The organism is Stenotrophomonas sp. YJH_SMC_36 (genome assembly GCF_059369935.1).
The window spans coordinates 56545-168023 of the sequence record NZ_JCAFTD010000008.1 but is presented as its reverse complement, the minus strand read 5'-3'; the positions used below and the strand labels follow the sequence as shown (position 1 = coordinate 168023).

General features: G+C 67.2%; 108 protein-coding genes, 1 pseudogene and 1 riboswitch (2 of these 110 only partly in view). Of the genes and pseudogenes, 49 read left to right on the top strand and 60 right to left on the bottom strand.

Annotated features, from left to right (window positions below):
* The 5 genes from AC5P76_RS16385 to AC5P76_RS16365 form a co-directional block, all read right to left on the bottom strand.
* Positions 1–497, bottom strand: the beginning of a protein-coding gene (locus AC5P76_RS16385) for a cystathionine gamma-synthase (protein ID WP_253120224.1). The gene continues 676 nt to the left of window position 1, outside the view; 497 of the gene's 1173 nt are visible here — the first part of the coding sequence; it begins with the start codon at positions 495–497; the stop codon falls past the left edge of the window.
* 123 nt (positions 498–620) lie between these two features.
* The gene (locus AC5P76_RS16380) at positions 621–1991 is read right to left on the bottom strand and encodes a pyridoxal-phosphate dependent enzyme (RefSeq protein WP_053516986.1); all 1371 of its coding nucleotides are present in this window, start codon (positions 1989–1991) and stop codon (positions 621–623) included.
* 304 nt (positions 1992–2295) lie between these two features.
* Positions 2296–2532, bottom strand: a complete 237-nt coding sequence (locus AC5P76_RS16375; RefSeq protein ID WP_053516987.1) for an HP1242/YdcH family protein — start codon at positions 2530–2532, stop codon at positions 2296–2298.
* A gap of 324 nt (positions 2533–2856) precedes the next feature.
* Complete coding sequence (locus AC5P76_RS16370; protein ID WP_053516988.1) at positions 2857–3741, bottom strand: OmpA family protein; 885 nt, start codon at positions 3739–3741, stop codon at positions 2857–2859.
* Positions 3738–4103, bottom strand: a complete 366-nt coding sequence (locus tag AC5P76_RS16365) for a DUF4398 domain-containing protein (RefSeq protein ID WP_053516990.1) — start codon at positions 4101–4103, stop codon at positions 3738–3740. Before AC5P76_RS16365 ends, AC5P76_RS16370 begins: the two co-directional genes overlap by 4 nt.
* A 121-nt stretch (positions 4104–4224) precedes the next feature.
* Between AC5P76_RS16365 and AC5P76_RS16360 the strand changes: the two genes are divergently transcribed.
* The 3 genes from AC5P76_RS16360 to AC5P76_RS16350 all read left to right on the top strand — a co-directional run bounded on the left by AC5P76_RS16360 (position 4225) and on the right by AC5P76_RS16350 (position 8244).
* Complete coding sequence (locus tag AC5P76_RS16360) at positions 4225–5352, top strand: PilT/PilU family type 4a pilus ATPase (RefSeq protein WP_053516991.1); 1128 nt, start codon at positions 4225–4227, stop codon at positions 5350–5352.
* 131 nt (positions 5353–5483) lie between these two features.
* Complete coding sequence (locus tag AC5P76_RS16355; protein WP_253120222.1) at positions 5484–6767, top strand: putative DNA modification/repair radical SAM protein; 1284 nt, start codon at positions 5484–5486, stop codon at positions 6765–6767.
* Positions 6748–8244, top strand: a complete 1497-nt coding sequence (locus tag AC5P76_RS16350) for a UdgX family uracil-DNA binding protein (protein ID WP_065175360.1) — start codon at positions 6748–6750, stop codon at positions 8242–8244. The genes AC5P76_RS16355 and AC5P76_RS16350 overlap by 20 nt, the downstream gene beginning before the upstream one ends.
* Before the next feature lie 32 nt (positions 8245–8276).
* Here AC5P76_RS16350 and maiA read toward each other — a convergent pair whose 3' ends face one another.
* Both maiA and AC5P76_RS16340 read right to left on the bottom strand, forming a co-directional pair.
* Entirely contained in the window at positions 8277–8945 is a 669-nt protein-coding gene (maiA, locus tag AC5P76_RS16345; protein ID WP_053516994.1) for a maleylacetoacetate isomerase, read from the bottom strand.
* A 14-nt stretch (positions 8946–8959) separates the two neighbouring features.
* Positions 8960–9949 carry a fumarylacetoacetate hydrolase family protein gene (locus AC5P76_RS16340; RefSeq protein ID WP_111186697.1) on the bottom strand — a complete coding sequence of 330 codons (990 nt, stop codon included), beginning with the start codon at positions 9947–9949 and terminating at the stop codon, positions 8960–8962.
* A gap of 873 nt (positions 9950–10822) precedes the next feature.
* On the opposite strand from AC5P76_RS16340, the gene AC5P76_RS16335 reads away from it, so the two are divergent.
* Complete coding sequence (locus tag AC5P76_RS16335) at positions 10823–12235, top strand: DEAD/DEAH box helicase (protein WP_065175363.1); 1413 nt, start codon at positions 10823–10825, stop codon at positions 12233–12235.
* Between the two features lie 114 nt (positions 12236–12349).
* On the opposite strand, the gene AC5P76_RS16330 is transcribed toward AC5P76_RS16335, so the two are convergent.
* Positions 12350–14944 (bottom strand): M14 family zinc carboxypeptidase, encoded by a 2595-nt coding sequence (locus AC5P76_RS16330; RefSeq protein WP_253120220.1) that lies wholly within the window; start codon positions 14942–14944, stop codon positions 12350–12352.
* 73 nt (positions 14945–15017) lie between these two features.
* Positions 15018–17657 (bottom strand): TonB-dependent receptor plug domain-containing protein, encoded by a 2640-nt coding sequence (locus tag AC5P76_RS16325; protein ID WP_253120218.1) that lies wholly within the window; start codon positions 17655–17657, stop codon positions 15018–15020.
* Between the two features lie 193 nt (positions 17658–17850).
* On the opposite strand from AC5P76_RS16325, the gene queD reads away from it, so the two are divergent.
* A complete protein-coding gene (gene queD, locus AC5P76_RS16320) occupies positions 17851–18231 on the top strand; it encodes a 6-carboxytetrahydropterin synthase QueD (RefSeq protein WP_253120215.1) in 381 nt (126 codons plus the stop codon).
* 96 nt (positions 18232–18327) lie between these two features.
* Positions 18328–18681: a phasin family protein gene (locus tag AC5P76_RS16315; protein WP_065175367.1), complete on the top strand. Its 354-nt coding sequence runs from the start codon at positions 18328–18330 to the stop codon at positions 18679–18681.
* A gap of 1105 nt (positions 18682–19786) precedes the next feature.
* Here AC5P76_RS16315 and AC5P76_RS16310 read toward each other — a convergent pair.
* Together AC5P76_RS16310 and AC5P76_RS16305 are read right to left on the bottom strand one after the other, a co-directional pair.
* Entirely contained in the window at positions 19787–21262 is a 1476-nt protein-coding gene (locus AC5P76_RS16310) for a sensor histidine kinase (RefSeq protein WP_065175368.1), read from the bottom strand.
* Positions 21259–21978 carry a response regulator transcription factor gene (locus AC5P76_RS16305; RefSeq protein ID WP_053518291.1) on the bottom strand — a complete coding sequence of 240 codons (720 nt, stop codon included), beginning with the start codon at positions 21976–21978 and terminating at the stop codon, positions 21259–21261. Before AC5P76_RS16305 ends, AC5P76_RS16310 begins: the two co-directional genes overlap by 4 nt.
* Positions 21979–22121: 143 nt before the next feature.
* Between AC5P76_RS16305 and msrB (AC5P76_RS16300) the strand changes: the two genes are divergently transcribed.
* The 4 genes from msrB (AC5P76_RS16300) (at position 22122) to AC5P76_RS16285 (ending at position 26817) form a co-directional block, all read left to right on the top strand.
* A complete protein-coding gene (gene msrB, locus AC5P76_RS16300; protein WP_053518289.1) occupies positions 22122–22700 on the top strand; it encodes a peptide-methionine (R)-S-oxide reductase MsrB in 579 nt (192 codons plus the stop codon).
* The gene (locus AC5P76_RS16295) at positions 22700–24469 is read left to right on the top strand and encodes a cytochrome c biogenesis protein DipZ (RefSeq protein WP_253119839.1); all 1770 of its coding nucleotides are present in this window, start codon (positions 22700–22702) and stop codon (positions 24467–24469) included. Before msrB (AC5P76_RS16300) ends, AC5P76_RS16295 begins: the two co-directional genes overlap by 1 nt.
* Before the next feature lie 14 nt (positions 24470–24483).
* On the top strand, positions 24484–25221 hold the full coding sequence (msrA, locus tag AC5P76_RS16290; RefSeq protein WP_053518286.1) for a peptide-methionine (S)-S-oxide reductase MsrA: 738 nt from the start codon (positions 24484–24486) through the stop codon (positions 25219–25221).
* Between the two features lie 153 nt (positions 25222–25374).
* Positions 25375–26817, top strand: a complete 1443-nt coding sequence (locus tag AC5P76_RS16285; RefSeq protein WP_253119837.1) for an aminotransferase-like domain-containing protein — start codon at positions 25375–25377, stop codon at positions 26815–26817.
* Between the two features lie 34 nt (positions 26818–26851).
* Here AC5P76_RS16285 and bioD read toward each other — a convergent pair whose 3' ends face one another.
* Complete coding sequence (gene bioD / locus AC5P76_RS16280) at positions 26852–27538, bottom strand: dethiobiotin synthase (RefSeq protein WP_053518282.1); 687 nt, start codon at positions 27536–27538, stop codon at positions 26852–26854.
* Positions 27539–27605: 67 nt separating this feature from the next.
* Here bioD and AC5P76_RS16275 point away from each other — a divergent pair, with 67 nt between their 5' ends.
* Together AC5P76_RS16275 and AC5P76_RS16270 are read left to right on the top strand one after the other, a co-directional pair.
* Positions 27606–28088 (top strand): GAF domain-containing protein, encoded by a 483-nt coding sequence (locus AC5P76_RS16275; protein ID WP_053518280.1) that lies wholly within the window; start codon positions 27606–27608, stop codon positions 28086–28088.
* The gene (locus tag AC5P76_RS16270; RefSeq protein ID WP_253119835.1) at positions 28085–28447 is read left to right on the top strand and encodes a TfoX/Sxy family protein; all 363 of its coding nucleotides are present in this window, start codon (positions 28085–28087) and stop codon (positions 28445–28447) included. Before AC5P76_RS16275 ends, AC5P76_RS16270 begins: the two co-directional genes overlap by 4 nt.
* A gap of 15 nt (positions 28448–28462) precedes the next feature.
* Here the strand turns inward: AC5P76_RS16270 and AC5P76_RS16265 are convergent, their stop codons facing one another.
* A complete protein-coding gene (locus AC5P76_RS16265) occupies positions 28463–29041 on the bottom strand; it encodes a histidine phosphatase family protein (RefSeq protein WP_065175373.1) in 579 nt (192 codons plus the stop codon).
* Positions 29042–29193: 152 nt separating this feature from the next.
* Positions 29194–29415: riboswitch (cobalamin riboswitch) on the top strand.
* A gap of 116 nt (positions 29416–29531) precedes the next feature.
* On the opposite strand from AC5P76_RS16265, the gene btuB reads away from it, so the two are divergent.
* Positions 29532–31373, top strand: coding sequence for a TonB-dependent vitamin B12 receptor (btuB, locus tag AC5P76_RS16260; protein WP_253119833.1), 1842 nt, complete (start codon positions 29532–29534; stop codon positions 31371–31373).
* Positions 31374–31400: 27 nt separating this feature from the next.
* Here btuB and gph read toward each other — a convergent pair whose 3' ends face one another.
* Together gph and AC5P76_RS16250 are read right to left on the bottom strand one after the other, a co-directional pair.
* Positions 31401–32069, bottom strand: a complete 669-nt coding sequence (gene gph, locus AC5P76_RS16255; protein ID WP_495222791.1) for a phosphoglycolate phosphatase — start codon at positions 32067–32069, stop codon at positions 31401–31403.
* Positions 32070–32131: 62 nt separating this feature from the next.
* Positions 32132–33061, bottom strand: a complete 930-nt coding sequence (locus AC5P76_RS16250; RefSeq protein WP_065175376.1) for a LysR family transcriptional regulator — start codon at positions 33059–33061, stop codon at positions 32132–32134.
* 109 nt (positions 33062–33170) lie between these two features.
* Between AC5P76_RS16250 and AC5P76_RS16245 the strand changes: the two genes are divergently transcribed.
* Together AC5P76_RS16245 and AC5P76_RS16240 are read left to right on the top strand one after the other, a co-directional pair.
* Positions 33171–33809, top strand: coding sequence for an NAD(P)-dependent oxidoreductase (locus tag AC5P76_RS16245; RefSeq protein WP_065175377.1), 639 nt, complete (start codon positions 33171–33173; stop codon positions 33807–33809).
* Positions 33810–33856: 47 nt separating this feature from the next.
* Entirely contained in the window at positions 33857–34768 is a 912-nt protein-coding gene (locus AC5P76_RS16240) for an MBL fold metallo-hydrolase (protein WP_111186587.1), read from the top strand.
* Positions 34769–34781: 13 nt separating this feature from the next.
* On the opposite strand, the gene dinB is transcribed toward AC5P76_RS16240, so the two are convergent.
* The gene (gene dinB, locus AC5P76_RS16235; RefSeq protein WP_065175379.1) at positions 34782–35876 is read right to left on the bottom strand and encodes a DNA polymerase IV; all 1095 of its coding nucleotides are present in this window, start codon (positions 35874–35876) and stop codon (positions 34782–34784) included.
* A 190-nt stretch (positions 35877–36066) separates the two neighbouring features.
* On the opposite strand from dinB, the gene fabA reads away from it, so the two are divergent.
* Complete coding sequence (fabA, locus tag AC5P76_RS16230; RefSeq protein ID WP_053518264.1) at positions 36067–36582, top strand: 3-hydroxyacyl-[acyl-carrier-protein] dehydratase FabA; 516 nt, start codon at positions 36067–36069, stop codon at positions 36580–36582.
* Entirely contained in the window at positions 36582–37790 is a 1209-nt protein-coding gene (gene fabB / locus AC5P76_RS16225) for a beta-ketoacyl-ACP synthase I (protein WP_253119828.1), read from the top strand. Before fabA ends, fabB begins: the two co-directional genes overlap by 1 nt.
* A gap of 111 nt (positions 37791–37901) precedes the next feature.
* Here fabB and AC5P76_RS16220 read toward each other — a convergent pair whose 3' ends face one another.
* From AC5P76_RS16220 to AC5P76_RS16210, 3 genes are read right to left on the bottom strand one after another with little or no spacing between them, the layout of a single operon-like run.
* The gene (locus AC5P76_RS16220) at positions 37902–38591 is read right to left on the bottom strand and encodes an HAD family hydrolase (RefSeq protein ID WP_193396637.1); all 690 of its coding nucleotides are present in this window, start codon (positions 38589–38591) and stop codon (positions 37902–37904) included.
* On the bottom strand, positions 38588–39289 hold the full coding sequence (locus AC5P76_RS16215) for a pseudouridine synthase (RefSeq protein ID WP_065175382.1): 702 nt from the start codon (positions 39287–39289) through the stop codon (positions 38588–38590). The genes AC5P76_RS16220 and AC5P76_RS16215 overlap by 4 nt, the downstream gene beginning before the upstream one ends.
* Positions 39286–40350, bottom strand: a complete 1065-nt coding sequence (locus tag AC5P76_RS16210; protein ID WP_253119825.1) for a class I SAM-dependent methyltransferase — start codon at positions 40348–40350, stop codon at positions 39286–39288. Before AC5P76_RS16210 ends, AC5P76_RS16215 begins: the two co-directional genes overlap by 4 nt.
* 159 nt (positions 40351–40509) lie before the next feature.
* Between AC5P76_RS16210 and AC5P76_RS16205 the strand changes: the two genes are divergently transcribed.
* Positions 40510–40773 carry a hypothetical protein gene (locus tag AC5P76_RS16205; protein ID WP_053518254.1) on the top strand — a complete coding sequence of 88 codons (264 nt, stop codon included), beginning with the start codon at positions 40510–40512 and terminating at the stop codon, positions 40771–40773.
* Positions 40774–40846: 73 nt separating this feature from the next.
* Here AC5P76_RS16205 and AC5P76_RS16200 read toward each other — a convergent pair whose 3' ends face one another.
* On the bottom strand, positions 40847–41140 hold the full coding sequence (locus AC5P76_RS16200; RefSeq protein WP_253119822.1) for a DUF3247 family protein: 294 nt from the start codon (positions 41138–41140) through the stop codon (positions 40847–40849).
* A 44-nt stretch (positions 41141–41184) separates the two neighbouring features.
* Entirely contained in the window at positions 41185–43170 is a 1986-nt protein-coding gene (locus AC5P76_RS16195) for a hybrid sensor histidine kinase/response regulator (RefSeq protein ID WP_065175384.1), read from the bottom strand.
* A gap of 248 nt (positions 43171–43418) precedes the next feature.
* Here AC5P76_RS16195 and AC5P76_RS16190 point away from each other — a divergent pair, with 248 nt between their 5' ends.
* Complete coding sequence (locus tag AC5P76_RS16190; RefSeq protein WP_053518248.1) at positions 43419–43985, top strand: DUF3016 domain-containing protein; 567 nt, start codon at positions 43419–43421, stop codon at positions 43983–43985.
* Positions 43986–44089: 104 nt separating this feature from the next.
* Here AC5P76_RS16190 and alr read toward each other — a convergent pair whose 3' ends face one another.
* Together alr and AC5P76_RS16180 are read right to left on the bottom strand one after the other, a co-directional pair.
* Positions 44090–45160, bottom strand: coding sequence for an alanine racemase (alr, locus tag AC5P76_RS16185; protein ID WP_128988033.1), 1071 nt, complete (start codon positions 45158–45160; stop codon positions 44090–44092).
* Positions 45139–46443: a D-amino acid dehydrogenase gene (locus AC5P76_RS16180; RefSeq protein WP_053518245.1), complete on the bottom strand. Its 1305-nt coding sequence runs from the start codon at positions 46441–46443 to the stop codon at positions 45139–45141. Before AC5P76_RS16180 ends, alr begins: the two co-directional genes overlap by 22 nt.
* A 149-nt stretch (positions 46444–46592) precedes the next feature.
* On the opposite strand from AC5P76_RS16180, the gene AC5P76_RS16175 reads away from it, so the two are divergent.
* Positions 46593–47072: an Lrp/AsnC ligand binding domain-containing protein gene (locus AC5P76_RS16175; RefSeq protein WP_053518243.1), complete on the top strand. Its 480-nt coding sequence runs from the start codon at positions 46593–46595 to the stop codon at positions 47070–47072.
* 46 nt (positions 47073–47118) lie between these two features.
* Here the strand turns inward: AC5P76_RS16175 and AC5P76_RS16170 are convergent, their stop codons facing one another.
* Positions 47119–47280, bottom strand: a complete 162-nt coding sequence (locus AC5P76_RS16170) for a lana protein (RefSeq protein ID WP_429000973.1) — start codon at positions 47278–47280, stop codon at positions 47119–47121.
* Positions 47281–47447: 167 nt separating this feature from the next.
* Complete coding sequence (locus AC5P76_RS16165; RefSeq protein ID WP_111186593.1) at positions 47448–47822, bottom strand: classical arabinogalactan protein 4; 375 nt, start codon at positions 47820–47822, stop codon at positions 47448–47450.
* Between the two features lie 140 nt (positions 47823–47962).
* Between AC5P76_RS16165 and msrB (AC5P76_RS16160) the strand changes: the two genes are divergently transcribed.
* From msrB (AC5P76_RS16160) to AC5P76_RS16140, 5 genes are all read left to right on the top strand, one after another.
* Complete coding sequence (gene msrB / locus AC5P76_RS16160; protein WP_053518238.1) at positions 47963–48430, top strand: peptide-methionine (R)-S-oxide reductase MsrB; 468 nt, start codon at positions 47963–47965, stop codon at positions 48428–48430.
* Between the two features lie 92 nt (positions 48431–48522).
* The gene (motA, locus tag AC5P76_RS16155; RefSeq protein ID WP_053518236.1) at positions 48523–49377 is read left to right on the top strand and encodes a flagellar motor stator protein MotA; all 855 of its coding nucleotides are present in this window, start codon (positions 48523–48525) and stop codon (positions 49375–49377) included.
* 3 nt (positions 49378–49380) lie between these two features.
* Positions 49381–50319, top strand: coding sequence for a flagellar motor protein MotB (gene motB, locus AC5P76_RS16150; RefSeq protein ID WP_053518234.1), 939 nt, complete (start codon positions 49381–49383; stop codon positions 50317–50319).
* A 126-nt stretch (positions 50320–50445) separates the two neighbouring features.
* Positions 50446–50943 (top strand): hypothetical protein, encoded by a 498-nt coding sequence (locus tag AC5P76_RS16145; protein WP_053518232.1) that lies wholly within the window; start codon positions 50446–50448, stop codon positions 50941–50943.
* A gap of 13 nt (positions 50944–50956) precedes the next feature.
* Positions 50957–51232, top strand: coding sequence for a DUF4031 domain-containing protein (locus AC5P76_RS16140; protein WP_111186594.1), 276 nt, complete (start codon positions 50957–50959; stop codon positions 51230–51232).
* Between the two features lie 46 nt (positions 51233–51278).
* Here AC5P76_RS16140 and AC5P76_RS16135 read toward each other — a convergent pair whose 3' ends face one another.
* Positions 51279–51821: a DUF6630 family protein gene (locus tag AC5P76_RS16135; protein WP_253119819.1), complete on the bottom strand. Its 543-nt coding sequence runs from the start codon at positions 51819–51821 to the stop codon at positions 51279–51281.
* An 89-nt stretch (positions 51822–51910) separates the two neighbouring features.
* Here AC5P76_RS16135 and AC5P76_RS16130 point away from each other — a divergent pair, with 89 nt between their 5' ends.
* Complete coding sequence (locus tag AC5P76_RS16130; protein WP_053520274.1) at positions 51911–52159, top strand: DUF3297 family protein; 249 nt, start codon at positions 51911–51913, stop codon at positions 52157–52159.
* 62 nt (positions 52160–52221) lie between these two features.
* On the opposite strand, the gene AC5P76_RS16125 is transcribed toward AC5P76_RS16130, so the two are convergent.
* From AC5P76_RS16125 to AC5P76_RS16115, 3 genes are all read right to left on the bottom strand, one after another.
* Positions 52222–53865: a Na+/H+ antiporter gene (locus tag AC5P76_RS16125; protein ID WP_053520275.1), complete on the bottom strand. Its 1644-nt coding sequence runs from the start codon at positions 53863–53865 to the stop codon at positions 52222–52224.
* A gap of 115 nt (positions 53866–53980) precedes the next feature.
* Positions 53981–54769: a dioxygenase family protein gene (locus AC5P76_RS16120; protein WP_164151001.1), complete on the bottom strand. Its 789-nt coding sequence runs from the start codon at positions 54767–54769 to the stop codon at positions 53981–53983.
* 31 nt (positions 54770–54800) lie between these two features.
* Positions 54801–55211 carry a DoxX family protein gene (locus AC5P76_RS16115; protein WP_253119817.1) on the bottom strand — a complete coding sequence of 137 codons (411 nt, stop codon included), beginning with the start codon at positions 55209–55211 and terminating at the stop codon, positions 54801–54803.
* A 94-nt stretch (positions 55212–55305) separates the two neighbouring features.
* Between AC5P76_RS16115 and AC5P76_RS16110 the strand changes: the two genes are divergently transcribed.
* Positions 55306–56187, top strand: a complete 882-nt coding sequence (locus AC5P76_RS16110) for a LysR family transcriptional regulator (RefSeq protein WP_065182533.1) — start codon at positions 55306–55308, stop codon at positions 56185–56187.
* A gap of 66 nt (positions 56188–56253) precedes the next feature.
* Here the strand turns inward: AC5P76_RS16110 and AC5P76_RS16105 are convergent, their stop codons facing one another.
* A complete protein-coding gene (locus AC5P76_RS16105; RefSeq protein ID WP_495222790.1) occupies positions 56254–59205 on the bottom strand; it encodes a bifunctional diguanylate cyclase/phosphodiesterase in 2952 nt (983 codons plus the stop codon).
* 287 nt (positions 59206–59492) lie between these two features.
* Between AC5P76_RS16105 and AC5P76_RS16100 the strand changes: the two genes are divergently transcribed.
* Together AC5P76_RS16100 and AC5P76_RS16095 are read left to right on the top strand one after the other, a co-directional pair.
* Complete coding sequence (locus tag AC5P76_RS16100; RefSeq protein WP_065175391.1) at positions 59493–61604, top strand: M13 family metallopeptidase; 2112 nt, start codon at positions 59493–59495, stop codon at positions 61602–61604.
* Between the two features lie 330 nt (positions 61605–61934).
* Positions 61935–62549, top strand: a complete 615-nt coding sequence (locus tag AC5P76_RS16095; RefSeq protein WP_053518857.1) for a hypothetical protein — start codon at positions 61935–61937, stop codon at positions 62547–62549.
* Positions 62550–62588: 39 nt separating this feature from the next.
* On the opposite strand, the gene AC5P76_RS16090 is transcribed toward AC5P76_RS16095, so the two are convergent.
* The 9 genes from AC5P76_RS16090 to AC5P76_RS16050 form a co-directional block, all read right to left on the bottom strand.
* Positions 62589–62933 (bottom strand): hypothetical protein, encoded by a 345-nt coding sequence (locus AC5P76_RS16090; RefSeq protein WP_053518860.1) that lies wholly within the window; start codon positions 62931–62933, stop codon positions 62589–62591.
* Positions 62934–62965: 32 nt separating this feature from the next.
* Positions 62966–63733, bottom strand: a complete 768-nt coding sequence (locus AC5P76_RS16085; protein WP_053518856.1) for a LytR/AlgR family response regulator transcription factor — start codon at positions 63731–63733, stop codon at positions 62966–62968.
* On the bottom strand, positions 63723–64985 hold the full coding sequence (locus AC5P76_RS16080) for a sensor histidine kinase (RefSeq protein WP_053518853.1): 1263 nt from the start codon (positions 64983–64985) through the stop codon (positions 63723–63725). The genes AC5P76_RS16085 and AC5P76_RS16080 overlap by 11 nt, the downstream gene beginning before the upstream one ends.
* 160 nt (positions 64986–65145) lie before the next feature.
* Positions 65146–66795, bottom strand: coding sequence for a M28 family metallopeptidase (locus AC5P76_RS16075; protein ID WP_053518851.1), 1650 nt, complete (start codon positions 66793–66795; stop codon positions 65146–65148).
* Between the two features lie 54 nt (positions 66796–66849).
* Positions 66850–68118: an RNA polymerase sigma factor gene (locus AC5P76_RS16070; protein ID WP_253119813.1), complete on the bottom strand. Its 1269-nt coding sequence runs from the start codon at positions 68116–68118 to the stop codon at positions 66850–66852.
* A 45-nt stretch (positions 68119–68163) separates the two neighbouring features.
* Positions 68164–68520, bottom strand: coding sequence for a DUF1428 domain-containing protein (locus AC5P76_RS16065; RefSeq protein WP_074901992.1), 357 nt, complete (start codon positions 68518–68520; stop codon positions 68164–68166).
* A gap of 30 nt (positions 68521–68550) precedes the next feature.
* Positions 68551–68961, bottom strand: a complete 411-nt coding sequence (locus tag AC5P76_RS16060) for a VOC family protein (RefSeq protein WP_065175394.1) — start codon at positions 68959–68961, stop codon at positions 68551–68553.
* Positions 68962–68999: 38 nt separating this feature from the next.
* On the bottom strand, positions 69000–69422 hold the full coding sequence (locus tag AC5P76_RS16055) for a VOC family protein (protein WP_164151011.1): 423 nt from the start codon (positions 69420–69422) through the stop codon (positions 69000–69002).
* A 51-nt stretch (positions 69423–69473) separates the two neighbouring features.
* Positions 69474–69887, bottom strand: coding sequence for a YciI family protein (locus AC5P76_RS16050; RefSeq protein WP_053518842.1), 414 nt, complete (start codon positions 69885–69887; stop codon positions 69474–69476).
* Positions 69888–70072: 185 nt separating this feature from the next.
* Between AC5P76_RS16050 and AC5P76_RS16045 the strand changes: the two genes are divergently transcribed.
* Positions 70073–70477 (top strand): YciI family protein, encoded by a 405-nt coding sequence (locus tag AC5P76_RS16045; protein ID WP_253119811.1) that lies wholly within the window; start codon positions 70073–70075, stop codon positions 70475–70477.
* Here the strand turns inward: AC5P76_RS16045 and AC5P76_RS16040 are convergent.
* From AC5P76_RS16040 to cycA, 4 genes are all read right to left on the bottom strand, one after another.
* A complete protein-coding gene (locus tag AC5P76_RS16040) occupies positions 70455–72533 on the bottom strand; it encodes a gluconolaconase (RefSeq protein ID WP_253119809.1) in 2079 nt (692 codons plus the stop codon). The genes AC5P76_RS16045 and AC5P76_RS16040 overlap by 23 nt on opposite strands.
* Positions 72534–72542: 9 nt before the next feature.
* Complete coding sequence (locus AC5P76_RS16035; protein ID WP_164151017.1) at positions 72543–73895, bottom strand: hypothetical protein; 1353 nt, start codon at positions 73893–73895, stop codon at positions 72543–72545.
* 133 nt (positions 73896–74028) lie between these two features.
* Positions 74029–74805 carry a lytic transglycosylase domain-containing protein gene (locus AC5P76_RS16030; RefSeq protein WP_065182540.1) on the bottom strand — a complete coding sequence of 259 codons (777 nt, stop codon included), beginning with the start codon at positions 74803–74805 and terminating at the stop codon, positions 74029–74031.
* Positions 74806–74866: 61 nt separating this feature from the next.
* The gene (gene cycA, locus AC5P76_RS16025; RefSeq protein WP_065175399.1) at positions 74867–76240 is read right to left on the bottom strand and encodes a D-serine/D-alanine/glycine transporter; all 1374 of its coding nucleotides are present in this window, start codon (positions 76238–76240) and stop codon (positions 74867–74869) included.
* A 226-nt stretch (positions 76241–76466) separates the two neighbouring features.
* On the opposite strand from cycA, the gene AC5P76_RS16020 reads away from it, so the two are divergent.
* Positions 76467–78083 carry an EAL domain-containing protein gene (locus AC5P76_RS16020; RefSeq protein WP_065182542.1) on the top strand — a complete coding sequence of 539 codons (1617 nt, stop codon included), beginning with the start codon at positions 76467–76469 and terminating at the stop codon, positions 78081–78083.
* Between the two features lie 3 nt (positions 78084–78086).
* On the opposite strand, the gene AC5P76_RS16015 is transcribed toward AC5P76_RS16020, so the two are convergent.
* Together AC5P76_RS16015 and AC5P76_RS16010 are read right to left on the bottom strand one after the other, a co-directional pair.
* Entirely contained in the window at positions 78087–79271 is a 1185-nt protein-coding gene (locus AC5P76_RS16015) for an MFS transporter (protein WP_128988049.1), read from the bottom strand.
* Positions 79268–80446, bottom strand: a complete 1179-nt coding sequence (locus AC5P76_RS16010) for a serine hydrolase domain-containing protein (RefSeq protein WP_180875805.1) — start codon at positions 80444–80446, stop codon at positions 79268–79270. The genes AC5P76_RS16015 and AC5P76_RS16010 overlap by 4 nt, the downstream gene beginning before the upstream one ends.
* Positions 80447–80643: 197 nt before the next feature.
* On the opposite strand from AC5P76_RS16010, the gene AC5P76_RS16005 reads away from it, so the two are divergent.
* Both AC5P76_RS16005 and AC5P76_RS16000 read left to right on the top strand, forming a co-directional pair.
* Positions 80644–81543, top strand: a complete 900-nt coding sequence (locus AC5P76_RS16005; protein ID WP_053518823.1) for a LysR family transcriptional regulator — start codon at positions 80644–80646, stop codon at positions 81541–81543.
* Positions 81544–81706: 163 nt separating this feature from the next.
* A complete protein-coding gene (locus tag AC5P76_RS16000; RefSeq protein ID WP_253119807.1) occupies positions 81707–83317 on the top strand; it encodes an ATP-binding cassette domain-containing protein in 1611 nt (536 codons plus the stop codon).
* 10 nt (positions 83318–83327) lie between these two features.
* Here AC5P76_RS16000 and AC5P76_RS15995 read toward each other — a convergent pair whose 3' ends face one another.
* Entirely contained in the window at positions 83328–84653 is a 1326-nt protein-coding gene (locus AC5P76_RS15995; RefSeq protein ID WP_253119805.1) for a GTP-binding protein, read from the bottom strand.
* A 68-nt stretch (positions 84654–84721) separates the two neighbouring features.
* Here AC5P76_RS15995 and AC5P76_RS15990 point away from each other — a divergent pair, with 68 nt between their 5' ends.
* A complete protein-coding gene (locus tag AC5P76_RS15990) occupies positions 84722–85099 on the top strand; it encodes a MerC domain-containing protein (RefSeq protein ID WP_164151030.1) in 378 nt (125 codons plus the stop codon).
* 24 nt (positions 85100–85123) lie between these two features.
* Here AC5P76_RS15990 and AC5P76_RS15985 read toward each other — a convergent pair whose 3' ends face one another.
* Positions 85124–85408: a metal-sensing transcriptional repressor gene (locus AC5P76_RS15985; protein WP_049417302.1), complete on the bottom strand. Its 285-nt coding sequence runs from the start codon at positions 85406–85408 to the stop codon at positions 85124–85126.
* 51 nt (positions 85409–85459) lie between these two features.
* Between AC5P76_RS15985 and dmeF the strand changes: the two genes are divergently transcribed.
* Positions 85460–86434, top strand: coding sequence for a CDF family Co(II)/Ni(II) efflux transporter DmeF (gene dmeF / locus AC5P76_RS15980; RefSeq protein WP_053518816.1), 975 nt, complete (start codon positions 85460–85462; stop codon positions 86432–86434).
* Positions 86435–86458: 24 nt separating this feature from the next.
* On the opposite strand, the gene AC5P76_RS15975 is transcribed toward dmeF, so the two are convergent.
* Complete coding sequence (locus AC5P76_RS15975) at positions 86459–86743, bottom strand: hypothetical protein (protein ID WP_111186611.1); 285 nt, start codon at positions 86741–86743, stop codon at positions 86459–86461.
* 85 nt (positions 86744–86828) lie between these two features.
* Between AC5P76_RS15975 and AC5P76_RS15970 the strand changes: the two genes are divergently transcribed.
* Both AC5P76_RS15970 and AC5P76_RS15965 read left to right on the top strand, forming a co-directional pair.
* Positions 86829–87245: a hypothetical protein gene (locus AC5P76_RS15970; RefSeq protein ID WP_111186612.1), complete on the top strand. Its 417-nt coding sequence runs from the start codon at positions 86829–86831 to the stop codon at positions 87243–87245.
* 561 nt (positions 87246–87806) lie between these two features.
* Positions 87807–88649: a class I SAM-dependent methyltransferase gene (locus tag AC5P76_RS15965; RefSeq protein ID WP_065182578.1), complete on the top strand. Its 843-nt coding sequence runs from the start codon at positions 87807–87809 to the stop codon at positions 88647–88649.
* A 3-nt stretch (positions 88650–88652) separates the two neighbouring features.
* On the opposite strand, the gene AC5P76_RS15960 is transcribed toward AC5P76_RS15965, so the two are convergent.
* A complete protein-coding gene (locus AC5P76_RS15960; RefSeq protein WP_253119802.1) occupies positions 88653–89621 on the bottom strand; it encodes a polysaccharide deacetylase family protein in 969 nt (322 codons plus the stop codon).
* A gap of 54 nt (positions 89622–89675) precedes the next feature.
* Positions 89676–90272, bottom strand: a complete 597-nt coding sequence (locus AC5P76_RS15955) for a hypothetical protein (protein ID WP_253161724.1) — start codon at positions 90270–90272, stop codon at positions 89676–89678.
* A gap of 139 nt (positions 90273–90411) precedes the next feature.
* Between AC5P76_RS15955 and AC5P76_RS15950 the strand changes: the two genes are divergently transcribed.
* Positions 90412–91155: a hypothetical protein gene (locus AC5P76_RS15950; protein WP_155760172.1), complete on the top strand. Its 744-nt coding sequence runs from the start codon at positions 90412–90414 to the stop codon at positions 91153–91155.
* Here AC5P76_RS15950 and AC5P76_RS15945 read toward each other — a convergent pair.
* The gene (locus AC5P76_RS15945; protein WP_164972344.1) at positions 91152–91322 is read right to left on the bottom strand and encodes a hypothetical protein; all 171 of its coding nucleotides are present in this window, start codon (positions 91320–91322) and stop codon (positions 91152–91154) included. The genes AC5P76_RS15950 and AC5P76_RS15945 overlap by 4 nt on opposite strands.
* A 20-nt stretch (positions 91323–91342) precedes the next feature.
* Positions 91343–92155, bottom strand: a complete 813-nt coding sequence (locus tag AC5P76_RS15940; RefSeq protein WP_253119799.1) for an alpha/beta fold hydrolase — start codon at positions 92153–92155, stop codon at positions 91343–91345.
* 219 nt (positions 92156–92374) lie between these two features.
* Between AC5P76_RS15940 and AC5P76_RS15935 the strand changes: the two genes are divergently transcribed.
* Positions 92375–92851 (top strand): nuclear transport factor 2 family protein, encoded by a 477-nt coding sequence (locus tag AC5P76_RS15935; protein ID WP_053518805.1) that lies wholly within the window; start codon positions 92375–92377, stop codon positions 92849–92851.
* 112 nt (positions 92852–92963) lie between these two features.
* On the opposite strand, the gene AC5P76_RS15930 is transcribed toward AC5P76_RS15935, so the two are convergent.
* Together AC5P76_RS15930 and AC5P76_RS15925 are read right to left on the bottom strand one after the other, a co-directional pair.
* Complete coding sequence (locus AC5P76_RS15930) at positions 92964–94103, bottom strand: YncE family protein (RefSeq protein ID WP_253119796.1); 1140 nt, start codon at positions 94101–94103, stop codon at positions 92964–92966.
* Positions 94104–94432: 329 nt separating this feature from the next.
* Positions 94433–95098, bottom strand: coding sequence for a DUF6988 family protein (locus AC5P76_RS15925; protein WP_253119793.1), 666 nt, complete (start codon positions 95096–95098; stop codon positions 94433–94435).
* 132 nt (positions 95099–95230) lie between these two features.
* On the opposite strand from AC5P76_RS15925, the pseudogene AC5P76_RS15920 reads away from it, so the two are divergent.
* From AC5P76_RS15920 to AC5P76_RS15900, 5 genes and pseudogenes are all read left to right on the top strand, one after another.
* Positions 95231–95445 (top strand): annotated as a pseudogene (locus AC5P76_RS15920) (hypothetical protein).
* A gap of 484 nt (positions 95446–95929) precedes the next feature.
* Positions 95930–96298 carry a hypothetical protein gene (locus AC5P76_RS15915; RefSeq protein WP_253119791.1) on the top strand — a complete coding sequence of 123 codons (369 nt, stop codon included), beginning with the start codon at positions 95930–95932 and terminating at the stop codon, positions 96296–96298.
* Positions 96299–96931: 633 nt separating this feature from the next.
* Entirely contained in the window at positions 96932–98173 is a 1242-nt protein-coding gene (gene dcm / locus AC5P76_RS15910; RefSeq protein WP_317233202.1) for a DNA (cytosine-5-)-methyltransferase, read from the top strand.
* A 2-nt stretch (positions 98174–98175) separates the two neighbouring features.
* Positions 98176–98607, top strand: coding sequence for a very short patch repair endonuclease (locus tag AC5P76_RS15905; protein WP_262100729.1), 432 nt, complete (start codon positions 98176–98178; stop codon positions 98605–98607).
* Between the two features lie 21 nt (positions 98608–98628).
* On the top strand, positions 98629–99867 hold the full coding sequence (locus AC5P76_RS15900) for a type II restriction endonuclease (protein WP_253119789.1): 1239 nt from the start codon (positions 98629–98631) through the stop codon (positions 99865–99867).
* A gap of 483 nt (positions 99868–100350) precedes the next feature.
* On the opposite strand, the gene AC5P76_RS15895 is transcribed toward AC5P76_RS15900, so the two are convergent.
* Together AC5P76_RS15895 and aceE are read right to left on the bottom strand one after the other, a co-directional pair.
* Positions 100351–100692 (bottom strand): primase 1D-like protein, encoded by a 342-nt coding sequence (locus tag AC5P76_RS15895; protein WP_429000974.1) that lies wholly within the window; start codon positions 100690–100692, stop codon positions 100351–100353.
* 71 nt (positions 100693–100763) lie between these two features.
* Complete coding sequence (aceE, locus tag AC5P76_RS15890; protein ID WP_065175416.1) at positions 100764–103451, bottom strand: pyruvate dehydrogenase (acetyl-transferring), homodimeric type; 2688 nt, start codon at positions 103449–103451, stop codon at positions 100764–100766.
* Positions 103452–104024: 573 nt separating this feature from the next.
* On the opposite strand from aceE, the gene AC5P76_RS15885 reads away from it, so the two are divergent.
* Positions 104025–104582, top strand: a complete 558-nt coding sequence (locus AC5P76_RS15885) for a PadR family transcriptional regulator (RefSeq protein WP_053520111.1) — start codon at positions 104025–104027, stop codon at positions 104580–104582.
* 59 nt (positions 104583–104641) lie between these two features.
* The gene (locus tag AC5P76_RS15880; protein WP_053520112.1) at positions 104642–105439 is read left to right on the top strand and encodes a siderophore-interacting protein; all 798 of its coding nucleotides are present in this window, start codon (positions 104642–104644) and stop codon (positions 105437–105439) included.
* A gap of 16 nt (positions 105440–105455) precedes the next feature.
* Here AC5P76_RS15880 and AC5P76_RS15875 read toward each other — a convergent pair whose 3' ends face one another.
* Positions 105456–106280, bottom strand: coding sequence for a hypothetical protein (locus AC5P76_RS15875; protein ID WP_253119787.1), 825 nt, complete (start codon positions 106278–106280; stop codon positions 105456–105458).
* A gap of 181 nt (positions 106281–106461) precedes the next feature.
* Here AC5P76_RS15875 and AC5P76_RS15870 point away from each other — a divergent pair, with 181 nt between their 5' ends.
* Entirely contained in the window at positions 106462–106863 is a 402-nt protein-coding gene (locus AC5P76_RS15870) for a hypothetical protein (RefSeq protein WP_053520114.1), read from the top strand.
* Between the two features lie 103 nt (positions 106864–106966).
* Here the strand turns inward: AC5P76_RS15870 and AC5P76_RS15865 are convergent, their stop codons facing one another.
* Positions 106967–107677, bottom strand: a complete 711-nt coding sequence (locus tag AC5P76_RS15865) for a YceI family protein (RefSeq protein WP_074902043.1) — start codon at positions 107675–107677, stop codon at positions 106967–106969.
* Between the two features lie 85 nt (positions 107678–107762).
* Positions 107763–108353: a malonic semialdehyde reductase gene (locus AC5P76_RS15860; protein ID WP_053520115.1), complete on the bottom strand. Its 591-nt coding sequence runs from the start codon at positions 108351–108353 to the stop codon at positions 107763–107765.
* Between the two features lie 126 nt (positions 108354–108479).
* Here AC5P76_RS15860 and AC5P76_RS15855 point away from each other — a divergent pair, with 126 nt between their 5' ends.
* Entirely contained in the window at positions 108480–109439 is a 960-nt protein-coding gene (locus tag AC5P76_RS15855) for a mitochondrial fission ELM1 family protein (RefSeq protein WP_253119785.1), read from the top strand.
* Positions 109440–109540: 101 nt separating this feature from the next.
* A complete protein-coding gene (locus tag AC5P76_RS15850) occupies positions 109541–110107 on the top strand; it encodes a queuosine precursor transporter (RefSeq protein ID WP_053520117.1) in 567 nt (188 codons plus the stop codon).
* A 111-nt stretch (positions 110108–110218) separates the two neighbouring features.
* Here the strand turns inward: AC5P76_RS15850 and glnE are convergent, their stop codons facing one another.
* Positions 110219–111479 carry the final stretch of a bifunctional [glutamate--ammonia ligase]-adenylyl-L-tyrosine phosphorylase/[glutamate--ammonia-ligase] adenylyltransferase gene (glnE, locus tag AC5P76_RS15845; protein ID WP_253119783.1) on the bottom strand. 1535 nt of this gene lie beyond the right edge of the window, so 1261 of the gene's 2796 nt are visible here — the last part of the coding sequence; its start codon lies beyond the right edge, outside the window; it ends in the stop codon at positions 110219–110221.

The window sequence follows — 111479 nt, the reverse complement described above, 5'->3', positions numbered from 1 at the left end:
GCGGCGATGTCCACGATCTTCAGCATCGGGTTGGTCGGGGTTTCGATCCACACCATGCGCGTGGCCGGCGTGATCGCAGCCTCGAACGCGGCCAGGTCGGTCAGATCGACGAAGCTGAAGTCCAGCCCGGCGGTACGACGGCGCACGCGCTCGAACAGGCGGAAGCTGCCGCCATAGATGTCATCCATCGCCACCACGTGGCTGCCGGCGTCCAGCAGTTCGATCACGGTCGAGCTGGCGGCCATGCCGGAAGCAAAGGCGAAACCGCGGGTTCCCCCCTCCAGCGAGGCGACGCAGCGCTCATAGGCAAAGCGGGTCGGATTGTGCGTACGCGAGTATTCGAAGCCCTGGTGCTCGCCCGGGCTGGACTGCGCATAGGTCGAGGTGGCGTAGATCGGCGGCATCACCGCACCGGTGCTCGGATCGGGCGACTGGCCGCCGTGGATGGCCAGGGTGGCCAGGGCGAGCGCGCGATCCTGGGAAGAAGCGTTGGACATGTTGATTCCTGATGGGCACCGGTGGACGGTGCCGTCGAAGGAGCGGAAGTCTATCAGCGCGGCCTTAACAACCTTTGACGCGAATAAGCGTGAATTCAGCTGCGATCGTCTGCGATCTTCGCGTTACTGAACGCGACGCCGCAGGTAGTTGAGCAGATCGATCCGGGTGATCAGGCCGAGGAAGGCATTGCCGTCCATGACGATCGCCACCTGGCCACGATCGAAGACGGGCAGCAGGGCTTCGATCGGCGACTTCACGTCCAGCCGGTCCAGCTTGCTGACCATGGCCGTGGCCACCGGATCCCGGAAGCGCGCCTCGTCGCCGTAGACATGCAGCAGTACGTCGCTTTCATCGACGATGCCGACCAGCTGGTCGCCCTCCATCACCGGCAGCTGCGAGACGTCGTACAGCTTCATCCGCTGGTAGGCGGTGGTCAACAGATCATTCGGGCCGATCACGACGGTGTCGCGCTGGCCGTACGGGCGCAGGATCAGGTCGCGCAGGTCGCCGTGCTGCGGGCGCTCGAGGAAGCCGTTGTCCAGCATCCAGTAGTCGTTGTACATCTTCGACAGGTACTTGTTGCCGGTGTCGCACACCAGCACCAGCACCTTCTTCGGCGTGGTCTGCTCGCGGCAGTACTTCAGTGCGGCGGCGAGCAGGGTACCCGTGGAGGAGCCACCGAGGATGCCTTCCTTGCCCAGCAGTTCGCGTGCGGTGTGGAAGCTCTCGGCGTCGCTGATGGCATAGGCCTTGGTGACACGGCTGAAATCGGAGATCGAGGGCAGGAAATCCTCGCCGATGCCTTCCACCAGCCAGCTGCCCGACTTGTCATTGAGCACGCCATCATTGATGTACTCGGCCAGGATCGACCCGACCGGGTCGGCCAGCACCAGCTCGGTCTTCGGCGACAGCGTGGCGAAGGCGCGCGACAGGCCGGTCATGGTGCCCGAGCTGCCGCAGCCGAACACGATGGCGTCCAGATCGCCGCCCATCTGCTCCAGGATCTCCGGGCCGGTGCCGAATTCGTGGGCGGCCGGATTGTCGGGGTTGCCGAACTGGTTGATGAAGTAGGCGCCCGGCGTCTGCTCGGCGATGGTCTTTGCCAGGTCCTGGTAGTACTCCGGGTGGCCCTTGGCCACGTCCGAGCGGGTCAGACGCACTTCAGCGCCCATCGCCTTCAGATTGAAGATCTTTTCCCGGCTCATCTTGTCGGGAACAACCAGGATCAACTTGTAGCCCTTCTGCTGGGCGACCAGGGCCAGGCCCAGTCCGGTGTTGCCCGCGGTGCCCTCGACCAGCGTCGCGCCCGGCTTCAGGTCCCCGCGCTTCTCCGCTGCCTCGATCATCGACAGGCCGATGCGATCCTTGATCGATCCACCCGGGTTGGCGTTCTCGAGCTTCAGATAGAGCTCGCAGACACCGGTGTCCAGGCGCTGGGCCTTGACGATCGGGGTCTGGCCAATGAGTTCGAGGACGGAAGAATGGATGGGCATTCGCAGGACTTTCGGTTCGCGCCACACAGGGCCGGACAGATGATTATCCGACGGATGGCGCTGAAAGTCAGGTCAGTCCGGGCATGGGCGTGACGCTGCCGGAAAGGGGATGCGGACGGCCCCGGATCGACGAGGAGACCGGTACCGTCCGCATCGATGAGACAGGGACGTGCGGGCCAAGGCACCACCGCCTGTGGTGCCTTGGCGCGGCCGCCGTCATCGGCGGTACCGCGACGCCAGGGCGCGAGCGCCTGGCCGGGCCTTCTGTGGCCGGGTCACGCCGCTCCGGGCGCGACGAGGTGCGTCACAGCGTGGCGGACGTCGTTGGGAGCGGTGTTTCGTACATTCGCAGAAGTCGTTGCTTGGCCAGCAGCTTCTCACGCTTCATGCGACCCAGGGTGACATCATCGATCGGGAGTACACCCAACTCCGCGTCCATGCACTTCTTGTTCAACTTGCGGTGCTGGTCATGGAGTGCCCTGAACTCCGGATCACGCGCGCGACGTGCGTCGATCTCGCTCTGGGGCTGATCTTCAAACATGATGGACCTCCTTCGACAGATACGCGAACGCCCCGGCCGCAAGGCACGGGGCGTTGTTCATGGAGGAGCGCCGTTCGATGGCTGCATGGGTGCGCACAACGACCTGCGGCACTGGCCTGCGCACGTCGGTCTGCTGCGGTTCGCGCCCTGCTTGCATCGGCCCGGCCCTCCCATCGTCCGGTCCGCGGCATTGCGTCCCGGACGATTGACCCTACGCCTGCTCCGGGCGGGGTACAAGACCCCTGCGACAAAAAGACCGAACCCCGCCGGGGCGGGGTTCAGGCTGAATGCTCAACGCAACGAAAAACAAACAATATCAATCAATTACGGGGCGATGATGACCTCGGCCGAGCGCGCCCGGGTCGACGCCGCCTTCTTGCCGCTGATCTGGATGCGGTTGCTGGCGACACCGCCCGCCACCAGTGCATCACGCAGGGCCTCGGCGCGCTTCTGCCCGACGCCGTTGGCGCTGTCGTAGGCCTCGATGCGCAGCCGGCCCTTCTTGCCGATGTTCAGGTACTCGGCCAACGCCTTGGCCTGGTTGCGCGCCCCGGCGGACAGACTGGAGCCGCCCGCTCCGAAAGCATCACCGGCGAAGGTGAAGACCTCGCCGCGTCCGTCGAACTTCGAGCCCGGCAGCTTCTGCCCGGACACCAGCTCGGCCTCCTCGCGGGCCAGTTTCGCCGCATTCTGCTGGGCCGCGCTCAATCGCTGCTGCTGCTTGCCGGCCACGCTGGTCAGGGCGTTCTCGGCGTCCTGCCGCGCCAGCGTCTCGGCCTCGGCAGCCTGACGCAGGCGTTCAGCTTCCTCGGCCTGCATCTGCGCCTGCATGCGCAGCTGTTCGGCCTCCTGGCGGGCGCGGGCGGCATCGCGGCGGCTCGCCTCGATCAGCAGGTCACTGCGGGTCCGCTCGAGCCGATCGACCTCACGGGCGGCCAGGGCCGCGCGTACGGCGGTCTCGGCGATCTCGACCCGGCGCTGGGCCAGGTAGGTCGCCAACTCCTGGTCGCGGCGCTTGGCCTTGTCCAGGGTGGCAATGGCCTGCTGGGCCTGCATGCGCTCGAAGGCGCCCAGTTCGGCGGTGTCCGGATTGGCCTGGATGGCCATCAGGCGCTGGCTCAGCTGGGCCACCACGGGGTTGTCGGCCGCCAGGGCAAGGGTCGGCAGAGCCAGCAGTACGGCCAGGGTTGCGGCGTTCACGGGTTTCACCGGCGGTCCTCCCCGGTCGAGAGCTGGCGCTGCAGCTGGTTGACCTCGTTGCGGCGCAGCTGCAGCTGCGCGGTGGCAGTGGCCTCCTCGCTGCGGGCGCGGGCCAGGTCGGCATCGGCCGCCGCGCGCAGGGCCATGGCCGGGGCGTTCTTGCGTTCGCGGCGATCGCCAGCGGCGCGCTGCGCCTGCTCCAGGCCCTGCCGGGCCAGATCGATCAGGTCCGGGGCGTACTGGTCGGCATCGGCCTGGGTGGCCTTGTCCACCGCCTGCCGGGCCTGGGCCAGTTCCAGCGCACCGTCCTGCGCCCAGGCGGGGGCAGACAGTGCGAATGCAAACGCCATCACATACAGGCCGTGGCGCATTCGTGCGAAGCTAGGTCGTTTCATTGGGGAGGCCGTACCGGTTGTCGGTTCACGGCCATTGTCGTCAAGCCAGCGCCGTGCTTGCAACGGGCGCCGGCAGTTTCGTTGGGGAAAATTCGCGATGGATATCGGCTACTTCCTGAAGCTGATGACCGAAAAGAACGCCTCGGACATGTTCCTGACCACCGGAGCACCGGTCTACATCAAGATCGAGGGGAAGCTTTATCCGCTGGGCAACACCGGCCTGCCGCCCGGCATGGTCAAGAAGATCGCCTATTCGCTGATGGACGAGGGCCAGGTGCCGCAGTTCGAGCGCGAGCTGGAGCTCAACATGGCCATCGCCCTGGCCGATGCCGGCCGTTTCCGGGTGAACGTGTTCAAGCAGCGGGGCGAGGTCGGCATGGTCATCCGCGCCATCCGCAGCCGGATCCCGAGCATCGAGGAGCTGAACCTGCCGCAGGTGCTGAAGGACGTCATCATGACCCCGCGCGGGCTGGTGCTGGTGGTGGGGTCCACCGGTTCCGGCAAATCGACCTCGCTGGCGTCGATGATCGACCATCGCAACAGCACCACGACCGGACACATCCTCACCATCGAGGATCCGATCGAGTACCTGCACAAGCACAAGATGTCCATCGTCAACCAGCGTGAAGTGGGGCTGGACACCCATGCCTTCCACAATGCGCTGAAGAACGCGATGCGCGAGGCACCGGACGTCATCCTGATCGGCGAGATCCTGGATGCCGAGACGATGGAAGCGGCCATCGCCTTCGCCGAGACCGGCCATCTGTGCCTGGCCACGCTGCATTCCAACAATGCCGACCAGACCATCGAGCGGATCCTCAACTTCTTCCCGGAAAGCGCGCACAAGAACGTGCTGATGAACCTGGCGCTGAACCTGCGTGCGGTGATCAGCCAGCGCCTGGTGAAGAACAAGGACGGCCGCCGTCTTCCAGCCACCGAGGTGCTGATCAACACCCCGATGATCCGCGACCTGCTGCGACGCGGCCAGGTGCACGAGATCAAGGCAGCGATGGAAGCCTCGCTGGAAGAAGGCATGGAGAGCTTCGACCAATGCCTGTTCCGGCTCGCCAAGTCCGGCGTGATCGAGCAGGAGGAAGCCTTGCGCGCTGCCGATTCGCGCGACGGCCTGGCGCTGAAGTTCCGCCTCTCCGAAGGCAGCAGCGGCGAGCACGACCCGTACGCCGACTATTCAGCAGGCCAGCCGAGCATCACCCACGGCTTCTGATCCACCCCCGCCGGGCCATGCCCGGCGGCAGTGCACGCCCGTCGGTAGCGCCGGGCCATGCCCGGCGGCAGATCCTGAAGAGTTCAGGGGCTGTCTCATCCAATGAGACAGCCCCTGCGTAGCGTGCCGTCATGGACACCCTCCGCAAGCTGGCCATTCTTGCCGACGCCGCCAAATACGACGCCTCCTGTGCTTCCAGCGGGTCCGGCAAGCGCGACTCCCGGACCAGCGGTGGCATCGGCAGCACCGAGGGCATGGGCATCTGCCACAGCTACACGCCGGACGGCCGCTGCGTGTCCCTGCTGAAGATCCTGCTCACCAACTTCTGCGTCTACGACTGTGCGTACTGCATCAACCGCGTCTCCAGCAACGTGCCACGCGCGCGTTTCAGTGTGGATGAGGTGGTCGCGCTGACCCTGGACTTCTACAAGCGCAACTACATCGAGGGCCTGTTCCTTTCCAGCGGAATCATCCGCAATGCGGATTACACGATGGAGCGCCTGGTGGAGGTCGCCCGCCAGCTGCGCGAGGAACATCGCTTCGCCGGCTACATCCACCTCAAGACCATCCCCGAAGCATCGCCGGAACTGCTGGCAGCGGCCGGCCGGCACGCCGACCGTCTTTCGATCAATGTCGAACTGCCCACCGAGGCCGGACTGACGAAACTGGCTCCGGAGAAGACCGTCGGCTCGATCCGCGGCGCCATGGGCGAGCTGCGCTGGCGCATCGAGGAAGCCAAGGAGGCCGGCAAGGCATCGCGTGCGGTCACCGCGGGCGCGCCGCGCCGGACGCGAGCGAAAGCCCCGCGCTTCGCACCGGCGGGGCAGAGCACGCAGATGATCGTCGGTGCCGATGGCGCCAGCGACAGGCAGATCCTCTGCAGCGCCGACAATCTGTACGGCAGTTACCGGATGCGCCGCGTCTACTACTCGGCGTTCAGCCCCATTCCCGACGCCAGTCTGCAGTTGCCGGTGCAGCCGCCGCCACTGCAGCGCGAGCATCGGCTGTACCAGGCGGACTGGCTGCTGCGCTTCTATGGCTATGGCGTGGAGGAGATCACCGACACCGCGCAGGGGGGCATGCTGGATCTGGACATCGATCCGAAGATGGCTTGGGCGATCCGCCATCCCGAGCGCTTCCCCGTCGACCTCAACCGTGCGCCGAAGGAACTGCTGCTGCGGGTTCCCGGGCTCGGCGTACGCAACGTGAAGCGCGTGTTGATGGCGCGCCGCCATGGCCGGCTGCGGGTGGCGGACATTGCGAGGCTGAAGGCACCGATGGGCAAGCTGCTGCCGTTCGTGGTGCTGGCTGACCACCAGCCACGCAAGGCGCTGGAGGATCCTGTGGCATTGCGCGCGCGCCTGGCCCCGCCGCCCCGCCAGGGATCGCTGTTCGATGCGCCGCCGGCGGCCTGACGCCCAGCGCTGGTCGCTGCGGGTCGATCCCCCGTGGTCGCTCGATGCCTGGCGGGGTGCAGCGCGCGAAGCGCTGCTGCGCGGACTGTCGCCCGAGCAGCTGGACTGGTTGGAAAGCAGCGCCGGGTCGTTGCTGGATGCTCCTGCAGCGACCCAGGCCCCGCTGCTGGAAACGCCCTCCGTGCCACATGTGCCGAGTGCGTTCCTTGAGCTGGCCTCCACCTGCCTGTGCCATGCCGATGCGCAGCCGATGCCACTGCTGTACCGGCTGCTGTGGCGGATCGTGCACGGCGAGCGCGCGCTGCTCTCCAATCCAACCGACGCCGATGTGCTGCGCGCGATGACGATGGCGCAGGCGGTCCGCCGCGACACGCACAAGATGAAGGCGTTCGTGCGCTTCCGCGAGATCCCCGGCGAGCAGGATGCCTTCATCGCATGGTTCGAGCCGCAGCATCGGATCGTCGACCGGGTCGCGGCGTTCTTCGCACGCCGCTTCGCTGGCATGCGCTGGGCCATCCTCACCCCCTACCGGAGCGTGCACTGGGATGGCCAGGCGCTGTCCTTCGGCGCTGGCGGGCACCGCGAGCAGGCGCCGGCGGAGGACGCACGCGAGACGCTCTGGCAGACCTACTACGCAAGCATCTTCAATCCCGCACGCCTCAACACGCGGATGATGCAGCAGGAGATGCCTGCCCGGTACTGGCGGCACCTGCCCGAGGCGCAGCTGCTGCCCGGGCTGATCCGCGATGCTGGCGACCGCGTGCAGGCCATGCACGATCGTCCGGCGCAGCCACCCCAGCGGCGGATTCCATCGCGGCAGGCGACATCCCCGGTCCCCTCACCCTCCAGTGATCTGTCCACCCTGCAGCGCCAGGCAGCGGGCTGCCGGCAGTGCCCCCTGTGGGAGTCCACCACCCAGGTGGTGTTCGGTGAAGGGCCTGGCGATGCACGGGTGATGCTGGTCGGCGAACAGCCGGGCGACACCGAGGACCTGTGCGGACGCCCCTTCGCGGGACCTGCCGGCGCGCTGCTGGACCGTGCCCTCTCCGAGCTGGGTATCGCCCGCTCCACGCTGTACCTGACCAACGCAGTGAAGCATTTCCACCACGAGAGGCGCGGCAAGGTGCGCCTGCACAAACGTCCGCAGGGCCGCCATGTGCAGGCCTGCCGTCCGTGGCTGCTCGGCGAGATCGAGCGGGTGCGGCCGGAGATCATCGTGTGCCTGGGCGCAACGGCGGCGTCGGCGGTGTTCGGCAGCCATTTCAGCCTGACGCGTGATCGCGCCCGTTGGCACACCCTGCCGGATGGCACCCGTGGCTCTGCCACGGTGCATCCCGCATGGGTGTTGCGGCAGGCCGACGAGGTCCGTCGAGAAGACGCATACCGGCTGTTCCGCGATGACCTGCGGCAGTTGCTCATCGGGGATGCGGAATCCACCGGGCGTCGCCCCGCGCTGCCACCGACCAGCGAGGGGTAGCGCCGGACCATGCCCGGCGATCGCAGCGGCAATCAGGCCGCGTCGACCTGGTTTTCGGGGCGCGCACGCTCGAATGCGTCCAGCGCCTGGCAGGCGGCTTCGATGCGGCGCAGGGTCGGATACGGCGACAGATCCAGACCAAAGCGATGTGCGTTGTACACCTGCGGCAGCAGGCAGATGTCGGCCAGGCCGGGCCGGTCGCCATGGCAGAAGGTGCCGGTGTCGCTGCTGCCGGCCAGCAGGGTTTCCAGGGCCGCAAAGCCTTCGGCGATCCACTGCAGCGTCCACTGGGTGCGGACATCGGCGGACAGGTGCAGGCCGCGTTCCAGATGCTGCATCACCCGCAGGTTGTTCAGCGGATGGATGTCGCAGGCGACCAGCTGCGCCAGCGCACGGACGCGGGCGCGGCCGGCCGCATCGGCCGGCAGCAGCGGCATCTGCGGAAAACGTTCGTCCAGATACTCCAGGATCGCCAGCGACTGGGTCAGCACCTGCCCGTCGTGCAGCAGGGTCGGCACCCGCTCCTGCGGATTGAGTACGCGATAGGCTTCGCCGTGCTGTTCACCACCGTCGCGCAGCAGATGAACCGGGCGCGCCTCCCAGCGCAGGCCCTTCAGCTCCAGGCCGATGCGCACGCGGTAGGCGGCGCTGGATCGCCAGTAGGTGTACAGCACGATGCCGTCGTCGACCGGGATCTCCATCGCCGCGTTCCTCCTCAGGGCCTGGCCGCCTGCTCGATGCGCTGCTCGATCGCACCGAAGATGCTGTTGCCGGCGGCGTCGAACATTTCAATCCGCACCACGTCGCCGAACGACATGAACGGTGTGCTCGGCTTGCCGTCGCGCAGGGTTTCCACGGTGCGCTGCTCGGCAAAGCACGAAGCGCCCTTGCTGGTGTCCTCGTTGGCGATGGTGCCCGATCCCACGATGGTGCCGGCGCCCAGCGGACGGGTCCTGGCCGCATGCGCCACCAGCTGGGCGAAGTTGAACTGCATGTCCACGCCTGCCTCCGGCGCACCGAACCACGCACCATTGATGTGGGTGACCAGCGGCAGGTGCACCTTGTTGTCCTGCCAGGCGTCACCCAGTTCGTCAGGGGTGACGAACACCGGCGACAGTGCCGAGCGCGGCTTGGACTGCAGGAAGCCGAAGCCCTTGGCCAGCTCGCCCGGAATCAGGTTGCGCAGCGAAACGTCGTTGACCAGACCCACCAGCTGGATGTGGCCGGCGGCCTGCTCCGGGGTGACCGCCATCGGCACGTCGTCGGTGATGACCACCAGTTCGGCCTCCAGATCGATGCCGTACTCCTCGCTGACCACCTTCACCGCGTCGCGCGGGCCGTAGAAACCGGCACTGGTGGCCTGGTACATCAGCGGGTCGGTGTAGAAGCTTTCCGGAACCTCGGCCCCGCGGGCGCGGCGGACGCGCTCGACGTGCGGCAGGTAGGCGCTGCCATCGACGAATTCATAGGCGCGCGGCAGGGGCGCCGCCAGCGTCTGCGGGTCCAGGTCGAACACGCCATCGGCGTCACCGGCATTCAGTGATTCGTAGAGCGCGTTCAGGCGCGGTGCGACACGGCTCCAGTCCTCCAGGGCCTGCTGCAGGGTGGCCGCGATGCCGGTGGCGCGGACGCCGTGGCGCAGATCACGCGAGACGACGATCAGGGTGCCGTCGCGGCCGCCTTCCTTCAAAGAACCAAGCTTCATGGGTGGGTGTCCGGAGTCATGGGCAAACAAGTTTCAAGTGTAATCAAATATGGGGCGGCGCCAAGCTGCAGCGCCGCATCGCTCCACCCTACCGTAGCGGGGGTCAGGCAGGGCTGCGCCCTGCACCTGCTTCAAGCCAGGGCAACGTCAATGGCAACAGCCGGCTCTGGGTTGTCTGCAGATCTGGCGGGGCGGTGTGGGCGGGCAGGACACGCCGTAAACCCATCCCTGGGGGCTCGATGGCGCCATCCATGGCGCCAACGGTCCTGCCCGCCCACACCGCCCCACCTTTGACAGTTTCCCGGTGACGGTCGGTAGATCCACGCCACGCGTGGATGAGATCTTTCGGACATCGAAATCCAAACTGGGGTCAGATCCGCCAGTTCGCAGGAAACTGTCGAAGGCGGGGTGGGTCCGGTTGCGGGGGCGTAAGCGCCATGGATGGCGCGACCGAGCCCCCATGGACGGATTCACGGCGTCCCCCGCAACCGGACCCACCCCGCCTACCTTCAGGAAGCCCGCTTTTGACGTTGACGTTGACGTGGCTTCGGCCTCTGCGGGTGCAGGGCGCAACCCTGCAGAGAGAACCCTTACCTGAACAGGCCTTTTTGCGTGAAGTCTCAAACATCGTTTAGACTTGTGGAGTCTGCAGCGGCCGTCCGTTTCCCTCCGGGATCGCCGGCGACCAGGGTCCGCCCTCTTCGCCCGCCCCCACTCCGACGCCGTTCGTCACGCATTCCAGCCTGCGCTTCGTGCCGGCTGCACCCAATTCTCGCAGCGCGGTTCACGGGAACGCTCCGAGTCAGCCGATCAGTTTGATCTGCCCCCGTCTGTCCATTCGGACAGGCGTTTCTTGTACTTGGAGCACACTCGATGTCTTTTGAATCGCTGGGCCTGGCGCCCTTCCTGCTGCGTGCGCTGGCCGAGCAGGGCTACGAAAACCCGACCCCGATCCAGCAGCAGGCGATCCCGCTGGCGCTGGCCGGTCGCGACCTGCTGGCCGGCGCACAGACCGGTACCGGCAAGACCGCAGCCTTCGGCCTGCCGCTGCTGCAGCATCTGGGCACCGCGCCGCAGGAAGTGCGTGGCGGTGGCCCGCGCAAGCCCCGCGCACTGATCCTGGCTCCGACCCGCGAGCTGGCCACCCAGGTGCATGACAGCCTGCGCGGCTACAGCAAGTATCTGCGCATCCCCAGCGCCTGCATCTACGGCGGCGTCGGCATGGGCAACCAGCTGGACATCCTGCGCCGTGGCGTGGACCTGCTGGTGGCCTGCCCGGGCCGCCTGATCGATCACCTGGAGCGTCGCAGCATCGACCTGTCCGGCATCGAACTGCTGGTGCTGGACGAAGCCGACCGCATGCTTGACATGGGCTTCCTGCCGTCGATCAAGCGCATCCTGGCCAAGCTGCCCAAGCAGAACCGTCAGACCCTGCTGTTCTCGGCCACGTTCGAGGACAACATCCGCCAGCTGGCGCTGGAGTTCATGCGCAACCCGGAACAGATCCAGGTGACGCCGAAGAACACCGTGGCCGAGACCATCACCCATCGCGTGCATCCGGTCGACGCCGGCCGCAAGCGCGACCTGCTGCTGCACCTGCTGGCACAGGACAGCCGTGAGCAGACCCTGGTGTTCGCCCGGACCAAGCACGGCAGCGACAAGCTGGCCGCGTTCCTGGAGAAGTCGGGCATCAAGACCGCGGCGATCCATGGCAACAAGAGCCAGGGCCAGCGGCTGCGTGCGCTGGGTGACTTCAAGGCCGGTCGCGTGACCGTGCTGGTGGCCACCGACATCGCGGCGCGAGGCATCGACATCAACGAGCTGCCGAAGGTGATCAACTTCGACCTGCCGATGGTCGCCGAGGATTACGTGCACCGCATCGGCCGCACCGGCCGCAACGGCTCCACCGGCCAGGCGATCTCGCTGGTGGCGCAGGACGAGGTCAAGCTGCTGCGCGCAATCGTGCGCCTGCTCGGACGCGACATGGACATCCGCGATGTGCCGGGCTTCGAACTGCAGGTGCCGATCCGCTGGGGCAACAGTGCGCCGGGCAAGGCCGAGCACGACACCGGCGAGCGCGCCCCGCGCAAGAGCCACGCGCGACGTCCGCACGGCGATGCGCCGCGCCATGCCCACGCCGGCCCGAAGAAGGCCGGTGGTGGCCGTCGTGAGGGCGGTGGCAACGGCCAGCAGCGTGCCGGCGCTGGTCAGGGCCAGCGTCGTGGCGGAGGCGGCAACGGCGGTGGTCGTGGCCGCGGCCAGGGCGGCGGCGGTCGCGCCGGCTGATCCTGACTGACAGGAATGAGGGCGTCCCGCTGCGCGGGAGGCCTTACATCGGGGACGGCGCTGGCGCGCCGTCCCTTTTTTGTTGCCCGCGCATCAATCAAGGCGCCAGACGCCTCACCCGCGTGCTTTCGCCGGATTCGCCAGATTCCCGAAGAAGATCGCATTGATCAGCAGTCGATCCGTGCCATGCCAGTACTTGCGGTGTGCCGGATCATCGGCGAACAGCACCACGTTGCCCTTTCCCTGGGCCGACACCAGCAGCCACGCACTGCCTGCCACCCGGGCACGATTGCGCTCGGACAGGTAACCGTTGACCCGTGGTGACGCGTCGATGCGCACCACCGTCGAGAACGGATTCGCACTCGGCTGCAGCGTCACGCTGTTTTCCTTGTTCACCGCCAGCTGCCGGCCCGGCACGCCGAACGCCAGGGGATGGCTGGTATCGACATCGGCGCTGAGGATGTTGCCGCTCACCCGCTCGATCGCGGCGATATCGCGCTGGTCACCGAAGGCGCGACGGTTTTCGTCGCCGGCCTCTTCGTCCTTGCCGGTCTTCTCGCCATCGGCGAGCTTCTGTTCGATCGCCCACTTCGACGCGCTGCCATAGGTCACCAGCGAGCCGCCGGCCTGCACCCAGCGCTTCAGTGCGGCCACGGCAGTCGCATCGACACTGTTGTAGGTGCCACCGGACAACACGAGGGTGGTGTAGCGATCCAGCGGAACCTTGCCCAGCTGCTGCGGATCCAGCTTGCTGGCCGGCAGGTGCAGGTGCTGGTCCAGCAGGAACCAGGCCGATCCGATCTCGGTGGCCGCCACGCCTTCGCCCATCACCAGCGCCACGGCCGGCTTGCGCAGTGCCTTCACGCCATCGCTGCCGAGATCGATGCCCTCGCGGCTGCGGCCACTCGACAACGCATGCACCTGTACGCCCGAAGCACGTGCCGCCGCGGCCACCGCGTCGAGCAGGGCCGCTCCCTGCAGTGGCTGGCCGGCAACGGGAATGACGATGCTGCCGGCCGCGAAATCCACGTCGCCCTGTGCGGTTCCGGCGGTGAACGGCTGGAATGCAGCGCGGGCGGCCAGTCCCCTGCCCTGCAGCTCGGCCAGCGCACGGCTGGCGTTGTAGTCACGCCAGTCGATGGCATAGGCGAACCCCGCCTGGCCGCCGACGACCGCGCCCTGAAGCGGTGGCAGCTCGCTCACCTGTGCACCGCCGTCGATGCGGCTGCGGCTGCCGGCGAAGGCCACGCCGTAGGCTGGCGCAATAGCGTAGCTGGTGCTGCCATAGAACACGTCGCCCTTGATCGGCGGCGTCTCGGCGAAGATCGAGTGCACCAGGCGGAACTGCGCCTGCTGCACGGGCACGACATAGGCACTGCCTGCCTGGAAGCGCTTCCCCTCGACGGTGACATCGCGATCCAGCGCGCGTACCTCGATCCGGTGCAGGAGCAGCAGTTCAAGCAGGCGCCGGGTCAACGCCGGATCATGCGCGTCGCCGAACACGAAGGTCTTCTGCGGCTGCTGCGCGGCCTGCTTCAATGCGCTCTGGAAGAAGGTCTTCTGCAGGTCGAACAGGCCACTGCGCTCGGCCACTGCACCGCGCACCGTGCCCAGGCCGGTGGCGACCTGGTTGCGAATGGTGAACGGGAAGGTCAGCAGCCCGTTCACCGACTCCTGCACCCGTCCCCGCGAACTGGCCTGCTCGACGGTGACACCGACCGCGCCATGGAAGTCCGGATAGGTCGAGCCATACACCGGCGAGAAGTTGTCGAAGTTCTCCCCCGTGTAGTACAGCGACCCCAGTGCGTCCAGCGCCTGTGCGTGGTACGTGGCCAGCGTCCTGTTGAACTCGTAGGAGGCGGCCGGGATCAACGGGCTGTGCATGCTCTTCGGCGAAGGCTCGAAGTAGTACGTGCTGTCCTTGCCCATCTCGTGGAAGTCGATCTGCACGTTCGGGTACCACTGGTGGAAGGCGGCCACCTTTGGCCGCGAATCCTGCTGGGTCAGCGCCAGCCAGTCGCGGTTGAGATCGGTGAAGTAATGGTTGGTACGGCCCTGCGGGAACGGCTCGACATGCTCCTTGTCAGCCGGATCGGCCGAGGCCGGGTCCGATGCCCAGGCGTTGTGCCAGTTGGCGGCACGGTCGCGTCCGTCCGGATTCTGCGCCGGGTCGAACAGCACCACCGCCTGCTGCAGCCATTGCTGGGTTTCACTGCTGCGATTGGCCACCAGGTAATAGGCGGTGAGCATCGCCGCTTCGCCGCTGGAGGTTTCATTGCCGTGCACACTGTAGCCCAGCCAGACCACCACCGGGCTGTCACCGGCTGCGCTGCGCGGTTGTGCCGGATCGACCAGGGTCGCGTGCTGCTGGCGGATCTGTTCCAACCGCGCCTGGTTGCTGGCCGCGGTGATGGTGGCAATCAGCAGGGGGCGGCCTTCATAGCTGCGTCCAATGTGCTGGACGCGGATCCTGTCCGAATGCCTGGCCAGTTCCTCGAAATAGGCGACCAACTGGTCGTGGCGGGTGTAGCGGCTGCCGATCGGATAGCCGAGGAACTGCTCCGGCGTGGGAATGGCGCTGTCGAACGCGCCGGCCTCGCTGGCCTGCGGGAAGAAATAGGCGCTCTGCGCCTGCGCCGACAACGCGGGGAACACTGCGCTGGCAACGGCGAACAGCAACGGAAGAACGGCACGGCGGTGGAAGGACACGGTGACTCCCCGGAAACAGGACGGCAGAGGGCAACGTGGCCGGTCACGGCAGGTGACCGGCCACGGCGGTGGATCAGAAGCGGTAGTCGAAGCCCAGCGTGAAGTAGCGACCCCGCAGGTCGTACTGGGTGAAGTCATACGGCGCACGGATGCCCGGGAACGACGCATCGTAGGGCGGCGTCTTGTCACCCAGGTTCTGCACCTTGGCGTACAGGGTCAGGCTGTCGATGCCGGTGTACCCCAGGTACAGGTCGTACTGGCTGTAGCTGCCGACACGCCGCTGCACGGCCTTGGCGGCGGTACTGGCTTCCTGCCGATAGCTGCTGGTGTAGTACCAGGTCACCGCCGCGTTGAAGTCGCCGTACTTCCAGTCCAGCGTGGTGGTGGCCTTGTCCTTGGGCAGGGTGGCGCCGAGGTTGCTGCCGGCGTAGTCGACCAGGGGCCCACCGACCACGGTCGGACGGCGGTAGTCACGGACGTGGGTGTAGGCCGAAGACAGGGTGAAATCTCCCAGGCGCGCCGTCGGAATGCGCTGGCGCAGTTCCACGTCGATGCCCGATGTCTTCAGCTCGCTCAGGTTCTGGTAGCGGTTGTAGACGGCCTGCAGCTTGCCGCGCTCGTCGCGCTGCACGGCACCGGCGACGTTGTCGTTGATCAGCGTCTGGGTGTTGTTGGTGCCGACCAGGTTGTCGAGCTGGATACGGTAGTAGTCGACACTCAGATTGGTGTTTGCCCACGGTGACAGCACCACGCCGAAGTTCACGCTCCTGGTGCGCTCCGGCTTCAGGTCACTGTTGCCCACGGTGAAGAACGTCGGGCTCTGCCGCGAGCCCGGCACATCCGGGTCGCGCGGGTCGACCACGCTGCCGTAGGAGATGCTGGTGCTGTTGGAGTTCTCCGACAGCGAGGGCGCACGGAAGCCCTTCGAGGCCGACGCGCGCACCAGCAGGAAGTCCAGCGGTTGCCAGCGCAGTCCGAGCTTCGGCGAGAACGCATCGCCGAAGTCATCGTAGTGATCGGCACGCGCAGCGGCGGACAGTTCCAGGGTCGAGGCCAGCGGCACGTTCACTTCCGCGTACGCAGCGCTGACCTGGCGCTCGCCGTGCACCTCGGCGATGGCCGGACGCACCTGCAGGCCGGCATCGATCTGCCAGGGGTTGTTCGAATCGAGCTTCTCGCGGCGCCACTCGGCGCCAGCGGCAAAGCCGATGTCACCGGCCCAGGTGCGGCCCAGGCTGCCCGAGATCTTCGCATCGACACCCTGCAGCTTCGATTCGGCCGGACGCAGCGTAGCGATGTTGATCGCATCACGCACCGACTGCGGGGTGGCCGCCGGGTCGAGCAGATTGTAGCTGCCGCTGGCCAGCGCATCGGCCAGCGCCCAGCGGTTGGCGAAGCCGCCCGAGACGGTCTCACGCTCGCTGCTGCGCGCACCGAACGCCGCCACTTCCCAGTCCCAGTTGGCGGTGGTGCCGCGCAGGCCGAACACGCCGCGATAGGCGGTGGAGCGGTTGGTCTTGATGGTGCCGCCGAGATCGAAGAACGTGTACTCGATTGGCACGGCACGCCCGTAGGGATTGTACGGATTGCCCGCCGGCAGCTGCGACGACACCGGCTCGGCCAGGCCGGTCTCGGCATTCAGGGCGAAGCGGCCGCTTTCCAGCGTGAAGAACGGGCTGCTGCCGAACCAGGCCGCGCTCTTGATCTGGCTGTACAGCACTTCACCGAACGCTTCGACGTTGTCGCCCAGGCGGAAGGTGCCGTTGGCATAGGCCTGGTAGCGCTTCGTGGATGGAATCAGCGTGGTGTACGGCGCTTGGTTGAAGCCGCAGGTGTCGCCAGCCAGGCCGTCGATCGGAGCGCTCGCGACGCGCGTGGTCCCGGTGGGGCAGTTGCCGCTGGCGTCGAGCATCGGCACCGACACGCCATTGATCAGATAGCGCGCACCCTTGGCCGACCAGCCGTTCCAGCGCCCGCCCGGCAGGTCGGTGTAGATGCCGCTCTTGGTCAGATCGCGCTCGTCCTGGTCCAGGCGGTCGCGGTTGTAGCCCTGCAGACTGAACAGGATGTTGTAGCCATCGCTGTCCAGATCACCGAGGCCACCCACGAACTTCAGGTTCTGCTCGCGCAGGCCCCCTTGGTCGGCGCCTCCGAAGCTGCCACCGATCTCGGCACCTTCGAAGTTCTGGCGGGTGATGATGTTGACCACGCCGGCCACGGCATCGGAACCATACACAGCCGAAGCACCATCCTTGAGCACTTCGATGCGCTCGACCGCAACCAGCGGCAGGGCATTGAGGTCGACGAAGGTATCGGACAGGCCACCGGCCGGGAAGCCGTAGTTCGCCACGCGACGGCCGTTGAGCAGCACCAGCGTGTTCTTCGGTGACAGGCCGCGCAGGCCGATGCTGGCCGAGCCGGAGGCCCAGCCGTTGTTGGTGGTCTCGTTGTTGGCATTGCCGGTGTTGGCGGAGATCGAGCGCAGCACATCGGCGACGGTGGCCTTGCCGGTCTGTTCCAGCTGCTGGCGGCCGATTACCTGCACCGGATTGGACGCCTCGGTATCGGCGCGCTTGATGTTGGAACCGGTGACGCGGACGGCGGCCAGGGTACTGGCTTCGCCACTGGCGGCAGCGGTGGTTTCGGCGGCGGCGGACAATGGCGCGGCCAGAGCGGCGGCCAGGGCCGCCACGAGCAGGGTGTGCTGGGGCATGACGATGTGTGGGGTGGTGGTAGGGCGACGAAGTTCCGCAGTAATCCATGACTGGCCGGGGTCCGACCAATAACATCTCTTCATACGGATATAAGAGAAGCTAACATCTCTTCATCCGGATGGAAATAGTCACTCCGCTTCGGGGCCGGCGCGATCCCGGTCGGATGCGACAGCAGCGGCGTACAATCCGCTCATGGAAATCTTCAAAGTCTTCATGCTTGAGGCGGCCCACCGCCTCCCGAACGTACCGCCGGGGCACAAGTGCGCGCGCCTGCATGGCCACTCCTTCCGGGTGGAACTGAAGGTCGAGGGCGAACCCGGCGCGCAGACCGGCTGGATCATGGATTTCGGGGACGTGAAGGCGGCCTTCCAGCCGATCTACGAACGCCTGGACCACCACTACCTCAATGACATCCCCGGCTTGGAAAACCCGACCAGCGAGAACCTGGCGGTGTGGATCTGGAACGAACTCAAGCCCGCGCTGCCGGCGCTGAGCGAGATCACGGTCCACGAGACCTGCACCTCCGGCTGCCGGTACCGGGGCCCAGCACCTGAACAACTCATTGATATCTAAAGATTTCTAAAGGCGCCTTGGGCGCCTTTATGATTTTTGTTGCAATGCGGCATCATCGGCGTATGCTGCAATGCATCAAGTCCTTTCCTGACGCCCATGACCGCCGCCTTCAGCGATCGCTTCAGTGATGCCACCCGCCAGCTGGCCGCCGCCGCAACGCGCGCGAACCGGTTGGCGCTGGAGAACGCTGAAAGCATGTTCGGCGTGCAGCTGAAGGCACTGGAACGCAACCTGACCGCGACCGGTGGCTGGCTCGGCGAGCTGGCACGAAGCGAAGATCCGGCCGGATTGCTGTCGCAGGGCGCTCAGCTGTGGCAGGACAACCTGCAGCGGTTTGGGCAGGCCCAGCAGGACGTGGTCGGTCTTGGCCTGCTGGCTGGACGCTCCTGGTCCGAGCTGGTGCAGGGCTACAACGAATCAACAGCGGACGCGACCGGCCACACGCCCTGACGCGACGCTTTCGCTCATTGCATGGGTCCCTCCCCCCATGCAATCCGGACCCGGCAGATCCCTCCCTCTGCCGGGTCTTTTTTTATTCCTCGCCTGCGTGCAGATGCGCGTCTTCGCCCGAGCAGATCGCGAGCGCAAAGGCGCTCGCGTCGGCCCGCAGCATGTGGGCAAATGTCCCCGGCGCATTTTCGCACCTCTGCGCACCGATAACCCCTGCACGCCGGGTGGATGCCCTTGCGTGCGAAGTAAAGGAGGAGGTGACGGCCACCGGCCGGCGCCGGGGGACATTCGCACGCAAGGGCATCCGACCGGCGCCACAAGGAAAAACGCACGCACCTGCGCACAGGCAGCCCCAGCCCGAGCGATGCCATGCCAGTGCGGATACCTCCCCATGACGTCCCCACCTGCCCACCAGGCACGGTGCCGTCGTCCGCACACCGCTGCGTGCCGATAACCCCTAAACGCCGGGCGGATGCCCTTGCGTGCGAAGTAAAGGAGGAGGTGACGGCCAACGGCCGGCGCCGGGGGACATTCGCACGCAAGGGCATCCGCTCGGCGCCACAGGAAAAACGAACACACGCACAGGCAGCCTCAACCGAGCGATCCCATGCCAGTGCGGATACCACACCCGGACGTGTCCCACCTGCCCACCAGCACGGTGCCGTCATCCGCACACCGCTGCGTGCCGATAACCCCTCAACGCCGGGTGGATGCCCTTGCGTGCGAAGTAAAGGAGGAGGTGACGGCCACCGGCCGGCGCCGGGGGACATTCGCACGCAAGGGCATCCGCCCGGCGCCACACGGAAAACGCACGCACCTGCGCACAGGCAGCCTCAACCCGAGCGATCCCATGCCAGCGCGGATACCACACCCGGAGGTGTCCCACCTGCCCACCCAACACGGTGCCGTCGTCCGCACACCGCTGCGTGCCGACAGCCCCTGCACGCCGGGCGGATGCCCTTGCGTGCGAAGTAAAGGAGGAGGTGACGGCCACCGGCCGGCGCCGGGGGACATTCGCACGCAAGGGCATCCGCCCGGCGCCACCCAGAAAAACGCACATCCCTGCGCGAAGGGGCAAACACCGCCACCCGGAAACCAGCTGCGCCTAGGCCACCGCCGCCGACTCCGCCCGCGGCAGCTCGAACACGAACGTCGCCCCTGCCTCACTGTCGCGCAGCGCGATGCTGCGGCCATGCAGCTGCACGATACGCTGCACGATCAGCAGCCCCAGGCCACCGTTCTCGCCCCGTCGCGCCCCCAACGCAGCAGGCGCCTGGAACAGCTGCGCACGCACCGCAGCAGCAACGCCGGGACCGTCATCAGAGACGATCACCTCCACGCTGTCAGCCACCGCGCGCAGCCGCACCTCGATCCGCCCTCCCTCCGGCGCATGGCGCAGGGCGTTGTCGAGCAGGTTGGTCAGCACCCGCTCCACCAGACCCAGGTCCGCACGTACCAGCGGCAACCCCTGCGGGAAATCCGCGTGCAACTGCTGGCCGCGCGCCTGCGCCGCCAGCTCGAACTTCTGCAGCACGTCCTGCAGCAGCTCGGGCAGCGCGAACACCTCCCACTCCAGCCGCACCTCGCCGTGTTCCAGGCGTGCCAGCTCGAACAGCGCGCGCGCCAATCGCCCGACCTTCGCACTCTGCGCCAGGGCAATGCCGAGATAGCGCCGGCGCTCCTCCGGCGACAGCGTCGCGTCCTTCAACGCCATCGTCTCAAGGTAGCCATGCAGTGAAGACAACGGCGTGCGCAGATCATGCGAAATGTTGGCCACCAGCTCGCGCCGCTGCAGGTCCTGCTGGCGCAGCTGCTGCCACTGCTCCCCCAACCGCTGCGCCATCTGCGCATGTGCATGTTCGAGGATGACCAGTTCATCGCGCTCACCCGGCCGCAGCGGGCCGGGCGGCGGCAGCGGCGTCGGCGCATCGATGTCAAATGCCTGGATGCGACGTGTCAGGCGGCGCAGCGGCCGGGTCACCCAGTAGAACGCCACCAGGCCGGCCAGCAGGCCCAGGCTGCCCACCAGCATCACCGACCACAAAGTGGTGTTCCACTGGTTGCTGGCGGCGAGGTCGTCGGCGAGCATCTGCCGGTGCTCGCCCACCAGCACCACGTAGACGTAGCCGGCCTGCCGCCCCTGCACCACCAGCGGCGCCACGCTGAACACCTTGCGACCCTCGCTACTGCGCGGATCGTCGCCCAGGATGGGCAGCGGCGCGCCCGCCAGCAGACGGCGCAGCGGTGCCACGTCCACGCGGTTGCGCATCAGGTGCCCGCTGGGTGCGTCGTGGCCGAGAATGCGACCCTGGTCGTCCAGCAGGTACACCTCGACGCTGGGGTTGACCGCCATCAGTTGCCCGAACAGCGCACGCACCGCCGCATCGCGCATGCCGCTGGTATCCATCAGCTCACTGCGCTGCGCGATGTGCTCGGCCAGCCCCAGCGACAGCCGCTGCACGACTTCCTGCTCGTGCCGTGTGTTCGAGCGCATCTGCAGCGCCAGCAGCGCCATGCAGCACATCAGCATCAGCGCCGCGATCACCGCCGCCAGCTTCTGCCACAGGTTCGGCCGGATCATGCCGCCGCCCCGGCCGGGTCCACCAGCTTGTAGCCCCGGCCCCAGACCGTCAGCAACCGCCGAGGGTTGGCCGGATCGGTTTCGATCTTGCTGCGCAGGCGGTTGATGTGAGTATTGACCGTGTGCTCATAGCCATCGTGCTGGTAGCCCCAGACCTGGTTGAGCAGTTCCATCCGCGCGAACACCTGGCCGGGATGGCGTGCGAAGAACAGCAGCAGGTCGAACTCGCGCGGCGTCAGTTCCAGCGGCTTGCCATCCACGTCGGCAGTACGCGCGACCGGATCCAGCTGCAGTCCTCCCAGCTCGATGGCACCGGCATCGATGCGCGCGTTCTGCGCCATGGCCTCGGCGCGACGCAGCAGGGCACGCACGCGCGCGACCAGCTCCGGCATGGAGAATGGCTTGGCCAGATAATCGTCGGCGCCGAGTTCCAGGCCGACGATGCGCTGGGTTTCGCTGCCGCGTGCACTGATGATGATGATCGGGACATAGCGCGCCATCGCCCGTGCGCGCTGGCAGACCTGCAGGCCATCGACACCGGGCAGCATCACGTCCAGCACCAGCGCGTCCCACGGGCCTTCCTGTTCGAGCAGGCGCAGCCCGCCATCACCGCTGTCGGCGTGGGCGACCTCATACCCCTCATCGCCCAGGTGCATGCGCAGCAGGTCGGCGATGTGGGCATCGTCTTCAACGATCAGGACACGTTTCGGGGACATCGGCAGCTCGGGCCAGGGGGGAGGCTGAGCGCATTGTGGCGCGGGATCGCCGCCGATACCTCACGAAAAATTGAATCCTGCGTGAGGATTCGTTGACCGGAGCAGGCGCAGCATGGCCCCGTCGCCCCTTCCCGGAGTCCGCCATGCCCCTCACCCGCCGCCATCTGCTGGGTCTGGGCGGTATCGCCACCACCGCCGGCCTGCTCGGTCTCGGGGCCTGCAGCCGCGCCGCGCCAGCGGCAGCAGAAACGCGCCCTGCGCGACAGTTCGAGATCATGCGCAGTGATGCTGACTGGCGCCAGCGGCTGACCCCGGCCCAGTACGCAGTGCTGCGCCAGCAGGCGACCGAACGCCCTTGGAGCAGCCCGCTCAACAAGGAACACCGGCAAGGCACGTTCACCTGTGCCGGCTGTGCGCTGCCGCTGTTCTCTTCGTCCACCAAGTTCGAGAGCGGTACTGGCTGGCCCAGCTTCTGGGCACCGTTGCACAACGCTATCGGTGAGGACCGCGACGTCACCTTTGGCATGCTGCGGGTGGAAGTGCATTGCCGCCGCTGCGGCGGCCATCTGGGCCATGTCTTCAACGACGGCCCACGCCCTACCGGCCTGCGCTACTGCATGAACGGCGCGGCGCTGGCCTTCCAGCCCGGACCTGCCGCGCATGACAGCGATGCGGGCTGGCGCGTGCCGGTGGGATCGTCCCCTGCTTCTGGAGCCCGATGATGCTGCTGTTGCTGCTTGCCTATCTTGGCGGTGTGCTGACCCTGCTCAGCCCCTGCATCCTGCCGGTGCTGCCGTTCGTATTCGCGCGTGCTGACCGCCCGTTCCTGCGCAGCACCCTGCCGCTGCTGCTGGGCATGGCGCTGACCTTCACCCTCGTCGCCAGCCTGGCGGCGGTCGGCAGCCAGTGGGTGGCGCAGGCCAACCAGATCGGTCGCTGGATCGCCCTGCTGCTGATGGCGCTGTTCGCGGTGGCGTTGCTGTGGCCCGCACTGGCAGACCATCTGCTGGCGCCGTTGCAGCGTGTCGGCGCGCGGTTGAGCGCACGCGCGGACGCTGCCGATGCCGCCGGGCGCGGCGGTGCCTGGACGTCGCTGCTGATCGGCATCGCCACCGGCCTGCTGTGGGCCCCGTGCGCGGGCCCGATCCTTGGCCTGGTACTGACCGGGGCTGCGCTGCATGGCGCCAGCGCCAGCACCAGTACGCTGCTGCTTGCCTACGCGCTGGGTGCGGTCACCGCGCTGGCATTGGCGGTCTGGATCGGCGGCCGGGTGTTCCGCGCCCTGCAGGCACGGCTGGGGCTGGGCAATCTGCTCCGCCGCGTGCTCGGCGTCGCTGCGCTGCTGGCGGTCGTGGCCATTGCCCTGGGCTGGGACACCGGCCTGCTGACCCGGCTGTCCACCGTCAGCACCGCGCGTATCGAGCAGGGCCTGCTCGATGCGGTACCCGGCGCGCAGCCTTCCGCTCCACCGATGATGATGATGGGCCCGGCCACTGCAGGCAGCGAGGCACCGCTGCCGGTGGAAGGCACGCTGCCCGCCCTGGACGGCGCCACCGGCTGGCTCAACAGCCCACCGCTGGACGCCGCCCAACTGCGCGGCAAGGTGGTTCTGATCGACTTCTGGACCTATTCCTGCATCAACTGCCTGCGTGCGATGCCGTTCGTGCACGAGTGGCAGCGGCGCTACCGCGATCACGGCCTGGTGGTGATCGGTGTGCACACCCCCGAGTTCGCCTTCGAACGCGACCCGCGCAACGTCATGAAGGCCGTGCAGCAGTTGAAGGTCGACTATCCCGTCGCGCTGGACAACCAGTACGCGATCTGGCGTGCGTTCAACAACCGCTACTGGCCCGCGCACTACTTCGTCGATGCGCAGGGCAACATCCGCGGCCATCAGTTCGGCGAGGGCAACTATGCGCGCTCGGAGCAGGTGATCCGCCGCCTGCTGGCCGAAGCCGGCCAGACCCGGCTGCCACCGCCGGCCGATCCGGCCGCAGCGGACCTGAAGGGCGTGGCCGCGCAGGCGGACATGGGCAACCTGCGCTCGCCGGAGACCTACCTGGGGCATGCGCGCGCCGAGCAGTTCGCCTCGCCAGGCGGGCAACGTGCGGACACGGCATTCGACTACGCGCTGCCACCCGCGCTGGCGCTGAACCAGTGGGGCCTGTCCGGCCGCTGGATCATCGACGACGAGGCGGCACGGCTGCAGCAGCCCGGAGGACGCATCGCCTTCCAGTTCCATGCCCGCGATCTGCATCTGGTGCTCGCGCCACGCCAGGACGGCACGCCGGTGCGCTTCCGCGTCTGGCTGGATGGTCGGCCGTTGCCCGCGGCCGACGCCGGCAGCGACGTTGGCAGCGATGGCAGCGGCTTGATCGACGAACACCGTCTGTACCAGCTGGTGCGCCAGCGCGGCGCCGTCGCGCCACACCGCTTCGAGATCGAATTCCTCGATGCCGGCGCCCAGGCCTACGCCTTCACCTTCGGTTGATCCGGGAGGACACGATGAAGATTTCGTTCGAACAGGGGATCGCCGCCGGCATTGCCGGGCTGGTCGCTACCGCACTGATTGCCGGGGTACTGCTGGTTGATCACGGTGCCATCGCCGCGCCGCTCGAGCGCAGCGCACAGGTGCAGGTGTTGCCTGCGCCCACAGGTGAAGCCGCATTCCGCGATGACGGCACGCACGCCAGCGTAGTGTTTGCCGGCGGCTGCTTCTGGGGCGTGCAGGGCGTGTTCCAGCACGTCAAGGGCGTGAGCAACGCAGTCTCGGGCTACGTCGGCGGCAGCGCGGCGGATGCGCGCTATGAGCGTGTCAGCAGCGGACGCACCGGCCACGCCGAGGCGGTGAAGGTCGACTACGACCCGCGCCAGGTGAGCTACGGCCAGCTGATGCAGGTGTTCTTCTCGGTGGTGCATGACCCGACCCAGCTCGACCGGCAAGGCCCGGACCATGGCAGCCAGTACCGCTCGGCGATCTTCGTCGATGATCCCCGCCAGCAGGCGGCCAGCCGTGCCTACATCACCCAGCTGGGCCAGGCCGGAAGCTATCGCGCGCCCATCGTCACCCAGGTGGGGAGCGGCCAGCGCTTCTATCCGGCCGAGAGCTACCACCAGAACTACATGAGCAACTATCCGCAGGCCGCCTATATCCGCTACTACGACGCTCCGAAGCTGGCGGCACTGGGCAGGCAATTCCCTGCCCTGTATCGCCGGGATCCGGTGCTGGTGCCGATGCGTTGACTGCATGGTGCGCCAGCCCATGCAAAAAAAGGGGCGCGCGGCCATCCAGCCGCGCGCCCTTGAAATATCGGCGGGCACCGATCAGGCCCTGCCGACGAGGACATGCTAGGCTCGGAATCCTCATGGGTACAGCACCAGATGCGGCCGGAACCGATGGATACAGATCAACGCAGCAGCGCGTCCGCTCCTCGCTACCAGCGGCTGTCCGATGAGCTGGCCGAGGCCATCCAGGGAGGGCGCCTGCCGGTCGGCAGCCGCCTGCCATCGCTGCGGCAGATGGCAGCACAGCGTCAGCTCAGCCTCAATACGGTGATCGCCGCCTACCGCCAGCTGGAAGACGCCGGCCTGGTGGTTCCGCGGCCAAAGGCAGGTTTCGAAGTGGCGCCGCGACTGTCAGTGCCGCAACGGTCGCTGCGCGATGCGCCGTCGGCCCCCACCGCGCCGTTGCAGCAGGTGCTGATGGCACGCGTGCTGGAGGCGCAACGCCGTTCCGGGGTGATCGACCTCGCCTTCGCCGGGCCACGCGGGCGCCAGTTCTATCCTGGCGCCCAGCTGGCCCGGCACACCGCCCAGGTATTGCGCCACGGCCAGCAGACGGTCGAAACCTACGCACGCCCCAATGGCTCGCCGCGGCTGCTTGCGCAGATCGTGCGGCGCGGCCCGCGCATGGGCCTGCACACGCACAGCGATCGCCTGCTGCTGACCCACGGTGCGATGGAGGCGCTGCAGCTGGCACTGCGTGCGGTGACCCAGCCCGGCGATTCAGTGGGTATCGAAGCACCGTCGTACTTCAACCTGTATCCGCTGCTGGCCAACCTGGGCCTGCAGGCCATCGAACTGCCGACGCATCCGCAACAGGGCCTGGACGTCGATGCGTTGGAGGCGATGCTGGAGCACACACCGCTGGCCGCGCTGGTGCTGATGCCGACCGTGCACAATCCATTGGGCTGCACCATGCCGGTGGCGGCCAAGCAGCGTCTGGCCGAGCTGGTCAACGCGCGGCAGCTGCCGCTGATCGAGGATGCCGTGTACGCGGAACTGCAGTTCTGCGAGCCACCTGCGCCGCTGCTGAAGGCCTTTGACCGCGACGGCTGGGTGATGGTGGTCGGCGGTTTCTCGAAGACGCTGGCCCCGGACTATCGCATCGGCTGGCTCGACGGCGGGCGCTTCGCTGAACGCATCGCCCTGCTGAAGTTCCAGTCCACGGGCGGCGAGCCGCAGCTGCTGGGTGATGCCGTGGCCGCGTACCTGGAAGGGAGCGGATACGAACATCACCTGCACCGCATGCGGCGCCTGTATCGCGAGCAGGTGGGACGGCTGCGCCAGCTCGTGGCCGAGCATTTCCCGCCTGGCACACGCGCCACGGAACCACAGGGTGGCTTCCTGCTGTGGCTGGAACTGCCGGGCGTGGACACCCGCGCACTGTTCGAGCGGGCGCTGGAAGAGGGCATCGTGTTCATGCCCGGCCAGGTGTATTCGCGCGGTCCGCGCTACCGGCACTGCCTGCGGCTGTCGTGCTGCCAGGCCTTCGACGCACGTTTCATCGCTGCCGTGGAGCGCCTGGGCGCCCTCGCGCGGGAGCTCGCGGCCGGTTGATCGCAGCGGGTCGCAGGCTCCGCTCTACGGGAACTCAGCCCTCATGCAGGTGCATCGCCAGGGCCTGAGCATCGGCGCCCGGCAGGTGCGGCAGCCGTCCCCAGCATGGCATCGGCAACCGCTGCACCAGCGTGGCCACGTTCTCGTCCTGGCGCTGCATGGCCGGATCGATGTGATTGCCGATCCAGCCCAGGCACTCCACGCCGCTGGCCTGCAAGGAGTGCGCGGTCAATCTCGCGTGGTTGACGCAGCCCAGCCGCAGGCCGACCACCAGCACGACCGGCAGACGCAGTGCCCGCACGATGTCGAGCTGGTCCAGGTGGACGGAGACCGGCGCCAGCCATCCCCCTACGCCTTCCACCACCACCACGTCGGCGGTGGCACGCAGGCGCTCGAACGCGGCGACGATCGGTGCCAGGGCGATGTCCACCCCGTCCTCGGCCGCCGCCAGTTCGGGAGCGATCGGCTGCCGCAGGGCATAGGGATTCACGTCGACGTAGTCCGGCACCGGCCGACTGGCCGCCTGCAGCGCCAGCGCATCCTCGTTGCGCAGGCCCTGCCCCAGATCCTGGCTGCCACTGGCCACAGGCTTCATTCCGACCGCTCGCAGGCCACGCCGGCGCAGGGCGTGCAGCAGCGCGGTGCTGGCCGCCGTCTTGCCGATCTCGGTATCGGTGCCGGTGACGAACAGCGCGGATGGCAGGGCAGCGGGCAACGGCATCAAAGGCTCCAGCGGGGCAACAGAGCGTGCATTATCGCTGGCCCGGCACGCTTGCTAGACTGCGGTCATGTTCGCCAATGCCTCGCTTACCGGCAGCAAGCCGGAACAATACGCCCAGTTGCTTGAACAGGCCCGTGGCCTGGTCCATGGAGAGTCCGACCGCATCGCCAACGCGGCCAATCTCTCGGCGCTGGTCTTCCACGCCCTGCCCGACCTGAACTGGGTGGGTTTCTATCTCTACGATGGCCAGGAGCTGGTGGTCGGCCCGTTCCAGGGGCTGCCGGCCTGCGTGCGCATTCCGCTGGACAAGGGCGTGTGTGGTGCCGCGGCCCGCCAGCGCGTGACCCAGCGCGTCGACGATGTCGATGCCTTTCCGGGCCACATCGCCTGCGACTCGGCCTCCCGCTCGGAACTGGTCGTTCCGCTGCTGCGCGGCGATGAACTGATCGGAGTCTTCGACATCGACAGCCCGAAGACCGGTCGCTTCGATGCCGATGACCAGGCCGGACTGGAAGCCATCGCGCGCGTCTTCGTCGAGGCGCTGGGATGAGTGCGCCGAAGCTGCGCAACATCGGTCCGAAAAGTGCGGCGTGGCTGCGCCAGGTCGGTCTGCGCAGCCGTGACGATCTGGCCGCCGTCGGCGCGGTGGGTGCCTTCGTCAAGGTCAAGCGCGCCGGCTTCAAGCCCAGCCTGAACCTGCTCTACTCTCTGGAAGGCGCCCTGCTGGACTGCCATTGGCAGGAACTGGGCGAGCCGCAGCGCGAGGCGCTGGTGCAGGACTACGAAGCGCGCATCGCCGCGCACCCGCTGAAGGCGGCCGGCCCGGCCTCGGGGCCGGTGCACGAGCAGCGTTTCGACGCAGACGACGACGCAGAAGAAGACGTGGCCGGAAGCGCCGACGAGGACTGATCGGCGCCGGCCGGATCAGGGCTGCTGCAACTCCAGCAGCTCGCCCACCAGGCCTGCCTCACCACGCTCCAGCCTGACCCGCAGGCGCGTACCGTGGTCGATGCGCAGCGCCCAGCACAGCGACATCGGCAGGCCGCAGACCTGTGACAGCACCATGCGCAGCGGGCCACCGTGGCTGACCACGACGGTCGGCAGCGGGTCGTCATCGTCGAGCAGGCGGTCGAGCGCACGCGCGATGCGCCGCTCGAAGTGCCCCCAGCTTTCGCCGTTGGGCGGCGGATACGCATGCGGATCAGCATGGAATGCCGCCAACGCCTGCTCCGGCAGGTCGAACAGTGCCTGCCCGTCCCAGTCGCCGAAGTCGAGTTCTTCCCACTCCTCGTCCGCATCCACGTCCAGCCCGCGCGGGGTGGCCAGCGCCATCGCTGTGTGCAGTGACCGCAGGCGGGGCGAGCTGATCACCCGCTCCCAGGGCTGCGTGGCGTAGGCCTCCACCAGTTCCTGTGGCAGGCGGGCCAGCTGCGGTGGATCGCTGCGGCCATCGAGGTACTCGTCGCGACCGTTGCCGGCGTGGCGGACCAGGTCGAGGATCATGCATGCGTCCTGTGCAGGCAACGCGGGGACAGCGGAAAACGGGCGGACATCGGCAACGGCACCACGGGATCAAGCAGCAATTCTAGTGGCTGGGGATCATCAGCTCCACAGACATTGCCGCATATGCGCCGCACCGGGCATGCCGATGCCGTAGACTGCGCGCACTTCCAGGTGACCTGCGGCATGGCCGGCAGGTTGAAACGGGAAGCCGGTGACGCGTGAACCCACGCCATGCCGGCGCTGCCCCCGCAACGGTAAGCACGTCAGTTCCAGGCAAGACCGCCACTGTGCCAACAGCATGGGAAGGCGCCTGGACGGTGGCCTCGCGCCGCCTGGCGGCAAGCCCGGAGACCGGCCCGGAAGCCTCAGGTCGCGATGCGGTGGGCATGGCGCTGGATGTCCGCAGCACTGCCTGCGGCATCGGCGCTTGCCTGCCTCCGCGGCTCCTCCCCTTCGCCACGCGGGCGTGCGTGGCACCTGGAGTCCCCCGATGAAGCTGCAGTCCCGATTGCTTTCCCTGGCCGTATTGGCCGCCCTGCCCGCGTTGGCCCAGGCCGATGATGGCGCCCGCGCGCTCGATCCCATCCTGGTCACGGCCACCCGCACCCCCATCGCCCTGCAGGACAGCATCGCGCCTGCGCAGGTGATCGACCGGACGCAGATCGAGTCCAGCCAGGCCACTTCGCTGCAGGACCTGCTGCGTGGCCGCGCCGGCATCAACCTCACCAACGCCGGCGGCCTGGGCAAGCAGAGCTCGCTGTTCCTGCGCGGCACCAACTCCGGCCACACGGTGGTGCTGGTCGACGGCGTGCGCATCAACAGCGCCGATCTCGGCCTGGCGATGATCCAGGACCTGCCGCTGGCGCAGATCGAACGCGTGGAGATCGTGCGGGGCCCGCAGTCCAGCCTGTATGGCGCCGACGCCATCGGCGGTGTGATCCAGATCTTCACCCGCCGCAACCAGGGCGACTTCGCGCCACATCTGCAGCTGGGCGGTGGCAGCAATGGCCTGCGTGAGGCCAGCGGCGGCATCGGTGGCAGCAGCGAACGCGGCTGGTTCGGCGCCGACATCGCCTACCAGCATTCCGATGGCATCGATGCCTGCCGGGGCTCGGCCACGCTGTTCACCGGCTGCTTCGCCGACGAACCCGACCGCGACGGCTACCGCAACCTCTCCAAGAGCCTGCGCGGCGGCTACAACTTCAACGAGCAGTGGACGGTGGAGGGCAGCGCGCTGCGCGCCGACGGCCAGAACCACTACGACGGCTACTACAACTACTCCGAGACGCGCCAGCAGGTACTGTCCGGCAAGGTCCGCTACACGCCGGCCGAACGGCTGGTGCTGACCGCCAACGTCGGTCGCAGTGACAACGAATCGGACAACGTCGGCACGGACGGCGTGCATGGCAGCGCGCAGACGCATCGTGACAGCGCGTCGCTGCAGGGCGACTTCGGCGTGGCCGAAGGCCAGCTGCTGAGTGCCGGTGTGGACTGGAGTGAGGACAACCTGGACGGCAGCAGTGCCGGCTATCGTGTCGACAGCCGTCGCAACACCGGTGTGTTCATGCAGTACCAGGGGCGCTTCGGCCGGCACCAGCTGCAGGCCAGCGCGCGCAACGACGACAACCAGCAGTTCGGCAACCATGCCACCGGCAGCATCGGCTGGGCGATGGAGCTGGATCACGGCCTGCGCATCAACGCCAGCTACGGCACGGCCTTCAAGGCTCCCACCTTCAGCGACCTGTATGACCCGTGGAGCGGCGTGCCGACGCTGGATCCTGAGAAGTCGAAGAGCGCCAACCTGGGCATTTCGCAGCAGGGCCAGGGCTGGCGCTGGGGCCTGGATGTGTACGAGACCCGCATCGATGACCTGATCACCTACGATGCAGCCACCTTCAGGATGCAGCAGGTGGAGAAGGCGCGCATCCGCGGTGCCGAACTGACCGGCAGCGTCGTGCTGGCCGGCTTCGACATCGCTGCACAGCTGAGCTACACCGACCCGCGCAACCGCACGAACGGCAGCAGCCAGTTCGACAACTGGCTGCCGCGCCGTGCACAGCAGACCGCACGGCTGGATGTGGATCGCCGCTTCGGCGCATTCCGTGCCGGCCTGACCGTACAGGGTGCGGGCAAGCGCTATGACGATGCCGCCAACACGGTGAAGGTCGGCGGCTATGGCACGTTGGATCTGCGCGCCGAGTACGCGCTCACGCCATCGTGGTCGCTGCTGGCCCGGGCAACCAATGTGTTCGACCGCAGGTACGAGACCGTGGCGTGGTTCAACCAGCCGGGCCGCGAGTATCAGCTGAGCGTGCGCTACCAGCCGAAATGAGCAGGCGCGCCGGGCGCAGGCCCGGCGCTATACCGGGATGCGCGCGGCCAGGCCCGGCAGTTCGCGCAGATCGTCGATCACCGCCACCGCAGCTGCGGTGGCCAGGTCCAGGCCACGCGGATAACCGTAGCGCACCAGCACGATCGGCATTCCCGCGTCTTCCGCCGCGCGGTAATCGGTCAACGAATCACCCACCATCAGGCATGCATCCACCGGCACGCCGAAGTGTGCCGCGATGTGCCGCAGTGGTTCGCCGCTGGGCTTTCGCTGCGGCAGCGAATCGCCGCCCAGCACCAGCGCGAACGCATCGCCGACGCCCAGATGCTGCAGCAGCGGCGGCACCAGCGCTGCAGGCTTGTTGGTGCAGATGGCCAGCGGCACAGCGCGTTCCCGCAGCTGCGCCAGTGCTTCGGCCACACCGTCGAGCAGGCGTGGGCTGCGCAGCAGGCACTCACGGTAATGCACCATGAACACCGGCATGACCTCGGCCAGATCGACCTGCCGCCCTGCGGCATGCACGGCCTGCTCGACCAACCGGCGGACACCGTCGCCAATCCAGCCCAGCACGGTGGCTTCCGGCACACGGGCCAGGCCGATGTCCTCCAGCGTGCGGTTCAGGGCTTCGGCGATATCGGCGGCGCTGTCGACCAGCGTGCCATCGAGGTCGAACACGACCAGCGGGTAGGGATACGACACGCAACGCACCTGTACGACGTGGGGCCGCTCATTGTATGCCGTGTGCGCATCGCACCGGGATGTCATGCAGGTTCCACACGCGCCGGTCGCCAGTCCAGATCCTGGAAGGCCGGGCTGGCGAAACACTCGCCCAGGAAGTCGAGGAACCGCCGCATGATCGCCGACTGCTGGCGACGCGATGCGTACACCGCATGAATGCCCAGCTCGTCCAGGGTATACGCCGGCAGCAGTTCCACCAGCTCGCCACTGCGCAGCAACGGCGCCACCTGGTAGGTGGGCAGCATCGCAATGCCGGCGCTGGCGCGAACGGCTTCCAGCAGCAATGACGCTTCGTTGGCGCTGATGTTGCCGCCCACCGCCACCGACTGCGAACGTCCGTCGCGGTGCAGGTGCCACAGGCTCTTGCCCACGTAGTGATGGGTCAGGCAGTTGTGTGCGGCCAGATGTTCCGGGGCGGTCGGCGTGCCGCGCACCTCCAGGTAACCGGGCGTGGCGCACAGCACCGAGCGGCATGTGGCCAGACGTCGCGCGATCAGGCTGGGGTCGATCTGCCGGGCGATGCGTACCGCCAGATCCACCCGCTCCTCGACCAGATTCACCGTGCGATCGACCAGCAGCAGTTCGATGCGCGCCGCCGGATGGCGCTTGACGAAGTCGGCGACGGCGCGCGCCAGATGGCTCTGCCCGAACGAGACGCTGGCGGTCACCCGCAGCGTGCCATGCGGTTCGGGATCGTCGCTGGCCAGTTCGCCCTGCAGCGCCTCGCCGATCTCCAGCATCTGCCGGAAGCGCGCCAGCGCCGCCTCCCCCGGGCCGGTCAGGCTGACCCGGCGCGTGGTCCGGTGCAGCAGGCGCGCCCCCAGCCACGCCTCCACCTCGGCGAGGTAACGGGTGACCATCGCCCGCGACATGTCCAGCACCTCAGCGGCGGCCGTGAGGCTGCCGCGCTCGGCCACCTCGATGAATACGGTCATGGCGGTCAGTCGATCCATCTGCTCGATTCATGCAACAAACAAGCGCGTTATACGCTGTTTTTCGGACAATTACAGCGTCCTACAGTGGCCCCGTCGTCTTCCCCTCCCCTTGCTTATGGAGTTCGCCATGAAAATCGCCCTCGTCGGTGCCACCGGCAACATCGGCCGCCAGATCGCGCGCCACGCGCTGGCCGCCGGCCACGAATTGACCCTGATCGTGCGCAGCACGCAGGACCTGCCGGCGGAGCTGGCCGGTGCCCATCCGGTGATCGCCGCGCTGGATGATCCCGACGCGCTGGCCGCGGCCATCGCCGGCCACGACGTGCTGGCCAGCGCCTACGGGCCACGTCCGGGCGATGACATCAGCCGCGTCGGCGAAGTGGCCGGACAGCTGGCAGCCGCGGCACGCAAGGCCGGGGTGCCGCGCCTGGTCGTGGTCGGCGGTGCCGGCAGCCTGGAAGTGGCACCGGGTGTCCAGCTGGTCGATACGCCGGACTTCCCGGAGGCGTACAAGCCTTATGCCCTGGCCCACCGCGAAGCACTCAAGCGCCTGCAGGCGGTAGACGACCTCGACTGGACGTTCTTCTCGCCGGCCGCGGAAATCGGACCGGGCGAAGAGCGTGGCCAGTACCGCGTGCAGGCCAAGGCCTTCCTCGCCGACGCCAGCGGCCACAGCCGCATCAGCTACGCCGACTATGGCGCTGCCTTCGTGGCGGAGCTGGAGGCGCATGCCTACCCGAAGCAGATCATCACTGCGGCGTACTGATCGACCTACATGCCGGGCATGGCCCGGCGCTGCACAAGGAGTTCCGCATGCGTTCCGTTGCCCTGCTGCTTCCGCTTGCACTGGTCACCAGCTTCGCCAGCGCCCCGCTGCTGGCCGCACCGGCTGCCCCGGCGCCGGCCACGGCGGCGAAATCACAGTTGCACCTGCAGTACTTCCATCCTGGCCCGCAGGCGATGTTCTCCGTGTCATCGGTGCTGATCGAAGGCCGCCACGATGCGATCCTGGTCGACGCGCAGTTCGCGGCCAGCGACGCGCGCAGGCTCGTCGAGCTGATCCGTGCCAGCGGCAAGCAGCTGACCACGATCTACATCAGCCATGGCGATCCGGATTACTACTTCGGCCTGGCCACGCTGCAGGACGCCTTCCCGCACGCACGCATCGTCGCCACTGCGCAGACCGTGGCCCACATCCAGCAGACCCACGCCGGCAAGCGTGCCTACTGGGGCCCGAAGATGGGGGCCGACGCACCGGCGCGCATCGTTGTGCCGCAGGTGCTGGAGGGCGACGCGCTGCTGCTGGAAGGGCAGCGCCTGCCCTTGATCGGACTCGATGGCCCTACGCCGGACCGCAGCGTGCTGTGGGTGCCTTCACTGCGCGCGATCGTCGGTGGCATCCCCGTGGTCGCCGGCGAGCATGTGTGGATGGCCGACACGCAGACCCCGAAGTCGCATGCCGACTGGCTGCAGACCCTGCAGCGACTGCAGGCACTGAAGCCGCAGGTGGTGGTACCGGGCCATTACGCGCAAGGGGCGGCGCTGGACGCCAGTGCGCTGCGCTTCACCGCCGGGTACATCCGTGCGTTCGACGCGGAAGCGGCCAAAGCGAAGGACAGCCAGGCGCTGGTGAAGGCGATGCAGGCGCGTTACCCGCGGCTGGAGGGCGTGGAATCGCTGCAGCTGAGCGCGAAGGTGGCCAAGGGCGAAATGCAGTGGCCGTGAGGCAGGACCGCGGTCAGGGGCGGTGCGGATCGTTCAACGCCTGCTCGAACAGCTCCCCCTGCACCACCGGTTCCTTGTCGCGGAAACCGCCCAGGCCGACGCCCACCAGGCGATAGCGCGTGTCGGCCGGCAGGTCCACGCGCGCGCGCAGCGCCAGCGCGGCATCGCGCAGCTCCTCCATCGATTCCGGCGGGCGGTCCGGGGTGAAGCTGCGGGTAAGGATGCGGAACTGCGCCGTCTTCAGCTTCAGCACCACGGTGTGGCCCACGCGTTCCGTCCGGCGCGTGGCGTTCCAGGTCTTCTCTGCCAGCTGCACGATGGCCTCGCCCAGGTCTTCAAGCAGCAGGTCCTCGGCAAAGGTGTCCTCGGAAGAGATCGACTGCACCGGCTGGTCCGGCTCCACCGGCCGTTCATCGACGCCGCGTGCACGGTTGTAGAGGCTGCGGCCGAAGCTGCCGAACGCGTCTTCCAGATCCGCCAGCGCCCATTGCCGCAGGTCACCGCAGGTGATGATGCCGCGCGCCGTCAGTTTGCCTTCCATCACCTTGCCCACGCCGGGCACGCGGCTGACCGGCAGCGGCGCCAGGAATGCGTCCACCCGTTGCGGTGGAATCACGAACTGGCCGTCGGGCTTGCGCCAGTCCGAGGCGATCTTGGCCAGGAACTTGTTCGGCGCGATGCCCGCTGAAGCGGTCAGCTGGGTCTCGTCGCGGATCTGTGCGCGGATCGTGCGTGCGATCTCGGTCGCCAGCTCGATGCCACTTTTCGGCTCGGTCACGTCCAGATAGGCCTCATCCAGCGACAGCGGCTCGACCAGGTCGGTATGGCGCAGGAAAATCTCGCGCACCTGGCGCGACACGGCCTTGTAACGCGCGAAGTCCGGCGGCACGAAGATCGCGTCCGGGCACAGGCGCTCGGCACGCATCGCCGGCATCGCCGAACGCACGCCGAACACGCGCGCTTCGTAGGACGCCGCGCATACCACCGAGCGCGCACCGCGCCACGCCACCACCACCGGCCTGCCGCGCAGTGAGGGATCGTCGCGCTGCTCCACCGACGCGTAGAAGGCGTCCATGTCGACGTGGATGATCTTGCGCAGTCGGGTCATGTCAGGTGTACGGGGCGGGTTCGGCGTGGGTGGGCCACACGCCGAGGTATGGTCGTTGCACATCAACAGGATGCGCGTATTCCATTGAAAACACTACGGTTGCGTACGGTTGAAATGTTTGATCGGCAGCGCTTCCAAGGGCATTCTCGAGCACTTGTATCCCTGTTCGTCGCTTCCAGGATTGCGTTTCATGACTCGTCTCCACGCGTTCAACCGCGACCAGCTGCTGGCCAGCGCACGCGGTGAACTGTTCGGCGCCGCCGCCGGCCGTCTGCCCAACGACCCGATGCTGATGTTCGACCGCATCACCGACATCCGCGAGGACGGCGGCCCGCATGGCAAGGGCATGGTACGCGCCGAACTGGATATCCGCCCGGACCTGTGGTTCTTCGGCTGCCACTTCATCGGCGACCCGGTGATGCCCGGCTGCCTGGGCCTGGATGCGATGTGGCAGCTGACCGGCTTCTACCTGACCTGGCTGGGTGCTCCCGGCAAGGGCCGCGCCCTGGGCTGCGGCGAGGTCAAGTTCACCGGCCAGGTACTGCCGGACGCCAAGCGCGTGCGCTACGAGATCGACATCACGCGCGTCATCAACCGCAAGCTGGTGATGGCCCAGTCCGACGCCCGCATGTATGTGGACGATCGCGAGATCTACAACGCTCGCGACCTGCGCGTGGGCCTGTTCACCGAAACCGGGAGCTTCTGATGCGTCGTGTCGTCATCACCGGCATGGGCATCACGTCCTGCCTCGGCAATGATCTGGATACCGTCTCTTCCGCACTGCGCGAGGGGCGTGCCGGCATCACCGCATTGGCCGACCACGCCGAAGCGGGCCTGCGCAGCCAGATCGGCGGTCGTGTCGACCTCGACCTCGACGCCCTGATCGACCGCAAGCAGAAGCGCTTCATGAGCGATGCAGCAGCGTTCGCCTACATCGCCATGCGCGATGCCATCGCCGATGCCGGGCTGGACGAGGCGCAGGTCAGTGGCCTGCGCACCGGCCTGATCGCCGGCTCCGGCGGCGGCTCCAGCGAGTGGCAGATCGGCGCGGTCGATCTGCTGCGTGCACGTGGCGTGCGCAAGGTCGGCCCGTACATGGTGCCGCGCACGATGTGCTCCACCGTGTCGGCGTGCCTGGCCACCGCGTTCCAGATCAAGGGCGTGAGCTACTCGCTGTCGGCGGCCTGCGCGACGTCGGCGCACTGCATCGGCGCCGCCGCGGACATGATCCGGCACGGCGCGCAGGACATCATGTTCGCCGGCGGTGGTGAAGACCTGCACTGGTCGATGAGCGTGATGTTCGATGCGATGGGCGCGCTGTCGACCAGTTTCAACGACACCCCGGCCAACGCGTCGCGCCCCTACGACAAGGACCGCGACGGCTTCGTCATCGCCGGTGGTGGCGGCATGCTGGTGCTGGAAGACTACGATCATGCGGTTGCGCGCGGCGCACGCATTTATGCCGAGCTGATCGGTTATGGCGTGACATCCGATGGTGCGGACATGGTGGCACCGTCCGGCGAGGGCGCGGTGCGCTGCATGAAGATGGCACTGCAGAACGTGGACCGCCCGCTGGACTACCTCAACACGCACGGTACCTCGACCCCGCTGGGCGATGTCACCGAACTCAACGCGATCCGCGAGGTGTTCGGCGAGGCCGTGCCGCCGCTGTCCTCGACCAAGGCGCTGTCCGGCCATTCGCTGGGCGCGGCCAGCGTGCACGAAGCCATCTACTGCCTGCTGATGATGCGCGATGGCTTTGTTGCCGGCTCGGCCAACATCAGCGAGCTGGACCCGGCGGTGGAAGGTTTCCCGATCCTGCGCGAAAGCCGCGCACAGGTGCTGGACAGGGTGATGTCCAACAGTTTCGGCTTCGGCGGCACCAACGCGGCCCTGGTGTTCGGTCGGGTCTGATCGCCCGCCATTGGGCTGCACGGTCGCCGGGCATGGCCCGGCGCTACCGCGTAGTCGGCAGCACCGCCTCTGGTAGCGCCGGGCCATGCCCGGCGCAAAGGCAGCGCGCGCCTACGCCGGGCGCGGCAGCAGCGGCAGCAGCAGGGCGTGCGCGTCGCGCAGCGAGCCGACGATGCGATGGCCGAGCGCGCGCAGTTCCTCATCGGGATGCACCAGGTCCGGCACCTGGATCACGGTCATGCCTGCGGCCAACGCCGCACGGGTCCCCGCAGGTGAGTCCTCCAGCGCCAGGCAGCGCTCCGGCGCCTGCCCCAGCCGCTGTGCGGCCAGCAGGTAGATGTCCGGCGCCGGCTTCGGCCGCGCCACGTCGCCACTGGTGATCACTGCATCGAAGTACGGCAGCAGACCGGCAGCGCCCAGCTTGCGGTTGGCCCGCGGCTGACGCGTGGTGGTCGCCACCGCACGCGGAATCGCATGCGCCTTCAGCAGTTCCAGCAGCTCCAGGATGCCCGGCCGCAGAGGCAGGCCGGTCTGCGTGCGTTGCTCATACAGATCATGGCAGCGCAGCGCCATCGCCTCGATCACACTGTCCTCCACGCCCTGCTGGCGCAGCAGCGATTGGCTGTCGCGATCGCCAAGGCCGACCATGCGCACGAAGAAGGATGCATCCAGCGGCAGGCCGAACGCTTCGGCAGCCTCACACCAGCAGGCGATGGACACCCGCTCGCTGTCGATCATCAGGCCGTCCATGTCGAAGATGACGGCGTCGGGAAGAAACGGCAGCGCAGCGATGACAGTCATGGAGCGAACAGCGTATCCAGGTCGGTGGAGGTCAGCAGCCGCCATTGCCCCTCGGCCAGCCCCTCCAGGTCCAGGCCACCGACGCGGCTGCGGTGCAGTGCCTGCACATGGTTGCCGGTAGCGGCGAACATGCGGCGCACCTGATGGTAGCGGCCTTCATGCAGTACCAGGCGCGCCTTGCGTGGACCCAGCACCTCCAGTTCAGCCGGCAGCAGGGCGGTCTTCTCCGACTCCAGCATCAGCGTGCCGCTGGCGAACAGGGCCACTTCGTCGCCGCGCAGGTCTTGGGCCAGCTCCACCTCGTAGACCTTGGGCAGTTTCGACTTCGGCGAGATGATCCGGTGCAGCAGGCCGCCATCATCGGTCAACAGCAGCAGGCCGCTGGTGTCGCGGTCCAGCCGGCCGACCGTGGACAGCACCGGGTCGCGGTCGCGGAAACGCGGCGGCAGCAGATCGTAGATCAGGCGGCCGGTGTCCTTGGTCGAGCAGGTGTAGCCGGCTGGCTTGTGCAGCGCGATCGACAACCCCGGCGGCGGATCCAGCGGCTCGCCGTCGACCCGCACGGCCTCGTGCGGCACCTGGTCGTCGGCATACAGCACCTCGCCGTCGGCATCGGTGATACGGCCTTCGCGGAACATCCACTGCACCTGCTTGCGGCTGCCATAGCCCAGGTTGGCGATGTGCTTGACCAGCTTCATCGGCCCTTCCCCTTTACCGCTTCGACCAGCTTGAACCCGTCACGCTCGGCGACCACGCGCACCGCGCCGAAGCTGTCGTTGAGCGTGTGTTCGTACGGCAGGTGGCGGTTGGCCACCACATACAGGCAACCACCCGGGCGCAGCGCCTGCGCCGCCACGGCGATGAAGCGCTGGCCGATATCCGGCCGGTCCGCGCGCGACGGGGTATGGAACGGCGGATTGCTGATGATGACGTCGTACCCCGGCTCGATGCCGGCGGTGACGTCCCGCCACAGGAAGCGCAGCGGCAGCGGGCGCGGCGGTGGTGCAAGATTCAGCTCGGCCAGTGCCAGGGCCCGCTGCTCGGCTTCGTACAGATCCAGCGCGGTGATCTTCGGGCAACGCTCCAGCAGCTCGCGCGACAGGTAGCCATAGCCGGCCCCGAGGTCGGCCGCGCGTCCGGCCAGATCGGCCGGAAGGTGCTCGGCCAGCAGCGCCGAAGCCGGGTCGATGCGGTCCCAGGCGAACACGCCCGGGCGGCTGAGGAAGCGGCCACCCACGATCGGCCGCACCGCATCCAGCGCGCTCCAGCGCTTGGCCAGGTCGGCATCGTGCTGGCCCTGCAGTGGCGGGGTCCAGTACACCCGGCAATGGTTCTTGGTCAGGCTGCCGCCGAGGCCGGCCAGCTGCTTGAGGTCACCTTCGCCGGAGCGCGCGCCCTCGTTGTTGGACTGGCAGGCGACGATGCGGCCCCCTTCTGCGGCCAATGCCAGGGCACGGGCGAACAGCGCGCGGGCCTCCTCGCGCTGGCGCGGCGGCAGCACCAGCACCAGCGGGTAGCGGCCCCGGCCCGCGACATCGTCAAGCTGGCCGCTGACGGTCCAGCCGGCGGCCTGCTGCAGGGGCTGCGCGAACGGCGCAAAACTCTGCTCGCAGTGCACCTCGCGCCCGCCGGCCTGCTCACGCAGTGGCCAGCCGTCGCGGGCACGCAGGAACGCAACCGGCCCGTCCGGCCAGCGCAGCGCGCCCTGGGAGAACGGCAGGAACAGGGTCTGCAGGGGGGCGTCGTCGCTGGCGGCCATCGGCGCGGTTACTTGAAGCGTGAGGGCCGTCCATTGTACCGGCTCGCGCGGTCCGGCCCGGCAGGCCACTTTGCGAAACTTCAACGGGGCATTGATGCCCCAGCAACATCGGACCCTTCAGGGTAGAGGTCCCCCGAGACTTCCAGCAGGAGAATCCGCATGCGTGCCTTGTTCGTCGGTGGCGTGGTCGACAACAGCGAAATGGACCTGGAAGGCAGCCATCCTCCCGTGCACTACCCCGAGGACACCGGCGGTGGACATTCACGCTACCGGCTGCACCAGGTCGGCCACGGCGCCGATGGCAGCGTGGCATACGCGGTATACGGCGCACCGGACCTGGCCGACGACGAGGTGGCGCGGGTGGCGGAGGAGCGCGCCTATGCCCGGCGGTTCGAGGCAACCCCGACGGTGTTCGAGCACTGACGTGCCTGTCGCGCCCGAGCCCAGGCCCGGGCCTGCGGACCGCAGCCGGGCGTGAGCCCGGCCCCCTGCCGGATCACGTCGTTCTGGGTGGCAGCTGGCGGATGCTGGCGATCTCGTCGAGCCAGACGTGATGCTGCTGCACCGGCGTGTCGTAGTCGTCCAGGCGCAGCTGGCCGTTGCTGCCTTCATCGCCGGCGTCGTTGCGGTACTGCTGCACCGTTGGTCGCACGGCGACCGTGCCCAGCAGGCGGCGGCCATCAAGCAGGGTCAGTTCGACCTGCGTTTCACCATCGAGCTGCGGCAGCAGGGATTCCAGGCGCGCGATCTGGGACGGGTCGGTATGGATGCGTGGAGCAATACGGGACATCGGAGAACCTCCTGCGTGCAGGGTCGCCGATCCACCGTGAATGCTCAGTGCAGCGCGCTGTCGGCGCGCGGCACCTGCACCTTGCGCACCGCAGCCACCAGCTGGGCCACCGAGTACGGCTTGGCCACATGCTCCTGGAAGCCCGAGGCCAGCGCGCGCCGGCGGTCATCCGCTCGCGCCAGCGCGGTCACGGCCACCGCCGGCAGGGTCGCCGCATCCACGCCCATGTCTTCGCGCAGGGTGCGCACCAACCCATAACCATCCATACCCGGCATGCCGATGTCGGTCAGCATCACGTGGTACTGCAGGTGGCCGGCATCGGCCAGCAGCGCCAACGCTTCGCCGGCCGAACTGGCAGCCGACACCGTCGCGCCCTGCTCTTCCAGCATGCGCCGCAGGTACTCCAGCACTTCCGGCTGGTCTTCCACGGCCAGCACGTGCATGCCCCGCAGCGGATAGGGCTCGACGACCACCGGCTCCAGAATCGGCCCGCTGATCACCTCGCGCAGCGGCCGCCGCTCGGCATCGGGCAGATGCTGCGGCAGGCGTACGGTGAACGTGGCACCGTGGCCATGGCCTTCGCTGGCCGCAGTGACCGTGCCGCCGTGAAGCTCGACCAGCTGCTGCACGATCGCCAGGCCCAGGCCGAGCCCACCATGGCGGCGGGTGGTGGTGCCGTCGGCCTGCCGGAAGCGGCTGAACAGATGATTGAGGAACTCCGGAGCAATACCATCACCGGTATCGCGCACGGTGATCTCCCAGTGCTTGCCGTCGGCCCGCAGCTGCATCTCGATGCGGCCCTCGGCCGGCGTGAACTTGATGGCGTTCGACAACAGGTTCCAGAACACCTGCTGCAACCGCGTCGCATCCCCGAGCACCAGGCTGGGCTGCTCAGGCAGCCGCAACTGCACGTCCAGTGCCTTGCCCTCGGCCACCAGCTCCTGCGCGCCGATCGCCTCGCCCAGCAGTTCGCGCAGGTCCAGCACTTCCACTTCCAGCTGCACCTTGCCCAGCAGCATGCTGCTGAGGTCGAGCATGTCCGAGATCAGCCGCTTCTGTGCACCGGCGCTGTTGGCGATCACGCCCAGCCCCTTGTACAGCGGGCTGGTGTTGTCGACACGCTGCAGCAAAAGCTCGCTCCAGCCAAGGATGGTGGTCAGCGGCGTGCGCAGTTCGTGCGACAGGGTCGCCAGGAATTCATCCTTCAGGCGCGCCATGTTCTCGGCGGCACTGCGTGCGGCGCGCTCGGACTGCAGCAGCTCTTCACGGGCCAGTTCGATCTCGCGGCGCTCGGTCACGTCCGGACTGCTGCCGGCCAGGCCGATGAATCGACCCATCCGCGAGAATCGCGGACGCGCGTTCATTTCCAGCCATCGCCACTGTCCGTCCGCACGCCGTGCGCGGACGAGGGCATGCATGGAGCGTTGCGCCTTCAACGCTTCCTGCAGTTCGTACTCGAACACCGACGCATCATCCGGATGCACCAGGCCGCGCCAGACATCCTCCGGCACACGCGTCTCGTCGCCACCAAAGAACTCACTGAAGGCGCTGTTGACGAAGCGCGCATGTCCGCGCTCATCCAGCACCCAGACCGGCATCGGCAGGCCATCGGCCAACGCGCTGAACCGGGCCTCGCTCTCGCCCAGCTCCAGCTCCATCTGCTTGCGTGCGGTGATGTCGAAGAACAGGATGCCGACCTTGTCCTCGCCGGGGCGGCCCACACGGACCGCGTCCACCGCGAACGAGCGCCCCAGCGCCCGCGCTTCCATCTCGAACTGCGCTGGCCGTCCGCTGCGCGCCACCTCGCCGTAGATGCGGTACCAGTCGCTCTCGTGGTTCGGTTCCAGCGCGCTCATGCACTTGCCGCGGGCGTCCTTGAGACCGGTGTGGCGCTCGAAAGCGTCATTCACCTCAAGGAAGCGGTAATCCACTGCGCGATCGGCGTCGAACATGACCTGGATCACGCAAAAGCCGGCGTTGATGCGTTCAAGCACACCGCGATGCAGGTCGGGTTCGGGCGCCGGAACCATCAAGGGCGGGCGCTCCGCGAGGGGCGGCAGTGTGGACAAGGGCGTCTGGGGCGTACCGGATGGAGGCACAGCATCTTCCAAAGGACGTATTCACAGCGTCAAGCGCCGTCAGTCATGGTTGACGACCATGAATTGGCGGCAACCGCCGACGCTGTTGACGCATTCGGCCATTGCTGGGCCCCGCCGGCAGGATCACACTCGATGCGAGATCAACATCCGCCCCCATTCCGGGGACGCAGGAGACCGCCATGAACCGCTCTCTGTCCGCCACCCTGCTGCTGGCCGCGGCCCTTGCCGCGGGTGCTGCGAACGCCGCGCCGCGCACCGTCACCAGCCCGGATGCGCCGCGCACGCTGCAGGCCGACGGCCCGGTCAACGTGCAGTGGAACGATCCGGCGACATTCACCGAGATCCGCCAGAGCCACAACCGCTTCGAGGCCGAACGCGGCGACTGGGTGCAGCAGCTGGCGCGCTACCTGCAGACCAGCGCCGCCAAGCCGCTGCAGGCCGGGCAGACGTTGGACATCACCCTGGTCGACATCAAGCGCGCGGGCGACTACGAACCGTGGCATGGCCCGCGCGCCAATGACATCCGCGTGATGCGCGACATCTATCCGCCGCGCATCACCCTGCAGTACACGCTGAAGGACGCCAGCGGCCGCATCGTCGACGAGGGCGAGGCCAAGCTGACCGACACCGGCTACCTGCACACCCTCGGGCTGCGCAGCGACAGCGATCCGCTGCGCTACGAGAAGCGGCTGATCGATGACTGGGTGAAGCGGCAGTTGACCGCCCAGGCCACCGCCGCGCGTTGACCGGCACCCGCCGGGCATGGCCCGGCGCTACCTGTGCATTTCCGACACCCGCCGGGCATGGCGCTTTGGACATCCGGTAGCGCCGGGCCATGCCCGGCGGCGCATCAATCGCGGTAGACGCGGGCGACCCGCTTGACCGCGCAGGGCAGCTGGTAGGCGCTCACCCCGCAACGTGGCGCCAGTTCCGAAAGCGTCGGGGCCTGCCCCCACAGTTCCACCACACTGCCAACGCCGGCCTGTGCATGTGCGGTCAGGTCCACCGTCAGCATGTCCATCGAAACCCGGCCGATCAGCACACCAGGCTGGCCGTCGATCAATACCGGGGTGCCGTTCGGCGCGAACTGGGGATAGCCGTCGGCATAGCCCAGGGCCACCACGCCCACGCGTGTACGCGCCTTGGCCACGAAGCGCGCGCCATATCCCACCGGCTCACCGGCTTCGATCCAGCGCTCGGCAATCACCTTGGACTGCATGGTCATCACCGGACGCAGCCGCCCGGTCAGATCCGTGTCGTCCGGCAGCGGGTTGGCACCGTACAGCATCAGCCCCGGGCGCACCCAGTCGCTGCGCACGTCGGGCCACCCCAGCAGGGCCGGCGAATTGCACACACTGGTCTCACCCTGCAGGCCCTCGATTGCACGTGCGAAGGTGGCGGCCTGTTCGTGGGTACGTTCGCTGTCCAGTTCATCGGCACGCGCCAGATGGGTCATCAGCACGATCCGCTCCACCTGCGGCATCGCCTGCAGGCGCGCGTGTGCGGCGCGGAAGGTCTCCACGTCCAGACCCAAGCGATGCATGCCGCTGTCCAGCTTCAGCCAGACCGTCAACGGATGCGGGCTGTCGAAGGCAGCCAGCGCCTCCAGCTGCCACGGCGAGCCGACCGAGAACCACAGCGAATGCTCGGCCACCAGCGCCATCTCGCTGGCTTCGAAAATGCCTTCCAACAGCAGGATGGGCGCGCGGATACCGGCCTTGCGCAGCTCCAGCGCTTCTTCGATGGTCGCCACCCCGAAGCCGTCGGCCTCGTCTTCCAGGGCCTGCGCGCAGCGCACGGCGCCATGGCCATAGGCATCGGCCTTGATGATCGCCAGCGCCTTGCCGCCCCCCAGCTCGCGGGCGAGCCGGTAGTTGCTGCGCAGCGCGTGCAGATCGATCAGCGCGCGGGCAGGACGCATGTGCGGCTCTCGTGTTGCGGGGCATGGCCGAACTGGCCGTAGCGGAAGATGTCCAGGCCTTCAGTGCTGATCTGTGGCTGGCGTGCACTCATCAGGTCGGCCAGGTAGCGACCTGAACCACACGCCATGGTCCAGCCCAGGGTGCCGTGACCGGTGTTGAGATACAGGTTGCGGAAGGGCGTGGCGCCGATCACCGGCGTGCCATCCGGCGTGGCCGGGCGCAGGCCGGTCCAGAACTGCGCGCGCGACAGGTCCCCGCCCTTCGGGTACAGGTCACGAACCACCAGCTCCAGGGTCTCGCGGCGACGCGGTGACAGCGACAGGTCGAAACCGGCCACCTCGGCCATGCCACCGACACGGATGCGGTTGTCGAAGCGGGTTACAGCAACCTTGTAGCTCTCATCGAGGATGGTCGAGGTCGGAGCCATGGCCGGATCGGTGATCGGCAGGGTCAACGAATACCCCTTCAGCGGGTACACCGGCAGGCGCATGCCCAGCGGCGCGACCAGCGCCGGCGAGTAACTGCCCAGCGCGACCACATAGCGGTCGGCAGTCTCCAGCTTGCCGGCGATGCGCACGCCGGTGATGCGCTCTCCATCCGACTCGATGGCGCTGATGTCCTGGTCGAATCGGAACTCGACACCGGCGTCGGTGCACATCTGCGCCAGGCGGCGGGTGAACAGCTGGCAGTCGCCGGTCTGGTCGCGCGGCAGGCGCAGCGCACCGACCAGGCCATCAACATGGGCCAGCGCCGGCTCCGCGGCGATGATGCCGGCGCGATCCAGCACTTCGTACGGCACGCCATAGCGGGCCAGGATCTCGATGTCCTGTGCCGAGGCATCCAGCTGCTGCTGGGTGCGGAACAGCTGGGTGGTCCCCAGGTCGCGCCCCTCGAACTCGATGCCGATCTGCGCGCGCAGCTCGTTCAGGCAATCGCGGCTGTACTCGGACATGCGCACCATGCGCGCCTTGTTGATCGCATAGCGCTCGTGGGTGCAGTTGCGCAGCATCTGCCACAGCCAGCGGTACTGGGCCAGATCCATGCCGGGACGGATCGCCAGCGGCGCATGCTTCTCGAACAGCCAGCCGATCGCCTTCTTCGGCACGCCGGGCGCGGCCCAGGGCGAGGTGTAGCCGAATGACAGCTGGCCGGCATTGGCGAAACTGGTCTCCAGCGCGGGGCCGGGCTGGCGGTCGACGACCGTGACATCAAACCCGGCCTGTCGCAGGTACCAGGCACTGGTGGTGCCGATCACGCCGCTGCCGAGAACTAGGACTCGCATGGAAATTCTCCAACCCGATCATTCCCTGCGCTTGAGCACGACAGGGCCATAATCGGGGAAGTATATTCTTCCATTCATAGGCGATTTGCCTGTTTTTCACGCTGCAGGCAAGATGTTTCCCCGTGATTCACTTCCCCAGGTTGACGCCCATGGCCGCCCGCCCCCGTGAACTGGACAAGATCGACCGCAGGATCCTGCGCATCCTCCAAGCCGAAGGCCGCATTTCCTTTACCGAGCTGGGCGAGCGCGTGGGCCTGTCGACCACCCCGTGCACCGAGCGCGTGCGCCGGCTGGAGCGCGAGGGCGTGATCACCGGCTATCACGCTCACCTGGATCCCACAGCGCTGAAAGCCAGCCTGCTGGTGTTCGTGGAGATCAGCCTGGCCTACAAGTCCGGCGACATCTTCGAGGAGTTCCGGCGCGCGGCGCTGAAGCTGCCGAACGTGCTCGAGTGCCATCTGGTGTCGGGCGACTTCGACTACCTGCTGAAGGCGCGGATCAGCGAGATGGCCTCCTACCGCAAACTGCTGGGCAGCACCCTGTTGACCCTGCCGCACGTGCGCGAATCGAAGAGCTACATCGTCATGGAAGAGGTCAAGGAGACGCTCAGCCTGCCGATTCCCGAATGAAGGGCCAGAGCCCGCGCTGCGGGTTCCGGCCCTGTTCCAGGGGGCGTCAGCGCTGCTGCGGGTGCTTCATCGAGCCCTGCTGCTGGCGTGTTTCCTGCTGCTTGCCGCCCTTCTGCGGCCGCTGCGGGTCCATCTGCTGCTGTTGCTGCTGTTGCGGCTTATGGCTCTGCGCTTCCTTGCCGGGATGACGGTTCTGCGGGTTCTTCATGATCGCGATCCAAAGGACGAAGGACATGCGACGGCGGGATGCCGGCGCAGGGCCACGGTGGTCCTGCGGCGGTTAATCACAGGCGAAAAAGCCGTGAGCGGCAGCAGTGTGTTTTCAGGCGTTCAGCCGGCGCGGTCACCGCCCGCCGCGGGCGGTAGCGGCCTGCCCTATGGCTTGACCTGCTGGCCACTGCCGGCCGGCACACTGTCGTAGTAGCGGCCGGTACGGGAGTCGAACACACGGTTCGGGCCGACCGGCTTGACGCCGGGAACGATGCGTCCGTTGCGGTCATAGACCTTGTCCGGCAGCTTCGGCGCCGGCGTCGGCACCACCTGCGCCGGGCCGGTGGACTTGATCGGCTGCGTCGGCTGCGGTGACGGCAGGACCTGCGGCTGCGGCCTTGCCGGCTGTGGGGGCGGCGGCACCGGCGCTGGCGCCACGGTGGTGGTGCTGCGGGTGGTGGTCGGCGATGTGGTGGGCACCTGGGCCTGTGCCGACAGGGGCAGCAGAGCCGACAGCACCCAGATGGAAAGGGTCTTCATGGCACGCTCCAGCAGGAATCCTCCCCACCATGCGCCCGCGCCCGTGTGCCGTCCATGAACGCAGCTCACACTTGCAAGACGGCGGTCACACCCCCACGTCTGCAGGCATCCCCAGGCCATCGACCCCACGGAGAGCCAGCATGAGTGCCTTCGACCTGACGCCCCCTACCGCCTCCCAGACCGACACCCTGGTCGCCGGCCTCAGCAGCGAAGAACGCCGCGTGCTGCTGCAGCACGGCACCGAAGCACCGTTCTGTGGCGTGTTCCTGGACAACAAGCGTGAGGGTGTCTACTGCTGCCGGCTGTGTGGGCTGCCCCTGTTCCGCTCCAGCACCAAGTTCGATTCCGGCACCGGTTGGCCGAGCTTCTTCGCCCCCTACGACGCGGCACACGTGCGTGAGATCCGCGATACCAGCCACGGCATGATCCGCACCGAGATCACCTGCGCCCGCTGTGGCAGCCACCTCGGCCACGTGTTCCCGGACGGGCCGCCGCCCACCCATGAGCGCCACTGCCTGAACTCCGTCTCACTTTCGTTCGCCGGCAACGGCGAGGCCTGGCCCAACCCGTTGCAGCGTGGCGGTGCGGAAAGCGGCGTAGCGGGCTGAGACACCCCTGCTGACCGGTTTCACAGAATTCCCTCTTCAGAAATCCGCAGGGTGGGCCGACAAGGAGATATCCCCCCTCCCTGCGTTGCCCCATGCTCATCATCGTTGGATTCCTGGTCGTCATCATCAGCGTGATCGGGGGCTACCTCGGTGCCCACGGCCGCCTGGGGGCTCTCTGGCAGCCCTACGAACTGGTCATCATCGGCGGTGCCGCGCTGGGGGCGTTCCTGGTCGGCACCCCGGCCAAGACGGTCAAGCAGACGCTGCAGGCCATCGTCGGCGTGTTCAAGGGCCCGCGCTACAAGCAGCAGGACTACATCGACGTCCTCAGCCTGCTCTACGAACTGCTCAACAAGGCGCGCCGGGAAGGCTTCATGGCGCTGGAGGACCACGTCGAACGCCCGGCCGAGAGCGCCGTGTTCGGCAACTATCCGAAGGTGCAGGCCGACCATCACCTGATCGATTTCATCACCGACTGCCTGCGCCTGATGATCGGCAGCAACATCGAGCCGCATGAACTGGAGCCGCTGCTCGAACTGGAGCTGGAAAAGCACCACGCCGAAGCGATGGCCCCGTCGCAGGTGCTGACCAAGGTGGCCGACGGATTGCCCGGTTTCGGCATCGTCGCGGCGGTGCTGGGCATCGTCATCACCATGGGCTCGATCGGCGGCGACATCGTCGAGGTCGGCGGCCATGTCGCCGGTGCGCTGGTCGGCACCTTCCTGGGCATCCTGCTGGGTTACGGGTTCGTCGGCCCGATGGCAGCGGCGATGGAAGCACGTGCCGAGCAGGACAGCCGCATCTACGAATCGGTGAAGACCGCACTGCTGGCCTGCCTGCGCGGTTACAACCCGAAGATCGCGCTGGAATTCGCCCGCAAGACGTTGCCGTCGAACGTGCGCCCGGCCTTCTCCGATTTCGAGCAGCACCTGAAGACGGTCAAGTAAGCCATGGCCGAGAGCAAACCCACCGTCATCGTCCGCAAGGTCAGGAAGGCCGGCCATGCCGCCCACCATGGCGGCTCGTGGAAGGTGGCCTATGCCGACTTCGTGACCGCGATGATGGCCTTCTTCCTGGTGCTGTGGCTGATGGCCACCACCAGCAAGAACGATCGTGCGGCCATTTCCGAGTATTTCCGCAACCCCAGCCCGCTCAGTGGCCAGAGCGCCACGCCGGCCCCGGGCATGGCCGGGCCGGGCGGTGCCAGCACGTCGATGATCAAGCTCGGCGGCGCCACCGACATCTCGCGTGGCAGCAGCAACGATCCCTTCCAGAACCAGCAGGAAGCCGTGCCGCACCCGGTGGACCAGCAGCAGCGCGACAAGCAGCAGCTGGAACAGCTGATGAAGGAACTGCAGGAAGCGATCAGCCGCAGCCAGGCGCTGGAGCCGTTCAAGGACCAGCTGCTGCTGGACCTGACCCCGGAAGGCCTGCGCATCCAGATCGTGGACAAGCAGAACCGGCCCATGTTCGACCTCGGCAGTGCCACGCTCAAGCCGTACACGCAGCAGATCCTGCATGAGCTGGCCGAGTACCTGAACCACGTGCCGAACCGGATCAGCCTGACCGGCCACACCGACATCACCGCCTACACCGCCGCCCGCGGCTACGGCAACTGGGAACTGAGCGCCGACCGCGCCAATGCGGCCCGCCGCGCCCTGATCGATGGCGGACTGGAGGACAGCAAGATCACCCGCGTGGTCGGCCTGTCCTCCTCGGTGCTGTTCGACCGGGCCGACCCGCAGAACCCGATCAACCGCCGCATCAGCATCGTGGTGATGACCCGCGCCGCCGAGCAGGCCGCGCTGGCCGGCGCCGGTCCACAGGTGGGTCTGTCGGCGCCGGTCATCGACGCGGACGTACAGGCGGCGCAGGGTGAGGCAAAGTAGACGGTGGGTGCGGACCTTGGTCCGCACATCCGGGAAAGCATGCGGACCAAGGTCCGCACCCACCAGGGGCATGGCCCGGCGCACCCGGTACAATGGGGGTCTTTCCGTTTTCAGGTGACACCCCCGATGTCCAAGTCTTCCAAGGCCAAGCGCGACCAGCGCAAGAAGCAGCAGGCCAAGCGCCCGTTCCTCCGTCTGAACGCCCAGCAGCAGGTGCAGAACCACGCCGTGCTGACCAGCGAGGACGGCCAGGTGGTCGCCGCCATCGGCCTGCAGGGTCGCGAGTGGCTGCTGGCCATCGGCGGTCAGACCATGGGCAATGCCGAGAACCCGGTGCCGATGCTGGCCATGCTCAAGCACCTGGCCAACGTGCAGGAGAAGGAAGGCCGCAAGGTCAGCCTGGAGTATTCCGAACTGCTGCAGAAGCTGCTGGATACCCTGGCCGCCGAAGCGGGCCAGACCGCCGACGAGTACCTGGACGCGCTGGTCGCCGAGTTCGAAGGCGTGGAAGCTGAGGGCGAGACCGCTGAAGGCGATGTGGCCGAAGAAGCCAGCGCTGCCGAAGGTACCGCTGACGCCGAGGCTGCTCCGGCCGCCGACGCCGACGGCAAGCCGCAGGCCTGATCCGGCCGCGGCGGTGACGGTCTACGTCGATGACGCAGTGCATGCCTGGCGCGACCAGCGCTGGGCGCATCTGATGGCCGACACCCTGGCCGAGCTGCACGCCATGGCGGCGCAGCTCGGCATCCCCCGCCGGGCCTTCCAGAACAAGGCCAGCGGCGCGCACTACGACGTCACCACCGAGCTGCGCGCACAGGCGATCGCACTGGGTGCCGTGGCGATTTCACGGCACACGGACCGCGCACAGGTGAAAGCGGTGATCGCCAACGCGCGGGCGCAGTACCGGCCGTAGGCCGCAGCGCCCCCGCCGGGCATGGCCCGGCGAACCGGGATGACGCTCAGAACGGGTCGCTGCCCAGGCGGATTTCCACGTTCAGCAGCGAGCACAGCGCCAGCATGGCGTCATCGTCACGGGTCAGTGCCATCCAGCCGGTGAAACCCGCGCTGCCGGCATCCACGCTCCACAGCGTGTAGTTGTGCTCGCGCAGGCGGTCGAAGGCGGTGGACATCAGCTGCACGCCATCCAGGTTTTCGGTGAAATCCTCATCGTCCAGGTCGCCGCCCCAGTCAAGCTGCAGGTTGAAGCGCGCGGACAGCTCGTTCACCGCCGATATCAGCGTTTCCAGGTCATCCCGCTCCACCTCGAAGCCGGATTGCCAGCCGATCGCGGACAGCAGTGGCGGCAGCCAATCGGCGTCTGCTTCCAGCGGTTCGCCGGCTTCGGCCAGCAGCTCGCGCCAGCGGTTGAACTGCTGCAGCGCCAGCTCCTCGTCGCCCGGGTTGATCAGTACCAGCAGGTTCCAGACCCGCGCTTCGAAGCCATCCTCATCGAAATCATGGACGTCCTCCTCGAAGTCGAAGTAGTCGCTGTTGTCGGGCATGGCGGGAACTCCTCGGGGCAGGCCGGCATTCTACGGTTTATCCTGTATCGCTGAAGCCGGCCTTGGTGGCCGTCACTGTGAATGATGCGATGAGCGATACCCCTCCCGACCACCTGGCGATCAATCCGGCCAGCCCCTTCCATGATGCGCAGGCGCTGGAGCGCGGCGTCGGCGTGCGCTTCAACGACGTCGAGCGCGACAACGTCGAGGAATACTCGGTCAGCGAAGGCTGGATCCGCGTGCAGGCCGGCAAGGCCCGTGACCGTCGCGGCAACCCGATGACAATCAAGGTCAAAGGCAAGGTCGAGGCCTACTTCCTCGACCAGAAGCCGGCCTGACGGAGCCCGGGGTCAGATCCCTTTCCGCGGGAAAGGGATCCGACCCCGATGCACAGGGCCGGTCACTCGCGCTTGCGCGACTCCAGCAGATCCAGGTTGCGGATCAGGCGCCTCGAGATCTCGTCGGAGATCACGCCGCGCCGGGTGAGGCGGAACAGTTCCTCGCGCTCGGCAGTGAGGCCGGCGCTGCGCAACTGGCGATAGCCCTCCTCCATCCGCTTCACCTTCTCCGGATCCACGTCCGGGTTCTCGCGATCCAGGTGCCGCTGATACAGCAGGCTGACCCGCGAGGCCGCGTCGTTGTACAACTGCACGTTCTCGGTGTTCTGGTTCAGCACCAGCTGCTGCCGCTTGCGCTCCACCCCGGCCAGCGCCGCCTTCGAGGACAACCGGCGGGCCAGATCCTCTTCCTTGCGCTCACCGGAGTCGGCCGGCAACTGCAGGCCCTTCAGCAGCTGCGGCAGCGCCACGCTGGCGCCGACCAGCGAGAACAGGATCACCGCTGCAGCCAGGAAGATCACCAGGTCGCGTGCGGGGAACGGGCTGCCATCGGGCAGGAACAGTGGCAGCGTCAGCACGCCGGCCAGGGTGATCGCACCGCGCACGCCCGCCACCGAGGTGGCCACCACGATGCGCCAGTTCGGCGCCTCGCCCCGCTCCAGGCCACGCCGACGCGCACGCAGCAGGTTCCAGCGCAGTGACAGCCACACCCACAGCAGGCGCAGGGCGATCAGGCTGGCATTGATCACCAGCACGTACACCAGCAGCCACCACGCGCTCTGGTGACCGGTCTCGTTCATCGTGGTGGTTGCACGCTCGACGATGCCCGGCAACTGCTCGCCCAGCAGCACGAACATGATGCCGTTGAAGCTGAACTGCAGCATGTTCCACACGCCCGCGCGCTGCACGCGCATGCTGCCGGAAACACGGCCGGTCATTTCCACGTAGCTCATCGAGATGCCGGCCGCGACCGCCGCGAGGATGCCCGAGGCATTGATCTCTTCGGCCAGCAGGTAGGCCGCGAACGGGATCAGCAGGTTGACCAGCATCGCCGCACCCGGCTCTTCACCGAAACGGCGCCACAACCAACGCTGGAAGGTCGACACGCCCAGCGTCACCGCCACGCCCACCGCCAGGCCCGCCACCGCCACCCACAGGAAGGTCAGCGAAGCGGTGGCCAGCGAGAAGGTACCGGTCATCACCGCCGCCACCGCGAAGCGGAAGCAGACCAGACCGGAGGCGTCGTTGAGCAGTGATTCGCCCTCGAGGATGTGCATCAGCCGCTTGGGAATGGGGGCCTTGGAGGCGATCGCTCCAACGGCCACCGGATCGGTCGGCGAAACAATCGCCGCCAGCGCGAAGCACACCGCCAGCGGCATCACCGGGATCATCCAGTGGATCAGCAGGCCGGCGCCGATGACGGTGAACACCACCAGGCCGAACGCCAGCTCGAGAATCGCGCCCTTGTCGCGGAACAGGCCCTGCTTGGGGATGCGCCAGCCGTCAAGGAACAGCAGGGGCGGCAGGAACAGCAGGAAGAACACTTCCGGCTCCAGCGCATGGCCGCGGTTGAACACGCCGGCAATGACCGCGCCCAGACCGATCTGCACCAGTGGCAGCGGCAGTGAGAACGGCAGGACGCGGACGAGGTATCCGCTGGCGACGACCGCCACCAGCATCGCCAGCACGACTTCAATGGTATGCATGCTTCTTCCAGGAAGCGGCGCGGGGGGGGCATGAAGCCAGCGCCGGAAACCCGGAAAAAACTACCACAGGCGACCACGACTGCGACAACCGCGGCGACGCTGCGTCAGCACAGGCTCATGCCCCGTCGAAGCGGTAGATGTCCATCGCCAGGAAGCCGCCATCGACGCCGGCATCGATGCGACGTGCGCCGAAGCGGTGGTCACCGGCCGCACCCATCGCGAAGAACAGCGGCAACAGGTGTTCATCGGTGGGATGGGCGCGTTCGGCGAACGGTGCCTGCCGGCGGTAGTCCAACAGCGCCGGGCGGTCATCGGCCGCCAGCCGCTGCTCCACCCACTCGATGAACGGCCGCACATAGGGCGCTTCCTTGCCGTCCTGGTAGTCGCCCCAGTCGTGCAGGTTGTGGGTGATGCTGCCCGAGCCGACCAGCAGCACGCCCTGTTCGCGCAGAGGTGCCAGCGCGCGGCCCAGCGCAAACTGGTGCGCAGGCCCCAGCAACGGCTGGATCGATACCGGCACCACGGGAATGTCGGCCTGCGGACGCAGCAGGCGCAGCGGCACCCAGGCGCCGTGATCGAGACCACGCTGGGTATCGATGGCCACCGGCAGGCCCGCCGCGGCGATGCGCCCGGCAATGTCCTCGGCCAGCGCAGGATCGCCCGGTGCCGGGTACTGCAGTTCAAACAGCGCGCGCGGGAAGCCGCCGAAGTCATGGAGGGTCGGCGGTTGTGGGTGGGCGCCGACCAACGGCTGCCGCCCCAGCCAGTGGGCCGAGGCGATGACGATGGCGCGCGGCGTGGGCAGGTCGCGGGCCAGTTCGGCCAGGCGCACGCCCACCTCGCCCGGCTGCAGCGCCGTCATCGGGGAACCGTGCGAGATGTACAGCGAAGGCAGGCGGGACATGGAATTCTCCGTTTGCAGTATCAGCCCGCGCTCAACGCGAACGCAGGGTCCAGCGGCCGTCACCGACCAGGAACAGCACCACCAGCGCCAGCGCCCAGAAGGCCGGGTACTCCCAGCCACCGCCGGCATTGGCAAAGCCGAAGCCGTTCGCGCCGTGCACGGTGACGATGGTGCCCAGCAACAGGGGCACACCGGCCAGCCCGACCCAGCGCGCGTAGATACCGAGCAGCAGGGCTGCGGAAATCACCAGTTCTGCCGCGAGGGTGAGGTAACCCAGCACACCCGGCAGACCGAGCGACTCGAAGAACGCCGCGGTGCCGGCCGGGGTGAACACCAGCAGCTTGGTCAGCCCATGGATCAGGAACAGCACGCCGAGGGCCAGGCGCAGCAGCGTCGCGCCATAGGGCGCCAGCGGCGGAGCGGAAGCAGCAGAGGGAGTCATGGCGGGGCCTCGAAGGGAAGAAGCACAGCTTATTGCGCCGACCCATGCCGATAAATACGATGATTCGACCGTATTTATTTCAGAAGGCGCAACAATGGACACTCTGGACGCCATGCGTGTGTTCGTGGCCGTGGTCGAGCGCAATGGCTTCAGTGCGGCCGCCCAGGCACTGGATCTGTCCACCGCCGGCGTCACCCGGCAGGTTGCGGCGCTGGAGAAGCGCCTGTCGACGCGGCTGCTCCACCGCACCACCCGCCGGGTCAGCCCCACCAGTGCCGGCGCCGCGTACTACGCGCAGTGCGTGCGCCTGCTGGCGGAGTTCGACGCACTGGAGGCCAGCATCGGCGCACAGGCACTGGAACCGTCCGGCCTGCTGCGCATCAATGCGCCGGTCAGCTGGGGCATCGCCCGTCTCGGCCCGCTGCTGGCCGGCTTCCGCGAGCGGTTCCCGCAGGTGGAACTGGACCTGGCCCTGTCCGACCGCCTGGTGGACATGGTCGAAGAAGGCTACGACGTGGCCATCCGCATCACCCGCGAGCCCGGGCCCACGTTGATCGCGCGTCGCCTGGGCGAATCGCGGATCAGCCTGTGCGCGGCGCCCTCCTACCTGGCTGCGCACGGCACGCCGGCCACGCCGCAGGCACTGCAGGATCACGCATGCCTGGGCTACAGCTACTGGGCCGGCGGCGACCAGTGGCCACTGCACGGCCCTGGAGGCGACGTCCAGGTCACGGTGAACAGCGTGCTGCGCGCCAACAACGGCGACGTGCTGCGCGAGGCGGCCATTGCTGGCATGGGCGTGATCCTGCAACCGGATTTCCTGCTCCAGGAGGCGCTGGCCGACGGCCGCCTGGTGCGCATCCTGCCGGACTGGGAAGCGGCGCCGATCGGCATCTTCGCCGTCTACACCAGCCGTAGCCACCTGGCGCCGAAGGTGCGCAGCTTCATCGACTACCTGGTGGAGGCCGGGATCTGACCGCGCCACCGGACAACACCCGTGACACGCGGGCGCAAGGCCGTGCCCGGCGAGCCGCAACATGGGCTAGACAGCGACCTCGTCCAGCATGCCGATGATCCGCTCCAGAGGGGCCGGACGTCCCAGCAGGTAGCCCTGCACCTGGTCGCAACCGTGCGCGGCCAGCCAGTCGAGCTGCCCCGGCGTTTCCACGCCTTCGGCAATGATGGTCAGGCCCATGCTGTGGCCCAGCGACAGCAGCGCCCTGCAGATCGATGCGTTGCGCGGATTGGTCTCCACGTCGGCGACGAAGCTGCGGTCGATCTTGAGGATGTCCAGCGGCAGGTGCTGCAGGTAGGACATGCTGGAGTAGCCGGTACCGAAATCATCCAGCGACACGCAGATGCCCTGCTCGTGCAGGCGCTGCATGGTCTGCATCGCCTGCGCCGGCTTGCGCATCAGGCTGCTCTCGGTCAGCTCCACATGCAGCGCGCCGCGGGCCAGGCCGAAGTCCTGCTGGGCACGGGTGAACTCGGCCACCAGGTCGCTGTTGAAGAACTGCACGGCCGACACGTTCACCGCGATCGGCAGATCGCCCCAACCCGCCTCCACCAGGCGCCGCTGCGCCTGGGCCGCCGCACGGATCACCCAGCGCCCCAGGGCCAGGATCAGACCGGTGTCCTCGCACAGCTGGATGAACTCGTTGGGAGGAATGAAGCTGCCATCGGCTTGCGGCCAGCGCAGCAATGCCTCCAGTGCCGCCGGACTGCCGTCGCTGGCGTGCCGGATCGGCTGGAAGTACAGCTGGAACTCGCTGTCGATCGCCGCATGGATGCGCCCGGCCAGGCGCAGGCGATCAGCCAGGCGCGTGGTCACCGCAGCGTCGAACCAGGCCACCACATCCCCTTCGGCGCGCGCGGCGTGCGCCGCCTGTGCCGCCATGCCGATCACCTGCTCGGCGCTGTGGCCATCATCTGCCGTGTGAACCGCCACGCCGATGCGCGGCTCGAACTGGTGCAGCGAATCCTTGCCACGCATTGGTGCCGACACGATCTGCAGCAGATCGTCGAGTACGCGCCGGGTGTCATGCGCGGCGCCGATGGCGAACACGAAATCTTCCGCCGGCTGGAAGGCCAGCGCGCCGTAACGTGCCGCCAGCACAGCCAGGCGCGAGGCCATCGACTGCAGCACCGCATCGCCGATCTCCCGGCCCAGCGTGTCGGCCACCAGCTGCAGGCCACGCAGCTGCACGAAGGCGATGGTATAGCCCTCCGCCTGGGCATCCAGCTGCTCGGTCAGCGCGCGCACGTTGAGCAGCCCGGTCGCCGGGTTGTGCCGCGCCTGGTAAGCCAGGTCGCGCTCATAGGCCATCCGCTCGCTGACATCCTCGGCCAGTACCAGGCAGGCCGGCTGGCCATCGAAATCCAGCCGGGACAAATGCGCGCGCACTTCGAACACACTGCCATCCTTGCGCCGGTGCAGGCGCACGGCAGCATCGGGAAGGTCGCCCACGCGCGTCCGCGCGATGGCTCCCTTGACCTCGTCCCACCCTTCCCGCGGCCGGATGTCGAGGATGCTCATGGTGAGGAATTCCTCACGGCTGTAGCCGTACTGCCGCACGGCCGCATCGTTGACCTCGATGAAGCGCAGCGTGTCCGGATCGAACACCCAGAACGGCGCAGGATTGCGGTCGAACAGCAGGCGGAAGCGCCGTTCGACCTGGTTCATCTGTTCACGGGCCTGATACCGCTCGCTGAGATCGGTGAGCGCGCCGATCATGCGCCGCTGGCGATCGGCCACCGGCACGCGCTGGCCCCGCGCGCCGACCCAGCGCACCGCACCCCCCGGCAGCACCAGGCGGAATACCTCATCCATCACCGCGTTGCCGGCAAATGCCTGGTCAAACGCCTTCTGCAGCCGTGCGGCATCATCGCGGTGCACCCGGGCAAAGAAATCGGCCACCGGCAGCGCGTCGGTCTGTACGCCGAAGATCTCGCGTGCCAGCGGTGACCAGCGCAGCAGTGCAGCGTCCTCATCGACATACCAGGTGCAGACCCGCCCGACCTGGTGGGCCAGCCGCAGTTCCGCATTGCCGGCCTGCAGTTCCTCGGCCATCGATTGCTGCCGGCGGATCGTTCGCCGGACGGCGAACAACAGCACCAGCAGCACGGCCACATAGACCAGCACGATGGCCACCGATGCCTGCAGGTAGGGCCACCACGGCGCCAGCACGTCCTTTTCGGCCAGGCCCACCTGCACCGCCAGCGGGTTGCGTTCCAGCGTACTGATGGTGGTGATGCGCGGCACGCCGTCGACCACGCCGGGCATGTTCCCCAGTTCGATCACCGCCTGCCTGCCGAGCAGATCGCGCCCGGGCAGCGCGTAGCGGTGTCCGACCGTGCCATGCGGATCGGGCACGCGTGCCAGCATGTAGCCTTCGGCATCACTGATCGACACAAGGCCGTTCGGGCCCACGTCCAGCCCGCCGATGATGCGCTGCAGTTCGCCGCAGCGCAGGCGCGCCAGCAGCCAGCGGTCGTCGTCCAGCGGCAGCGCCAGCGGCACCACCCAGCCATCATCGCTGCCCCGCTGCGGCGGCCCGATGTACAGCGCACTGCCAGGGCCGCGCCGTTGCGGATCGGTCCACAGGGGCAGCTGCAGGTCGCCCTGGCCCGCGGTCAGCGCACGTCCGTAGCTGTCGAGCACCACGATGCTGTGCAGCTCGGCGTGCCGTTGCAGCACGCCGGCCACGGCCGCATCGAGCAGCCGCGGTGCCTGTGCCGGCACGCTCCGGAACAGCTCGGCGGCGTCGGCGGAAATGCCGCCCATCGCCCGCTCCAGATTGCGCAGCTGCAATGCCAGCAGGCGCTCGCTGCCGACCGCCAGTGCCCGGCTCTGCCGCTGCGCCGCTTCCAACCGCCGATGGTGGTCATTGACCAGCATCATCGCCAGACCGGCCACCAGCAGCACGCCCAGCACCACCCCGCCCCAGGTGATGGCGCGCAGTGGCCGGGCCAACGCGCGTTTCAGCGCGGGCATCGGTGGGTGTTCCCTGTCCAGTCGGCTGGCTTCATGCGCGAACGATTCCTCCACATCCCCGACCTCAGCGGCCGGCGACTGCCATTCTTGACCGCCGGGCCCGCCACGCCGGATCACCGCCCTGCGTCCGCGCAGGGGTCCGGCATGCAGCATGCACCACGGCGGTGACGGCGTGAAGATCGCCGCACCGCGTTCAGCCAGATCGTGCACAGCCTTGCGCCACAACGGTGCGACCCATCGCATCGGAGCGGATTAGACTTGGCGTTTTCCCGCCGCAAGAGAAGTCCATGTCCAAGCTGCGCCGTCCCACCCTGGCACTGGCCATTGCTGCCAGCCTGTCCCTGGCCGCCTGCGACCGCGCCGCCGATCCGGCGGCCAGTACCGCCGCGCCGGCCGCATCCGCCCCCGCAGCCGCCAAGCCGATGCTGGGCAGCTTCGGCTTCGATGCCAGCGGCATGGATCGCAGCATCGCCGCCGGCGACGATTTCTTCGGCTTCGCCAATGGCACCTGGGTGAAGAACACCCAGATCCCCGCCGACCGCTCGCGCTTCGGCAGCTTCAACGTCATCGCGGAGAAGACCCAGGCCGACACCCGCGCCATCCTCGAAGGCGCTGCCGGCAATGCCCAGGCCAGCGGCGAGGACAAGCTGATCGGCGATTACTACGCCGCCTTCATGGATGAGGCCGGCATCGAGCAGCGCGGTATCGCGCCGGTGCAGCCGCAGCTGAAGGCGATCGATGCGATCACTGACAAGGCCGGCCTGGCCCGCGCGCTGGGCGGCGACATGCGCGCCGATGTCGACCTGCTCAATGCCACCAACTTCTACACCGACCGCCTGTTCGGCCTGTGGGTCTCGGTCGATCTGTTGCAGCCGGACCGCACCGCGCCGTATCTGGTGCAGGGCGGACTTGGCATGCCCGACCGCGACTTCTATCTGGGCGACGGCCGCATGGCCGAACTGCGCAAGCAGTACCAGGCCTATATCGCGCAGCTCCTGCAGCTGGCCGGCAGCGCCGACCCGGCCGGCAAGGCGCAGCGCATCGTTGCGCTGGAAACGAAGATCGCGCAGGCGCACGCCACCCAGGAAGAAACCAACGACGTGACCAAGGGTGCCAACCCCTGGACCCAGGCTGACTTCAACGCCAAGGCCCCGGGCATGGACTGGACCGCCTTCCTCGATGCCGCTGCACTGGGCAAGCAGCAGGACTTCATTGTCTGGCAGCCCAGGGCGGTGGCCGGCCTGTCCAGGCTGGTGGCCACCGAGCCGCTGGAGGTCTGGAAGGATTACCTGGCCTTCCATGCGCTGGATCGCGCCGCGGCGTACCTGCCGAAGAAGTTCGCCGATGCCCGCTTCGCCTTCCACGGCACCGCGCTGAGCGGCACGCCGCAGCAGAGCGATCGCTGGAAGCGCGCGGTGGATGATGCCAACCACGCCGTCGGTGAGGCCATCGGCAAGCGCTATGTCGAGAAGCACTTCGACGCCAGGACCAAGGAGCGCGCGGACGAAATGGCGAAGAACATCATCGCCGCGTTCGCCAGGCGCATCGACGCGCTGTCGTGGATGTCGCCGCAGACCAAGGCCAGCGCCAAGGCAAAGGTGGCCGGCCTGACCGTGGGCATGGGGTATCCGGAAAAATGGCGCGATTACAGCGGTCTGGAAATCCGCCGCGACGACCCGCTGGGCAATGCACAGCGCGCCGAGCTGTTCGAGTACCAGCGCAACATCGCCAAGCTGGGCAAGCCGGTCGACCACGGTGAGTGGGCGATGCTGCCGCAGACCATCAACGCGATGAACGTGCCGCTGGAGAACCGCCTGGTGTTCCCGGCCGCGATCCTGCAGCCGCCGTTCTTCGATGGGGCCGCCGATGATGCGGTGAACTACGGTGCGATCGGTGCGGTGATCGGCCATGAGATCAGCCACGGGTTCGACAATGCCGGCGCGCTGTTCGACGAGACCGGCAAGCTGCACAACTGGTGGACCGCCGAGGACCTGAAGCAGTTCAACGCCGCCGGCGACGCGCTCGCGGCCCAGTTCAGCAGTTACGAGCCGTTCCCCGGCGTGCACGTCAACGGCAAGCTGACGCTGGGCGAGAACATCGCCGACGTCGCCGGTCTGGGAACGGCGTACGACGCCTACCAGCTGTCGCTGCAGGGCAAGCCGGGCCAGACCCTGGAAGGCTTCACCCCGGACCAGCGCTTCTTCCTCGGCTTCGCCCAGGCATGGCGCAGCAAGAGCCGCGAGCAGGCGCTGCGCAATTCGCTGCTGACCGACGTGCACGCGCCGGGCCAGTTCCGCGCGCTCACCGTGCGCAACATCGACGCCTGGTACCCGGCGTTCGAGGTGAAGGAGGGCCAGAAGCTGTACCTGGCCCCCGACAAGCGGGTCAAAGTCTGGTGAGATGAGGGAAACGGCGCCGCGAGGCGCCCGTTTTCATCCGCACCGGGCCGGGCAGGCTGCGCGGTCGGTGCCGATTCAGGCCGAAGACGAGGCCGATTGCCGGGATCCCTGCTCATCCCCGGTTTCATGTGCGCCCGCAGCACGTTTCACCCTGCGACATCCTGTCGCAGGGTGCGGGCACTGTGCTGCATCGCACAAAACTTCACCCGGCCGGACAAGACCGTTACGCCGCTTGGCGTTCCGCCCATTGCACCGCTCGCTGGAAGTGCTAGAACTGAACCCGCCACACCGTCCAACGCTGATCGACGCACGTTCCAAAAGGAGCCAGCCATGATTGCTTTGTTCAAGGGTTTGGGAATTCTGCTTCGCGACAACGAGCTCTACAGCAGCCCGTTCGACAAACAGGTCGCGCACTGGCGCAATCTCAGCGAGCAGCAGATCCGCGATGAAGTGGCGGTGCTGGCCCAGGCCAAGTGCCAGTGGCTGATCGCCTCCATCATCGGCTGGCAGGCGGCGTCGCTGGTGATTCTGGGCCTGATCGCCAACTACCTGTGGCGTGACGACTTCCATATCACCTTCACCCGCGTGGTGATCGTGTTCGGCTCATGGGTCTCGATCCTGTTCGTGATCTGGTTCATGGCCAACATGTTCGACCAGCAGGCCGGGTTCGAGCGCTGGATGAAAGCCTTCAACAGCCGGGCCCGCATCAGTTCCAAGGCCGACAGCGTCGAGCATGTGGCCGAGGCGCTGGACCTGGCCGAGCACTACCCGGAAGTGCTGGACTACAAGCAGGCGGTCACCGCCAGGCGCGAGCTGCGCCATGAGGACATCCGCATCATGACCGAGATCGGACGGATGAAGCAGCACTCCGAACTGGTCGGGCGGCTGAACCATGTAGGCGAAACCGAACACCATCACGAACTGACGCTGCAGCCTGCCTACTGACCCTTGCGGAAAACGGGGGGGTCCACAATGCCACCGTGATCACTCACGGTGGCATTGTTCTATCGGGTCCTGGCTGACGCATTGGTGGAAGCCCTCGGGCAGGCCTCGCATGGTTTCGGTTTGGCCTACGGCCACCGAAAAACGCCGCAGGGGCGGCGTGGCGCAGGTGGCCTCGGTGCTGCAGGCCGGATCCAGCACGAGATAGTGGCACCTGCCACTGCTGCTGGCGATGCATTGGAACCGCGCCTGACCATCGACGACGGTGCCCTTGCTGTACAGCGTGTCCACGCCGTTGGCGCGCGCGCGGGTAATCGAGGAATTACTGGATTTTTCGCAGCCGGCCAGTGCCAGCAGCACAGCACACACAAGCAGCAGACGGGGCATGGTCATTCCTCGGGGCAGATGCAACGTCGCGGCTACATGCCGCGGAACAGGCTCATGAAGGGCTGGCTGACCACCAGCGTTTCCGGCCGCTGGCGCAGGCGCAGCACACCGCGCCCGGTATCGTCGCGGCTGACCGCAGCGACCGATTTCATGTTGACGATGGTCGAGCGGTGGATCTGGCGGAAGTGCTGCGGATCGAGCACTTCCAGCAGTTCGCGCAGCGGGGTGCGCAGCAGGCTCTCGCCGGCGGCGGTGATCACGGTGGTGTACTTGTTGTCCGCGCGGAAGTAGACCACGTCCTCCAGCATGATCAGCTGGGTCTCGCGGCCATTGCTGGCGGTGATCCACGCCAGCGGCGGGCGGTCACCGTTCTGTCCCGGTCCCAGACGCTGGAGCAGGCGTTCCAGCACCGCATCATCGTGGCGCGTGGAGGGCAACCGCGCGAGGATGCGCTCGCGCGTGGCCAGCAGGCGCTCATCGCTGACCGGCTTGAGCAGGTAGTCCATCGCACCCTGTTCGAAGGCATCGATGGCGTACTGGTCGTAGGCGGTGACGAACACCACCTGCGTGCGCGGGCTGAGCTCGGACAGTGCACGCGCGACCTCGATGCCGGTGATGCCCGGCATGCGGATGTCGAGGAACGCGATGTCCGGCTGCTTCTCGGCCAGCTGCTCCAGTGCACTGGCGCCGTCTTCGCACTCGGCCACCAGCTTCAGCTCCGGCCACAGCCGGCGCAGCTGGTCCACCAGCGACTGCCGCAGCAGTTCCTCGTCCTCGGCAATCAGGGCTTCAAGCGGCATGGCTGCGCTCCTTGCTGGATGGCGGCAATGTCATGGTCGCAGCAACGCCGCTGGGGAAATTGGCGACGATCGCTACGCCGGACTGCTCGCCGCAGGTCAGGCGCAGCCGCTCGCGCAGGTTCTTCAGGCCGATGCCGGTGCCACTGGTGGTGCCTTGGCTGAAGCCGAGCCCATCATCGGCCACGGTCACCGTCACGTGGTCGTCGAAGCCGCGCGCCAGGATCCAGATCGTTCCACCTCCGGGCTTGGGCTCCAGGCCGTGCTTGATCGCGTTCTCGACCAGCGTCTGCAGCGCCATCGCCGGCAGCTTCACCGCATGCAGTTCCGGCGGCACCTGCACCTCCACCGCGAGCCTTGCGCCCATGCGGATCCGCAGGATCTCCAGGTACGCGCGGGTACGCTCCAGCTCCACGCCGAGGGTCGACATCGATTCGTCCACCTGCGGCAACGAACTGCGCAGGTACTGGATCAGGTGTCCCAGCATCTGCTCGGCCCGCGCCGGATCGGTGCGGGTCAGCACCTGGGCATTGGCCAGCGTGTTGTACAGGAAGTGCGGCTCGACCTGCGCGTGCAGCAGGTTCAGGCGCGCCACCGACAGCTCCTTTTCCACCTGGGTCTGCTCCGCGGCGGCCTGCTCGGTGCGGCGCTGGTCGGCCACCCGACGGCTGATCGCACGGGTGACCGCTTCGGCATTCTCGTAGTTGCTGCCTTCGTCCAGCGCCAGCAGATCGGCCCACCAGCCCGCATCGGGCTCGAACAGCAGGGTGACAGTACTGGTGCCCTGCCCGGGCGTGACCGTGGCCAGCACGCCGTTGCGCTTGATCGCCAGCCGCGCGGGCAGGTTCCAGCGCGAGGGCTGGCGGCCGTTCCAGGGGTCGACGCGGCGCACGTAGGCGCGCACCTGCAGGCTGCCGGCCGCGCTTTCCACGTCCTCTACCCGGGGCAGCTCGGCCACGGCCGCCTCGACCACGGCAAAGGCCTGGCCGGCATCCATCGGCAGTTCCACCTGCCGACGCTGGCGCCCGGACAGCGTGCTCGCGTCCAGGCGCCCGGCCACCAGCCAGACCCGGCGCACATGGCTGATCGCACTGCCCAGCGCGGTAATCATCAGGAACATCGCCAGCAGGCCGAAGATCCAGCCCGGGCCATCGTTCATGCCGCTGAAGATGCCGCTCCAGACCATGCCGGCCACGACCAGCGCCGCGGCCCAGGCCAACAGATGACGGAAAATGAGAGTGAGGCTGGCGAACACGGCGGCGCCTTGGTGAAAGGGGTAAGCCGAGCATAGGGCGGCCTGCCGGGCAGACAAGCGGCCTGCGACGAAGTGCGGGAAAGCCGCGATGGAACCCCTCCCGGAAACGCCGGGCGTGGCCCGGCGCTACCGGGGGGGCGGGGCAGCGCCCCGCCTTCCCTTACTTCCGCTGCCCCGCGCTTTCGTCACGCACGGCGCGGAACGACTCGTCCTTGCTCCAGTTCGGCCAGCTGCGCGAGTTCGCCAGCTGGTTGCCCAGGGTGTACAGCACCTCCAGGTCGCGGGCGGCGCCGGCGAACACCCAGTCCGGCTGCCACTCGTCGCCCTGCTGGTGGTAGCGCTTGGCGGTGTAGTCCTCCGAGGCCTTCCGGCCAGCAGCCACGCCCCCGTCCACCCAGTCCTGTCCGGCCGACCAGGACAGCGCCGGCACGCCGCGCTTGGCGAACGGGAAATGGTCAGAGCGGAAGAACAGGCCCGCTTCCGGCTTCGGATCGGGCGTATAGCGGATGTCCCAGCCCTTGGCCACCTCTTTCAGCTGGTCCAGCAGCTCGAAGCGCGCGGCACCGTAGATGCCGAAGTCGCGCGAGGGGCCGAACGGCGCCATGCCATCCATGTTGATCACCGCCACGGTCTTCTCCAGCGGATACAACGGGTGGGTCGCGTAGTACTCCGAACCCAGCAGGCCCTTTTCTTCGGCGGTGACCGCCAGGAACAGCAGCGAGCGCTGCGGCTGCTTGCCCTTGGCGAAGCCACGGGCCAGTTCGATCAGCGAAGCGGTGCCACTGGCATTGTCCAGCGCACCGTTGAAGATGCGGTCGCCGCGGGCATCGGGCTCGCCCACGCCGATGTGGTCCCAGTGGGCGCTGTAGATCACGGTCTCGTCCGGGTGGCTGCTGCCTTCCAGCCGCGCCGCCACGTTGTGCGAGGTGATCACCTCGGTCTTCACCGCATACTTCGCGTCCAGGCTGGCGCCGGTCAGCGTGACCGGCGTGAAGTCGCGCTGCTGCGCCTTTTTCTTCAGTGCCTCGAAATCCTGGCCGGCCGCGCGGAACAGGTCCACGGCCAGGTCGCGCTGGATCCAGCCTTCCAGCAGAGGGTGACTGTCGGCCGGGTTGTCGCGCACCACATCGAACATGGTGTTGGTGTTGGAGCCGGCCACCGTTGCCCAGCCGTACGAGGCCGGTGCGGTCTCATGCACGATCAGCACGCCCAGCGCGCCCTGGCGTGCGCCTTCCTCGTACTTGTAGGGCCAGCGGCCGTACCAGGTCATGCCCTTGCCGTCGAAGTCGCCCTTGCCGGTCTCGAAGTCCGGGTCGTTGATCAGCACGACCGCGATCTTGCCCTTCAGGTCCACGCCCTTGAAGTCGTCCCAGTTGCGCTCCGGTGCCTTCACGCCGTAACCGAGGAAGACCAGCGGCGCCTTGCTGATGTCCACCGTGCTGGCGCCGTTCATCGCCGCGCGCACGGCGATCTGCTTGCCCTGCTCCAGCGCGATGGTCCTGTCGCCCTGATGCAGGGCCAGCTGCGGCGTACCCACGATGTCGCCCTTGCGCAGCGGCACGGCCTGGGTCCACAGGCGCTTGCCATCCTTCAGGTCGCCGCCCGGCTGCAGCCCGGCGTCGGCAAACTGCTTGCTCAGGTAGGCGATCGTCTTCGCTTCGCCTGCCGTGGCCGGCGAACGGCCCTCATAGGCGTCCGAGGCCAGCTCCTTCACGTCGGCGGAAATCCGCGCGCCATCGAATTTCGGCGTGGCCGCCATCAGTGCGCCCGACACCGACAGGGCCAGCACGCCCAGTGCTACTCGCTTCATTGCTCTCTCCAGCAGGGAAATCCCAGCCGAGTGTACAAAAGGGGCCCGAGGGATTTAAGGCGCTTTTGGCACTGTCGGATGGGCCCGCGCCAGCAGGTGATCGCGTTCGCGCACGTTGTCGGTGAGCGCGGCAGCGGCCTGGAACGCCTGCCGGGCGTCTTCGACCCGACCCAGGTGCTGCAGCACTTCACCACGGACGACCTGCAACGGTGCGTAGTCACGCAGACGCTCATCGGAGAGCAGCGGCTGCAGATGCGCCCAGGCAGCGAACGCGCCCTCACTGCGCAGGATGGCTACCACCCGGTTCAGCGCCACCACAGGCGAAGGCTGGATCTGCAGCAGCCGCGAATACAGCCCGGCGATGCGTGCCCAATCGGTCTGGTCGGCCTGGCGCGCCGTTGCATGGCACTCGGCAATGCAGGCCTGCAGCACGTAGGGATCGTCGCTACCGCCGGCCGACAGCGCGCGGGCCAGCGCCTGCCGCCCGCGTTCGATCTGCAGCCAGTCCCAGCGTGCGCGGTTCTGCTGGTCCAGCAGCACCGGCCGGCCCTGCGCATCCACCCGCGCCGCGGCGCGCGACGCCTGCAGTTCCATCAGTGCCAGCAGTCCCAGCACGGCGGCGGCCGGCATGCGGTGGGCGAGAATGCGCGCCAGGCGAAGCGCCTCCTCGCACAGCGCTGGTCGCATCCAGTCATCGCCGGCACTGGCGGCGTAGCCTTCGTTGAACACCAGGTAGATCGCTTCCAGCACGGAGGCCAGGCGCGCGGGCAACGCCTCGGCACGCGGCACTTCATAGGGCACCTGCTTCTGCGCGAGCGTGCGCTTGGCGCGCACCACGCGCTGGGCGATGGTCGGTTCCGGCTGCAGGAACGCGCGCGCGATCTCGCTCGTGGTCAGCCCGCCGAGCAGGCGCAGGGTCAGCGCCACGCGCGCGTCCGCGGGCAGTACCGGATGGCACGCCACGAACATCAGGCGCAGCAGATCGTCGCCAAGATCGTCTTCCAGCGCGGTGCTGTCGTCCGGTGCCGGCAGCGCGGCCGGATGCAGTGCCTCGCCCCACTGCGCATGCTGCTGCGCCACCCGCTGGTGCTGGCGCAGTACATCGATGGCCCGGTTGCGCGCAGTGGTCATCAGCCAGGCTCCAGGATTGTCCGGGATGCCCTGCTCCGGCCAACGCTCCAGCGCAGCCAGCCAGGTGTCCTGGGCCAGTTCCTCGGCACGGCCAACATCACCGCCGAGCAGCCGCGCCAGGCGCGCGATCAACACTGGCGATTCCATCCGCCAGAGAGTCTCCAGGCGCTGGGTCAGGGCGGGCTCGTGCATGCGCCGATCACAGCATGCACGTTCCCGCCGCACAAGCACCGGCAGTCACGCTTCGACGATGGGCCTGAAACCGCCCCAGAACATCCGCCGGGTATCGAACGGCATGTCCTTCGGGCCGATATCGGCCAGGCGCGGATCGGCCATCACCTTCGCGTTGATGCGGTCACGTGCAGCACGCGACCGGAACACCACGAAGGCCACGATCACGGTCTCGCCCGGCTTGGCCTTCACCGCACGCGGGAACGAGGTCGACGTGCCGGGTTCCACGTCGTCGGCCACGCATTCCATGTACTGAAGCGCACCGTGATCCTTCCACACCGCACCGGCCTTGCGGGCAAGGCGGCGGTAGGCCGCGACCTTGTCCTCGGGGCACGGCAGCACATAGGCATCGACGTAAGCCATGAGCGTTCTCCTGTCGTCGGGCGTGGCCGCTCAGCCCGGCTCGCCGTCCATGTGGGCGATTTCCCAGAGATGTCCGTCCAGGTCCTGGAAGCCACGCTGGTACATGAAACCATAGTCGCGCGCCGGCTGCGGTTCAGTGGCACCGGCGGCAAGTGCCTTGTCCACCATCACGTCCACTGCGTTGCGGCTGTCGGCGGACAGGCAGGTGATCACCTCGGTCTGCGCCTGCGCGTCGGCGATCGCCTTGGTGGTGAACTGCTGGAAGAACGGCTTGACCAGCAGCATCACGAAGATGCTGTCGCTGACCACCATGCAGGCCGCGTTCTCATCGGTGAACGCCGGGTTGAAGTGGTAGCCCAGTGCGGCGAAAAAGGCCTTGGACTTGTCCAGATCCTGCACGGGCAGGTTGACGAAGATCATCTGCGGTTGCGGTGTGCTCATTGCTCAGGTTCCCTGGGAAATGGAAAGAAGGCGGGCGATCAGGGCTGCTTCATGCAGTTGACCATCCACGGCTTGCCGTAGCGATCGGTCAACATGCCCCAGCGGTGCGCCCAGAACGTCTCGGCGATCGGCATCTGCACCTGGCCCCCATCGGCCAGCGCGGCGAACACGCGCTCGGCCTCCTCGATGCTGTCGACATCGACATTGATGGTGGTCGAGCCGCCGTCGCCGGCACCGGGGCCGTCGGCGGCCATCAGGATGGCACTGCCGATTTCCAGCTGGCTGTGGGCCACGTGGTCAAGGGTGTCGGCCGGCATCTCGTTGCACCCCGGCGAGCCGTCGGAGGGGGGCATGTCGCGGTACTTCATTTCCGAGGTGACCTGGCCACCCAGGGCCTTGGCGTAGAAGGCCATCGCCTCGTGGGCCTGGCCGCTGAAGCCAAGGAAGGGAATCAGTTTCATCGGGGTGCTCCGTTCGGTTGAAGATGTCGAGTGTTCGCGGCGTGGCGGGGCTCAGCCTTCGAGCTGCTCGCGCAGACGCTGTTCCTGCTGCTGTAATTCGGGGGTGAAGGCTTCGCCGAAGTCTTCGGCGGAGATGAGCGGGCGCACCTCGAGCGTGCCACCACTGCCGAAGGGCGCGCGGCTGGCCCATTCCACGGCCTCGTCCAGCGAGCGGACATTCCACAGCCAGAAGCCTGCGATCTGGTCGGCGACGGGCGCGAACGGGCCGCTCTCGACCTGCGGTCCAGCGCCGCCGAAGTGAATGCGGCGGCCACGCGCGGTGGCATGCAGGCCTTCACCGGCCAGCATGATGCCGGCGGCAACCAGCTGTTCGTTGTAGGCGCCCATGGCCGTCAGCTCCTGCTCGCTGGGCAGGCGTCCGGCTTCGGAATCGGCGTTGGCTTTGACGATCACCATGACTTTCATGTGGGTCTCCCGTGGGGCGCAGGTGCGCGCCCTTCACTGTTACAACGAACGAGGGGACGGGGAATCGACAAATTCTGAAAGTTTTTTTTGGGGGGGCATCGGGCACCGGTCTCCCGCGCTGCAACATGCCCCGGCGCAAACCTGCGCGATCATGCAGGTCCGCCCCGCCCCGCCAGGATCGCGCCATGCAGCAGTACCTGCTTCTGATCTACATCGAACCTGCCTTGCTGCAGGCCCTGCCGACCGAGGCGTTCAACAGCCTGATGCGCGACTGCCTGGCCCACGCCGACAGGCTGCAGGCCGAAGGCACGCTGCTGCTGGCCCAGAAACTTCAGCCGGTGGATACCGCGCAGACCCTGCGCGTCCGCGACGGCCAGAGCCGGGTGCTGGATGGCCCGTTCGCCGAAACCCGCGAACTGCTGGCCGGCTTCAATCTCATTGTCGCGCGCGACGGTGACGAGGCGATGCGCATCGCGCGCGAGTTCCCGTGGGCACGCTTCGGCAGCATCGAAGTGCGCCCGCTGGAGGACATGGACGCCGAGCGCGAGCGCTGCGGCGCCCCGCCCGCTATGGCAGCAGCCGTACTCTGACCTCGCGCTTGCCGATACCCTCGTTGCCGCTGTAGTCGCGCACGCTGGCACGCACGATGTAGTCCCCCGGCGGCAGGGCTGCCGGCTGCCAGCGGCCGGTCTCCATCAGGCCATCGCGCACGGTGTTGGTGACCAGGTAGCGGAAACGGGTGACGGCGCTGCCGTGCACCGTGATGCCGCTGTCCGGTGCGTAGGCAACCTTTACGGCGGCATTCTGCGGCGGCATGCGGTTGAACACGATGTTCCAGCGCGGCTGCTCGTAGCCCTGCAGCGGCCGACCGGCCGCATCCAGGATCTGGTAGCCCACCTGGTACGCGCCCAGCCTGCGCCGGGCCAGGTTGTTGTCGACCTGGTCCCAGGCCTCGACCACGATCTGCACGCCCCGTCCCTGCCGCGCGACCATCACGCTGCCGTCGCTCCCCGCCGTCATCGGTTGGTCGTTGGCGTCCAGCAGCGCCACCTCGGTGATGCGCGGCGCGAAGTGATCGGCGAAGTTGCGGAACCCCAGCGCGACCGCGTTGGTTTCAAAGCCGCTGGTGCCCACCGCCAGATGCACGTGCGCCTGGCTGTTGATGCTGCCCAGGCGATCGCCCACGTGGATGCGCGTGCCCCGGCGCACGCGGATGCGTTCCAGCGCGCCCTGGTCGTCATACAGCGCCTGCCAGCGCGCGTCGAACGGTTCCCCGCGCGGCGTGCGGCCCACCCGCATGTGGATGTACTTCAGCCGGTCCACCGCCAGCCCTTCGCCCTGCCCGCCCAGGCTCCAGCTGGCCACCGGGCTGCTGATCTTGCCCTCGGCAATGGCCAGCACGGTCTGGCCGACATCGCCGCGCACATCGAAGCCGCCGTGCAGATGGTGCCGGCTCTCCCCCCTGAAATTGCCCCGCACCTCGCCCAGCGTGCCGACCACCTCGTGCCAGCCCTCCTGCGGTGCCAGCGGCCAGCGCCCGGCCGTGTCCGGCAGTGCTGCATCAGCGGCAGGTCCAACCAGCGCAGGGGCCGGAAGCTCGCCCACCGGCAGCGGCCGCAGCCGATGCAGCCGGTATCCGGCCGCGTCGGCCACCAGCAGGCTGCCGTCCGCATCCAGCGCCAGGCCGCTGGGGCGCGCCAGCCGCGGCAGCCGGTCATTGCCCACCAGTGCGATCTGGTGGCCCTGTGCGGTGACCTGCACCACGCGTCCCTCAAGGTCGCCCACGTACAGCACGCCATCATGGGTCGCGGCCAGCGACAGCGGCCCGTTGATGACCCCGCCACTGCCGACCCACGTGCTGACCGTGCCATCGGCACCGACACGACGCACCGCGTTGTTGAACAGATCCGCCACCAGCAGGGCCCCGTGCGCGTCGAAGGCCAGCGCCACCGGTGTATCGAACCGCGCCTCGCCTCCTGCCGCGTCGATGAAACCGGGCCGATCGCCCCCGGCGAGGGTGCGCACACTGCCGTCGGTGCCGATCACCCGGATCCGGTCGTTCCAGGTATCGGCCACGTAGATCTGCCCCTGCGCATCCAAGGCGATACCCATCGGCGCATCGAAACGTGCCTGCGCGCCGGGACCGTCGGCGTATCCCTGCTCGCCGCCGGCCACCGTGGTCACCTGGCCATCGACGCCAATGCGGCGGATCGCATGGTTGCCGGTGTCGGCCACGTACAGATTGCCCTGTGCATCGGCGGCGATGCCGGACGGCGTGTGGAAGCGTGCCTGCAGTGCCGGGCCATCGACGCGACCTTCGCCCTGCCCGGCCACGGTCTCGACGCGGCCATCGGGCAGGCGGCGGCGGATACGGTTGTTGTCGCCGCCATCGGTGAAGTAGACGCTGCCATCGTCCAACCGCAGCAGCGCGTAGGGATCGGCGAAGCGCGCCTGCGCGGAGGCCCCATCCCGATCACCCGGATGGCCATCACCGGCCAGCAGTTCGATCTGCGCGGTCCATGCCAGCGGCGTCGGCGCCGGTCCCGCAGGTGTCTCGGGGTGGGGTTCGTCCGGCAGCCAGAAGGTCGCCGCCAATGCACCGGCGGTTGCCACCGCAACCGCCGCGATCCAGTATCGCCGCGCCATCGTGTTCCATCATTCAACGGGGAGCGACGAACTTAGCCAGTAGTTCCACCAATGCCAACCCGCATCGGCCTCAGCCGCACGCTCGGGTGCTGTTGCAGCGCGCACTTTTATTTCGTCAGGCCAGGCATCGCTGTGCTTCAGCGGCCCTACCCTGCGCTCGCACAGCGCAGCCTGGTTGGCCGGCTCCAGCGCGGTGTCGAGCAGCAGCGCGTCGGCGAACAGCTTCCAGTCGCCATCCTGCATGTAGGACGCTACCGCATGGGGATGCGATCTCAGCGCGGGCTGCGGAAACGCGACGGCCCACACCTGCTTTCGCCCGTGCGATTCGCTGCTGCGCAGGTCGCGCCGTACCGCTGCGCAGGAATAGCGGATGTGGGTGGCCATGCAGGTGTTGCCCGCCATCCTGCACGACCCCAGCCGGCGGCCCTTGCCGGTGGCGAAATCGTGCCGGCTCAGGCCCAGGATCAACCGGTCGGGGATCGTGCCGAAGGTCTGCTCCAGGCGCGGATGATGGTAGTTGGCCATCGCCGTCGGCGGCTGCGCCGGCACCAGCATGGCCATGCGCAGGTTGCGCAGCGGCGGGAATCCATAGCCATCCAGACCGGCAGCGCGACGGTAGTAGGCGTCCTGCATGCCGCGCAGCGGCGAAGAGCCGTTGCCCAGTGCGTTGTTCATCACGTACGCACCCGAGCTGTGAGTGAACACCCGCAACGGCATGTCCCTGTTGTCCACACCCGCCAGCACCCTGCGCAGCTCCAGCCCCACGTAGGGCCCGTTGAGCTGGGCGGCGCCCCAGATCCGGAACGCATTGCCATGCAGGCCATCCCAGTACACACGCACGAATGACAACGTCTGCCCGCTGGCCGCCCCGCGCTCGCGGAAATCACGCTCCACCCGTTCGTACCAGGCGGCCGCCTCGCGGTAGTCGTTGTTGTAGCCGTGCACCAGCAGCACCACCACACGGCCGTCCTCCGCCGCACGATCCAGCTGCTGCGAGGCGCGCGCACGCAGCACCTGCTGGATCTGCTGCCAGGTGTCAGTGAAGGCGGCGTCGGGCGTCACCCCGGTATCGGCAAGCAGGCTGCGCCACGCCTCTGCCGAGGCAGCACCTGGCACCGCCGACTGCTGGTAGAGATGCCGGAGCGTCGCGAACTCCGCCGACGACGGGCGTGCCCCTTCCAGCATCTGCTGCACCGGCACCGCCACGCTGGCTGCGGGGTAGAGACTGCCCTCACGGTCCAGGAACAGCGCGGTTGCGTCCTGTCGTCGTTCGGCATCGCGATACAACACGTTCTTGCTGGCACAGCCATTGCATGCGATCGCGAACAGCAATGCCGCGACCACGCTCCTGATAGGCTTCATGCACATCCCCCTGTGGATTCGATGCTGCAGGCCGGATTGTCCCTCGACGCCCGGGCCGGCGCTCCCCCGCCCACCCGTGCAGCGCCATCCTGCCGCGGCCGAGGGGCGCCCACAATCACCGTCCGACGAGTGGCTACTTTGCCGGCACCTCGATGCGGATGCCCATCGCCTCGCGATAGCGCGTGTACAACGCCATCACCTTGTCCACGTAGGCCAGCGTTTCCGCGTAGGGCGGTACGCCCTTGTAGCGGGTCACCGCGCCGATGCCGGCGTTGTACGCGGCCGCCGCAAGCGTGCGGTCGCCGTTGTAGCGGCGCAGCAGCGCGCGCATGTAGCGCGCGCCACCGTCGATCGACTGCTGTGGCGAGAACGGGTCGCTCACCCCGTACTCCAGTGCAGTCTCGGGCATGAGCTGCATCACGCCCTGGGCGCCCTTGCTGGACACCGCCAGCGCGTCGAAGTTGCTTTCGGCGTGGGCGATGGCACGCAGCCAGGCATCATCAACACCGGTCGCCTTCGCTGCCGCCCTGAACTGCCGCGCGTGCGGCGCCAGCTGCGGCTTGCCGACCCGGCCCAGGCCCTCATGCGCAGGCTCGCCCGGCGGCGTGGCCACGGTGAATTTCAGGAACACCCGCGAGCCCGGCAGATTGCGGGTGGAATAGACCAGCCGGCCGTCCTGCTCGCGTTCGTACAGCACGCCGCTGAACACCCCCATGTTGCCCCACAGGTTCGGGGTCTGGATGGCGTTGTCGTCGATATCTCGCGCGGTGCAGCGCGAACCGGGTTCCGGCGCGGTGGCCAGGCTGACGGTGTTGCCCTGCACGCAGCGGTACACCGTGCGCGCAGCCGCCGTCCCGGCCCACAGGAGGGACAGCAGCATCAGCGCAGCGAGGACGGGGCGGCGGGTCATGGCGGCCGGATCATCCGGCCGCCCCCGCTAACGATGGGTGAATGCGGTGGCGGCCGCGCCCCTAGCGGGCCATCCGGCCGCGCAGCGCGTAGCCCACGCCCAGCAGCACGAACCACGCCGGGCTGGCGATCAGGGCCTGGCGGGTATCGGCCTGCAGGCTCAACAGGACCAGCACGCCCGCGAAGAACACCAGGCACGCCCAGCACATCGCCACGCCACCGGGCATCTTGAAGATCGAGGCCGCGTGGCGCTGCGGGTAACGGCGGCGGTAGACCATGTAAGCCACCAGGATCAGCGACCAGACGAAGATGAAGAGCACCGTCGCCAGCGTCGTCACCAGGGTGAAGGCGGTCACCAGATTCGGGATCAGGTAGATCAGCAGCGTGCCGCCCAGCAGGCACAGGCAGGAGAACAGCAGCCCGCGGGCCGGCACCGCCGCGCGCGACAGTTTCGACAGGCCGCGCGGCGCGTGGCCTTCTTCCGCCAGGCCATACAGCATGCGGCTGGTGGAGAAGATGCCGCTGTTGGCCGAGGACGTTGCCGAGGTCAGCACCACGAAATTGATCAGGCTGGCGGCGGCAGGGATCCCGGCCAATACGAACAGCTGCACGAACGGGCTCTTGTCCGGCACCACCTGCCGCCACGGCGTCACTGCCATGATCGCCACCAGCGCAAGCACGTAGAAGATGATGATGCGCACCGGGATCGAGTTGATCGCCTTGGGCAGGTTGCGCTCCGGGTCGGCGGTTTCAGCGGCGGTGGTTCCCACCAGCTCGATGCCGACGAAGGCGAACACCGCGATCTGGAAACCGGCAAAGAAGCCGACCAGTCCCATCGGGAACATGCCACCGTCGTTCCACAGGTTGGCCAGCGAGGCGGTGTGCCCGCTGGGCGAGGTGAAGCCCCACGCCACCAGGCCGGCGCCGGTGATGATCAGCGCGCAGATCGCCACGATCTTGATCAGCGCGAACCAGAACTCCATCTCACCGAACAGCTTCACTGTCACCAGATTCAGCCCCAGCAGCAACAGCACGCACATCAGTGCCGGAATCCACGCATCCAGGCCGGGGAACCAGAACTGTGCGTACGCAGCGATGGCGATGACATCGGCGATGGCGGTGACGATCCAGCAGAACCAGTAGGTCCATCCACAGAAGAAGCCGGCCCAGGGCCCGAGCAGATCGGTGGAAAAATCGATGAAGGATTTGTACTGCAGGTTGGACAGCAGCAGTTCGCCCATCGCGCGCATGACGAAGAACAGCATCGCGCCGATGATCAGGTAGACGAACACGATGGACGGGCCGGCCAGGCTGATGGTCTTGCCCGATCCCATGAACAGACCGGTGCCGATGGCACCGCCGATGGCAATCAGCTGAAGGTGGCGGTTGGACAGGCTGCGGCGCAGATGCTCGGGGGGCTGGGCAGGGTCGGTCATGGCGCGGAATCGGCGGGCGAAGCGTCCGACGGTAGTCCTCCCGGGCCGGTTGCGCCAGCTTGGGACGGGCTGAATCCGGCAAAGTTGGCCGCTTTCACCACAATGTGACCGAATACCTGATTCGTCCCATTCCGCCCGGCGCGGCGGCATGCTCAGATAGCCGCATCTGCCCAAGGATCGGCCCGACCATGCGCCCTGCCCTGCCTGCCTTGCTGGAGCCCCGGACGTGAGCCGACTGCGGATCATCATCGGGGGAACCGCGCTGGCGCTGCTGGCGGCGGCCATTCCCATCGCCGTCATGGCCTACGCCACGTGGGACCGCGCCGTGAGCGTGGAGCAGCAGCGCCTGCATGACATCGCCGAACGCACCCTGCGGCGTGCGGACCTGTCCTACCAGGAAGCGCTGGCCGCACTGAAATCAGCCGAGGCCACCGCACTCCCCGCCTGCAGCCCGGAGCACATCCGGCGCATGCAGACGCTGGTGATGACCACCCCTTCGGCCGATCAGCTGGGCTATTTCGAAGGCGGCAAACTGCGGTGCACCTCATGGGGGCCGTTCCTGTCCGACGTGAACCAGCCCAGGCCGGACCACGTCACCAGCGACGGCGCCGGAATCGCGGTCGATGTGCGTCCCGAGACCAGCGGCCGCCGCAAGGTGCTGTCGATCCTGTATGGCTCCTACGACGTACTGGTCGATCCCCGCCGCTTCGTCGATGTCATCGTTGATCCGAACGTGCGGCTGGCCCTGGCCAGCCCCGACGGCCGCCTGCTGGCCCGGCAGAACGACATGGATCCGGCGCTGCTGCAGAGCCTGCTGCGCGATCCCGGCATTGGTCTGGACCAGAACACGCTGTACGCCACCGCTCGCAATGAAGAATGGCTGGCCATCGCCACCACCCCGCGGACCGCGCTCACCGCCAGCTTCCGCCAGCAGGCGTGGCTGTTCGTGCCGCTGGGCGTGCTGCTGGCCGCCGCCGGTGCCGGCCTGGTGATCTGGTTGTCGCGCCGCCGGCTGTCGCTGCGGGGTGAACTGGCCACCGCCATCCGCCGTCGCGAGCTGTACCTGCATTACCAGCCGATCATCGAACTGGACACCGGCATCTGCGTGGGCGCCGAAGCGCTGGTGCGCTGGCAGCGTCCGGACGGCACCCAGGTGCGTCCGGACCTGTTCATTCCGCTGGCCGAAGAGGCCGGCATGATCGGCGATGTCACCGATCTGGTGATCGAGAACGTGGTGCGCGACCTGCGCGAACTGCTGGTCGGCGATCGCAGCGCGCACGTGGCGATCAACCTGGCGGCCGAAGACATCAGCAGCGGCCGCGCGTTGAAGATGATCGCCAAGCACATGACCGGCAGCGGCATCCTGCCGCAGCAGATCTGGATGGAGGCCACCGAGCGCGGCTTCCTCGATCTGGACCGCGCCCGCACGATGCTGGCCGCGGCACGCCGCGCCGGGCACAGCGTCGCCATCGACGATTTCGGCGTGGGCTATTCCAGCCTGCAGTACCTGGCACAGCTGCCACTGGATGCGCTGAAGATCGACAAGTCCTTCGTCGATGCGATCGGCACCGACAGTGCCACCAGCCCGGTCACCCCGCACATCATCGGCATGGCGCGCGAGCTGGGCCTGTGGGTCGTGGCCGAAGGCGTGGAGACAGAAGCGCAGCTGGCCTATCTGCACGGTCAGAAGGTGCAGTTCGGGCAGGGCTGGCTGTTCTCCCGGCCGCTGCCACGTGACGAATTCGTGGCGTTCCACCACAAGCGGCAGCAGCGCTACGGCGCAGCGCGCGAACAGATGCAGAACCCGCGCAGCGTACCGATCGAACAGGAGCCACTGCCGTAAGCGTTACGCCCAGGCCTTCGGGCGTGCGATCAGCCACACCGCACTTGCCGCCAGCAACAGCAGCGGCAGCCAGCCCAGATGGCGCGCGTCGCCGGACTGCAGCACCAGGCCACCGGCCACGCCGCCGGCCGCAATGGCCAGGTTCCAGCCGGTCACCAGCATCGACTGCGCAAGGTCGGCCGCCGCGCCGGCGCGCCGCGCCAGTGCCGTCTGGAACAGGGTCGGCACCGCACCGAACGCCATGCCCCACACGATCGTCGCCAGCAGCAGTGCGGTCGCGCTCACCGGCCACAACAGCAGCGCCATGACGGCGGCGATGAAGCCCAGCACCGTGCTCCAGACCAGCGCATGCAGGTGGCGGTCCACACCCCAGCCAGCGATCGCGATACCGACAAGGGCCGCCATGCCGAACGCCAGCAGCAGGCGGTCCAGCCAGGCCCCCGCGCCGGCCTGCAAGGCCAGAGGCTCGATGTAGGTGTACAGCACGTTGTGCGCGAGTACGTACAGCGCCATCACCAGCAAGGTGCTGCGCACGCCCGGCATGCGCCATACCGCAGCCAGCGACACACGCCGTCCGGAGCCGGCTGCGGGCAGGGCCGGCAGGGCCCAGCGCGCATAGACCAGCAGCAGCACCGCCAGCACGCTCATCAGGGCGAACGCCCAGCGCCAACCGATCTGCTGGCCCAGCAGGGTACCGGCTGGCACGCCCAGTGACAGGGCCAACGGCGATCCGATCATCGCCACCGCGATGGCGCGTCCCTGCAGCTCAGGCACCACCATGCGCGCGGCGTAACCTGCCACCAGCGACCACAGCAGGCCGCCACTGACGCCGGCCAGGAAGCGCGCCGCCAGAATCAGCGCGTAGCTGCTGCTCAACGCGGTCAGCGTATTGACCAGCACGAAGCCGGCGATCGCGGCCAGCAACAGGGGACGACGCGGCAAACGCTGGGTCAGCGCGGTCATCGGCAGTGCCGCCAGTACCGAACCCAGCGCGTACACGCTGACCAGCTGACCCACCGCCGCATCGCTCACACCCAGGCTGGCGCCCATCGGCCGCAGCACCCCGGCCGGCAGTGTTTCCGTCAGCAGGGTGATGAAGGCACCGCCGGCCAGCGCCAGCAGGCCGGCCCAGGGCAGGCGCGAGGCCGCACCCGCGGGGGCTGCCGCATCGATCGCGTGGCCACTCATCGTGCAGCCTCCAGATCGGCGTAGATCGCATCGCGCAGTTCATCCACGAATGCACCGTCCATGCCCTCGTACAGCGTATTGGTCAGCGCCACCACGCTCAGGCCCCGTGCCGGGTCGACGAACCAGCTGTGGCCGTAGGCACCGCCCCAGCGCCAGCTGCCTGGCGCCTGCGGCGTTGCGCCGGCAACCGCATCGCGCAGCACGGCAAATCCCAGGCCGAAGCCCCAGCCTGCCGGCTCCGGCGGCCCCGCCTCACCCACCTGCGGCGTGCCCATCTGCGCCAGCAGCGGGGCCGGCAGCAGCGCAGGCGCCTGCCCGTCGCGCAGCGCCTCGAGCACGGTCATCAGGTCGTCGGCCGTGCCGACCAGGCCCGCGCCGGCCGACGGGTAGCGGCTGGCATCGGTGGCCCGGGCCAGGCTGTACTCGATACCGACCGTTTCCGGGAACACCGGCACGACCTCGCCCTCGCGCAGGCGGTGCGGCAGCGGGTCGTCGCTGACATAGGGCGTGGCCAGGCGGCTCGCGTCGCCAGTTGCGAAGGCGGTGTCGCGCAGGCCGAGCGGCGTCGCCAGCAGGCGCTCGAACAACGCCTGCAGGGTCTCGCCCGTTGCGGCTTCGGCCACCGCCCCGGCCACGTCCACGCCCAGCGAGTACATCCACTGGCTGCCCGGCGGGAACAGCAGGGGCACCTGTGCGATACGCCGCACGTTGTCGGCCAGCGACAGCGGATTGGCATCCATGCCATCACTGACGCCGGCGCGCGCGTAGGGGCCGTGCGCATCGGCTTCCAGGAAGCGGTAGCCCAGGCCGCTGCTGTGACTGAGCAGCTGGCGCAGGCTGATGGCCGGGGTGCTGCCGTCGGCGAGCGCCGGCCGGAAATCGGGCAGCCAGCGCTGCACGGGCGCATCCAGATCAAGCACACCCTCGGCGACCAGGCGCAGGATCACCACCGTCAGCAGAGGCTTGCTCACCGATGCCAGGCGGAACAGATGGTCACGGCGCATCGGTTCCCCGCGTTCACGGTCGGCCAGGCCGGTGGCGCTGGCGTGGCGCAGCACCCCGTGCACACGCACCTGCACGACCGCACCGACCAGCCGATGAGGGTGCACCTGCTGCAGCAGGCGCTGCACCGACGGCAGGGCGGGTTCAGTCACTGGGGAAAGAGCGGCATTCATGGCGGCAGTCCGTGGGAGGAGAGGCCGCCACCTTAGGCAGCCTGGACGCCGGCAAAAAGCCGGTTGCCGCTCCGCGCATCATGGACCAGGGAGTCCGCAATGGGCATGATGCCCGGAACCGGAAGGCCATCATCGCGCGTCAACGCGCTGCATCACGGTGTTGCATTCCCCCCGCCGCTGCCCTGCCTGCCACGCCCATGTCCGTTCTCGACAATCTCGCCAACCTGCAGACCTTCGTGCATGCCGCCGACACCCGCAGCTTCGTCGAAACCGGGCGCCTGCAGGGCATTTCCGCCTCCGCGGCGGGCAAGTGCGTGGCCCGGCTGGAACAGGCCCTGGGCGTACGCCTGTTTCACCGCAGTACGCGCAGCATCACCCTCACCGCGGAGGGCCAACTGTTCCTGGCCCGTTGCCGGCGCATCCTCGACGAGCGCGATGCCGCGCGTACCGAACTGGCGCAACCGCATGCCACGCCCAGTGGCACCCTGCGCATCAGCCTGCCGCTGGTCGGCGACCTCACCCTGCCGCTGATGGCCGAATTCATGGCGGCGTATCCGGACATCCGCCTCGACCTGGACTTCAGTGACCGCCTGGTGGACGTGATCGAAGAAGGCTTCGACGCAGTGCTGCGCGTGGGTGAGCCCAGCGATTCGCGCATGAACGCGCGTCGGATGGGGGTGTTTCCCCGGCGTGTCGTTGCCTCGCCTGCCTATCTGCAGCGGCGTGGCACGCCCCGCACCCCGGCCGACCTGCTGCAGCACACGCTGCTGCACTACCGCTTCCCCAGCAGCGGCAAGCTGGAGCCATGGCCGATCCACTGGCCCGAAGGCGAACCCGTGCAGGAACTGCCCGTGCACATGGTCGCCAACACCATCGAAGCCCGCGTGGCCCTGGCCCTGCGCGATGTCGGCCTGGCCTTCGTACCCGTGCATTCAGTGCGCGATACGCTGGCCGACGGGCGCCTGGTGACGGTACTGGACGAGTACGTGCACTCCTGCGGCACCTTCCACCTGTTGTGGCCCTCGGGGCGCCACGTACTGCCGAAGCTGCGCGTGTTCATCGACTTCGTCGGCGCGCGCCTGGACACCGTGCCGTAGCCACGCCGCGGCGCGACCGTTCAGCCGCCGGCGCTATACTGGCCGCTCATTCCTCCTTGAGGCTCGCGACCGATGCGCCATTGATGCCGCCGTCTTCGAACTAGACGGCCCGACGCTTCCCGCCCCTGTGCGCAGGGGAGAACACGGCATCCATGGAGGTCGCATGACCGCACATTTCCTCACGCTCGATCGCGTGTCGTATCGACTGGCCGATGGCCGGTCGCTGTTTTCAGACCTGTCGTTTTCCTTTGAACCGGTCGCCACCGGCCTGGTCGGCGCCAACGGTGCCGGCAAGAGCGTGCTGGCGCGCCTGCTGGCGGGGCAGATCACGCCGGAAAGCGGCGACGTGCACCGCAGCGGCAACGTGTTCCTGCTGCCCACGCCCGGCCACCCACCCCGTGGCAGCGTCGGCGAACTGGCCGGCGTCGGCCCGCAGCTGGCCGCACTGGCGCGGATCGAGGCTGGCAGCATCGACGAGGCCGACTTCGCCTGCATTGGCGAGCATTGGGATCTGCGCGAGCGGCTGGCACAGCACTGGCAGGCGCAACAGCTACCGGACGATCTCGATCCTGCGCAGCCGGCGGCCCGCCTCAGCGGTGGCCAGGCGATGCAGGTGGCGCTGTCCGGCGCCTGGGCCAGTGGCGCCGACTGGCTGATTCTGGACGAGCCCAGCAATCACCTCGACGCCCGCCATCGGCAGCAGCTCTACGCGCAGCTGCAGCAGTGGACCGGCGGTCTGCTGGTGATCAGCCACGACCGCGAACTGCTGTCGCACATGCAGCAGATCGTCGAGCTGGACGCGCACGGCCTGCGTCGCTACGGCGGACCCTGGCAGCACTATGCCGAGGCACGCGCCGCCGAGCGGGACGCAGCGGACGCACAGCTTGACCACGCACGTGCGCAGCACCGGCGGCAGCAGCGCAGCGCGCGCGAGCAGCACGAACGCCAACAGCAGCGGCAGGCACGCGGCACGCGCGAGGCGAAGCAGGCCAACCAGGCACCGATCCTGCTCGGCCGGCAGAAGCAGCGCGCAGAAGCCAGCCACGGGCGTGCGCAGCAGATCCAGAACGAGCGCCTGCAGGCCAGTGCCGCGCAGTTGCGCGCCGCTTCATCGGCCGTGCAGGCCACACCCGAGCTGGCCCTGTTTGCAGGCGAGGGCGAACGTGGCAGTACGCGCCTGCTGCAGGCGACTGATCTCGTACTGCCGTACGGTTGCAGCCTGCCGTTGCAGCTGGAGATCCGTCGCCGGCAACGCATCGCCGTGATCGGCGATAACGGCAGTGGCAAATCGACCCTGCTGCGTGTGCTGGCCGATCACCTGCCCGCGCGCAGTGGCGCCGTGCAGCGCCTCGCGCCGCTGGCCCTGCTGGACCAGCAGCTGCTGGGGTTGTGCGGTACGCGCAGCCTTCTGGACAGCGTGCAGGCCGCCAACCCCGCCGCCGATCCTGGCGAGCTGCGCACGCGCCTGGCGTTGCTGGGGCTGGATGCGCAGCGCATCCAGCGTCCCGCCAGCAGCCTCAGCGACGGCGAACGGGTGAAGGGCGCACTGGCCAGCGTGCTGTATGCCGACCCGGCACCCCAGCTGCTGCTGCTCGACGAGCCCGGCAATGCCCTGGACTTGGGGGCACTGCAGGCGCTGGAACAGCTGCTGGATGCATGGCCGGGCGGGTTGATGATGGTCAGCCACGACTGTCACCTGCTGCAGGCCTTGCGGCCCACGCAGGTACTGCAGGTAACAGCAGACGGTTGGCAATGGCACGACCCACGCCCTTGAACCCCTCCCGTCAGCGCTTCCACACCGGGAACGACTGAGGCAACTGCTGCCACAGCAGCGGGCCGGCGCGGAGCTCCTGGTCATCCAGCAGGCACGCATCCAGTTCCGCGCGCACCGCGCGTTCGTCCATGTGCACGCCGATCACCACCAGTTCCTGCCGACGGTCCCCCCATAGCGGATGCCACAGCCGCGCCATCGCGGCATGCGCGGCGCGATCCGGGAAGTCCTCCACGCCCGGCAGCGGAGCGCTCCAGCAGTTGGCCTGCTGGCGCGCCCAGCCCACATCGCTGTACGGCAGGGGCGTCGGCGGCAGCAGCGGCGTGGTGTCTTCCAGGCCTGCACGTACGCGATCACGCGCGGCGTACCAGAACCCTGCGGCCTGCGTGCGCGTTGCCGCGCCAACCGCGTTCAACTCGCCCACCCAGTCCATGCGGTTGGCCAGCCAGAACCAGCCCTTGCTGCGGATCACGCCGGGCATGCCACTGCGCAACGCGCGCGCGAAACGGGCCGGATGGAACGGCCGCCGTGAACGGTAGACGAAACTGGCAATGCCGTACTCTTCGCTTTCAGGCGTGTGCTCGCCACGCAGCTCCTTCACCCAGCCCGGTGCGCGCTGCGCCCGCTCGAAGTCGAAGCGGCCGGTATCGAGCAGTTCCGTCAGCGGTACATCACCGAAGCTGGACAGCAGCAGCTTCGCATCGCGGTTGAGGCCGCGCAGCACGGCCAGCGTGTCCTGCAGCGTTTCCTCATCCACCTGGTCGATCTTGCTGACCACGATCACGTCAGCGAACTCGACCTGCTCGCAGAGCAGGTCGACCACCCCGCGGTCGTCGTCCGGTCCCGCCTGCTGGCCACGCTCGGCCAGGCGCAGGGTCGATCCGAAGTCGGCCAGGAAGGCACTGCCGTCGACCACGGTGACCATCGTGTCCAGCCGGGCGATGTCGCTCAGGCTGAAGCCCTGCTCATCGCGCACCGCGAAGGTCGCGGCCACCGGCATCGGTTCGCCGATACCGGTGGATTCGATCAGCAGGTAGTCGTAGCGGCCGCTGTCAGCCAGCCGCCGCACTTCCTGCAGCAGGTCCTCGCGCAGCGTGCAGCAGATGCAGCCGTTGCTGAATTCCACCAGCGTCTCTTCGGTGCGGCGCAGTTCGGCGTCACCGTCGCGCACCAGCTGCGCATCGATGTTGACCTCGCTCATGTCGTTGACGATGACCGCCACGCGCAGGCCCTCGCGGTTGCGCAGGATGTGGTTGAGCAGGGTGGTCTTGCCGGCCCCCAGAAAGCCGGACAGCACGGTGACGGGCAAGCGGCGGTCGGCGCGGGAAACAGTGTTCATGTCGGAGCGGTCTGGCTGCGGGAAAGAAATGTTACTGTATAACAATTGCTACGCAAGGAACCTCCCCCATGAAGTCCCCTTCCCCCGCACTGCTCGATGCCGGAGCCCTCGCCCTGTCGAGCCTGTGCCTGCTGCACTGCCTGGCGCTGCCCCTGCTTGCCGCCGCGTTGCCACTGTTCGGCGCCTGGGCCCAGGCCGAATGGGTGCATCTGCTGTTCGTGGCGATCGCCCTGCCGCTGACCGGCTACGCCCTGTGGCGGGCCGACCGCCGCCATCGCCTGCCCGTCATGGCCTGGACTGCGGCCGGTCTCGGCCTGGGCCTGCTGCTGGCCGGCGCGCTCGAGCTGCCTTCGCATGCCTGGGAAACGCCGCTGACCGTCACCGGCAGCCTGCTGCTGGCCGCCACCCACATCTGGAACGCGCGGCGCCGGCACCGCCACTGCTGAGCATCGCCGACGGCCCGCCCGGCGTTACTTCCCGTAACGCCGCAACAGTTCGACCAGCACCTCGGCCTCCGCCGCCCGCTGCTGCGGGTCTTCAGCCCCGACCACATGCTCCTGCAGGTGCTCGTGCAGCAACTCCATCAACAGGCTGTGGGCTGCACCACGCACCGCCGCGACCTGCACCAGCACGTCCGCACAGTCGCCCGCTTCACCCTCGGGCCTGTCCAGCGCCTGCTCCAATGCCGCCACCTGGCCGCCAATGCGGCGCACCCGGGTCAGCAGCTGTTTTCGATTTCTGTGTACATGTGCCATGGGTGGATCGTATACCCTATGGGGGTATCAACTCCACCCGCCGGTCACTCCATGCATCTGGACACGCTCGCCGCTGCCCGTCGCCACGACCATCGCTTCGACGATGGCAATCCCCTTGCCGAACGCAATACCCGCCGCGCCCTGTGGCTGACCGTCGGCATGATGCTGGTGGAGATCGTCGGCGGCTGGTGGTTCAACTCCATGGCCGTGCTGGCCGACGGCTGGCACATGAGCTCGCACGCACTGGCGCTGGGCCTTTCGGTGTTCGCCTACCGCTGTGCACGGCGCTACGCGCACGACCCGCGGTTCGCCTTCGGCACCTGGAAGATCGAGATCCTGGCGGGCTATACCAGCGCCATTGCCCTGCTGGGTGTCGCCGCGCTGATGGCCGCGCAGTCCGTGCAGCGGCTGTGGGTTCCCGCGCCGATCCATTACGACGAAGCCATCGCCATCGCCGTGGTCGGCCTGGGCGTGAATCTGCTCTGTGCGTGGTGGCTGCACGACAGCCCCGGCCACGCGCATCACGCGCATGGGCACGACCACGCGCATCATCACGGGCATCACCACGATCACGTTCATGCCCCTTCGCATGGCCACGACCTCAATCTGCGCTCGGCCTACCTGCACGTGCTGGCCGACGCGGCCACCTCGGTGCTGGCCATCGTCGCACTGCTCGGCGGCAAACTGCTGGGCCTCACCTGGCTGGACCCCGTGATGGGTCTGGTCGGCGCCGTGCTGGTCACGGTGTGGGCGGTCGGCCTGCTGCGCGACAGTGGCCGCATCCTGCTCGACGCGCAGATGGACGCGCCGGTGGTGGCCGAGGTCCGCGAGGTGATCGAGCAGGGCCCATGGCCGGCACGCCTGGCCGACCTGCACGTCTGGCAGGTGGGCCGCGGCAAGTACGCGGTCAGCGCCAGCGTGGTCACCAGCGACGCCCGCCTTGATGCCGATACCGTGCGCCAGGCGCTGGCGATCCACGAGGAGCTGGTGCACGTGACGGTCGAGATCCATCACAGCCCGTCCTGACAGCGCCGAGCCCTCGCCCCGGCTTCAGAGCTTCAGCATCATCCGCAGCAGGTACATCAGCAACGGCAGCGCACTCAGCACCGCGCCCACGATACCGATCCAGGGCCAACGCTCGCCCCGCACCCGCGACGCCACCGCCAGCCCGCATCCCACCAGTGCCGAGCCCAGCACACCCACCCCCAGGCCCGCGGCGATGCCATTGCCTCCCGCGGCCACCGCCGCCTGTGCCGCAAGCGTGCCTGCAGCCCACCCCACGACCAGGCCCAATCCACTGGCCACACCGCACCACGGTGCCTTGTCCTGTGCCATTGCACGCGTCCTCTTGCCGAATTTCTGTACGGGCCACGCCCGGCTGCTGCCTACACTAGCCGCACCTGCCTCGTCGGGACATCCCATGCGCGCGCTTCGCCTGCTGCTGCCCGGTGCCCTGCTGCTGTTCACCGCCTGTGGTGGCGATGCACGGCTGCCGTTCTCTTCTGATGCCCTGCAAGGCTGCTTCGCCACCAGCCCGCGCAAGACCGCCGATTTCCGCATCGAGCGCGAAGGCAGCCAGTACTTCGTTTCCTTCAACCGCGATGGCCAATGGCAGCGCGACCCGAACGGGCTGCACAAGGCCACCTCCAGCGAGATCAGCCGCTACTTCCGCGACGATGCGGCTCAGATCGACAGCGCCGTGATCCGCATGGCCGGCGGCTTCGGCCTCTTCCACTTCAACAGCGGCGCCACGCTGAAGGGCAAGGCCAGTGACAGTGACTACATGGCGCTGATGCTGATCGGTGCCGGGCCGGTGTATGCGGTGAAGTGCGATTGATCGAAGTGCAGGGATTCAAGCGGATGAGGAAAGTTTCAAATTCGACCAGGCACAACTTCGGTCACAATCAAGATGCCGGATATTGTTGAGCCTACTGTCTCCGCAACCATGAAACGGAGACTCACACATGAGCAGACGCGCGCGGATGCTATGTTTAGCGGCGGCCATGGCTGTACCTGCGTTCGCAGAAACACCCTTGAGTGTCGACAGAACGGAGTTGGACTCCAAGGGCGAGATCATCATCGTTCGTCGTACAACCTGGCCAGACTTCGACGGAGCACACATCCAGGTTGACCAGCATCTCAAGCCAGATGGATTTGGACGCCTGATCTATCGATACAGTGACCAGTCGGAAGCCACCAAGCTCTATCATCAGGCCTTCTGCGCCTCGATGGATATGGAACCGTCTCAGGGGGAAGGGACGATTGAAGGGCCGGCGGCGGGCTGGGTATGCACTCGTGAAAATGCCCCCGGCAGCTGCGTTGGGATCCAACACCGCTCTTTCTATCCTTCATGGCAGCTGCGGTACCATGCCCTCCCCCGAACCGCCCGATGCCTGCCGTGCCCCACTACACCGGCCCTCTGCTGACCCGCGACAGCGCCGACGCCCTGCGTCGTGCCCATGACAAGGGCGCGCCCGAGTGGCAAGGCTCGCTTGACCTGGGGCGCAGCCAGGACAGCGTGGGGCTGGACGCGGAAGGCTTCCATTTCCGCGGCCAGCACTACCCCTGGCCGGGCAAGCTGAAGGACCGCACGCTGTACTACTGGGAGGGCGAAGACTTCGCTCCCATCTCACGCTACAGCGGTTCACTGATCAAACTGGTGCCTACCGAGTGGGGTGCGCCGACCTTCGAGATCGACGGCATCAAGATGCTGCCCACCTCGAAGCTGTCGCCGTTCGAGGACGCGCGCCGCAAGGTCGAGCTGGTTGCACCGGCGGGCAAGGCGCTGCTTGATACCTGTGGTGGGCTCGGCTACTTCGCCGCCTGCGCACTGGAGGCCGGCGTCGGCCAGATCCGCTCGTTCGAGAAGAACGCCGACGTGATGTGGCTGCGCACGCTCAACCCGTGGTCGCCCGATCCCGACTCGGCCGCTGCCGGTGGTCGCCTGCACTTCAGCCAGGGCGACGTCTCGCAGCAGATCGAGCAGATCGCCAGCAACAGCGTCGATGCGATCCTGCATGACCCGCCGCGCTTCGGCATCGCAGGCGAACTGTATTCGCAGGTGTTCTACGACCATCTCGCCCGCGTCCTGCGCAAGGGCGGCCGCCTGTTCCACTACACCGGCGCGCCGAACAAGCTCACCAGCGGCCGCGATGTGCCGCGCGAAGTGGCCAAGCGCCTGGAAAAGGCCGGGTTCAAGGCCGAGCTCGCGCTGGACGGCGTGCTGGCGGTCAAGCGCTGAGCGCTACTCCGAATCCACCTTCGCCAGCGTCATCACCCACGCCGGCACCACCGGTTCGCCGGCATAGAAGTCCTTCGGCTTGTTCTCGGCCATCGCCCAGCGATGCAGCCAGCTCGGGCCGTAGCGGCCGTTGTAGCCTTCCGCGCCGCGCGCATAGGCGGGGTCACGCATGGCTTCTTCCAGCGTGATGAAGCGGTAGCCGCGCCGCCGGGTGGCCGCCACCAGTTCGGCGAAGGTGGCCGCGTTCAGTTCATTGGCATGCATCAACCAGACCTGCGGCAACGCATAGCCCAGCAGCGCCTGCGACTGCCGCTCGTAGTAGTCCAGCTTGTTGAGCATGTACGGCACATAGCCCTTGCGCAGCTGCGCCAGCGTAGCCTCGCGGGCTGCGGACGGCGGCTGTTCATTCATCACGTTGGCGTAGGCGAAGGCCCAGACCCATTCGCCGTTGTCCACCGTCACCGGCGCCACGCGGTACCCGTGGTCGCGGAAGAATCCGTCCATTGCCGCGCGGTCCTCGGCGGTCCGGCCCGCACGCAGATACGGATGGCGCATCCACTGTGGCCGCTGGCCGCGCTCGGCCAGCAGTGGCCGCAGCACCTGTTCGCCACGCAGGAAATCCTGCTGGAAGGCGGCTACGCCCTGCGCATTGAGGTCCATGTGCGAATAGGTGTGGTTGCCCAGCCCATAACCCGCGTCGAGCCAATCGCGCAGCATCTGCACCCGCGCCGGCTGCACCTGGCCATCAACCTCCAGCTTGTTCTCGTTGACGAAGCCCACCACCGGCACATCGGCCTGGCGCAGCTGCGCCATCAACGCCGCATGGCGCGTCTGCAGATCCGCAGGCAGGAGGGTGTCCACGCGCGCCCACGGCAGATCATCAATGGTCACCGCGATGCGCCGGTCCACCTCCGCGGCGTGCACCGCCAGCGACAACAGCAGCAACGGCAGGGCACGCAGCCACGTACGCATAGACCATCCTTGTGTCGGCAGGAACGCCGACTGTAGCCCAGCGCGCGAGCGCCGTCAGCGCCCCTCTTCCGCAGCCGCGGCCCGCCACAGCGCAACACCGCCTACCATCGCGGCCGTCAGCAGCGCCACCAGCACCAGGGCCAGGTCATCCGGATTGCGCTGCAGCGGCGCGTGCGCGCGGGTGAAAATATGGAAGACCACTTCCTGGGCCTGCTCCAGTGGCATGCGTCCCTGCTGGGTCAGATCGACCAGACACGCCGTCGGAGACAGCCTGACCACGCTGTTCCACGCGTCTTCGTACAGATGCAGGGTCCACGCCGCCAGCGCCATGGCGCTGGCATGCAGAGCCATCAGCCCCAACGCGGTGGTGCGCAGGGGCCGCCGTACCCGGTGCCACCAATGCACGCAGATGGCCATCGCACCCAGCAGTGCGAGCGCCATGCCCGCTACCGGCAACCACCGCAGCGGCTGCCAATCATCCAGTGCGCCGGCACGCGCCATCAACACTTCGGCCATCCGCAGTCGCGCCGCGGGGTCCGGGCCACCGCAGGCAGCCGTCACCGGCTCCAGCAACAGATCCACACGGTGATGGAAATAGCCTGCGGCCAGGCCAAGGCCCAGCACGGCGACCACCTGCAGCAGAAGCAACATCAGTCCCGGGGCGCGCGTGCGGCCCTGAGGGAACGGAGTGGATGTCATCGTTACACTCGTGTCGGCGGTCTGTCATCGTAACCAAGCCGATCACGGCTGTCGGCTGGCGGATGCGACAACACGTGTGCTCGGCGGTACGATGTCCACCGAGGAAGAGCCGTTGCATGGAGTGCGCTGGATGCTGACGCTGTACCTGCTGGTGCATTACGGCACCGGCCTGTTGATGATCGCAGGGGCGGCCTACGCCGTGTCGCGTGTCATCCAGACCCAGCGCGCCAAGCTGCCACCAGTCACGCAATCCCTGCTGCCTGCGGCCACACCACCGCGCCGTCGCGAACGCAAGGCACTACGGCGCCTGCAACGTCGTCATCCGCAGTGGAGCTACCCCGTTGCCGCACCGGTTCCCCGCCGCTGGTACTTCGTCGGCTGTATACCGATCTTCGCCACGGCAGCGGTATGGGCCGTCGCCATGCCGGACGGCGCGCGCTTCCAGGTCATGGTTGAAAGCACCCTCGGCTACCCGGCGAGCATCGCCCAGGTGCGCCTGCCCGCATCCCGGCACGCCGCGCTGTTGCAGGCGTGGCAGCCTGTCATCGCACAGGGCGCACGCACGGTCGAGATGGACTACACCATCGGCCGCCCACCGCTGGCAATCCAGTCGCGCGACGTTCTGCCGGTACAGGTACGGCAGCAGGGTGACCTGCTGCAGGTCGCGTTCGCACAGCCGATGCAGACACAGCGGCTGCAGGCCGCACTGACCGCGCGGGGCGCTCTGGCCGCCGGTGCGGTGCAGGTCCACCCACGCACGTTCGCGCCTTGGCGCGAACGCGGTTGGACGCCCCTGCTCGCCCCTGCACCAGCGGGTCGCCCAACGCCGCGCTAGCCGCGCGGCAGCTTGGCCGCCCACATGTTGTCGACCAGGTTCGGATAGGGTCGCCCGTTCTCCTCCGCGCGCTGCCGCGCCGCCTCCTTCTGTGCAGGCGACAACGGCTGCGACTTCTGGCCCTTCGGGTTGGGCTTCTTCCACGGTGGCGTGCGGGTCTGGCGCATGCGACGAGTGTAGAGGCCGGTTACTGCTTGAGGAAGTTCAGCAGCGCCAGATTGAAGTCGTCGGTGTGGCTGGTGTTGCAGCCATGCGGCGCGTTATGCAGCACCACCAGCTCGCTGCCCCGTATGGCACGCTGGGTGCGCTTGCCCGAGCCCTCCAGTGGCACGGTGGCATCACTGTCGCCGTGCAGCACCAGGGTGGGAACGCTCACCTTCTGCAGGTCGCGACGGAAGTCTGTAGTGGCAAACGCCTTCATGCAACCCAGCGCCGCCGCCTGGTCGGACTGGTGGCACAGCGCAATCGCCGCCTGGCGCTCGGCCTCGGTGACCATCAGCTTCCCGTTGGCGCTGAAGAAATCGCGGGTGAAACCATCGAAGAAGGCTTCGCGGTCGTGTTCCAGGCCGGTGCGCATCTCGTCCGCCTTGTCCTGGGTCAGCGGGCCCTCCGGGTTATCGTCGGTGCGCAGAAGGTAAGGGGGCACCGCAGCCGCGAACACCACACTGTGCAGGCGCGCCTCGCCGTGATTGGCGATGTAGCGCGCCACCTCGCCGCCACCCATCGAGAAACCGACCAGCGTGACCTCCTTCAGATCGCGCTGCTCGATGATGCTGGCCAGATCGGCCGCCAGCGTGTCGTAGTCATAGCCGTCGGCTGGCTTCTCGGAGCGACCGAAGCCACGCCGGTCATAGCTGATCACGCGGTAGCCCGCATCCCGCAGGATCGGCACCTGATCCTTCCACGCCTCGGCCGAGAGCGGCCAGCCATGGATGAGAATGACCGGGCGGCCCTCACCGCCGGTGTCTTCGATGTGCAGCCGGATGGGGGAAGCAGGCATGGGAACTCCTGGTGAAAGGATGGCACCAGCCTAGGCAGCGCCGCCTGTGGCGACCGTGAGGGAATCCGCCCGCGCCATGACATGCCCTACACGCCTGGCGCCCGGCACCCGCACCCGGAATCCGGCCGTTCGTACCCGGCAGACGCGGCTTCGTCGCACGCGTGCGCCGACCGCCCCCGCAGCGTGCCACTGTGCGCCCGACATCCACGGAGACGCGCCATGCTGTTCGCCCTGCCCCTGCTCGCCGCCGGCCTTGCCGCCAGCCCGGCCCCGTCAGATACCCTGCGCGAGCAGATCCGCCAGGCCGATACCCAGCTGTTCGCGGTGGCGTTCGAGGCCTGCGATGCCGATCGGGCCGCGGCGATGACCACCGAGGACATGGAGTTCTTCCATGACAAGGACGGCAAATCGGCCAGCAGCCGCGAGGACTTCCGGCGCAGCGTGGCCCGCATGTGCGACAGCGCGCGCCAGGGCGGCTGGCGCCTGCGCCGCGAATTGGTGGACCGTTCGCTGCAGGTGTTCCCGTTGCACGATGAGCGTGCATTGGAGATGGGCGACCATCGCTTCTACGAACGCGGCAAGGACGGTGTGGAGCGGTGGGTGGGGCAGGCGCGCTTCGTGCAGGTGTGGCGACGCGTGGACGGCACCTGGCAGGTGGAGCGGGTGATCAGCTATGACCACCGCGGGGTGGATTGAGGTTGGGGGGGCAAGCGGCGGAGGGTCCACGCCGCCACTCTGGCGCCCACCTGGCGAGATCCCATGCCTGTAACAGGTGGCCGCGCTCTCCCAGCGCGGCCACCTCCAGCCGTTACAACTGGATGCGCGCCACGCTCTCGTTCGCGTCCTTGGCATCCTTCTCGCCGTTCTTGATGCTCACGTACAGCACGTTGTTCTTGGCATCCAGCGCCAGGCTGTTCGGGTGGGTCGGCACCGGGTAGGTGGCCACCTTCTGGTAGCTCTCACTGTCGTACGCGGTCACCGTGCCGCCATCGCGGTTGGTCACGTACAGACGCTTGCGCGGTGCGTCCAGCAGGATGCCCAGCGGGCCGGCGTCGGTCGGGATGCTGGCCAGTTCCTTGCCGGTGGTGCGGTCGAGCACCAGCACGCGTTGGCCCGGGTGCTTGCTGGTGAAGCCCGCGCTGCTCTTGGTCATGTAGCTGCGGATCATCTCCGAGCCCTGGTCTGTCACGAACAGGCGCTTGCCGTCCGGGTGCAATGCGATGTTCATCGGCTGCTCGGCGCTGATCTTGTGCTGGGCCACCACCTTGTTGGCGTCGGTGCCGACCACCACCAAGTCGGCCAGCAGGTTGCTGGTATACACGCGCTTGTTGGCGGCATCCAGCGCCAGGCCCGGCGCCTTGGCGTTGCCGAGGCCCGGAATGGTGTTGATCACCTTCAGGGTGGTGGTATCGACCACGAACAGCACGCTGCCCTCGCTGGAATGGCCGGTGACGTACAGACGGTTGGCCGGGCTGTCGACCACCAGCTCGCGCAGGTCGTGGGTGTAGGCGGCCTTGCCGTCCTTGCCGACCTTCTTCTCCATCAGCTGCACGATGCCGATGGCGTTGTTCTGGGCGGTATCGACCACGGTTACCGAAGTATCAACGGTGTTGCCCACGTACAGGCGGTTGTGTGCGTCATCCAGCACCACGCCGAACGCCTTGCGCTCCAGCGGGATGCGGGTTTCCACGGCCAGCGTGGCCGGGTTCAGGCGCAGCACCTGCGACGGGCCGGCGTCATCGCCGAAACCACCGGATGAGGCGACGAACACGGCGTTCTGGGTGGGGCTGTACGCCAGTTCGTACAGGCCCTTGGCGATGGCCTGGCGCTGCACGGCAGCGGGGGTGCTGGCGGCGGGCGCGTTATCGGCGAAGGCCGCCGGGGCGCCGACGCTGAGCGAGATGGCAAGGGCCAGGGCGGCCGAGCGGAAAGCGGAATGACGGAACATGCGAGCATCCTTGAAAGGGCACGGAAGGGTGTCCTGGCTCGCTGGGCCGTACGAAGACGGCCGTTCCGGCGTGTGCGCACGGAAAGGCTGGCTGGGTTAGCAGGGGGAATGGTACCAGCTGGGGGGCGTGGCGTGCGGCTGCATCCGTATGGCAGACGCCCGGACACTGCTCCCTCAAGCGGAGACGATCGGTCACTTGAGCTTGGCCGCCGTTGCGGTGGCGGTGGCGATGGCCGCCTTATCATGCCCCGGGTCGAGGCGATCAAACGACTTGCCACCCACCCGGCCATCGGGTTAAGGGTCGCCTCCCCTCGGCAAGTGACCGCCACTCACCCGCTCAAAGGTACAGCCAGTGCTGCCTTCTGGAGGGTGCGACGATTCTCTTCATCAATGAGGAGACATTCCGCGTACGTCTCGTTGAGTCGAATCACTTCCTTCTGCAGCTCCGGGATACCAGTGAGGATGGCGAGGTGCTGGCCAGCCATCATCGACAGATTGTTGCTCATTCGTATGACGTCCATCGCCAAGAGCATGGGGAAGCCATCACGACTTCGACTCAATGCGTGTACCCCTGTATGCACAAATGAGTTCAGCGGCCTCCAGGCATACGCCTTCAGTTCGATGAGATGTGGCAGCAGGTTGGCCAGAAGGGGGACCTGCATCAATGCCTCCAGCATCCTCGACAGCATCGGCAGCCCCTTCTCGTCTGATCCGGCTTCCGGTGGCCGGGACAGCAGCGCGATCTGATCTTCGAGTGCGCAGTGCTCAATCCAAACGGATCGGGTGAATGCCTCGTACTGGCAACGGAATAGCGCCATGGCCGAGGACCCCATGCCTGTCCCCATCAGTACGCGAAGCGCCTCCCCGTGTTCAATGCTCAGCAACGCTGCGTCCTTGGACGCCAACAGTCTGGCAGACTCATCCGCAGGGGGATGGTCTACGGTGGAGAGCATCGCTTGATTGAGCAATGCGGATCGATTGAGCAGGTCTTCCATGGCGATGACTCCTGATGTCGGCTGGCGCAGCATATCCAGCGAAAGAACCGGTCCACCAGACCGGGTCCGGTGCCTCATCCCATTCTTTGGGACCCACTGCAGCCGTCCTCCCGATCCTGCTGGAAGATAAGCATGGCCAATGTCGGCGCCGCATGGCTGGAAGGCTTCGATAAGGAACTTTTCTATCTGTTCGCTATCGACCTTGGCGATGCCGGCGTGGATGAGCACCTGCTGGGCCGCTACGCGGATCTGCCGTCGCGCGAGGCGACGCTGGCGTTCGGCAGCGACTACGCCTGGAGCGCGACGATGCCTTGTGGCCGCGACCGGGTCTGGCGTCGAAGCGATAAGCTGTGTCGCAATTGACCCAACTCGCCTACCGACGCTTTGAGCTGAGTGTCGCTTCTGGAACCTCACACGGCGGCAATCCGTGCTTTTGGGAGCGCATTCGGGCGGTAACTTAACAACGGGCGAAACCGCTGCACTGCAAGGCTTCCGCTTTGCGCGTGCCATGCAACAATGCCGTAAGCGTCAGCATCTGTGGCCCCTGTGGCCGACGATTTCTTGGCATTTCGCATTAGTGCGGGTACATCTTGGGGTGCCACCGAAAAAGGGTGGCGCGGGACTCGAAAACCCGCCCATGTACCAGATGTATGCGCTTGCCGGCCGGCGTCACCATTTGTGTGGCGCCGGCTGGCAATCCGTTCGCGTTCTATGGCGGGCGGTGCGTGGGGATCTTCGGATCCGCCGGTCTGGTACATGCCGGTTTTCGAGCCCGCACCGTCCGCCGCCTTTACTGGTGGCGCTGCTATCTGTCCTGTACGGAGCATTGCCATGAGCAACTCGGATTACCGTTCCCTGCACGCGCTATACGATCCGGACAACACCGAAGCCGAGCGCGAACCCTCCCCCGATCCCAACTCCTTCGTCGCCACGCTGCGCCGCATCGGAACCGGTGCTGCGGCGGATGGTCAGCCTTGGCCGGAACGACATCAACTGCCTGGGCGTTGCCTTCAGCTAGCGGATGCGGACTGCGCCGTGGCCGGTCTGCGTGTGGTCGCGGAGTTGATGCTGGCTGCGGAACGGACTCGGCAGAACGGCCCGTCCGAGGAGTACGTGGGGGATCGGGTGATGGAAGGGTTGAAGATGGCGTGTGTGGCGTTGACGGCGCAGGTGGCTGATCGGTTGCAGGTGCGGGAGTAGCGTTCGTTGCGACCCGCCAATGAAGCCTCTGCACTCCACCCCGGCGCTGGCCGCGGTACTGCTGTGCGTTGTACTTGCAGACACGCAGCTTCCCCACGGCATGCTCGCAGCCAGAACATGCCCGAAGGTCTCTCATGAGGACTTTGCAGTCATGCGTGCTGGTGCGGCAGAGATTGCTCAGGATGTCTCTTCACGGAGGATTGGCTTGCAAGCGCCACACCCTCGAAGTGAGTACTTCGAGCTCAGCGTTCATGGCCAGTTCTTCGCGTTGATAGACAACTCGTCCTCATACTTGCTGATCATTTCGCAGACCGATGAGAGCGCTGAAGCAGAACTGCTACGGCGCTTCCTCTCGGAATGGTGTCCCGGCGCAGCGCACACATCGCCTTTATAGCGAGTTGCCGGCGAACCGGCTCCCTGCATCTGGTGCCCGCGCGCTCCTGCACATCAGGCAGCTGTTCATCCGTCTCACCGTCTGCGACAGACTCCTGCAAGCATCGCAGTGCTGCCCCGCCCGCCGGCCGACCTGAGCGACGGCCAAGTCCTTACCTTGGATCAGGGCAATCCTCGATTTACCCACTTCTCCCACGGGAAGAAATTGGACATACTGTCCTCCGAATTCCCGGAGCACCCATGAACGCGTACGAACTGATTGACCTCTCCCTCCAGCGCTTCAGCCCCAAGGAGGTCGCCCAGGCATTGGGAGTTGATCCGAAGACGGTCCGTCGCTGGCAGCTGCGCGAAACAGAGCCCAAGCCCTACATTGCCGACGCGATCCGCCAGCGCCTTCTGCCGTTCGGCGAACCACCGTCCGGAGAGGGCCAGTTCCGCTTCATCGACCTTTTCGCCGGCATCGGCGGTATCCGTACCGCCTTCGAAAAACAGGGCGGCCGCTGTGTGTTCACCAGCGAATGGGACCCGTACGCGGTGAAGACCTACAAGGCCAACTTCCACGACGGCCCCGACCATGTTTTCGCCTCGGACATCACCAAGGTCCACGAGAACGACGTGCCGGACCACGATGTGCTTCTGGCCGGCTTCCCCTGCCAGCCGTTCTCCATTGCCGGCGTATCCAAGAAGAACTCTCTAGGGCGGCCCCACGGCTTCTCCGACAAAACCCAAGGCACGCTGTTCTTCGATGTGGCCCGCATCATCGATGCCAAACGCCCGCGCGCATTCCTTCTGGAGAACGTCAAGAACCTGATGAGCCATGACAAGGGCCGCACGTTCTCGACCATCATCGACGTCCTGCAGAACGAACTCGGCTACCACGTGCATTACAGGGTCATCAACGGCAAGCACTTCGGCCCGCAGCATCGGGAGCGCATCATCATTGTGGGCTTCCGCGAAGAGACTCCGTTCACCTGGGAAGACCTTGAGCTGCCTGACTTCGGCATCTCGCCGCGCATGGGCTCGGTCCTGCACAGGCAGGACGGCAGCGAAGGTGAGGGCCAGCCTTACATCGACGGCCCCAAAGGCAAAGTGCTCGACAAGTACACGTTGTCGGACAAGCTGTGGGACTATCTGCAGAACTACGCCGCCAAGCATCGCGACAAAGGCAATGGCTTCGGCTTCGGCTTGGTGACGCCAGAGAGCACCTGCCGCACGCTCTCAGCCCGGTACTACAAGGACGGCTCCGAGATTCTGATCTCGCAGGGTGCCAGGAAGAACCCGCGCCGACTGACTCCACGCGAGTGCGCTCGCCTGATGGGCTTCGACGACAACTTCCGCATCCCGGTTTCCGACACCCGCGCGTACAAGCAGTTCGGCAATTCGGTGGTCGTCCCGGTCATCTCGGAAGTCGCCCGGATCATGCTTCCCCATCTGGTTCAGCAGGCTGCTTCCAAACCGGCGAAGAAGAAGGCCAAGGGCTGACCTTGGCAGACAGCCTCACCCCGGAGCAACGGTCCGCGCAGATGTCGCGGATACGTGGTTCGAACACGAAGCTGGAGGTCCTAGTACGCAAGGGTCTCCATGCCCGGGGACTGAGGTATCGCCTGGGTGGTGCAAAGCTGCCCGGCAGACCGGACATCGTGCTTCCAAAGTATCGGACGGTTGTATTCGTCCACGGGTGTTTCTGGCACGGGCATGACTGCCCGCTCTATCGGCTACCCAAAACCCGCCCCGACTTCTGGCAGTCAAAGATCGAGACCAACCGGAATCGAGACAGACGCGTCAACGGTCAGCTAAAGTCGCTAGGATGGCACGTGATTGAGGTATGGGAGTGCTCACTTCGTGGCCTTCCTCCGGATAGGCAGAGTCTGGTACTAGACCGGATCGCGTCTGACGTAAAAAAGGCAAAGCCTTGACTGGCGCCAGTAGGGGGTAGCATGAAACAGGGAAGTCTGTCGGAGTATTTCCAAGGTGTAGCCGCCAAGCGGCTGACTGAGGTGGAAGCCAACGTCCTCAAGTCCAATCAACACGAGTTCAACGGCGTAAGAGCGCTGCGCGAGATGTTGGGTGAGCCCGACCAGCGAGTGCCTTATCCTTCGAAGATGATGTACCTGAGCGACGGAGAACCCGAGCCAATCGTGGAGGACGCCGTGCTTACATGGTACGACGCGCGGCAGAAAGCTCGCGAAGAGCGCGGCGTAATGCGAGATGAGTATCGGCTGTACTTTCCAAGCACTTCGGTTTCTGCAAACTTTAGCGCAGGTGATGTTCTGATCATTGCCCTCTGCCAAGACCGATCCCTGCTTGTAATAGTTGCAAAGAGCGGATCCAGCATCGGACAACAGATTGAGTGGCTGTTTGGCGTGGACACCAGCGGCTCGGGTTACATGCTCAGATCTGAAAATGACTTCGACAGACAGCAGCTCGGCTTCGCATCACGCCTGATTCTCGAGAGTATCGGTCTGGACATCGGCTGGCTTGATGACAGTCATCTAGATGAAATGATCACCCTCTTTGGGGAGTCCTTCCCTACCACGCTGCAATTTTCAGCATTCAGCCGATCAAAGTGCACGCAGGTTGATTCACTCGAGGACCCTGATCACGCGCTTATGGCGTGGATGGAGAAGGAAGAGCAGTTGTTCCGTGCACTTGAGAAATACATCGTATCCAAGCGTCTGATGGAAGGGTTTGTGTCTACGCATGGCGAACCGGACGTCGACTCCTTCGTCTCCTACTCGCTTTCAGTGCAGAATCGCAGAAAGAGTCGCGTTGGGCTAACGCTTGAGAACCATCTCGAGCATATATTCAGGTCCTACAAACTTAAACACTCCCGCACTGCCAAGACGGAGAACCGTTCAAAACCGGATTTTCTTTTCCCCAGCCAAGAGAGCTATCATGACGCAACGTTCCAGGCGGATAAATTGTTAATGCTTGGAGTCAAGTCGACATGTAAAGATCGGTGGCGCCAGGTCCTTGCCGAGGCCGATAGAATTCCAAGCAAACACCTCCTCACTCTAGAAGCCCCAATTTCGGTCCAGCAGACTGATGAGATGCGTTCCAAGAGTCTTGCACTGGTCGTTCCAAGGTCGCTGCAATCGGCCTACACAGCTGATCAACAAGTACATCTTTGGACACTTGGAAATTTTATAGCTCTAGCCCAGAGCCTCCAATCATAGCTCGAACGTCAAATTTTCTTAATGAATAGTCACAATCAATCATGCGGGCATATTTGAAATGACGCCATACCTAAATTTGAATGGAAACTCCAATGTAGTTTCATACGATGTCACAAGCACCTCAATTCATGTCGTGTTCGCGAGCGGAGCTTGTCGGAACTATCTATATGACAACAACAAGCCGGGATCAGCAATTGTCGCCCAAATGAAGACCCTCGCAAGCCAAGGCCACGGACTGAATTCATTCATAGCCAAATCCGTAAAGAATAACTACTCAAAAAAATGGTAGGCAAACCAAAATTCTCGACTAAAAGGCAGCGTCAAGCTGCCTTTTCTACATGAGCGCAGGCAGCACCAAGAAATAATTCTTGAATTAGATCCAACATCCATTCATCTGCCTTGCAGCCTCCAAGTCAATTTGAAAATACGCCCCACCTGAAAATCACTTGAAGGCCTCAGTAGAGCGTAAGGATCCGATGAGAATTAATCGGTATTGAATCGCTTCCTCAAAGCAGAAGACGACTGCAAATCAAATCTCTTGGGGTAGCCCAAATATCTATCACTATTCGACGACCAGCGTAGTGCTGCGTACCCGCGGGCCAAGCGATGACCCACGCAACGATGATCGATAAGCGGAGGCTCCCCAAGAAAATCAACGAGAAGCAATTTCGCCATGTATGTCACCCATTCGCCCGGCGATAGCAAAGCTAACGAGTAACCGAGGAAACTACGCCCACTCGTAAAAGGAATCGTCTCGTCGTAGATCTTGTGGCCAACAATATCTCTGCCCCTCGTCGAGAAAGAACCTATCTGCCTGCCCCACAAAATCAATCATTGGGAATAGCAAAAAAAAGGGCGGCACTTGGCCGCCCTCCCTTTTCTTAAAGCGCCAGGTCTCAAACCCCAACAGGATTAGCCTTCTCCGGATCAATCTTGTACTGCTTGATCGCCCGGGCCACATCCTTCGCGGTCATCTTCCCTTCCTTCGCCAGCGCTGCAATCGCGGCATGCGCGATGTAGTACCGGTCAACCTCGAAGAAGCGACGCAGGTTCGCACGCGTATCCGAACGACCGAAGCCATCCGTACCCAGCACCGTGTACGACATCGGCACGAACGCGCGGATCTGGTCCGCATACGCACGCACATAGTCGGTAGCGGCAATCGCCGGGCCCTGGCGGCCTTCCAGCAGCTCGGTCACGTAGGCCTTGCGCTGCTCGCCTTCCGGATGCAGGCGGTTGTGGCGCTCCACATCGAAGCCGTCGCGGCGCAGTTCGTTGAAGCTCGGGCAGCTCCAGATATCGGCGGTCACGCCGAAGTCCTTGTCCAGCAGCTCGGCGGCGGCGATGGCTTCGCGCAGGATGGTGCCCGAACCCAGCAGCTGCACGCGCAGTTCGCCCTTCTTCGGCTTGCCGGCGTCGGTCAGCAGGTACATGCCCTTGACGATGCCCTCGGCTGCGCCTTCCGGCATGTCCGGGTGGGCGTAGTTCTCGTTCATCAGGGTCAGGTAGTAGTACTCGTCTACCTGGTCTTCCATCATCGCCTTGGTGCCGTGCTGCAGGATCACCGTCACTTCGTAGCCGAAGGTCGGGTCGTAGCTGCGCACGTTGGGGATGCCACCGGCCACCAGATGGCTGAAGCCATCTTCGTGCTGCAGGCCTTCACCGTTCAGCGTGGTGCGGCCGGCGGTGCCACCCAGCAGGAAGCCGCGGGTGCGCATGTCGGCAGCCTGCCAGGCGATGTCGCCCACGCGCTGGAAGCCGAACATCGAGTAGTAGATGTAGAACGGCAGCATCGGCACGTTGCTGACCGAGTAGCTGGTACCGGCGGCCATCCACGAGCTGATCGCGCCCGGCTCGCTGATGCCCTGCTGCAGCACCTGGCCGCTCTGGTCTTCGCGGTAGAACATCAGCTGGTCGGCGTCCACCGGCTTGTACTTCTGGCCGAACGGCGCGTAGATGCCGATCTGGCGGAACAGGCCTTCCATGCCGAAGGTGCGGGCTTCGTCGGCCACGATCGGCACGATGTGCGGGCCCAGCTCCTTGTCGCGCAGGGTGATGTTCAGGCTCTGCACGAACGCCATGGTGGTGGAGTAGGTGCGTTCGCCGCTGCTCTTCAGCAGGCGCTCGTAGGTTTCCAGCTTCGGTGCGTTGAAGCTCTTGTCGGCCTTGCGGCGGCGCTGCGGCAGGTAACCGCCCAGTGCGGCACGGCGCTCCTGCAGGTACTGCACTTCCGGCGAGTCCGGGCCCGGGTTGTAGAACGGCACCTGGCCGTCCTTGAGCTGCTCGTCGGTCACCGGAATGTTGAAGCGGTCGCGGAAGTGCTTGACGGCTTCGTCGTCCAGCTTCTTGGTCTGGTGGGTCGGGTTCAACGCTTCACCGGCGCTGCCCATGCCGTAACCCTTCACGGTCTTGGCCAGGATGACGGTCGGCATGCCCTTGGTGTTCACGGCCTGGTGGTAGGCGGCGTACACCTTGTGCGGGTCGTGGCCACCACGGTTGAGGCGCCAGATGTCGTCGTCGGACAGGCCGGCGACCATCGCGGCGGTCTCCGGGTACTTGCCGAAGAAATGCTCGCGGGTGTACGCGCCGCCGAAGGCCTTGCAGTTCTGGTATTCGCCGTCGACGGTTTCCATCATCAGCTTCTTCAGGACGCCGTTGGTGTCCTTGGCCAGCAGGGCATCCCAGTAACCGCCCCACAGCAGCTTGATGACGTTCCAGCCGCCGCCGCGGAACACGCCTTCCAGTTCCTGGATGATCTTGCCGTTGCCGCGCACCGGGCCGTCCAGGCGCTGCAGGTTGCAGTTCACCACGAAGATCAGGTTGTCCAGGCCTTCACGGCCGGCCAGGGCGATGGCACCCAGGGTTTCCGGCTCGTCCGACTCGCCGTCGCCGATGAAGCACCACACCTTGCGGTCGGACTTCTCGATCAGGCCACGGTTTTCCAGGTAACGCATGAACTGCGCCTGGTAGATGGCGGCCAGCGGGCCCAGGCCCATCGACACGGTCGGGGTCTGCCAGAAGTCCGGCATCAGCCACGGGTGCGGGTAGGAGGACAGGCCACCGCCGTCCACTTCCATGCGGAACTTGTCCAGCTGCTCTTCGCTGATGCGGCCTTCCAGGAAGGCGCGGGCGTAGATGCCCGGGGCGCTGTGGCCCTGGATGAACAGCAGGTCGCCGGGGTGGTTGTCGCTCGGGGCGCGCCAGAAGTGGTTGAAGCCCACGTCGTACAGGGTGGCGCCGGAGGCGAACGAGGCGATGTGGCCGCCCAGGTCGCCCGGCTTGCGGTTGGCGCGGACCACGGTGGCCATCGCGTTCCAGCGGATGATCGAACGGATGCGCCATTCCAGCTCGGCATTGCCCGGGCTCTTGGCCTCGAACTGCGGCTCGATGGTATTGACGTATTCGGTGGTGGGAGAGAACGGCAGGTAGGCGCCCGAACGACGGGTCAGCTCCACCATGCCTTCCAGCAGCTGATGCGCGCGCTCGGAGCCCTCGACATCAATAACGGCCTTCAACGACTCGATCCACTCCTGGGTTTCCACAGGATTCGGGTCGTTGTTCAGCACCTCGTTCAACCAGTTCATTAGCGCTCCCATAACCGCACGCACGCGCGCGACTGTTGTATAGATATCTAGACCGCAAAGTGTAGCGCACCAAGGGCTTTCGTCACTTGGCTACGCTGGCGTATGGACGCATGCAGCCAGTGTCCGCAAGGCATGTCCCGCCTGTCTTCGGCGGGCCAGCAGGCGCGCTGCAGGCCGCTGCGGCGGGCCTTGGACCGCTTCGGGCACGTCGCGATTGCCCGCCTGGTGCATGTGCAGAACGAAGTGTTACCCAGGGCGATGACCGTTGTAGGGCACGGCCGACCGCGTGTGGGCCTACGCCGGGGGCACCGCAGCTGAATGACTGATGCGGTGTCGCGCCCGGCTCTGGACCGGGCTGCGCCGGCCGCGCAAGGTGACGGCGAGTGTTGGCACTGCCGCAACGGCCCGCCGTCTGGCTGCCTCGCTCCCTTCCACAGTGGTCCCCGGGGCGCACCGCAAGGGCGCCCTTTCTGTGTACGTGGCCCAAACGCGGCACGGTTGTGGCCGGATCGATGCTTGCCGGCGCCTGCCCTATCGATATATCGTTTCGATACTCGTTACCGATATATCGAAATGAGCCGTTCCCCTTCCCCCAGAACCCGTTCCAGCGAATCGGCCGTGCCCCGCCGCCATGGCCAGCCACGCGTGCTGAGCCGGGGCGACCTGCGCCTGCTGGTGCTGGCCCTGATCGGCGAGCAGCCGCGCCATGGCTACGAGCTGATGCAGTTGATCAGCAACCAGTTCCTGCAGGCCTACACGCCCAGCGCCGGCACCATGTACCCGCTGCTGGCGAGCTTCGAGCAGGCCGGCTGGGTGGCATCGGAGGAAGTGGATGGCCGCCGGGTGTTCCGCATCACCGCCGCCGGCGAGTTCGAGCTGAAGGTGCAGCGCACCCAGGTGCGCCTGGCCCAGCGACGGGCCTTCGATCGCGCCCGCGAGATCACCAAGGCATCGCTGCCGCCGCCGCTGGCCAGCGCCCTGCGTGACTTCAAGCGGGCGCTGGTGCATCACCACGGCCGCTGGGCCGAAGGCGAGGCCGAGCAGGTGGCGGCGCTGCTGTCGCAGGCATCGGCACTGATCAACGGCACCACCGGTAGCGAGCCCACCTCTTCAACGACCCAGCCAGACTGACTCCAGCCAGGTCTCCCCCTACGCCGCGCCCCCTGCGCGACACCTTTACAGGTATTCCCATGACTGAGCATCACAACGCGCGCCTGCGCCTGGATGTGAGATTCCGCGAACTGACGGTGCTGCGCACCGAGGTGGTCACCCCGCACATGCGCCGCGTCGTGCTGGGCGGCGATGATCTGGCCGGCTTCGATTCGCCCGGCGCCGACGACCACATCAAGCTGTTCTTCCCCAACGCCAGCGGCGAAATGGTGCTGCCGGTGCTGACGGCCGAAGGCCGCAGCTACCCGGACGGCAAGCAGCCGTCTCCGGCACGCGACTACACCCCACGCTGGTGGGACCACGACGCCGGCGAACTGGCCATCGACTTCGTGCTGCACGACCAGGGCATTGCCGGGCCGTGGGCTGAACGGGCGCAGCCGGGCGACACGCTGGTGATCGGCGGCCCGCGCGGCTCGTTCGTGGTGGCCGACAGCTACGACGCCTACGTGCTGATTGGCGATGAAACCGCGCTGCCGGCCATTGCCCGCTGGCTGGACGTGCTGCCGGAGGGCGCCGAGGTGCAGGCCTTCATCGAAGTGAGCGACGAAGCCGAGCGTCAGGACCTGCCGCAGTACGAGAACGTGCAGATTCACTGGTTGGAGCGCAATGGCTTCCCGGCGGCCAGCAGCACGCTGCTGGAAGACATGCTGACCGACTTCGAGGCACCGGAGGGCGACACGTTCTACTGGATCGCCACCGAATCGCGTCGCGCACGGATGATGCGCAAGTTCATCGAAGGCCATCTGGGCGTGCCGCGCGACTGGATCCGCTCGACCGGCTACTGGAAGGCGCACCCGGACGATACCGACGGCGACTGAGCGCGCCGCGCTGGCCTCAGTCTGCGTGAGCCGGGCATGGCCCGGCTCTGCAGCAGGCAGCCACCGGCATGCGCTCCTGTCGCCATCCGAACCGGTGCGCGGCCCAGATCTCCAGCGCCATCAGCAGCACAACGACCAGCCACGGCAGCAGCAGGCCGAAATACACGCCCGGCATCATGCCGTTGATCTGCGCTTTCACCAGCCGCAACACGCCGCGGGTGTGCAGCAGTTCGTCCACGCGCATCGTCAGCGCTTCGCGCACCACCGTCGGCTCCACGCCCAGCACACCGGCCTTGTCCACCAGGGTGTCTTCCACCAGGCCGCGCAGCACGCCTTCGCGCACCTTGCCGATCACCCAGCCACTGGCGCGTGCCAGTACGCCGTCACCCAGGCGATCCAGTACCGGCAGCGGGTGTTCGCTGAGGTAGGCCGAGGCGACCGCTTCGGCCACATCGCCCACCGTGCCTTCGCTGTGCAGCGCATCGCGCATGCGCGGGTCGTCAAGCGAGTCGGTGAACCCGTGGCTCCACTGGGCCACGAGCGTCTGCAGATGCGGCTGGAAATGGTCCATCTGCTGGAGCAGCGCGCGGTGCGCGCCCGCGGTGAAACCCAGCTGCAGGCCGAAGAAGGCAGTGCCCAGCGGCAGCAGCAGCGCGTAACTGGCCAGCAGCCAGTGATGCCCGCGCCTGCGCCGCTGCAACCAGCCGCGGCGGCGCAGCGCGTACCAGCCGGCCAGGCCAACCATGAGGCCCAGCAGCGCGCCCAGCACGCTGCCCACTGCCAGATCGAGCACGCTCAACCCGGCCCAGAATTCGTTCAACCAGTACTGCACGTCCTGCATGGCCTTACCTTCCGTGGATGAAACAGCAGGCGATTGTAGGACCGGGTTCACCCTCGGTGGCTCTTCGGCCCATGCCACGGGGCCAGACCCCTTGTCCCACGGAGCGGCGCATGACGCCGGCATCGGATCGACCCGGGCAGATGCGACAATCGCGCTCCTTCCCAGTTGCAACGAGGCCCCTGTGGGCAAACTGACCTTGGCCGGCGTCGATGCGCTGCGCTCCCGCTTCAACGACGACGACGCCTGTGATGGCGCGCTGGCGGCCTTCGCTGATCCGGCCGCCCTGCGTGCACCGCTGCGGGACCTGTTGGACGCCGAACACCGGTTCCTGCAGGCCGAGTACGAAGTGGCGCAGGTGGCCGATGTGCTGCGCCGCGACCAGAAGTACGCGCCGGTGGGCCGGCCGTCGGTGCATATCGTGCAGCTGCGCAAGCAGCAGGCGGCGACCAGGCAGGCCGCGTTGATCGCACGTCAGGTGGTGGCGCAGGCCGCGCAGACCTTCGTGCGGGTGAGTGGCATGACGGTGAAGGCCAAGCAGAGCCCGAGCGAGGCGTGTGCAGCGTGGCTGGGCGCGCTGCGCTGAGCGCACGTACCCGGTAGCGGCCAACGCGCGTTCCCGGCGCTAAAAAAGAAGGCCCGCTTCGCAGCGGGCCTTCTGCCTTCTCACGACGAGTGAGCGGGGTGCATCAAGCCGCCGGCTTCTCGCCGGTGGCTTCGGTGGTGATGCGGATCTTCACTTCATCGCTGACGTTCGGGGCGTAGGCGCCCACGCCGAAATCGCTGCGCTTGAGGGTGGTGGTGGCATCGAAGCCGGCGGCCGGAACCTTGGCCATCGGGTGCTCGCCGCCGCCGTTGATGGTGACGTCCAGGGTCACCGGCTTGGTGATGTCCTTGATGGTCAGATCGCCAGTGACGGTCAGCTTGTTGGTGCCGGCCGATTCCACCTTGGTGCTCTTGAAGGTGGCCGCCGGGAACTTGGCAGCGTCGAAGAAATCGGCGCTCTTCAGGTGCTCGTCGAACTTGGCGGTGAAGCTGTTGAGGCCGCTCAGCGGCAGCTTCACTTCCACGGTGGACTTGGTCACGTCGGCGGCGTCGTACACCAGGGTGCCTTCGGCGTTGCCGAAGTGCGCGCTCGGGTTGGAGAAGCCGAAGTGGCTCCACTGTGCCAGCACGTCGGTGTGGCTCGGGTCGAGCTTGTAGGTGCCCGAGGCGATCTGGATCGCTTCGGCGGCCGGCGCGGCAGCGGCAGCATCGGCAGCCGGGGTGGCGGCCGGCTGTTCGGTGGCGGCCGGAGCGGCGGCATCAGCGGCCGGGGCAGCGGTATCGGCCGGCTTGGAGCAGGCGGCGATGGCCAGGGTCAGGGCCAGCGGCAGCAGCAGTTTACGGGTGGCGCTCATCTGAGGAACTCTCCGGATCGTAGGGTGGGTACAGGGTGCAGCAATGGCCCGCCGCAACCGGCGGGCCCGAAACCGATACAGCGACTTACGCGATGCGCGCCGCTTCGTCGAACGACAGACGCGGCAGGCGCGGGAACAGGCCCGCCGGGTCACCGTACCCCAGGTTGACCAGGAAATTCGACTTGATGCTGGTGCCGGCGAAGAAGGCTTCATCGACCTTGGCCGGGTCGAAGCCGGACATCGGGCCGGCATCCAGGCCCAGCGCGCGCGCGGCCAGGATCAGGTAGGCGCCCTGCAGGCTGCCGTTGCGGATGGCGGCCTCGTGGCGGCCTTCCTGCGGGCCGTCGAACCAGGACTTGGCGTCGGCGTGCGGGAACAGGTACGGCAGCTTCTCGTGGAAATCCAGGTCGAAACCGATGATGACGGTGACCGGTGCGGCCATGGTCTTGTCATGGTTGCCTTCGGACAGCGCCGGGGCCAGCTTGGCCTTGGCTTCGGCCGACTTCACGAACACGAAGCGCGCCGGGCTGGCGTTGGCCGCGGTCGGGCCCCACTTCACCAGCTCGTACAGTTCCTGCAGCAGGCTGTCGTCCACCGGGGTGTCGAGGAAGGCATTCTGGGTGCGGGCGGTGCGGAACAGCTGATCCAGTGCGGCGGCGTCAAGCGCGTGGGACATCGGTGCATCTCCAGGGCGGCGAAGGGGAGTCAGTGCCCGCGGGCAACGCGGGGCGAAACGACCAGCCGCAGTGTAGAGTGTCGCGACTGTTGCAACACCCAGCAGGGCTGAAACGAATTAATGCCAATGGTGAAACGATCGAGCGCACCGTGGACGGTCACCGATGGCCGTGCAGGCAATGTCCGCCAGGCGGTCGCGCTGGCCTCGGCGCTGCGCCAGGGCACCTATCGGCCGGTGGTGCTGCAGCCTCGGGCGCCCTGGCGCTGGATGTCACCACGGCGCCTGCCCGGTGACGTGAACGGCTACGGCGATGCGTTCGCGGCGCTGGCTGCCGAGCGCCCCGCGCTGGCGATCGGCTGTGGCCGCCAGGCCGCCGGTGCGCTGCGCGTGCTGCGCGCACGCGGCACGCAGGTGGTGCAGATCCTCGACCCGCGCATCGGCGCCCGCCACTGGGACATGGTGGTGGTACCCGAGCATGACCGCCTGCGCGGCAGCAATGTGCTGACCCTGATCGGCAGCCTCAACCCGGTCGATGACGACTGGCTGGCCTGGGGACGGGCCGCGTTCGCCGGCTTCAGCACCCTGCCCGGTCCGCGCACTGCACTGCTGGTGGGCGGCCCGACGCCGCTGGCGCCCTGGGACGAAACGGCGATGGTCGGTGTGTTCCGCGCCCTGGCCGCGCAGATCCGCAGCGAAGGCGGCAGCCTGCTGGCCACCACCTCGCGACGCACCCCGCCGGCACTGGCCGAGATCCTGCGCGCGACCTTCGCCGACCTGCCGCACGTGATCTGGGGCGATGGCGGCGACGGGGTGAATCCGTATGGCGGCCTGCTCGGCTGGGCCAACCGGGTGGTGGTATCGCCCGATTCGGTGAACCTGCTCTCTGAAGCCTGCGCCACGCGCATGCCGGTGATGGTGGCGCTGGCGGAGACCGCGCAGGGACGCCTCGCCCGCTTCCAGCAGCAGCTGCACGAGCGCGGGCGATTGCAGACACGCTGGCTGGACTGGCAGTACGACCGCATCGAACCACTGCGCGAAACCGCGCGCATCGCCGCCGAGGTCAGGGCGCGGCTGGCATTGGGGTAACGCCCCACCGTTGACGGCTGGTGTGTTCCTGAACGGGTGGTTTTGGATTTGCCTTTGGCCGGGCGGATAATGGGCGATTCCCCTTGTCCTCCTGGCTCGCCATGTCCGTGCGTCCTGCCCCCGTTTTTGCCCCGCTGACCCCGCGCGCCCTGGTGCTGGCCGTGCTGGCGATGGGCGCGGTGGTGCTGCTGTCGAACGTGCTGGTGCAGTACCCGATCAACGACTGGCTGACCTGGGGTGCGTTCAGCTATCCCGTCGCGTTCCTGGTGAGCAATCTGATCAACCGTCGCTTCGGCCCGGGACCCGCCCGGCGCGTGGCCTGGATAGGTTTCGCGGTGGCGGTGCTGTTGTCGGTCTGGGTGGCGACGCCGCGCATCGCCATCGCATCGTGCTCGGCCTTCATCGTGGCGCAGCTGCTGGACATCACCGTGTTCGACCGCCTGCGCCGGGGCAGCTGGTGGCGTGCGCCGATGGTAGCCACCACCTGCAGCGCGACGGTGGACACCACGATCTTCTGGTCGATCGCCTTTGCCGGTTCCAGCCTGCCGTGGGTGAGCTGGGCGGCGGGCGATCTGGCCGTGAAGCTGGCCATCGGCGTGTGCCTGCTGGCGCCGTTCCGCGCGCTGCTGTGGAAGATGGCGCCTCTGCGCGCGGAAAGCGCGCGGTGATTCCGCCGGGCATGGCCCGGCGCTACCGCTGCGTTTGTTTGGATGACGCCGGCATGGCGCAGCGCGCCTGTTCGGGTAGCGCCGGGCCATGCCCGGCGGCCTCGCCGCCGATCAGCCGAACGGCAGGCCGGCCGCCCGGCAGGCCGCACTGATTGCTGCGCAGGCCGCTTCGATGGCCGGTGTGGTCGGTGCCAGCCGCGGGCGACGGTCCAGCGTGCAGGCCAGGCCCACATCCAGCAGAGTGGCATGCGCAGCGTGCAGTGCCTGCGCGGTGGCGGCCGGCAGGAATTCCGCTGCGGCCAATGCATCGATCAACGACGGCGTATCGCGGGGTGACAGCAGCGCCGGTACCTGTGCACTGCGCTCGAGCACACCGGTCTGCAGCAGGAACTCCAGGTCCACCACGCCACCGGCGCCCTGCTTCAGGTCGATGCGCGCGGCATCGCTGCGGTCCAGTTCGGTGCGCATGCGCCCTCGCATCTTCAGCACATCGGCATAGAGGGTGGCGGGGTCGCGTGCACGGCCCAGGGTCTGCTCACGCACCTGCTCGAAGTCGGCCAGCAGGCTGGCATCACCGGCCACGCCGCGCGCACGCACCAGCGCCTGATGCTCCCAGGTCCACGCGCGTTCGCGCTGGTATTCGGTGTAACTGGCCAGGGACGAGACCAGCGAGCCTTTGCCGCCGTCCGGCCGCAGGCGCACGTCGATGTCGTACAGCCGACCGGCGGCGGTGACCGCGCCGAGCAGGGCCATCACCTTCTGTGCCAGCCGCGCGTACCAGCGTCCCGGCTCCAGCGCGCGCGCGCCATCGCTGGCCTCCACGCCCGCCGGATGATCGTGCAGGAACACCAGGTCCAGATCGGAACCGAAGCCGAGTTCGAGGCCCCCCAGGCTGCCATAGCCGATGATCGCAAAGCGCCCGCCGGGAATGCCGCCGTGCGCGGCCTGCATGTCGGACTCGGCCATGGCCAGCACCGTGACCACCACCGCCTGCGCCAGCTCGGCCAGTTGGCGGGTGCTGTCGACCGCGCCCTGGCGGCCGTCCAGCGTGGCCATCGCCATGCGGAAACTCAGGGCCAGCCGGGTTTCGTTGAGCCAGCGCAATGCGGCTTCCGGGTCTTCGACCGTCAGCGCCTGCTGGCATTCGGCCAGCATGCCGGCCGCATCCGGCATCGGGCCGGACACGCGCACGTCCAGCAGTTCGTCCAGCAGCAACGGATAGGCCGCCAGGCGCTCGGCCAGCAGCGCGCTGCGCGCCAGCACATCCACCAGCCGCGCCAGCGCACTGGGCTGTTCGTCCAGCAGGGCCAGATAACTGGTCCGGCGCAGCACCGCCTGCAGCAGGCCGAGTACGCGCTTCAGTGCGGCATCC

Bases quoted from the DNA above. Each gene is read 5' to 3' on its own strand.
- AC5P76_RS16380 (WP_053516986.1), bottom strand. From the start codon at position 1,991: ATGCCCATCCATTCTTCCGTCCTCGAACTCATTGGCCAGACCCCGATC.
- AC5P76_RS16375 (WP_053516987.1), bottom strand. From the start codon at position 2,532: ATGTTTGAAGATCAGCCCCAGAGCGAGATCGACGCACGTCGCGCGCGT.
- AC5P76_RS16365 (WP_053516990.1), bottom strand. From the start codon at position 4,103: ATGCGCCACGGCCTGTATGTGATGGCGTTTGCATTCGCACTGTCTGCC.
- AC5P76_RS16360 (WP_053516991.1), top strand. From the start codon at position 4,225: ATGGATATCGGCTACTTCCTGAAGCTGATGACCGAAAAGAACGCCTCG.
- AC5P76_RS16355 (WP_253120222.1), top strand. From the start codon at position 5,484: ATGGACACCCTCCGCAAGCTGGCCATTCTTGCCGACGCCGCCAAATAC.
- AC5P76_RS16350 (WP_065175360.1), top strand. From the start codon at position 6,748: ATGCGCCGCCGGCGGCCTGACGCCCAGCGCTGGTCGCTGCGGGTCGAT.
- maiA (WP_053516994.1), bottom strand. From the start codon at position 8,945: ATGGAGATCCCGGTCGACGACGGCATCGTGCTGTACACCTACTGGCGA.
- AC5P76_RS16340 (WP_111186697.1), bottom strand. From the start codon at position 9,949: ATGAAGCTTGGTTCTTTGAAGGAAGGCGGCCGCGACGGCACCCTGATC.
- AC5P76_RS16335 (WP_065175363.1), top strand. From the start codon at position 10,823: ATGTCTTTTGAATCGCTGGGCCTGGCGCCCTTCCTGCTGCGTGCGCTG.
- AC5P76_RS16325 (WP_253120218.1), bottom strand. From the start codon at position 17,657: ATGCCCCAGCACACCCTGCTCGTGGCGGCCCTGGCCGCCGCTCTGGCC.
- queD (WP_253120215.1), top strand. From the start codon at position 17,851: ATGGAAATCTTCAAAGTCTTCATGCTTGAGGCGGCCCACCGCCTCCCG.
- AC5P76_RS16315 (WP_065175367.1), top strand. From the start codon at position 18,328: ATGACCGCCGCCTTCAGCGATCGCTTCAGTGATGCCACCCGCCAGCTG.
- AC5P76_RS16310 (WP_065175368.1), bottom strand. From the start codon at position 21,262: ATGATCCGGCCGAACCTGTGGCAGAAGCTGGCGGCGGTGATCGCGGCG.
- AC5P76_RS16305 (WP_053518291.1), bottom strand. From the start codon at position 21,978: ATGTCCCCGAAACGTGTCCTGATCGTTGAAGACGATGCCCACATCGCC.
- msrB (WP_053518289.1), top strand. From the start codon at position 22,122: ATGCCCCTCACCCGCCGCCATCTGCTGGGTCTGGGCGGTATCGCCACC.
- AC5P76_RS16295 (WP_253119839.1), top strand. From the start codon at position 22,700: ATGCTGCTGTTGCTGCTTGCCTATCTTGGCGGTGTGCTGACCCTGCTC.
- msrA (WP_053518286.1), top strand. From the start codon at position 24,484: ATGAAGATTTCGTTCGAACAGGGGATCGCCGCCGGCATTGCCGGGCTG.
- AC5P76_RS16285 (WP_253119837.1), top strand. From the start codon at position 25,375: ATGGATACAGATCAACGCAGCAGCGCGTCCGCTCCTCGCTACCAGCGG.
- bioD (WP_053518282.1), bottom strand. From the start codon at position 27,538: ATGCCGTTGCCCGCTGCCCTGCCATCCGCGCTGTTCGTCACCGGCACC.
- AC5P76_RS16275 (WP_053518280.1), top strand. From the start codon at position 27,606: ATGTTCGCCAATGCCTCGCTTACCGGCAGCAAGCCGGAACAATACGCC.
- AC5P76_RS16270 (WP_253119835.1), top strand. From the start codon at position 28,085: ATGAGTGCGCCGAAGCTGCGCAACATCGGTCCGAAAAGTGCGGCGTGG.
- AC5P76_RS16265 (WP_065175373.1), bottom strand. From the start codon at position 29,041: ATGATCCTCGACCTGGTCCGCCACGCCGGCAACGGTCGCGACGAGTAC.
- btuB (WP_253119833.1), top strand. From the start codon at position 29,532: ATGAAGCTGCAGTCCCGATTGCTTTCCCTGGCCGTATTGGCCGCCCTG.
- AC5P76_RS16250 (WP_065175376.1), bottom strand. From the start codon at position 33,061: ATGGATCGACTGACCGCCATGACCGTATTCATCGAGGTGGCCGAGCGC.
- AC5P76_RS16245 (WP_065175377.1), top strand. From the start codon at position 33,171: ATGAAAATCGCCCTCGTCGGTGCCACCGGCAACATCGGCCGCCAGATC.
- AC5P76_RS16240 (WP_111186587.1), top strand. From the start codon at position 33,857: ATGCGTTCCGTTGCCCTGCTGCTTCCGCTTGCACTGGTCACCAGCTTC.
- dinB (WP_065175379.1), bottom strand. From the start codon at position 35,876: ATGACCCGACTGCGCAAGATCATCCACGTCGACATGGACGCCTTCTAC.
- fabA (WP_053518264.1), top strand. From the start codon at position 36,067: ATGACTCGTCTCCACGCGTTCAACCGCGACCAGCTGCTGGCCAGCGCA.
- fabB (WP_253119828.1), top strand. From the start codon at position 36,582: ATGCGTCGTGTCGTCATCACCGGCATGGGCATCACGTCCTGCCTCGGC.
- AC5P76_RS16220 (WP_193396637.1), bottom strand. From the start codon at position 38,591: ATGACTGTCATCGCTGCGCTGCCGTTTCTTCCCGACGCCGTCATCTTC.
- AC5P76_RS16215 (WP_065175382.1), bottom strand. From the start codon at position 39,289: ATGAAGCTGGTCAAGCACATCGCCAACCTGGGCTATGGCAGCCGCAAG.
- AC5P76_RS16210 (WP_253119825.1), bottom strand. From the start codon at position 40,350: ATGGCCGCCAGCGACGACGCCCCCCTGCAGACCCTGTTCCTGCCGTTC.
- AC5P76_RS16205 (WP_053518254.1), top strand. From the start codon at position 40,510: ATGCGTGCCTTGTTCGTCGGTGGCGTGGTCGACAACAGCGAAATGGAC.
- AC5P76_RS16200 (WP_253119822.1), bottom strand. From the start codon at position 41,140: ATGTCCCGTATTGCTCCACGCATCCATACCGACCCGTCCCAGATCGCG.
- AC5P76_RS16195 (WP_065175384.1), bottom strand. From the start codon at position 43,170: ATGGTTCCGGCGCCCGAACCCGACCTGCATCGCGGTGTGCTTGAACGC.
- AC5P76_RS16190 (WP_053518248.1), top strand. From the start codon at position 43,419: ATGAACCGCTCTCTGTCCGCCACCCTGCTGCTGGCCGCGGCCCTTGCC.
- alr (WP_128988033.1), bottom strand. From the start codon at position 45,160: ATGCGTCCTGCCCGCGCGCTGATCGATCTGCACGCGCTGCGCAGCAAC.
- AC5P76_RS16180 (WP_053518245.1), bottom strand. From the start codon at position 46,443: ATGCGAGTCCTAGTTCTCGGCAGCGGCGTGATCGGCACCACCAGTGCC.
- AC5P76_RS16175 (WP_053518243.1), top strand. From the start codon at position 46,593: ATGGCCGCCCGCCCCCGTGAACTGGACAAGATCGACCGCAGGATCCTG.
- AC5P76_RS16170 (WP_429000973.1), bottom strand. From the start codon at position 47,280: ATGAAGAACCCGCAGAACCGTCATCCCGGCAAGGAAGCGCAGAGCCAT.
- AC5P76_RS16165 (WP_111186593.1), bottom strand. From the start codon at position 47,822: ATGAAGACCCTTTCCATCTGGGTGCTGTCGGCTCTGCTGCCCCTGTCG.
- msrB (WP_053518238.1), top strand. From the start codon at position 47,963: ATGAGTGCCTTCGACCTGACGCCCCCTACCGCCTCCCAGACCGACACC.
- motA (WP_053518236.1), top strand. From the start codon at position 48,523: ATGCTCATCATCGTTGGATTCCTGGTCGTCATCATCAGCGTGATCGGG.
- motB (WP_053518234.1), top strand. From the start codon at position 49,381: ATGGCCGAGAGCAAACCCACCGTCATCGTCCGCAAGGTCAGGAAGGCC.
- AC5P76_RS16145 (WP_053518232.1), top strand. From the start codon at position 50,446: ATGTCCAAGTCTTCCAAGGCCAAGCGCGACCAGCGCAAGAAGCAGCAG.
- AC5P76_RS16135 (WP_253119819.1), bottom strand. From the start codon at position 51,821: ATGCCCGACAACAGCGACTACTTCGACTTCGAGGAGGACGTCCATGAT.
- AC5P76_RS16130 (WP_053520274.1), top strand. From the start codon at position 51,911: ATGAGCGATACCCCTCCCGACCACCTGGCGATCAATCCGGCCAGCCCC.
- AC5P76_RS16125 (WP_053520275.1), bottom strand. From the start codon at position 53,865: ATGCATACCATTGAAGTCGTGCTGGCGATGCTGGTGGCGGTCGTCGCC.
- AC5P76_RS16120 (WP_164151001.1), bottom strand. From the start codon at position 54,769: ATGTCCCGCCTGCCTTCGCTGTACATCTCGCACGGTTCCCCGATGACG.
- AC5P76_RS16115 (WP_253119817.1), bottom strand. From the start codon at position 55,211: ATGACTCCCTCTGCTGCTTCCGCTCCGCCGCTGGCGCCCTATGGCGCG.
- AC5P76_RS16110 (WP_065182533.1), top strand. From the start codon at position 55,306: ATGGACACTCTGGACGCCATGCGTGTGTTCGTGGCCGTGGTCGAGCGC.
- AC5P76_RS16105 (WP_495222790.1), bottom strand. From the start codon at position 59,205: ATGCCCGCGCTGAAACGCGCGTTGGCCCGGCCACTGCGCGCCATCACC.
- AC5P76_RS16100 (WP_065175391.1), top strand. From the start codon at position 59,493: ATGTCCAAGCTGCGCCGTCCCACCCTGGCACTGGCCATTGCTGCCAGC.
- AC5P76_RS16095 (WP_053518857.1), top strand. From the start codon at position 61,935: ATGATTGCTTTGTTCAAGGGTTTGGGAATTCTGCTTCGCGACAACGAG.
- AC5P76_RS16090 (WP_053518860.1), bottom strand. From the start codon at position 62,933: ATGCCCCGTCTGCTGCTTGTGTGTGCTGTGCTGCTGGCACTGGCCGGC.
- AC5P76_RS16085 (WP_053518856.1), bottom strand. From the start codon at position 63,733: ATGCCGCTTGAAGCCCTGATTGCCGAGGACGAGGAACTGCTGCGGCAG.
- AC5P76_RS16075 (WP_053518851.1), bottom strand. From the start codon at position 66,795: ATGAAGCGAGTAGCACTGGGCGTGCTGGCCCTGTCGGTGTCGGGCGCA.
- AC5P76_RS16070 (WP_253119813.1), bottom strand. From the start codon at position 68,118: ATGCACGAGCCCGCCCTGACCCAGCGCCTGGAGACTCTCTGGCGGATG.
- AC5P76_RS16065 (WP_074901992.1), bottom strand. From the start codon at position 68,520: ATGGCTTACGTCGATGCCTATGTGCTGCCGTGCCCCGAGGACAAGGTC.
- AC5P76_RS16060 (WP_065175394.1), bottom strand. From the start codon at position 68,961: ATGAGCACACCGCAACCGCAGATGATCTTCGTCAACCTGCCCGTGCAG.
- AC5P76_RS16055 (WP_164151011.1), bottom strand. From the start codon at position 69,422: ATGAAACTGATTCCCTTCCTTGGCTTCAGCGGCCAGGCCCACGAGGCG.
- AC5P76_RS16050 (WP_053518842.1), bottom strand. From the start codon at position 69,887: ATGAAAGTCATGGTGATCGTCAAAGCCAACGCCGATTCCGAAGCCGGA.
- AC5P76_RS16045 (WP_253119811.1), top strand. From the start codon at position 70,073: ATGCAGCAGTACCTGCTTCTGATCTACATCGAACCTGCCTTGCTGCAG.
- AC5P76_RS16040 (WP_253119809.1), bottom strand. From the start codon at position 72,533: ATGGCGCGGCGATACTGGATCGCGGCGGTTGCGGTGGCAACCGCCGGT.
- AC5P76_RS16035 (WP_164151017.1), bottom strand. From the start codon at position 73,895: ATGAAGCCTATCAGGAGCGTGGTCGCGGCATTGCTGTTCGCGATCGCA.
- AC5P76_RS16030 (WP_065182540.1), bottom strand. From the start codon at position 74,805: ATGACCCGCCGCCCCGTCCTCGCTGCGCTGATGCTGCTGTCCCTCCTG.
- cycA (WP_065175399.1), bottom strand. From the start codon at position 76,240: ATGACCGACCCTGCCCAGCCCCCCGAGCATCTGCGCCGCAGCCTGTCC.
- AC5P76_RS16015 (WP_128988049.1), bottom strand. From the start codon at position 79,271: ATGAGTGGCCACGCGATCGATGCGGCAGCCCCCGCGGGTGCGGCCTCG.
- AC5P76_RS16010 (WP_180875805.1), bottom strand. From the start codon at position 80,446: ATGAATGCCGCTCTTTCCCCAGTGACTGAACCCGCCCTGCCGTCGGTG.
- AC5P76_RS16005 (WP_053518823.1), top strand. From the start codon at position 80,644: ATGTCCGTTCTCGACAATCTCGCCAACCTGCAGACCTTCGTGCATGCC.
- AC5P76_RS16000 (WP_253119807.1), top strand. From the start codon at position 81,707: ATGACCGCACATTTCCTCACGCTCGATCGCGTGTCGTATCGACTGGCC.
- AC5P76_RS15995 (WP_253119805.1), bottom strand. From the start codon at position 84,653: ATGAACACTGTTTCCCGCGCCGACCGCCGCTTGCCCGTCACCGTGCTG.
- AC5P76_RS15990 (WP_164151030.1), top strand. From the start codon at position 84,722: ATGAAGTCCCCTTCCCCCGCACTGCTCGATGCCGGAGCCCTCGCCCTG.
- AC5P76_RS15985 (WP_049417302.1), bottom strand. From the start codon at position 85,408: ATGGCACATGTACACAGAAATCGAAAACAGCTGCTGACCCGGGTGCGC.
- dmeF (WP_053518816.1), top strand. From the start codon at position 85,460: ATGCATCTGGACACGCTCGCCGCTGCCCGTCGCCACGACCATCGCTTC.
- AC5P76_RS15975 (WP_111186611.1), bottom strand. From the start codon at position 86,743: ATGGCACAGGACAAGGCACCGTGGTGCGGTGTGGCCAGTGGATTGGGC.
- AC5P76_RS15970 (WP_111186612.1), top strand. From the start codon at position 86,829: ATGCGCGCGCTTCGCCTGCTGCTGCCCGGTGCCCTGCTGCTGTTCACC.
- AC5P76_RS15960 (WP_253119802.1), bottom strand. From the start codon at position 89,621: ATGCGTACGTGGCTGCGTGCCCTGCCGTTGCTGCTGTTGTCGCTGGCG.
- AC5P76_RS15955 (WP_253161724.1), bottom strand. From the start codon at position 90,272: ATGTTGCTTCTGCTGCAGGTGGTCGCCGTGCTGGGCCTTGGCCTGGCC.
- AC5P76_RS15950 (WP_155760172.1), top strand. From the start codon at position 90,412: ATGTCCACCGAGGAAGAGCCGTTGCATGGAGTGCGCTGGATGCTGACG.
- AC5P76_RS15945 (WP_164972344.1), bottom strand. From the start codon at position 91,322: ATGCGCCAGACCCGCACGCCACCGTGGAAGAAGCCCAACCCGAAGGGC.
- AC5P76_RS15940 (WP_253119799.1), bottom strand. From the start codon at position 92,155: ATGCCTGCTTCCCCCATCCGGCTGCACATCGAAGACACCGGCGGTGAG.
- AC5P76_RS15935 (WP_053518805.1), top strand. From the start codon at position 92,375: ATGCTGTTCGCCCTGCCCCTGCTCGCCGCCGGCCTTGCCGCCAGCCCG.
- AC5P76_RS15930 (WP_253119796.1), bottom strand. From the start codon at position 94,103: ATGTTCCGTCATTCCGCTTTCCGCTCGGCCGCCCTGGCCCTTGCCATC.
- AC5P76_RS15925 (WP_253119793.1), bottom strand. From the start codon at position 95,098: ATGGAAGACCTGCTCAATCGATCCGCATTGCTCAATCAAGCGATGCTC.
- AC5P76_RS15915 (WP_253119791.1), top strand. From the start codon at position 95,930: ATGAGCAACTCGGATTACCGTTCCCTGCACGCGCTATACGATCCGGAC.
- dcm (WP_317233202.1), top strand. From the start codon at position 96,932: ATGAACGCGTACGAACTGATTGACCTCTCCCTCCAGCGCTTCAGCCCC.
- AC5P76_RS15900 (WP_253119789.1), top strand. From the start codon at position 98,629: ATGAAACAGGGAAGTCTGTCGGAGTATTTCCAAGGTGTAGCCGCCAAG.
- aceE (WP_065175416.1), bottom strand. From the start codon at position 103,451: ATGAACTGGTTGAACGAGGTGCTGAACAACGACCCGAATCCTGTGGAA.
- AC5P76_RS15885 (WP_053520111.1), top strand. From the start codon at position 104,025: ATGAGCCGTTCCCCTTCCCCCAGAACCCGTTCCAGCGAATCGGCCGTG.
- AC5P76_RS15880 (WP_053520112.1), top strand. From the start codon at position 104,642: ATGACTGAGCATCACAACGCGCGCCTGCGCCTGGATGTGAGATTCCGC.
- AC5P76_RS15875 (WP_253119787.1), bottom strand. From the start codon at position 106,280: ATGCAGGACGTGCAGTACTGGTTGAACGAATTCTGGGCCGGGTTGAGC.
- AC5P76_RS15865 (WP_074902043.1), bottom strand. From the start codon at position 107,677: ATGAGCGCCACCCGTAAACTGCTGCTGCCGCTGGCCCTGACCCTGGCC.
- AC5P76_RS15860 (WP_053520115.1), bottom strand. From the start codon at position 108,353: ATGTCCCACGCGCTTGACGCCGCCGCACTGGATCAGCTGTTCCGCACC.
- AC5P76_RS15855 (WP_253119785.1), top strand. From the start codon at position 108,480: ATGGTGAAACGATCGAGCGCACCGTGGACGGTCACCGATGGCCGTGCA.
- AC5P76_RS15850 (WP_053520117.1), top strand. From the start codon at position 109,541: ATGTCCGTGCGTCCTGCCCCCGTTTTTGCCCCGCTGACCCCGCGCGCC.